The organism is Calyptranema fuscum S582 (genome assembly GCF_055793305.1).
Map to the genome: position 1 here is coordinate 1 of NZ_JBSLYH010000014.1, position 115,343 is coordinate 115,343.

Consider the following 115,343-nt stretch of genomic DNA (forward strand, 5'->3'; position numbering starts at 1 on the left):
ACGACACATCATCGACGTTATTTAATCCCATTCCCAACTCATCATGATTTGGGTTCGGAGTGGCAGGGCTATACTCTGCTTTACAAAACATTAGTAGAAGAAGCTAGTAAATATTCTGAGGTTCCATATCCCCCAATTTGCCTTGAAATTTGCGAAGTTAGCGTGAATTCTCCGTAATTATGCGGTCTACGGACAAACCCCCCGCAAATAAACCCGTAAAACAACGATCCTCTTTACTGCTGACTCTTTGCACAATAGGCTCAGGTCTGAAAGCGAGGTTTCGTTAGCAATGGCTGATCCATCTTCTCCCCGTTCCATGGGAATCGCACTGTTAGTTTCCTACTACCAAAACCCCACGGTAGAACTCCGCAATAAATTGGTTCGGCTGAATGCAGGGCTAGTCCGTAAAATCGCTCACCGCATGAGCTATCAGTGTGCAGAACCCTTTGAAGATCTCGAACAGATTGGTTACATGGGGTTAATTCGAGCGATCGAACGGTTTGATCCCAATCATGGTTGTGCCTTCAGTTCCTTTGCCGTGCCCTACATTCGCGGCGAAATTCTCCACTATTTGCGCGATCGCGGTAGTTCTGTAAAAGTGCCTCGTCGTTGGCAAGAGTTACAAAAACGCGGACAAAAGATTCGAGAGCAACTCACTGCAAATTTAGGCCGCAGCCCCAAGGAAGACGAAATCGCTCAAGCTCTGGGTGTTTCAATGCAGGAATGGCAAGATATCAGGCTGTCGAACCAAAATCGTTCGCTTTTGAGTCTGGATGCAACCGCAACCCAACAAAACGATTCAAGTTTGACGCTGGTTGAAACGCTGGCAGATTCCCACTATCAAACGTTACAAATTTGGGAAGAAGACCGGCAACAACTTCAGAGCGCGCTCAATCAGCTCGAAGAAAAAACACGAACCGCAATTGAGTATGTTTACTACCACGGCATGTCGAGGCAAGAAGTCTCTGAGCGCATTGGTGTTAGCCCTATGACCGTAACCCGCCGCATTCATCGGGGGATCAGTCAAATGGTTGCGTTGCTGCAAACGCAAGTGGGTTCAACGGAAACAGCTCGATAACATCTCAGTGTTTAATTCTCAACTCCTGCTCTTACTCTCTCGACGATCAGCGATCGCCAATGACCGCCAATTTCAGTCAAAAACGTTGACCGTTGGCATTGATCTCAGCCAACTGAACAGTCAACCTCATTTAACTGAACAGCATTTCCGTAGATAAATCACTATTCAAAATTGGTTAAATTCCAGTATTCCTCATCTGTAATTTTCTGAGTTAATAACCAATCCCCAAAGATATTGAACAACGCCTGGATGGCAATTTCGCGATCAACAAATTGACGTGCTGCCAACAATGCATCTCTCGAACTGGAGTACATCGACCCATCGTTACAAAAATCAGGGAAGTCAGGGTGGTAGCAGCAAAACAGGAATTCATCGACATCTGAAATAACTTTGATGCGCCAACCATGGTAGAGAATGCCGTTCGAAAGAGTTTCAAGCATGGTTATTGTTCTCGACAGGGATTTCTAAGCTTCTTTTTTCAGTATTCCCACTCTAGTCTGATGCGGCTCACTTTACAAAAGTTTACAAATCCGGGGTTTAGCTCACTCCTGTAACGACGAGAATGCCTCTCATCCAACCCAAATCCGGCATCAGAGTAAGGGTTGACTCGCCAGGGCGCTCAGATCTACTGAATTCAACAGAGTGTTCCACGCAGCTACAGTGGCTTCATCTTGCGGTTGAGCCTGACGCAGAGTGGCTAATGTTCCCAGAGCGTCGTACCAAAGACCCAGTTCAGCATAGGCAGTCGGGCGATCGCCTTCTGATATGGTTTCCAACCGAGTTGTCATCGCTTGACTTAGCTGAGTGCGCTGGATCCAACCCTCGACAAAAATATCTGAAGAGCGATCGCGCGCATCACAAATTAAGGAAAAGTACCAGTGGTAGTCTTTACCCACCTCCAAACGAGAAACATCCTTGCCTAAAGCCTCATCTCTGATTAGAGGAATCACAAGGCTAACAATGCCTTCATTGCCCGTCAGTTGAATCGTGGTCGTATAAACTTCATTATCATTGGCGTCTAATAAGACAAACTCTGCGGATATCGCTGAAAGTGAGGGAATATACCAAAAGAGCGACGGACTTTCCTGCGTCGTTAGCCCAAAATTAGTAACCGGCATCAGTGCCACCAAATGCTGCGCATTGCTAAGACATCCCCCTCGGGTTCCTCCCCCTTCTCGACGACCGGGTAGCCCACGATCTGGAGGATTGTATTCTTGAGCCATGGCTTGAGTGGGAATGCTGAGTAAGCCCATTGTTAGAGCTAGACCCAGACCGACGACAACACGAGGAATAGAAAGCGATCGAGGAAGCATAATCAGAACTCCAAGCTAACGCTGAGTAGTGTTATTTCAAGGGTTTCTCAAAAATTAGCAGCATCTCTAAACGATTATGGTTCTACGCAATCCAGTTAGAACATCAGGGGTGGTGGGGGCGGTGCCTCCACGCAGGGGTTTCACCCCTGCACCCCGTTCTAACGCCAATGCGTACTGCTATACCGACTGAGTTTTTTGGATCGATCGACTATTACAAACGGATGAAATGCTAATCCTGGTTTAAAAACAAAGGGATGCAGGGACAGTGCCCTTACACCCCCTATTTGGTCAAGTTTACTTTTCAAATACCTGAGGTTATGGCGCTTCACGCCTGGATATATTAGGGTTTTTGTATGAGAGCCGCGCGGAGCGCGGCTCTCATAACACCATTGAGAATCGCTACAGTTCATTGTCAGGAATTGGGCGAGGAGTTATCTAATCTGCGCTCAACTCCCCCTGAGTGCCCCTGAGTATTAGTTGCCCCCGTTTACGGCATCTCAGGTTGTGTCGTATTGGGAGCCTGAACTGCCACATCCAGCGTGATCTGATCTAACCCAACAGAACCTAATAGTTGATTCCATTGAGACGCCGCTACAGAGTTGCCCAGTTGGGTTCTGTTATCTGCCAAACTGTGGAGTGCATCGTACCAAATACCTTCTTGCGCATACAGTGCAGGCAATTCCTCTGGAGTTGCACTTTCGATCGCTCTGGCTTGCTCGGGTGTCGGTTCGATTCGTTGAATCCAGCTATCGACAACCAAATCCGCAGACCGATCTGCCAAATCACAGACCAAGGAGAAACTCCAGTAATAATCTTTGCCCACTTCCAGGGGAGGCAGGTTGATCGTCTCCGGCAGACCGAGTTCAACAATGCTGGTATTTGCCATCGTTTGAAACGTAGCTTTATAGACTTCATTCCCTTTGTCATCGACGAGGGCGAATTCGGCAGCCGCTGCTTGTTGTGCATAGGCGGGTGGGACATAGACAAAGAAGGTGGGATAGGCCGCCAGGGTATATCCAAAGTTCTGAGAAGGGACAAGTGCGGTCAGAGTGCGATCGCTTGCATTATCTTGCCCTGTCCAACAGCCTCTGGTGCCACCCCCTTCTCGACGTCCGGGTAAGCCACGATTGGGCGGATCATACTCTTGTGCAAGTGCCACCCAGGGGAACCCACCCAAGATAATTCCTAGAGACAACGCAACTTGGGTAGCAATCAATACAGAGCGATAAAACTGGCGAGCATTGAATGAAAACATAGTGCGATTCTCGACTGTATAGGATGGTTGGGTCTGGTTTTCAGACTATTTTGTCGCAGGAAATAAACATAGTTAGGAAATGAGGGTAGAGATTGCAATTCCTGGCTAAGGAATAATTTCCCTGTCCTTTCTCCGCATTAGTATTACAACCACCAAATTTTGCAACATGGGAGGTGGGGGCTGCGCCCCCACGCAGGGGTTCTACCCCTGCACCCCGTTGTAAAACCTTTTAATTGGGTCTACTAATCTATTTAGGATCACAAATTAAATAAAATCCGGACGTTTATTTTTGGAAGCGCGGCTTCGCCGCGCTTCCAAAAATAAATCTTCGGTTTTATTAAATCCACGATCCTTGGGATCTGGCAGAGAACAGATGCCATCGATTAAACAATCGAGTCATCCCGATGTCAGGCTTTTCTTCAAAGCTTACAGCTTGTCTTCAGATCCCTTGGGTTACGCCCCGCGACAGTGTATATGAGGAACCGCATTCAGTCAGACGATAGATTCTATTTCTGTGCGGTGTGCAGGTATGCAGTGTGATTAAAGGGGCTTTATGGGTAGGTCTATTGCGTATTACCGCCAGTAGGGGAACTAAAAACTTCCCTGACAGAAAAATTTTAGTTCCCTAAGTAGATTGGATCTATGTATTATTTTTAACCTCGGATGATTAATCACGTTGGTTTTATCCCTACTCCAATAGATTCAACGAATTTGCTTTTGTTTCCATATTGAGACTGGAGTTATTATTCTGTACATTTACGGGTTCTGGGGAGGAACTCACCTCAGGAGTGGACATATTGACTGTATGACTCACCACGCGATAGACATCGACGAGATGCTGTTTGCCTCGGAGTTCCATTCTTCCCCAGGGTTCGACTTGGAATTTTTGTTCGACTAAGATTAACGTTTCTTCGGCAATTAAAATTCGACAAACGCCAAATTGCCGTTCTTTTGCACAACTTTCCAGGCGTGAAGCAATGTTAACACTGTCACCAATCACGCCGTATTCCATGCGGTCTCTTCCTCCCAAACTTCCGGCTACAATCGGACCTGTGAAAATACCGACTCTCATCTGGATGGGGTTGAAGCCCCTTTGTTGCCATTGTTGATTGAGAGTTTGCAGGCGATCGCCCATTGCCAACGCACACGCTACGGCTCGATATGCATCTTCTGCAATTTCTTCTGGGGTTGTGCGCGGCATCGGCACCCCAAAAACAGCCAGTAGACCATCTCCTGTAAATTTGTTAACGATGCCGTGATGGATTTGAATTTCCTGAGTCATTGCTTCTAGATACTCGTTCAACCAATCGAGTAAGGCTTCCGGAGACATCTGTTCGGAGAGGGTACTAAATCCTCGGATATCAGTAAACAGCATGGTAGCAACCAGCTTTTGCCCCGGCAGTTTGCCCGACTGAATCAGGCGATCGCGATTATTCCAAAGGGCAGCGGCGATTTCAGGTGATGTATTTTGCCCCAACAGGGTCATCACCATTTGTTGTTGCCGTTGGGCTTGCTGTGCCCGGTAAGCGACGACGGTGCCAATAGTAGCTAGCATGGCAACGGCTGGAGCCACACCGGGCACCCAGCCATATTGGGTAAACAGAAAAAAACACGTCCCTGAGAGAGAGCCGACTCCGGCAATGCTACTTAACCCTAAAAGGAGGGGGTGACGTATCCACCAGGCAATAATGCCACCCGTTAGCGACCATCCTAAAATCCACAAATCTTCTAGCCAATCGTGCCAAAACCAGATCAACGGGCGATCGTCGATCGCCGCACTAAGAATTTGGCTGACAATCTGGGCATGAATTTGTACACCCGACATCAGGTGGTTGGCTTGTTCGCCAGCACTATAGGGGGTGTAAAACAGATCTTTGCCACTCGGTGCCGTAGTGCCGATCAATACGATTTTGCCTCGCACCCACTCTGGGTCAATGCGACGGTTGAGGACATCGGTAAGCGTCACTTCTCTAGCGAGATTTCTGGGCGATCGATAATTCAACATCACCTGATATCCAGCCGCATCCAGCCCTTCATAGGCACCCGCATTAGGGGTTAAAGGGATGAAGACAGCGTTGCCCAGTTGCATATACGTCGGGTCGAGGGCACTTGCCTGAGGCGGAATGTTGTACGCATTCAAATAGTGGAAGGCAATTTGGATAGCAAAAGACGAGTGGGGACCGCCAAATAGTAAGCTGCGACGAATGACGCCATCGGGATCGGTAACAAAATCGTTGAACCCAATTTGATCATCGGTTACCCCCGGTGGTGGCGGAACGCTGTCGTCATCGGTGTCGCCTAGCTTGGTGATGACAATGACACGAGGCGATTTGAGTTGTGCCCGTAAGTCTTCATTGCCGGGGTCTTGAGGCAGATCACGATAGAGATCTAGCCCAATTACCTGGGGCTGATATTGGTTGAGAATTTGTAAGACTTGAGCGATTGTCGCGTCGGATGGAGTAGAACGGTTGAGTTCCCGGATATCTGATTCGGTGATTGTAACAAGGAGTAATCGCGGATCTTGGGCTTCATCTTGACGCAACAGCATCATGCGATCGTAAACTCGTAGCTCTAGCGGTTGCAACCAGCCCAGATGTCGAATGCCGATGACCAGCCCTGTAACGGTCAGGCTGATCATGGAAATGGCTTTTAATCTTGAATCCAGGCGTGACCAGTACCCTACAACCCAGGTGTTGCAAGCATTATATGTTCGATAGAATCGCTTAAAGACCACAGGATGCCTCTGTTACGATTGGTGTACGACTCGATTTTTGCAAGACAAAAATCAATTTCTGCCGATGACGAGGTAGGCAGCCGAGCGATCGCTGCATTCATTTTCTATCCAGCCCATGGTTACGGTCGCAATGGCAGACATTGCTTGGGAGCGTGGATGTAATAAAACCGAAGATTTATTTTGTCAGCGCTGCATTGCCGCGATCGCAAAAACAAAATATCTGGGTTTTATCTCTTGCTGTTTAGAAAATCGGAAGAACTAGAGTGCACACCTGGAAGGACACGATCGGGTCTATCAATCTATCGCAATCTTAAGGCTGTTTAATAACGTAAGATGCCCTCAAATCACCTCACGCTATACAACCTGTCTTAGGATCACAGACTAATTAACCTGTCATTCTTTTTGAGAGAGCGGCGGCTTCGCCGCCGCTCTCTCAAAAAGAATCGGGGTTTATTAAATCCATGATCCTTAACAATTAATGTTAATGTCCACGGTCAAAGGTATATAGCGGTACCCGCTTGGGTTAAGTCTGGGGTGTGGGTGGCACCCCCATGCAGGGGAGTTACCTCTGCACCCCATCCTGACCTGAGTACGTAGCGCTATGGGATTTCTCCCATCCTATTTTTAACATCAAGTTTTCAGCTGAGACTACAGAGATCTGGTCTTAGCTATGCGCGATCGCACCTCGCACCAAAATCACAGTCCGGTTACTATCACGGGCGATCGCTCCGGGAATATTGCCCTTAATCACCTGCTCTAACAACCCTTCTCGACTAGCCCCCAGCATAATCACATCGCATCCATCGCGCCATGCCACCTGCATAATCAGTTCAGCAACAGCCGTACCCTGGATCGGACGGGCAACGACGGGACAATGGATCTGTTGACTCAACTTGAGGGTAATCAGTCTCAACGGCGCTGTTTCAGCAATAGACGGTTTGGTTTCAAACACCTGACAAATCTGAATTTCTGGGGTTTCACTCAGACTGGCGAACGCAGGTAATAATTTCAGGGCTTGTGAAGAATTCGGACCTCCAGCGATCGGAATCAGCCAGTGATTGAAAAGTGGATTGTCAGTAAACTTGACCAGGATAACTTCGCACGGTGCTTGGCGAATCATGGTATCGACGACGTTGCCGAAAACGCGTCCAGGGGTGGCTGTATTGCCTTTCCACCCCATCAACACCCGATCAATATGGCGTTCCTTAATCGTCTCCAGCATGGCTTGAGCGGCGTCATGGGCAATCCGAATTTGGGTATGGACGGGAATTTGCCATGCCCGACCTTGCTGTTCTGCTTGCCGCAGTAGACGCCGACTGGCAGTCGTGCGGACTTCCGTTTCTGAAGGCGATTGACCTCTGGGTACCAGAATGACTTGCAAACATTCCAGTTCGCACTGGTCATAACGAGCGATCGCCATTGCCAATTTCAATAAATCGGGTGCCGTTTGAGGATTACTCAGGGGTACTAATAATCGAGTTTTGCCCGTAGCGGGCGATCGCGTTTGATAAACCAGGTAAGACGGTTCTGGCGGCGGTCCATGTTTGGTATCACCACTCAGTTGGTCGGCTTCAGCCCGAATAATATCGGCGCGGGTAATAATGCCAACCAATTTTTGACCTTCTGTGACCGGCAACCGACTCAGCTTAAAGCGATTGAGCAGATATAAAACCTGAGTCAACGGATCTTTAGGACCCACCGTTACGGGTTGAGGTGTCATGATATCCGCCAGGGTCGCCGTTTGATCGCTAGCGGGATATCGAGACGGGTCTGCCAGATCACTTTGGGTGACAATGCCAATCAGTTTGGTTTCATCGACGACAGGAAACCCGCGATGGTGCGATCGCGAAAATGCCTGTTTGGCTTCAGTAATACTCATGCCACTAGAGAGCGTTTCTACTCGACGTTGCATCAAGTCTGCTGCGGTCAAATCTGCCCAGAGAACTTGGGTCGCTTCTACCTCTTGATCAATATGAATGCCATTCCAGGTCAGCAATTGTTTATAAAATGAGCCGCTGGCAATGCGATCGGCAATCAAATAAGCGATCACCGAGCCAATCATCAACGGCAAAACCAGGTTAAAGTCTGTCGTAATTTCAAATACGATGACGATCGCCGTAATCGGACCTCGGGTAACAGCACTAAAAAAAGCGCCCATTCCTGCCAGCGCATAGGTCATTTCCGGGCTAATTCCCCTGGGCAACCCCAACGGCAGACCGACCCAATCTTCTAAGTAATGCGCCCCAAACCCGACGGAATAGCCCAGCGCTGAACCCAAAATTAACGAAGGAGCAAAAATTCCCCCTGGCGCACCAGAGCCATAAGCAACCAGGGTTAAGCCAAACTTCACGACAAACACCATCAAGGGAATCCACCAGACGACCTCTCCTGTGCTAAAAAAGCTTTGCAATCCGGTGTTGTCTTGAAATGTCGTAGGCAATAAGGCAGAGACAATTCCAGAAAATAACCCTGCCAGACCGACTTTCCAGGGCAAGCTGAGGCGAATGATATGGCGATTAAAGCGCAAACTCAAGAAAATTCCTTTGCAGAATAATGCGCCTAATAACCCTGCTAATAGCCCCAATACCAGAAAGAAAGGTACATCTTGAAGAGAGAAACTGGCTCGCATTTCAGTAGGGTCTAGATCCAGACTGAGTCCATTGCCACCCAACAACCGCGAGACAACAGCACCAATAAAAGATGCCAAAATCGCTGTTCCCAGGGTCAAGCCGGAAAAATCGCGGAGAAATTCTTCGACAACAAACAGAACACCGGCGATCGGCGCATTAAATCCGGCTGCCAGTCCTGCGGCGGCACCGGCGGCAAGCAACTGCCGTCGATATTCAGGAGACGTCGGAATCCATTGGCTGAGTTGCCCTGCCAAAGCAGCACCCACCTGCACCGTCGGTCCCTGGCGACCCAGGTTAAGACCTGATCCCAGCGTCAACATGACACTCACAAGTTTGACAAGTGCCACTCTGAGATTGAGGGCGATCGGGACATTGCATAAGGCGGCTTTGACCTGGGGAATACCACTTCCGGCGGCTTCCGGCGCAAATCGTTCGACCAGCCACCCTGCCAGCCAGCCGCCCACCAAACCAATGAAGGGTAATACCAGGATGGGAGGAAATTGATGGGAAAGATGAATGCGCCAGCCACCTATCCAGCCAACGCCTTGTTTTAGTAACACGGCTGCCAAACCGGATACTAACCCAATGACACAGGCTTCAAAAATTGCCAGTCGTTTAGACTTGACCAGTAATCTGGGAAATTGCTTGGGGATAAGATTAGCCCACATTCAGTCTGCTTTACAGTCTCAGTTACAGTTCAATTTGCCTGTAGTCTGCGGTAATCCGAAGAAAATCTGTTTTCTGAATCTTCAGGGTTTTGCGATTATCGCCAATGCCAGTGTAAAGCCATTCGCAAGGCTGAGTTGCGATCGCCTGATCTAAAAATTTGACTAAGCGAATCGTTGGCTCAAATCCAAAGGGTGCCACACCCCCTACAGGAAAGCCAATTTCTAATACTTCTTTTTCAGTCGCAAATTTAATGCGGTTAGAACTAATCTCCAAGGCGTGGGCAACTTTGGTTTTATCAACTTGCTTTTCTGCCTGCACCGACACCGCAATAAATTCCTCTGTTTTTGTATTTTTAAAAATAATGGTTTTGATCATGCAATTGGGGCGATATCCCACTTGCTGAATCACATCGTCTATGGAAAGAACGGGTTTATGTTCCAACACTTCATAGATGACGTTGTGAGTGTGTAAAAACTCCTGGATGTTTTGGTATCCTGTTGGATTTTTTTCTGCCTTATGGGCGATCACAGTGACGTAATATCCCCGTTGAGCAAAATGGCTTTCATGATCATTGGCAATCACCTCATCCACCCGTTTAAAAAACTCCATTGCCAGCTCACTTTCTAATAAGCTATTGGGCAACAAAGCCATAATCGTAGGATAGGTGACAATTTCATCGATATTAAAAATCTTATTAATTTCGCCCCTTGTGCCGTCATCAAACAGCTTACAAAATACATTAAATCGGGTTTTAGAGGTTAAGTTTACTTCTAAAGAATGGCTATCTTTATCCACCTGAGCTGTCAATGAGGTATCTCTCCAACTGGGAATAACATTTAGGGTAATTGCTCCGGCATTATAAAACGAAAGAAATATATATCCTTCTGGTTTAAGCCAGGTATAAAATCGCCGCAGCATTTCAGGCGTTTCTTCAATAAAGCTGCCCATACCAAAACTGGCAACCACTAAATCACATTTCCCAGAAAAATCATTCTCTTCTAAAAACTTTTCATATTCAAAATCATTGACAGCAAAAAGAATATTCGTAATATCTTCTTTGCGTTTGCGATCGTTCGCCTCTTTAATCATGCGGGGAGAAAAGTCATAGCCATAGACTTCGTGAAAGATCTTGGACAACAGAAAGCTATGTCTTCCTGTGCCGCACCCAATATCAATTGCCAGACTTGTTTTTCCTTCTGCTTTTAATCGCTTCAGAAGCTCAAACAACTTCTTTTCTTCAAACTCCATGGCTGAGCCTGTGGCAATTTTTGTCTTGGCGTAATGCTCATCATAAATGGCTGCACTAACCTCTGAAAGAACCAGATGAAACATCTTTTTAAGACGTTTAATCAATCGTTCAGCCACAAGATTGATGGTTAAAGAATACTCCAAATCGTTCCCTTCGATCGGAATAAAATAAGAGATTGCTTTAGCTTTATGGACTTCATCCAATGAAGGAATATCAATAAAAATAACATCTGTGTTGCACGTTTTTAGGATCTGCAAGATATAGGGATCAATAATAGAGGTAGACCATAAAACAATGCGATCAATATTATCTTTGTCTTGCAGCCTGCGAAAAACAGTTTGTAATGCGGGCGAAAATTGAGTTTCGTCTCGCAGACTAAAAATTACGAGCAATCGATAGACTGGAGACTTATAAATGTCTGGAAATTCTTCAAAGGGAGTTGAAAACTCCAGCAAAATACAGTTTTCCGTGTCGAGTGTGAGTAAGCCACTTGAGATTGTAAAACTATAGGGCTTGATGGCAAAAAAACTGATTAATCCTTCGGCATGAAATTTATTTTTAATCGTTGATACAACGTGAGTCGTGCTCACGTTCATTGCTTCGATCTGATCATTATCCATAGGTTTAGTATATTTTTATACGGTTTTAAACAGGCTCCAAGGCACATCGACCTAGTGTAAGGGCGCATCGCAATGCGCCCCTACGGTATCTGGTGCGATCGCTCATTAAATTGGTATTAGAATCGATCGCATTCACAAACCAGTCGTGAACCCAAGCTCTTCTACAAACCTGTGCTGGGAATCAACCTGATCAGACTCTCGATCGCAATATAAATCAAAGGTGACGACGAACTTTTTCTGCCTGCTTTACCGCACCAATTTGTTCGAACAATTGTAACGCTTGTTGAAAACTAGAGCGACTCTGATCCACCTGCTGCATTTGTTGTTGAGTTAACCCCAGTTGATAGTAAACTTCTGCCAAATCTCCATTAGCTTCAATCGCCTCTAACAGGTCTTTTGCCGCTAAATGTTGGGAAATGGCAGCCGCAAAATTTTGGCGATCGCGTTCAATTTGGGCAAGACCATTGAGCGCTCCGGCTTTGACTAAAATGTAGTGGCTTTCTTCAGCATATGCCTTTGCCATAGTGTATAGTTTTTCCGCTTTTTTCTGATCCCCAACATTGTTGAGGGTGCGCCCCAAAAACAATAAACTGTAGCCTCGACTCCATGAATCTGTAGAAATTTTAGGATATTCAACCGATACTTTTTTGGCAAGTTCTAAGGCTTCTTTGACATAGCCTAAACAGGAATAAAGATAGGCAGAACAAAACCAGGAACCCACGGCATATTTGTGATGGTCTGTATTTTCTGCCAGCGCATTAACTTCTCGAAATAGTTTAAGCGCGTCTTTCACTTCTCCGAGTTCGATCTGGCAAAGACCGATATTAAACAGTGCAGCAATTTCTAAATCTTTTAATTGACTGGCGATCGCCACCTCGCGTGATTTTTGGTGACAGGCGATCGCCTGTTTGGGATACCCCGTTAGCCAATACAGATCTCCTAAAATATTGTGCAATTTGCTCAGGGCATAGCCCGGTTCAATCTGATCGATGATCGGCATAATCACCGCAATCATGCGTTTTAATAAGCCCAATCGATAGAAAGACACCCCCAGAGGTTCACTTTTCTCCCAACGGTTGTCACGACACTGCAAAATCACCTCGGCAGCGATCGCAGGCTGATCCATTTGCATGTAGTGGTAGTACGCTTCTAAAGCTCTCAGAGCATCTTCCGTGGTTTCTACAGCGGCGACCTGATTACTCCAAAATTGGGCAGCTCTCTGGTTGCTTTCCTGCCAGTCTCCCGACGACTTGAGTAAGGCGATCGCTTTGAGTTGAATTACGATATGGAGCCAGTATTCTCCATCGGTTACCTCGACCAACGATAGTTCTCTAAGAAATTTGACGATCTGTTGATGTTGCTCTTTAGGCACGTCCCAGAGCAAACAAAACAACCCTTCGATCGGCACTCTAGGAATATCTTGATAGCGGTAACACCCCAGGCGGCAGAGCAGCCGATAGGCTTCCGGATAGATCAATCGCAGTCGTTCAAACTGACTGGTCGCCAGATTTTCCAGGTCGGCGTTGAGGCTGAGATCATGGCAATGCTCTTGCCAATAGGCGTCTAAATCACCTGCAAAATCGACCCGAGCCATACTACTGAGCAGGTTCATCGCTTTGGCATTGCCGCCAAAGGCGTGATGGATGGCTTGCAAAACGGGGGAAGTCGCCACAATTTGGCGATCGCCAAAAAACTGTTGCCACGCCGCTTGATCCAGCTCCTTTAAAGCATAGGAATGAATCGTCGGGTTCGGCTCGTGCAGCGGTTCTCGGCTCGTGATTAGCGTGAGCGATCGCACGGTTGGATCAGATAACACGGTGAGCAACTCAATGTAATCACGGTGGTCATCACAAAACCTGCCATTGCGATCGAGCACTGATTCCAAGTTATCGATGGCAATGCCAATGCGTTGGGATTGCAGTTGGCGACGTAAGCGCTCCAGTGATACGCCTAGTTGTTGCCCCGGTTGTTCGCCCAAGTCGCGCTGTAGCCAATCTTGCACAATACTCTCGATGCTCGTCACCGCCTGGGCGTCTTTACCGATCCAGCATTCCAGCACGGTGTCAAAGCCTGCTTGGGCAAAGAAGCGGCGTGCCAGTGCCGTTTTGCCTAATCCGCCTTCTCCTACCACACAAATCACGTTTGTCCCGGCGTGGGTTAATGCGTTGAGATCTGCGATCGCCTGGTCTCGTCCGACAAACGCAGAAATGGGCGATAGGACTTCCGATTGAGTCGCCGTTGCCCTGGCAGCGGCAGCATGCCCCGCATAGAACCCGACAATTTCTTTCCAGGGTAAATTTAGAAGGGCGCAATACTCTTTGAACAGGTCGATATACAGCGGTTTACCCTGAATAAACCGTTTCCAGGTTTCCAGAGAGTTGTGAACCGATAGAGGAGTGCGGGGATCGCTGGCTGACGGTAAGGAGAGGGTCGATAGCCAATCTGGGTTGTCTGGCGTCCAGCCGTTTTGCCCTGCCACCTGACGAATTCGTTCCAAGCCATATCCTGAGGCTTTCAGCAAAAAGGCAGGTTCGACCAGTAGGGTAATGCTTTCCATCCCCACAATATCGACCACCTCTCCCCGGAAAATGATGCAGTCTTGCTGACAGGTGGCGTACCAGGATGTGCCTTGAAATCCGACCCGTCCCCGACGCTGGGGATGAATGGTTTCTTCGACGGTGCCTTGACCGTGAAAAAAATCAAGGGTTGCGTCAGAGTGCGATCGCCCTTTACGGGGCGTGGCAGATATCTCACTCCTGCGGTCAAGTTTGGATGTTAATAATGCAGCAAACACCCGTTGTATATTGAACCCCATTGATCCCTTTCTCCTCAGTGGTAATGCTGCCCTGAAGGGTTGATAGCGGTTAAGTCCCTCATGTGGTTAATTAGGACGGGGTGCAGGGGTGGAACCCCTGTCCGGGGGCACAGCCCCCGCGCCCCTGTCCTAACCAGCCTTCGGCTGCTCTATAGCGATGTTCAATCGAGTGGAGCACGGATGATGATTTGAGCACCATTCTCTGCATGGCATGCCAACCATCATCTGGTTCTAGTCGAGCGCGAAGCGCTATCGTCAAAAACGTTTCCACCCTCTCCACCAGTACTATAGAAAATTCCGCAGTTCTTGAGCCGGATATCAATGTTCTTGTAATAAGTCCCGTTACACAGAAACGCTGTAGACCCGAATCGTACCATCTTGACTGGCACTGGCAAGGATGCTGCCGTCGGCACTGGATGCGACCGATTCTACGGCTTTGGTATGTCCTGATAAGCTGGCGATCGCCCGACCGGAGGCAAGATCCCAGAGCTTTACAGTCGCATCATGGCTACCCGTTGCCAGAATGTGTTGTGGATTGAGGGCTAATGCACTGACGGGTAACAAATGACCTGACAAATTATGTCGCAACCCTCCGGTATGGATATTACGCAGTTTAATCGTCATATCCCAACTGCCGCTGATCAAAATTTCGTCAGGCGTCTGGGCGATCGCCGTTAATGCAGGGCTAATCACCAGAGCTTGAACTGCTCCAGTATGCCCCGATAGGGTACGCAATAATTCCTGCGTTTCTAAGTGCCAGATTTTGACCGCACCGTTGCTATCCCCCGTTGCTAACATCGGCTGTTCGGCACTGAGGGCGATCGCTTCTATCCCCGCTCGATGACCCGTTAAGGTTTTGAGGTGCTGCCCCGTAGCCATGCTCCATATCCGCAGCGTCTGATCTCGGCTACCGCTGATTAACAGGTTTTTTGATGGTTCGATGACGAGACAGGTAACGACCGCACTATGTCCAGAAAACACCTGTTGTGCGGTTTGGCTGGCGAGATCCCATCGGCGCAGGGTCGTATCCCAACTGCTGCTGACTACAGTTTGACCATCAGGACTGATGGCGATCGCCGCAATGGCACCCTGGTGACCCGTCAAGCTAAATAACAATTCGCCCGATAGCAAACTCCAGCCCTGCACCACACCATCGTTGCCCCCGCTGATTAAGGTTTGTCCATCAGGGGTAATGGCGATCGCATTGACTTCGGTGCCCGCCGTTAACGTCCATAGTTTTTGCCAGCATTGAGTTTCTGGCAGATGACGGGCAATCATCTGGGTCGTGCCCACCCGCGTCAGCGGCACCGTTGCGATGTTCGAGATCTCCAGATCTTTGAGCACAGCCGTGGCAGTTTGATAGCGATCGCTGACATCGCTGCGCAACAATCGATCTAAAATTTGCCCCAGGCGATCGCTCACCTCACCTGCCACACTACGCCAAAACCATTGGTTGCTATGGCTGTCATATAACTCAAACGGACTCAATCCTGTTAGCAAATGGACACAGGTCACCCCCAAACTATAGAGATCGCTGGCAAACATCGCCCGTCCGACGAGTTGTTCGGGTGCCACATATTCGGCACTGCCCAGCACCGTTCCGGTTCGACCGATGGCAGACTGGGTCGCATGTTTCATGGCAGCAAAATCGACCAGCATCAACCGTTGCTCTCGATGGGTGCGGATTAGATTGGTAGGTTTCACATCCCGATGAATGACTTTATGGTCATGGAGAAACTGCAAGACTGGGAGAATGTCTTGCAATACCTGTCGAATCTGAGGTTCATCAAAGCTCCCGTCTTCTGCCATCTGTTGTTGCAGATTGCGACCCTCGACAAACTCTTGCACCAGATATTGCTGCACTCCCCGTTCAAAATAGGCATACAGGTCAGGGATCTGAGGATGGTGTCCCAGTTCGTCTAAAATGGCAGCTTCCCGACGAAACACCTCCATGGCTTGCTCTGCCTTATCTGCCTGGTAGACAAAACTTTTGATAATACAACGGGGATCAACTAGCTTACGGGTATCGAGTGCTAGATAGGTGCGGCTGTAGGTGCCGCCACCAATGACGTTATACGCCCCATAGCGATCGCCCAACAACAACCGAAATCCGCAATGCTGACAAAAATTGATCCCCATAGAATTTTGAGGATGAGGACAGATCGGGTTACAGCAGTAGTTGATATTCACAGATTTTGGAGATTAGGGATCAGGGGTCAAGATTCGCAGGTAGAGACGCGATTCATCGCGTCTCTACCCAAATTCAGGGCTTATTCATAGATTAAATCCACCTGCCTGCCAACCTGTTAATTTGTTAATAGTCCATCGCCAACTCAACCCTTATCCAACTCTTTTATGAAGTTGCGCCAGATTAAAACCCCCTGTAGTCCCCCTTGGCAAAGGGGACGGCAACAGCCGGGGGTTGAATGAGATGAAGCTTCACATTAAATCGGTATTAAACCTCAAAGATTAGAACGATCGCCTATGCCTATTTATCTCTACTGGGGAGACGACGATTTTGCGATGAATCGGGCGGTTAAACGACTGCGCGATCGCACGATTGATCCGGACTGGATCAGTTTCAACTATGACAAGATTGGCGCAGATCAAGCGGATGGAGTGGTGCAGGCGCTAAACCAAGCAATGACACCCCCCTTTGGCATGGGCGATCGCATGGTTTGGCTATCAGATACAACCGTTTGCCAGAAATGTCCAGAAGACTTGCTAAGTGAGCTAGAACGCACCTTATCACACCTGCCAGAGACGACGGTGCTATTGCTGACCACCAGCGCCAAACCCGATGGTCGCATTAAATCGACCAAGCTATTTCAGAAATATGCTGAAATTCGAGAGTTTGCCTCCATTCCACCCTGGAAAACGGATCAACTTGTCCAGCAAGTTCGCACCATTGCCCAAGAGCTAGACCTGAAACTCACAACCGATGCCACGCAATTACTGGCTGAGGCGGTGGGCAATGATACGCGTCAGTTGTTTAATGAACTGGAAAAGCTCAAGCTGTATATGGGCGATGCCAAAAAAGCGATCGATCGAGAAGCGATCGAGGCATTGGTTCATGCATCCAGCCAAAATAGTTTTCAGTTAGCCGCTGCCATTCGCCAGGGTGAAACAGCTAAAGCCTTGTCGTTATTAGAAGACCTGTTTAGGCGCAATGAAGTCCCCTTGCGAATTGTGGCAACGCTGGTCGGACAGTTTCGCACATGGCTGTGGGTGAAGCTGATGATTGAGTCAGGGATTCGTGATGAACGAGAAATTGCCCAGGCAGCGGAGATTGGCAATCCCAAACGCATTTATTTTTTGCAGCAAGAAGTTAAGCCCCTGTCACTTCGCAGCCTTCAACAGACGTTACCTCTCCTATTGGCACTCGAAGCTGGACTAAAGCAAGGGGCTGAAGAGGTTTCGTTTTTTCAAATTAAGCTGATTGAACTTTGCCAGCTCTATCAACCGGGGACGCGCTGATCCCTAAAACTGGGGATATACCGCTACTCTTAAAGATAGATAGCAATTCTCAATGGCGCGAGTACAAATTGTTGAGAGAGAGCCGCGCAGAGCGCAGTTCTCTCTCAACACCTGTAATCCAGTTAAGAACGAAGCGTTATAGAGTATGTGCAGATGAGTTTGCCTGGGGACGTTGCCCCCACTCAACTGCACGCAAACCCCTAAAACTGATCTGCTGCTGGGAGCCTGCCCTCATGTCTGATCCGCTTTCTCACTACATCGTTCCCATTCCTCAAAACAGCGCCGAAGAAGCTGTCGAAGTTCATCGGGTCACCTATCAGTTTTACGAAGAAGTCCGGCATCGCCAAGCGTTTGCCCAATATTGTGATTGGTATGAGCAGGTTGCCGAACAGCATCGTCGGGAGTTGCAAACCATGCGCCGAGAACTCAATATTTTTCGTTGGTTTACCCAATTTCGCTAACAGCGCTGATAACAGCATTGCTTAATCCAGCTATGAAATGTGGTGTGGGTGCCGTGCTTTGTACGGCACCCACATCACATTTCATAGTGTTGCAAACACGAAATTTTGCAACATGGGGGTTTGGGGGCTGCGCCCCCAAAAGGGGGTTTACCCCCTCCACCCCCTCCAAATCTTTTAAGTTGGTGTAATAGATTAGATCAACCGTGCCCAGCGCTGATAACCGATGCAGACTCTGAACTTTTCTGATGCTGTTCTAGATCTGTTGTTCATTTTTTATAGCGGTACCCACTTGGGTTGAGTACAGGGTGTGGGGGTGGAACCCCCACGCAGGGGGCGGTTCCCCCTGCACCCCCTGTACTTAATCAACCTGCATATTGCTATAGCAATGCTAAAAAATGAACAACAGATTTGAAACACTACCACCTGGTATTACTCCACTAGTTCAACTTCAGTGTCGCGCAGGTGCGCTCTAAATTTGCCCTCAAATTTGACTTGAAACGGGAAATTGGCGCTGATAGGTTTTCCTTGCCATTCTTTAATAATGCCAATGACTTCACCTTCCATGCCGTGTAAATCAAACGCTTCATTACGATGCTGCGGATGGTGATAGACAATGATCGACTCTTTTACGCGAACGCGATCGCCAACTTTCATAAACGCTCGTATTCTCCCTACAATTGCTCAAACCTAACAGGAAAGGGCATCTTACATTTTGCTTATTACATTAGATAATCTTTGCATATGATGATCCTCTATGGGCGACTTGGGGGTGGTTGCGATGCGGGTGAGAACAACCGCTCAAACGTGCGCTGAAATCTCACCGGGTCTGCTTGTCGCCATGCCGTAATCACTAATGCACCCAAGACAAACATTAAAACAGCCGTTCCTAATGTTAGCGCCCAGAGATTAAGCGTAGCCGGAGGCTTGGGACGGGGTACAGGCTTAGCCGCAGGGGCAGGTGCCGCAGGCGGTGGGGTAGGGGTGGGAGTTTCTGCGTCGTATAACAACGCTCTGGCAGACGCTGACAGTTCTGCATCGATCGGCTTCGTGGGGGGCTGGGTGGGTTCTTCTGGCACAAAGAGTTGCAGGTTCTCGGGTGACACTTGGCAATGCAAGATAACAACCGAGGTATTGTCATGACCATTCAGTTGGTTTGCTAAATTTACCCAAGACTGCACAGCAGCTTCTAACGACATATTGCCTTTTAACACCAGGCGCGTGGTTTCTTCCCATGCCGCTTCCACGCGATCGCCATCACTCAGCCCATCCGAACACAACAGCAGTAAGCCATCTTCCTCCAAAATGAACCGTTGCACCGTCGGACGCAACGAGTCTCCTTCGCGCGTACCAACCGCCTGAATCAATGCACCGGCATCATTGCGTGCTAACGATTCGCGATATAGATTGCGCCCCATCCAGACATCTCTGGAGGCAACATCATCATCTACCGTCAGCAGATGGCAATAGCGCGGGGTCAACCAGTACGCCCGACTATCACCCACATTCACCAGATACAGCTCATGGGTATTGCTAAACCCTGTGGGCGTGGCAATATTTTGAGGAAATTGGAGTGCCATCACCAGCGTCGTGCCCATCCGCTGACGCGATTCCCGCCCTTGGGCATTGTTTTGTTCGGCAATGACGTTGTTTACGACCCGCACGATCGCTTCTAACTGGTAGGCGACAACTTCGGGCGGGGTCAAGTCGGTTTGTTCGGCAATTTCTGCCAACAGTGCCAAAATTTGTAACTGCAAAGACCGCAACGCCATCTGACTGGCAACTTCGCCCCCGGCATGACCGCCAATGCCATCACACACGATCGCTAAATTAGGTATGAGGGGATCGTTAGAGGGTTGCTTTACCCCCACCGTCAGGGGATAACAGGCATCTTCGTTATGGCTCCGTTGGGGCCCTGAAGACGTAGCTCCGGCAATTTTTAACTTGAGCGGCAGTTGGGCAGCCTGTTCTAACAAAATCTGATTCAGGGCTGTGGCGATCGCCTTCAAGCCGGTTTCAGAATTCTCGACCGTCTGCATCTGCTGGCAGAGAGCTTGTAAGGGTTGCCTGATCGGTTCTTGCGCGCTATCCAGCCAGGTCAGCCAGACACTGGCTAGATGCTTAAGTTGGGGCACAGGGGCATCCGCATCCGACTGATCAAACGTTAGTTCTCGTAAGCGAACCCGCCAGCCTTCAACCCGCAAATTTTCTACCTTCAGCAAACTTGAAAGTGCCCCAATCTCTTCCAAAGGCTGCCACAGCTCTAACAATTGCCATAGCCAATATACTTGCCGCACGGCTGTCGCTTGCGACCAGGCAGAAGCAATCGTGGCATAGAGATGGCCCCGTGTATCTAACGGCGCATTTTCCAGCAACAACACCTGATTGCCATCCTCCAACTGGCAAATGGCGTAGATCACAGGAACGTGCAAACGATGGGGGAACAGACGCAGATAGGATGCGGCGATCGCGGGCAGTTCCTCGGGGGCAGTGGGTTTGATAGCCGGTTGAGTGTCTAGCAACACTCGTGGCGCAAAGACGCTATAGCGGTTTTCGAGTAGATCACCCAGAGGCAATTGTTCTACGCCTTTTCCTACTGCCCACAGGTAGCGATAGTCCAAAGGGGTTTGGCAGCGATCGCACAAAGGTTGCCCTGCGACATTTTCCGCATGAAGGCAGTTGGGGTTGGGGCATTGAACCAGTAACGGAGAAGGATTCATAATCGGGCAATATCAAAAAAATGATTTTAATTTATTTATAGGAGTTAAACCGAATCTGTTGGAGGAGTAGCAACGTCCTCATCTTATTTTTGACATTCCATTAAGGCTACCTACTTTTAAGCGGTTGAGAACCTACTTTCATAGCCAAATTCAGCAACCGACCTAAATTTAAACCTTCTTCAAATCTTGTCCAACCTGGGTTAGGGATCTGGTGTTAATCACATGCCCGACCTGACGCCATCGCGTCAGGCGATACAACAATCTCAGGATCGTGAATTACAGCGCTTCGTGCTTGAATGTTTAGATTTTTTGTTGTGTACCGCGCTCCGCGCGGCACACAACAAAAAATCCGTGGCTTAATCAATTGAAAATGGCTGTAAATAAGATCGACTATTGAATCGTTCGAAGGGGCGAACGGCCGTTCGCCCGTACAACAAATCATCGCAGTTATTTAATTCCCAATCCTTAAGATCGTGAACCTTGGAATCGTGAACCTCGGGATCGTGAATTAGATAGACTGTAAGTCTGATGAGATGGGCATCGCTCGCCTGAGTTCGCCAGCAAGAAAGCGTCAGACCTGACACCACCTGACGGCTGACTCACCGTTGGTACCGGACAAAATGCAGCTATCATAGCGATTGATGGAATAACAATAAATATGGGCAGACAGCGTTCACTCTTAGTTTTAATTTTGGTCTTGACCATCGTGGCGATCGGCGTAATTGTCAAAGTGCCGACAAAGCTGGGGTTAGATTTGCAAGGCGGTAGCCAGTTAACACTCCAGGTCAAAACAACCGATACCGTTCCAGAAATTACACCCGATAAGTTGGAAGGGGTTAAGCGCGTTGTTGAAAACCGAATTAATGGGCTTGGAGTTTCAGAAGCTGTCGTGCAAACGGCGGGTGAAGACCAACTCTTGATTCAGTTGCCAGGGGTCAGTGATCCAGAGCAGGCAGAGCGGGTTTTGGGTGGCACTGCCCAATTGGATTTTCGTACCCAGAAAAAAGGCTCTGAGACTCAGCTTGGGGTTGAGTTTCAGGTGAGACAAGGGTTATTGAATGAACAAGAGCAATTGAAAAATGGTGGCTCAGCAGAGGCGATCGCCAAAAATCAGGAATCGTTGAAAAGCAGTAATGAAGCGATCGCAGCATTATTTGAAAAGACAGGCTTAACGGGCGATCGGCTGCAAAATGCCTATGCCCAACCCGTTAGCAATGCCAGTTGGGAAGTTGTCCTGGTATTTGACAGTAAAGGCGGCGAAGCCTTTGCCGATTTAACCAAAAATATTGCCGGAACCGGGCGCAGCCTGGGCATCTTTTTGGATGACACGCTCTTAAGCGCGCCCACAGTCGAAGCTCGCTACGCCGAAACCGGGATTTCTGGCGGTCGTGCCAGCATTACGGGCAGTTTTGATACCCAAAAAGCGAGTGACCTGGCGGTGCAACTGCGAGGGGGTGCTTTACCTGTGCCCGTCGAAGTGATTGAGAACCGAACCGTAGGTGCCACCCTGGGTCGTGACAGTGTGCAACGCAGTATCTATGCCGGGGTTGCAGGTTTAGTCGGCGTCCTGATTTTTATGGTGGCGTACTATCGCCTACCGGGGCTGATTGCAGACCTGGCATTGGTAGTCTATTCGTTGCTGACGCTGGCAGCGTTTAACTTACTGAATGTGACGCTGACACTACCGGGTATTGCGGGTTTTATCCTCAGCATCGGCATGGCAGTAGATGCCAATGTGCTGATTTTTGAGCGCACCCGCGAAGAGTTAAAAGCTGGGAAAAGCCTCTATCGTTCGGTCGAATCAGGCTTCTACCGAGCGTTTTCTAGCATTCTGGATAGTAACGTCACCACTCTAATTTCCTGTGGTGCCCTATTTTGGCTGGGTTCAGGTTTGGTCAAAGGGTTTGCTTTGACGCTGGGGTTAGGGGTTTTGATCAGTATGTTTACGGCATTGACGTGTAGCCGCACCATGCTTTTCTTTATTATTAGTTTCCCAACCTTTCGTAAACCTAACTGGTATTGTCCCAATCTTCCCTCTGCGACTAAGCCTCAGGTGGAGGCAACCTCATGAAATTACATGTAATTAAGCAGCGATCGCTGTGGTGGACTCTTTCTCTGGCACTCATCCTGAGTGGGGTGATTGCGATGGGCATTTCTTGGGTGCAGACTGGTGTACCCCTACGGCCTAGCCTTGACTTTGTGGGTGGCACCCGCTTGCAGTTAGAACGAGACTGCACTCAAGCCGAAAACTGCGCCCAACCACTCGAATTATCTGATGTGCGAAGTGTTTTGGATGAGCAAGACTTAGCCAACAGTAGCATTCAGATTTTAGGCAACGATCGCCAATCTGTTTCGATTCGTACCTCTGCCCTTTCTCCAGACGAGCGCGGCAAGCTGCAAGAAGCATTAAGTGCAAAGCTGGGCAAGTTTGATCCGAAATCCACCAAAATTGATACGGTTGGACCAACACTGGGGCGTCAATTATTTACAGCTGGGTTGCTGGCACTGGTGCTATCTTTCGCGGGTATCACGGTGTATCTCAGCTTTCGGTTTCAGCTCGACTATGCCATTTTGTCGATGGTGGCACTGCTCCACGATGTCTTAATTACCATCGGCATCTTTGCCATCTTAGGTTTGGCGTTTGGCGTTGAGGTTGATAGCCTGTTTATCGTTGCCTTGTTAACCATTGTTGGGTTCTCCGTCAACGACACGGTTGTGATTTACGATCGCATTCGAGAAGTCCTGAAAAATAATCCCACCTCAGACATCGACACAGTTGTTGAAGATGCCGTCGATCAGACCCTATCGCGATCGATTAATACGACCTTAACCACCCTGTTTCCGCTCACTGCCATCTTTTTCTTAGGGGGAGAGACGCTTAAATATTTTGCACTGGCGTTAATTGTAGGGTTCGTGGCGGGTGCATATTCCAGCATCTTCATTGCCAGTACATTATTAGCCTGGTGGCGCGAACGCACCGAGAAAGATCTGCCAGCATTTGCAGACGCGGAACCGATGGATTCTTCAATCACCCCCGAAGATTCATAAGGCTCCAATTTGTTTTGAGCATGCGACGGCTTCGCCGTCGCATGCTCAATCTAAAAATGAATAATGTTTGTAGCGCGGGCGACGCCCGCGCTACAAACATCATTCCGTGACTACTAAAACTAATGGCTATAACTTGATGCTTGCAGGTTAAACATCTTGGCGTACAAGCCCTCTTGTGCCATCAACTCTGCATGACTGCCAACTTCGACAATGCGCCCATGCTCTAACACGACAATGCGATCGGCCATACGAACAGTAGAAAACCGATGGCTGACCAAAAATGTCATTTTTCCTTCGGTCAATTGCCGGAAGCGTTGGAACAGGTCATATTCTGCGATCGCATCTAAGGCGGCGGTCGGTTCATCGAGAATCAGAATTTGTGCGGGTGTCATAAACGCACGGGATAACCCAATCCGCTGCCACTGCCCACCCGACAGTTCGGTACTATCGGGAAACGTTTTTCCGAGAACCGTTTGATACTTCCGTTCCAGCTTTTTGATCACACTGGTTGCCCCAGCATCTTTGGCAGCTTGCTTAATTCGACGCAGGTTTTTTACCTGTTCGACATCACCAAAGCCAATATTTTCTTGCACACTCAGGTTGTAGCGAGCAAAGTCTTGGAACACCACCCCAACATTGCGCCGCAAATCTTGTACATCAAACTCTTGCAACGGGATGCCATCGATAATAATTTCACCTTGATCCAGGTCATAAAATCGGGTCAGCAGTTTCAGCAACGTTGTCTTACCGGCACCATTGGAACCCACCAGCGCAATACTTTCACCCGGTTTCACGGTCAGGTTTAGATCATATAAGGTTGGTTTGTGGGCATCAGGATAGGTAAAGGTGACATGGCGCAACTCCAACCCCTTTTGCATCGAGATGGGAAATTGTTGCGGAGTTTTGGGGCTGACAATTTGCGGCTGAATGTTCATGAACTCAAAGTACTGAGACACATAGAGATTGTTCTCATACAGCGTTGCCAGATTGAGCAACATATTTTGCATGACATTCTGCGATTGCTGAAATGCGCCACTATACATTGACAGATCACCAATGGTGATGATTCCGCGTGCTGCCTGGACGACGACCCAGGTGTAAGCGCTATAAAACCCTAAATTGGCAACCAGGCTGACCCCAAAGCGCACCGACGATTGCTGCGCCGCTAAACTGGCAGATTCCTGGTTAAATTCGCCCCGAATTTTGCGCCAGCGATTGATCAGATAATCGCCCAGATTGAATAGCCGCACCTCTTTGACATAAGAATCGCTGAGCAAAATTTTCTGGAAGTAATCGGCTAGGCGCGAACTTTGGGTTTGCCGACGCAACATCCAAAAGCGACGGTTGGAAAAATTGACGCCGACCCAAAACGCAGGCAGCGAGGTCAACAGCAACAACACTAAGATGATGGGATTAAACCGCAACAGCAGGGTCAACAATCCCGCAAAAGTCAGCACCTGCCCTGCCAGGGTGGTGAGGTTGCTCAGGACTTTAACGGGATAACTACTGCCGCTTTGTTGTGCCCGGTTCAGCGTGTCGTAAAACTCTGGCAATTCATAATGCGCTAAATCCAGTCGTAGCGCCTGTTGGAGCAAAATATCGTTGGCATAGAGAGTAAAGCGATCGCTCAAAACCTGAGACACATAGACATTGCTCTGAGTCACAGCCGCTTGCGCCAACGTCAGCCCCAAACCCGACCCAATTAACATAAACAAATGGGTGAGATTGACGGCTGTATGGGTCACAGAACCGATCACCTGATCGACAATCAACTTGTTGACATATAACTGGGCAATCGGGATGCCAGACCCCAGCAACGTAATTATTAAACTTAAGAGCAACCATCCCGGTGTCGCATTCCAGACTAGTCGGATCAACCGGGGCGTATTTGCCATCATTTTCCAGAAGCGGGTTTTCTTACTCGCCTCAAATTGATTGGCTTGCCGTTGTTGGATTAGCTCCTTAAGTTTTGATTGTTTGAGTTTTGACTGCTTTGCTTTCCGTCGAACTTTTCGATGCATGACTGATTTGGGATGATGGGGATGCCGCATAACGAGTTCCGGGTGAGCGATCGCCCTTAATCTGCACTTAATCCTTTGGATACCTATAGTTTGCCCAAACAATCGCAATTGCGTTAGTGAATTCGGGCTGTACGGATATCCTTTGACACAATCTTCACAAGATCATCTAGGTTTTCCAGGTTATTTCTAGCGATTGTGGGTGTATGACGGTTAGAGAACTCCAAATCCTGAAGACCCGCGCATGATTTTTAGTGTCTTGCAGAATAACTAGACGCTAGAAACTCAACGCTCTTAGAATGAGGGCTGATGGCACTTGTCTAGGGAGAGATATATGACTGCGACATCAACAACAGCTTCCTCCCCTGTGGCTCCTGAACCTGTTGCTGGCAGTGAAGGAACAGGCTTAACGCCAACGGTCTACATTAGTGTGGCAGCGATCGCGGCGATCGCCCTTATTATCCTTGTGGTATTACTCCGCGATCGCATTACCCGCCTTGTAGTGCGTGCCCTCGGTGCCGAAGTCAGTGCTGATGCTGCTCCATCACAACCACAACCTAATCAGCCTGCGGAGCCAGATTATTCTGTTGACTTTAGCGGCAACAAGTTTGAAGGAACGGGCGGCATCTTTCGTGTTAGCCGCGATAGCTTTAGAGCAAAGGATAATGAAATCAAAGGGGAACGAGACTTTATCTTTGAAACCCCAAACTCCCTAGATTCAGCGCCGCAGGCACCCATACCTGAAACCAGCGAACCGACCCCCGAAACGCCCGACGAGCAACCATGAGAAACCCGGCGATCGCCAACCGCACCCAAGAGCTAGCTACCTTTCAGCGTATGGTTAAGGGCGAATCTACAGCACGAATTTTGCTGATTGAGGCAGCATCTGGTATGGGTAAATCTGATTTGCTCAAAAAATTTCAAGCGGCTTGCCCCCTAACTGCGACTGTAATTCCTCTCGACCTCAAGGGTGCAGAAATTGGCATTCCCTACCTATTTGGCTGGATCTGCGAAGACTTGGGCTATGAACGTTTTCCAAACTTCACAGCTGCCTTACGGCAAATGGTATCGGGGGCAATCAACTTCGCCAATAACCAGATGGAAGGAGAACAAAACATCCAGATTGCCTTAAATGTAGATGAAACAACCCGCAAATATCGCTTATCCACGCTGCAACGTGCCTTTTTTGTAGACCTGGGAGCAATTGATCAGACAATTGTGCTACTGCTCGATACCTTTCAAGCGGCAGTGACAGAATTGCAAAACTGGATTACTAGCGACCTGCTGAGAATGACACCCAGACTAAAAAATCTTGTCGTGGTCGTGGCAGGGCAAACTGTCCCTGAACCTAACAATATTGCCTGGAGCAATGCCTGCGAACATTGCCGCTTAGATGTAATTCACGACGAAGAAGCCTGGTATCACTTTGCTCAAGAACTGGGTCTATCGCTAGAGCCGCCTGCCATTAAAATGTTGGTGCGAGTGCTGAGTGGGAACCCTCGCAATATTCGGTTGCAGCTAGAGCAACAAGCTAGGAGTTGGCATCAATGACCCACGACTTACTAGCTCGCCTAGAATCTGCTCAGACCGAAGCCGAACGCGATTGGATTGTCACCGAAAGCCTGTTACAAAGCCTGGAACCCGCTCTCTCTAGGGCAGCTTGGGCAGCAGCTATTCCTCATTGGTTTGATGCAGACATTTTGGCAACTCTCTTGCCAGACTTGCAGCAGCAAGCCGCTGAACTCTATGACCAGTTGCAAACCTTGCCGTTTGTAGAAGTTTTCCTGGAACGAGGATATAACATTCATGAACTGACCCGTAAGTTGATGCTGGCGCACCTGTGGCAACATAACCCAGACGAATTTCGCCAATTGTCTGCTAAAGCTGCCGCTTACTTTAATCAACAAAACACTCTAAAAGCTCAAATTGAATGGCTCTATCATTTAGTGGTAGCTCAGCCTGTCTGGGAGGGTAATGAACTATGGGATCTGGCACAGACTTGGACGAATGAATATCGTCGTGCCGAACTGGACGCTTTGATGCAAACGCTATGGGAACAGATTGAGTCTGATCGAGTTATGCTGCCTGCTAAAGCAAAAATTTATTATTGGGCAGGCATGGTGAAGTTTTGTGAATCTACTACGTTACTGGAACGCTACGAACAGGCATTGGACTACTTTAGAGAAATTGATGATGCTCCTGAGGAGAGGCTCCGTCAACGCCTAGATGAGGCAAACACGTTAAAAGCGATCGGCGATGTCTTGCAGTTCCTTAAACAGAGCAGTGAGGCACTGGAACGATACAAAAAGGCATTGGTCTACTATCGAGAGATTAGCGATGCTCCTGAGAACAGACTCCGTCAACATCCGGGCGAGGTGAACACGTTAAAAGCAATTGGTGATATCTTGCAGCTCCTTAAACAAGACAGCGAAACATTTGGGCAAAATAGTTTGCAATATCACCCTGAAGGCTTCTCTCCAGATGTAGCTCCTGCAGATAATCAAAAATCTATCCTATTTGAAACGGTTATTCGGGAGGGAACTCGGCAAGCACGTCAAAATGCAGATCAAGCTTACCGGAGTTTTTTGATTGCGACGATCATGGCTGTAATAAGTGCCTTAATTGGTTTGGGGGGAGTTAGTTTGCTGGTGGTGGGGAAAGCGTCAGAGGGGTCTGTGACAGCTGCGGTTGGGTTAGCCTCTGGGGTGTATTCGTATCAGCTCTCAAAAGAATCTGTCGATCGGCAAAAGCAAGCAAATGAACGGCTTGATCAGATATTGAGGAGCGTTTCAGAACACTCTTTGCAAGCATTGGTGAATTCATCTGCATCGTTCGGTACTCCAGGAGAAGACTAAGGTAATTCCAGTTCTATTGTTGTAGAGGGGTAACTATCGAGGTTTGAGCAAAAATTATAAATTGATGAGAAAAAGGAGCGAACACCCACATTGCAGGGCTTTAGGCTGAATCGAAGTAAGCAGATAGATCAGGATTAGCTATGAAGATAACAATCATCCAATTAAGATCAAACAAAAGGGTGATCGCCTGGGCGAGGCGAACACGTTAAGATCGATCGGCGATGTCTTGCAGTTTCTTGACCGTCGCAGCGAGGCACTGGAACGCTACGAACAGGCATTGGGCTACTACCGCGACATCGGCTCTCGGCTGGGCGAGGCGAATGTTTTGCAAGAGTTAGGCAAAATGCAAGAGGAGACAGCAGTAGGCTTACAATATTTGCAAACAGCCCAAGAACTTTATGTTCAGATTGGAGATGGCTATAGCCAAAGCCGCAATTTGGTTCGGTTTATCGCAGCAGCTCAACTGGCTCTAGGGCAAAAAGATGCCGCAATCCAGTCTTTGACCCATGCAGCGGAACTAGCAGCAGCTACGGAGTATGAGTTTTTCCGTAAAGACGCATTGGCAAAAATCCAAGAAATTCAGGAGCAAGGTAAAAAGATTGAGGAGTGATGGGTTCAATCGCATCTCAGAGATCTGAAATTTGAATCATCGTTAATAATGCATCAAAACTCTTCTCCTATGGGGTATCGGGCGATCGCATAGTCCGCATCTACCACAGTTCTGCTAATGCAGATAGGTTCGCGATCGCCGTTGTTCGCATCAGTTTAGATTCATCGCCAAGAATACAACTCAGGTTATTCGTTTCTTAATCTTGAGTTAACCTATTATTAATCTACGGCACTCCGCAAGATTTGCCGTAGATTTTTGGCTACAGGCGATCGCATTTCAGGAGTGTGCGCTATGAACGCGATGTTAATTAATTCCGGTGATTGGCTGACTTTGCTGCTTCGGCTCAGTCTGGCATTGATCGTGGGCGGCATCATTGGCTACAACCGTCAGCAAGGCGGCAGACCTGCCGGGATGAGAACCTTCATGATGGTAAGTATGGGGGCAGCTTTTTTTGTCATGATTCCGCTTCAGGCAGAAGATAGCCCATTTGCCACCACCAATGCCCTGAGCCGCACGATTCAGGGGGTTGCAACCGGGGTTGGTTTTTTAGGCGCAGGCTTGATTTTGCAACAATCGTCCCGAGATATCGGTGTGGTCAAAATCAAAGGGTTAACCACCGCAGCCTCAATCTGGGCAACTGCCGGGTTGGGTGCCGCTATTGGTTGCGGACTATGGCAAATGGGGTTATTGGGGTTGCTATTAACCTTGCTGACACTCAGTGGTGTGAAGAAAGCCGAAAAAGCTAACCAGAAATTAAAATTTGCTCCGTTTAAGAAAATTAAGTCACGGATTTCAGGTAGACCACCGGATTGATCGATGACAACATTATTAGATCAAGAACCGAGATAATCATTTCAGCCAAATTCGTGCCGTGGTAGAGGTGTTCATATAATGATTTTTTGTGGCGCGGGCGATGCCCGCGCCACAAAAAATGTTTCTTTTAGAACAACCCGTGGAGTGTGGCTGGTGGAGCGTACAACGAATCGAACAAAATCAACCGTCATCGGGTTTTCAGCGATTTTGATGTGGTCAACGCTGGCATTACTCACCAAGTTGAGTGGTTCGATTCCCCCGTTTCAGTTAACAGCTATGTCGTTTACGATCGCCTCTCTCATTGGGGCTGCGTTGTTGATGCGGCAGGGCGGAAATTTATTGGATCACCTAAAATTACCCATCGCTGTTTGGGGATTGGGAATTTTTGGTTTATTTGGATATCATTTTTTCTATTTCATTGCGTTACAAAATGCACCTGCCATAGAAGCCAGTTTAATCGCCTATTTATGGCCCCTGCTGATCGTTTTATTTTCCGCTTTGTTGCCGAATGAACGATTGCGTTGGTTTCATATTATCGGTGCAATGTTGGGATTTATTGGTGCCGGGTTATTAGTAACCAAAGGGCAATCACTAAGCTTTGATTTGCAATATAGCTTGGGCTATCTGGCAGCATTCGTGTGTGCCTTTACCTGGTCGATTTATTCAGTGTTATCGCGTCGGTTTGGTGCCATTCCAACGCATGCTGTAGGTGGGTTTTGTGCAGCAACGGCAGTTTTAGCCTGGTTGTGTCATGGGATATTTGAAACCACACATTTACCTGTGGGTCAGGAGTGGTTAGCGATTTTGGGATTGGGGTTGGGTCCGGTGGGTCTGGCTTTTTTTACCTGGGATTATGGGGTCAAACATGGCGAGATTCAACTGCTGGGTTCGCTTTCATATCTCGCACCCTTACTCTCGACTATCTTGCTAATTGTATCGGGGTTTTCTCAATTTACCTGGGTCATTGCGATCGCCTGTTTACTGATTATGGGTGGAGCAATTTTAGCGTCTGGAAAAGGGTTAAACAATAGTGGACTGTAAGCCATAATTCTCAGTCACGATGCAATTAGATCCGTTTGGACGTACTGTATTCAGGAGCATTCGGTTTCTTACTAAAAAACACACGACCCGAAAGACTTTGGAAATAAATTCCTCCAACAGTAAACAGGAATAAAACATAGGCGATCGCCTGAACTTGATATAAACGCTGGGTGTAGCCAAACAAAGCATTCAATACCAACCCCGGAAACTTTTCGTCGGGCAAGATCGTGGATAAATCCCAGACATCGGGACCGAGAATACATGAATGATTGCGAGTGAAATGCTCGTAATAAAAACATAATGATTCCGATGAGCGATCGCGGCTTGCCAACGTCTGCATCACAGTATCTAAATGCCCCAAAGCCGTCACCACCAAACCCGCCACAATCATCAATAACAAGATGCCCATGACCTTAAAAAAGGCGCGCAAATTTAGCTTAATGCCCCATTTAAACAACAACACACCCACCCCAGCCGCAACCAGCAACCCAGCTAACGCCCCCATGGCAGGCAGCAACCCCTGCTGAAATTTGGCAGCAATAAATACAACCGTTTCAAAGCCTTCTCGCAAAACGGCGATAAACACTAAACTAAAGACGCCCCACGTCGCCGACGTTTCTCCTCGTTGTAAGACAGATGCCATCTCCCCTTCCACCATCATTTTCATAGAACGGGCTTGTCGCGTCATCCAGATCAACATCCAGCTCAACAACACGATGGCGATCGCACTAAATATTGCTTCTAGCAGGGGTTCTGCGGCTGGGCTAGCCGCTCCTAATACTTGAATGATCCAGGCAAACAAAAACCCGAGCACCGCACTAACCAATACTCCGGCGACGACTCCGAAATAGACCCAAGAATTGAACCGAGATTGCTTTGCTTTGGCTAGACAGGCAAGCACAATTCCAACCACAAGGGCAGCTTCTATGCCTTCTCGCAGCGTAATCACGAAGGTTGGTAAAACAGTGGAAAAGTTCATGTCAGCAAGATGGATAAAGGATTAAAGACGCAAATTAGAGTGATGCATAAGACTGTAAACCCTGCGGGTTTACAGTCTCATGCAGACCCAAGACCAGCACCGCCAATCCTGGGAGATTACGAAATCCTGGTATGGCTGTGAACGTGAAACCGAAGGTTTCACGTTCACAGCCATACCCAAAACCGTCGCCACCAATCACGGGCATTAATTGGCAGATTGAATCACGTCAGCAGAGGCTTGCTCAAACGCTTTCACTTGATTTGCCACATTATCGGCTGTAACAACGGGTGCACTAGGAGGAACAGGGTCGGGCCATGCTTCAAATAATTCATCTAATTTGATTTTGAGATCCGTATCCAAACCTGCTTTTTGTTGTGCCAATTGGGCTTGAATTCCAGGCAACAGCGTATCTTTAGCATATTCAACAAAGCCGCGAGAGTCCTGGTATTCAATAGCAGCAGTAATTTTGCCATCACTAATGGCAGCCGTATATTCAGCCACAGCGGTTTCTAACATCTCGTTAATCACCTGCAACACAAACGCGGGAGATTGCAGTTGCTCAGCTGGCAAAGCGGCGATCGCCTGATCGATAGCAACCATGGCTTCATCATAGGCAGACTGAATTTGAGGATCGTTGGGTTTTGACTTGACCAGCTCCTGAACCCGCGTCAAGACATCACTAAATTCATCTACGCCCCGTTCAGACAATTGTTCTTCAAGGTCTACATAAATCTCTTCAACGGGGTGTCCCAAATGAGGCTCAGCCTGTTCGGGCAAGTTCAATTCTAGTAACTGTCCGGCAATCAGCATGTGCCCTTTCATCAACCCCAACTTCGTCAGATAATCAACATCTTTTGCAACGCCCGTGAGTACAACTTCCTCAACCGTTACCTGATCTTTCACCTGATCAAATTGGTCTTGGGTCAATACTCCTTTGGTGACCAGATCATCGACACTCCCGTAGGGACGGCTGGCTTGAATTTGATGCGACAGCGCCGGAATACCCAGTTCGGCTTCTAATTTATCTAACTCCGACAAAATAGCAGTATTGATATTAATTTTGGGTTCTCCCGTCGTACTGACGGTGGTTTCAGTCGATGCTGCCGATGGAGCAGGTGTTGTTTCACTGCTGGGGGTGCCTGTGCAATTGTTCAACCCAATGATGAGAAAGGCGATCGCCACCGTTAACAATGCATATCTGAATACATATCTAAAAACCATTCGCAAGCTAGGCATAACGAGTCCTTTGTAGAGTGAATCAAATGAGATGAGGTTAGAGTCTAGAAATCCGTGCAGATATTGATTGTTGCCACGCAAAAAGCAATGTCTACAGCTTTCTCAACTCGACGATCAGGCAAAGTAACACTAAGTGTTGGCACGCCTGACTGGGGTCAATCGACAGCAAAAATAGGGGCGATAGAGCGAAGAAATTCCGCGCTCAATTCCCAGAGGAATCAGTCTCAGACGTGATTTTTTGGCTTGCCGTTAGGCAACCTATCGCACCCCAACGGTAACGCCAGAGCCACAGGAGAGAGTAGAACAACAGCGAATCAAACGAACACACTATCCGTTTGCGTAGTTCCCACAGAGATTTTCAGTCGCTTACAACCCGGTTATTTGTGAGAAAGCCGTGCTCCGCATGGCTTTCTCACAAATAACGATGCCTTACTCAAGCGCAAGGTGCCGTAAAAGCAAGGTTGGCAACGAAGTAGCCGACGCCGTTTAACAATCATTCTGGATATTATCTTCCAGCTTTTGAGAATTAATGTCAATTATAGAGACACTATTTTCAAAAATAAATTGACAAGATTCTCAATTATGGTGATCTAACCTTTGCTATCCTACGATTCCGCTGTCCTGTACCGAGTTATAGCCATTGCTCTGTCGGTATTACGCTCTGTCGGTATTACCCGGATGTTTATTTTTGTCAGCGCGGCGTCACCGCCCTGACAAAAATAAATCTTCGGTTTTAGTTAAATCTGCGATCCTTAGTCCACTCCAACACTATTTAGTAATGCTCTGAACATCATTCCAGATAAAGATAAGCAACAAAATTTCTCATCTTCATCAAAAATTAGTTGCTTAACCAAGCAGTATTGCACTCAACTCACCCGATCGCAATTGCCAGGTTGAACCAGAGTACAAGGATGAAATCCCCAACCAAAACCAATCCTCGGTTCTTCTCAAGCGCTACAGACTCAGAAACGGGATAGGCACAGAGTGCAGAGGGCGATCGCTAGGCTACTGGAATTACATCAAATAGCCCCATACAGCCTGCCTCGGCAATTACATCTTGATGGGGATGAAACATATATTTGCCTGGAAAAGAATACGCAAATTCTAAAATGTGCCGTTCGGCTGTCCCCATCGTAATCACGTCTGTAGAGTAGGTCGGGGTGAGCGTCATGCCATTGGGGTATACCTTAAAAAAGTTGGCATGGAGATGAAAGGTTAACGCTGGATCATGCTCGATCACGTTCAACACATATAGCCGAACCAACTGGTTTTGATAGATCGGGATGGGATGATGTTTATAGTAATCGGGTAAACCATTGAACGCATACAGGTCATTTTTGCTGTCTTCATCCAGGTCATAGCCTGCCATGACCAGCGCAATTTCGTCGGCAGCAGGGCGACCCCCCGGCGGATCGATAATGAACATGCCATACAAGCCTTTGCCAATGTGACGCGATACGGGCGAAATATGGCAATGGTAAAGATGAATGCCATAGGGCAACGCATCAAACTCATAAATGGTTGCCGTATCGTTTCTGACGGGCTTGATCCCATCCATTTCGGTAGGGTGGATGCCGTGAAAATGCATGGTATGGGCATGTCCCCCTTTGTTGAGAAACACCACCCGAACGCGATCGCCTTCTGTTGCTCGCAACGTCGGACCTGGGACGCGTCCGTTATAGTTCCAACTCGCATAAGACACGGCTTGGTTGAGTTCCAGGGTCGTGTTTTGTGCCGTGATTTGAAATTCTCGGATGGTGCGTCCCTTTTCCTGCTTGAGCGTGCCATAGTCAAACTCTCGACACATCGACATCGGATTCATACCATTTCCGTAAGTGGGCAGTCCTGCGGGAATGGGCGGAATCTGGGCAGGTCGCTGACTACGCTGATGGCGAAATTGTTGAAACGCAAGAGCCGATCCGGTAACTCCCAATCCTGCCAAGCCGAGTTTGAGAAAATGGCGACGACTCCAGGATGTGATGGTCTGCATCCTGTGATGATCAAACATAATTATTGAGAATTACTCTTAACTCTGTCCTGATAGATTAACATTTTCTCTAAACAGCAAATGGTAACCATCTATAGCGATCCTATTTGATTTGTGAACCTGATCAGTTGTGAAAGCGCCCGCCCTTCGGGCGGGCGCTTTCACAACTGATTTAGGATTGCTATATAGCAATTCTCACTGGCGCGATGTATAGCAGCCGAAGGGCTGGTTATGGGGGCGCGGGGGCTGTGCCCCCGGACAGGGGTTTCACCCCTACACCCCGTCCTAATTAACCATTCCATTGCTATATCAGATGTAGTGAGAGAGCCGCGCGGCGCGCGGCTCTCTCACTACACATTCGGGTATAAACCAGGATTCAGGAATACCTCAGATCAGCGATTTTTAGGTAGAGAGAAATAGAAGGTTGATCCCTGTGTTGGAATCGATTCAACCCAAATGCTGCCTTTGTGGCGTTCAACAATTTTTTTACAAATTGCCAAGCCAATCCCCGTACCCGAGTATTCACCACGGGTATGCAGCCGCTGAAAAATAACAAAGATGCGCTCAAGATATTGCGATTCAATGCCAATGCCATTATCTCGAATTGAAAATACCCACTCTTCGTTTTTTTGCGCGACTGTAATCTGAATATCTGGACAGGCTTTATCGCAGTATTTAATCGCATTACTAATCAGATTTTGTAAGAGTTGAGTTATCTGATTAGCATCCAATCTCAAACTGGGTAGCGAATCATATCGAATCACAGCATTAGACTCGGCGATCGCCACTTTCAAGTTCTGTAATGCTCGATCTAAAACCAGATTGCAATCTACTAATTCCAACTTCAATTCATGTCTACCAACTCGCGAATAAGCTAGCAAATCGGTAATCAATTGCTGCATTTGAGCCGCACCATCTACCACATAGTTAATATATTTATCGGCTCTTTCATCTAAGTGCCCCCGATAACGCTTGGACAACAATTGGGTATAACTTGTAATTGCTCTCAGCGGTTCTTGTAAATCATGGGATGCCACATAGGCAAACTGTTCTAGCTCCTGATTAGAACGCTTGAGCTGCTCTGTCAACTTGGCACGTTTGACAATTTCTGCCTGTAAATAAGCATTGACATTTTGCAATTCTTCGGTTCGTTGTCGGACTCGCATTTCGAGTTCATCATGAGCTTTCAGTAGCGCTTCTTCTGCCTTTTTACGCTGAATAACTTGCCCCAACTGACTGGCTACAGAAATAACTAATTTCAACAAATTTTCATCAAATTCGCGTGAGGTAAAGGCAAAAAATAAAAAAACCGCAACTACCGTGCCATTGGCAACAATTGGAATTCCTAAGGCTCCTTTAAGGTTTACCTGTTGCGCATTTCGTACGCGTAAAAACCAATCGGCAGGTAATTGAGAAACATCTTGATACCACTCCAATTGTTGCGTATCCCAAACTCTGCCGGGAATGCCAACATCACGAGGAAAAACAAACGTTTCACTTACCTTTCTAAATTCATTCAGATGATCGCCACTGCTATACCAGGCAGGACTAATTTCTAAACGGCTACCGTCTGCCGCAGGAATCCAAACTTCACCTAAATCCCATTGAGTTACCTGACAAATTTTTCTCAACGTGACTTCCAACGCCGCATTAAAATTATCTGCCTCGCTAATCGCCTGGGTAATAGTTTGTAGCAAGCGAACTTCGCGTTCCGCTTGTTTGCGCGTTGTAATATCTTGTGCGATCGAGAGAACCGAAGAAAGATTGCCATCGCCATCAATCAGTGCCGATTCATGCCATTCGCAATGAATAATTTTGCCGTCTTTGGTGTAATTGCGATTTTGGGTCACGATTTGAGCAACTTTGTTGGCTTTTAGATCGCTCATCGCCTGATACACATCGGCACGATCGTCTTGATAAACAAATTGCCAGTCTTCGATGGATTTACCGAGTACTTCTGCGGCTTTCCAACCAAACACGTTTTCTGCCTGGTGCGACCATCCCTGGATACGAAAATCGCTATCCCATTCAATTACAGCTAACGGAGAGTTATCGATCAGGTGGCTCAGTTGTTGGTAGGCTTCTTGCAGTTCAATGGTGCGTTCATTGACTCGCATTTCCAGTTCATCACGCGATCGCTTCAGTTCTGCCTCTGTTTGCTTGCGATCGCTAATATCTCGGACAATGACCAACACTTCTGCTGCTCCACAGACCGTAATCCGTGCTTCTTGATAACACAGGCGATCCCCAATTTCAATCTCATATTCATAAACTTGTAGTTGCCCCGTTTGAATCGCTCGTTCGACATAGTCCATACGCTGTTGTGCGAGCGTCGGTGGCAGTATGTCAAACACAGATTGACCAATCAAATTCTGATCGGCTTTCAATGCGGTGAATGTTTTCGCAGAAATGAAGTTGAGGTAAATTCCCTGACGCGTCATTCTGATCAACAGATCGGGAATGGCACTCAATAAAGCTTGGGTCGTTGTTTCACTGTGCTGAAGCGCCGCTTCCGTGGCTTTGCGATCGCTAATATCCAAAATAAACCCATCCCAAGCAACATCTCCATTACTGCGCCGCTCAGGACGAGAAAAGCCCTGAATCCACTTGACCCGCCCCGATGGCGTAATCACCCGCCACTCCATCGTCCAAAATTGTAGCGTTTGGCTAGATGCGGCAATCGATCGTTGCAAGGTCTCCAAATCATCGGGATCAACCATTGCCCACAAGACATTCGGATTGCGTTGGGCAGTAGCCGCACTCACTTCAAAAATTTCGGCGCAGTTATCGCCCAAAAACGGTAAACTCTCGCAGCCGTCTGGATGGCGCACATATTGGTAAATCATCCCCGGAACGTTGGCAACCATGCGGCGAAAGCGAGACTCGGCAGTATTGGCGATCGCCTCTGCCTGTTTTTGCCTGGTGATATCTTTAGCAATGCCGAGAAACCCGACAATATTTTGATCCTCATCCCATAAACCCGTCACCGAGAGCAAAACTGGGAACTGGGATCGATCTTTACGGATATAGGTCCATTCCTGTTCTTCGACAACACCCTGTCTGGCTTTTGCGACAAACACTTCAAATCCTGGCTCAATCGGTTGCCCCAACTCAGCTGCCATTGTTTTTGCACGTTGTTCAACTTCCGTCGCCAGATGAAAGATCAGGGGAGTACTCCAACCAATCACATCCTCAGGGGCATAGCCTAAGAGCATTTGAGCCGTCGCATTAAAACTCTGGATGATCCCTTCTGCATCTGTGGAAATAATCAGGTAAGCCGCACTATCCAAGATGGCAGATTGCAGCCGAGTCAGTTCGAGCAACCGGGTTTCAGTCTTTTTGCGATCGCTGATATCTCTGATCACCGTCGCTTTCAAAACGCTGTCAAACCGCCTTAACAGGCGGGTCTGAATCTCAACATAAAACGAAGAGCCATCTTTCCTCATGCCCATCGCTTCATAACTTTTTTCGTAGCCCAAACGAAGCTGCTGCTCAACCCAGTGCAACGAAGGAGGCGCAATCAAATCTAAGACTCTCATGCTCACCAACTCAGTCGCGCTATAACCAAACATCTGCGTTAGCGCCCGGTTGACATCTAAAATCTGTTGATGGTCATGAATCACAATTCCTTCTAACGTGGCTTCCGAAAGCCAGCGAAGCCGTTCTTCGCTCTGTTGTAGCGTTTCATTAGGATGGTGTGACATGATTCAGCCCGGTGTAACTCATCAAAATTACTTCCAGTGTTCCCGCTTGAGCCAGGAAGGGGGCTGATCCCAGATAAAAAATTAGCCCCAGATGTGGCGCTGGAGCTTAAATACTGAAATTAATAGCGCAGAAATTGCCCAGATTAAACGCTCTAGCTCAGCATTTTAATCCGGGCAACTCCCACGACATAGAATTGTCTCTTTTCTTAATGGGCTAAGGATCAAAAATTTATGAACCTGTAATTCTTTTTGAGAGAGCGATGGCGGAGCCGTCGCTCTCTCAAAAAGAATTGGGTTTTATTAAATCCACGATCCCAAGACAAAAAACCTTAGTACAACTCTTCTTCTTGGTGGGTCAAGATGGTGCAGTTGGACTTAGGATATGCCACACAGGTCAAAACATATCCAGCTTCGATCTGATCATCATCCAAGAAGGATTGGTCGGATTGGTCAACCTCACCGTCCTTAATTTTGCCAGCACAGGTAGAACAAGCACCTGCACGGCAGGAATAGGGAAGATCAATTCCCTGCTCCTCAGCAGCGTCCAAAATATACTCATCATCGGGAACTTCGATGGTGGTATTTAGACCTTCAGCTTCGTTGATCAACGTAACTTTATAAGTTGCCATGTAGCGATCCTCTCAATAATTCGAAACGGCAATGTGACCTTACTGCTAGTAAACCTCACAGGTGCGTTGGAGTAAAACTCACTGAGCGAAACTAACCTTAGCAGATGCATAAAGCTAAAGAAACATAAGTCAGAACAAGTCTTGAAATTATGATGATTTAGCCTGCATCAGCTTCCATTCTAGATACTACGGGAAAATTCAAACCCTGCAACCTCAAATGTAGGGTTTGATGAATGGGATTCATAATGTGAGCACCCTATTTAAACTCGAATTACTTATACATGCCCGTGAGATAGTCGATTTCCTAGCATCTTTTTTGTCGAACATCAAGGGCTGCATCCCACTTTCCTGCAAATGAAACGTAGAATACAAAATTTCTGAACGATTGGCTAACTCTGCTATTTAGCCCTTAATTTAGGATGTTTGCGGCGATCGCCCAGATTAAGTTTAAGTTAAGCAATATCAGCGTTTAGATCTTCAAATACTTTTTCCACGATACAGTTTTAGAAATCACAAAATATCATTCTTAACTATCACTTTCATAAGTGGTTTTTATGAATACAATCTCTCGTTTTACACTGGCGAACCTGAAGCTCTTGCCAATACTCTCGTCAATATTCAGATGTAGAGATTCAGATGTAGGGTGACCAGACGTTAGACCTCAGAGGTTTTGCAAAACCTCCGAGGTCTCGGGGAGCGCGACAGAGATCTCAACCCTAAGGGGATGACCTTTTCTAGAAATCGCCTCAGACCTCTCTGCGATCTCGTGGCTTTGAGTTTCTGCATTATCCCCGAGAGAAAAATTTAGGATGAGAGGATGAATGTACTTCTCTATTTTTGCTGACCAACATGAGGCTCAACAGGAGGTTATGAGGATTTGAGATGAGTCATCCTGAAAATTGACTCTTTTGCTTTTCTAGCAAGGGTTTTGGCGATCGCAAGCAACCCATTTCCGCCCTTTCAGGGACTGCGATCGTAAACCTAAAGTAACAAAACTTATACTTTGTCTCAGTTTGGATCCCTTTGTCCTCTATGATCTCCTGTGTAATTCCTCAGGGGTAAGCGACACACTTCTTAATAGAGCCGTGTTAGGCACCCCAAACGTTTTAATCTAAGAAATTGAGCTGGCTGAACCTGAACCGTCGTCTGGGTTAATCCTCTACTCTAAGCTGCCCAAACCCAACCGAGCAGCTTGTCAATGTTTACCTGATGGCACTCCGGTCGAGTCTTACGCGATCACAAATAAGGCAATCACTATTAGAAGGGAGCTTTTGAAATCCAATGAGTGTTAAGGCAAGTGGTGGAAGCTCTGTTGCACGTCCGCAGCTATACCAAACCCTACCAGTCTCCACTATTTCTCAGGCAGAACAACAAGATCGATTCCTGGGGCGAGGCGAACTGAGTGAACTCTCCAGCTACTTTAGTTCTGGTCTCAAGCGTTTGGAGATTGCAGAGACTCTTACAAAAAACTCAGAACTCATCGTCTCCCGTGCTGCCAACCGTATCTTTGTCGGTGGTTCTCCTATGGCTTTTCTGGAAAAGCCTATGGAAGAAGCCCCCGTACAAGTGTCGATGGGTGGTGTTGAAGTCGATACCCGAGAATCAATGAAACTCGGTACCGCTACCTACGTGTCCAGCAGCGGCGGGTTCTTTGAAGGCATTCGTTCTCTTTTTAGTGCCTCTGGTGGAGGACCGGCACCTGTTGGGTTCCGTCCTATCAACGTGGCTCGTTACGGTCCGAGCAATATGCAAAAGTCGTTACGCGACTTGAGCTGGTTTTTACGCTATGTGACCTATGCAATTGTGGCGGGCGATCCCAACATTATTGCTGTTAATACTCGTGGGCTACGAGAAATTATTGAGAATGCATGCTCTGGCGAAGCCACCATCGTTGCTTTGCTAGAAATGCGGGTTGCAGCCCTCAGCTATTTCCGCAAAGACGAAGCGGCTGCAGTCATCGTAGATGAATATTTCAACGTCTTACTGACCGAATTTAGAGCGCCCACACCTTCTAATAAACTCAGACAGCGTCAGTCTCCCGACCTGCAAGGCTTACAACTGCCACAAATCTATTTCAGTGCCGCTGAGCGCAGACCCAAGTTTGTCATGAAACCAGGTCTGTCTAGTGCCGAGAAAAATGATGTGGTCAAAGCCGCATACCGTCAGGTATTTGAGCGAGACATTACTCGGGCATACTCTTTGGGAATCTCTGATTTAGAATCCAAAGTTAAGAACGGTGAGATCTCCGTTCGAGAATTTATTCGCCGTTTGGCAAAATCTCCCCTTTACCGCAAAAACTTCTTTGAGCCTTACATCAACAGTCGGGCACTGGAACTGGCATTCCGTCACGTTTTGGGTCGGGGTCCGAGTTCTCGTGAAGAAGTTCAAAAGTATTTCTCCATCGTCTCTAGCGGCGGTTTGTCAGCATTAATCGATGCCTTGGTGAACTCCCAAGAGTATTCAGATTACTTCGGAGAAGAAACCGTCCCCTATCTACGCGGCTTGGGTCAAGAAGCTCAAGAATGCCGTAACTGGGGTCCGCAACAAGACCTGTTCAAATACAGCGCTCCGTTCCGTAAGACCCCGCAATTCATTACCACGTTTGCGAGCTACGAACAACCGCTACCCGATCAACATCCTTACGGGTCGGGCAACGATCCTCTAGAAATTCAATTTGGTGCGATCTTCCCGAAAGAAAGACGCAACGCCAGTGCGACCCCTGCTTTCTTTGGCAAAGACACCCGTCGTATTTTGATCAACCTGGGGCCTGCCACAAACAACCAATTGAGCAATCCCGGTGCTCGTGGAGTCGCTCCTGGAAGCTTAGGACCGAGGGTGTTTAAGCTGGATCAGCTGCCAACCTTTACGGGCTTGCCTTCAACGGGTATCTCGTTTATGTCGAGCAGCCGTACCAAAACATCCACCAAGGGAATTAGCGTCAAGTTCTCAGAAAGCTCGACCCAAGCGGTTATTCGGGCTATCTATCTGCAAGTCTTGGGTCGGATGCCCTTTGACGGGCAACGGCTCAGTGTTCCTGAGATTAAGCTAGAGAATGGCGAGATCACCGTTCGCGAGTTTGTGCGGGCGCTGGCTAAGTCTGATACCTTCCGCAAGATGTATTGGACACCGCTGTATGTCGTCAAGGCTGTGGAATATATCCATCGCCGCCTCTTGGGTCGTCCTACCTACGGGCGTCAAGAGAACAACAAATACTTTGATATTTGTGCCAAGAAGGGCTTCTACGCGCTGATCGATGCCATGCTCGATAGCGATGAGTATAGCCAGACCTTCGGCGAAGATACTGTTCCCTATGAGCGTTATGTGACTCCTGCTGGTTTGTCGATGCGGGCAAATCGTGCTGGTAGCATCAACGACAAGGGGATGCTGAAGTCTCAGAAAGAAGAGACGGTTCGGTTTGTTGAGCTGGGTGCTGTTACAGAAATCCGCACTGAGCCCGATGTTCAGTTCCGGATCAATCAAGGCGTTTCTAAGAAACGTCAGCAGACAAAAGTCTTCAAACTCACCAGTGCTCAAGATAAGGTGCAGTTGCTGAATGTGGTGGGTGCAGCTTATCGTCAAATCTTCGAACGGGATATTGCGCCATACATTATCAAGAATGAGTTTTCCATTTTGGAAAGCAAACTTGGCAATGAAGAGATCAATGTCAAGGAGTTTATCGAAGGGCTGGGAACCTCTAGTCTGTACATCCGCGAGTTCTATACTCCCTATCCCAACACCAAGGTGATTGAGCTAGGAACGAAGCATTTCTTAGGTCGTGCGCCTCTGGATCAAGCTGAGATTCGCAAGTATAACCAAATTCTGGCGACTCAAGGCTTGAAGGGCTTCATTTCTGCCATGGTGAGCACGAAGGAGTACATGGAGGCGTTTGGTGAAGACACGGTTCCTTACAACCGTTATCTCACCTTGCCTGCGGCTAATTACCCCAACAGCCAGCGGCTTTACAACACCCTGACCAAGCAAAACAAAGATCTGGTTGTTCCTAGCTTCGAGACTGCACAATCTCGAATTGACATCTCTAAGTCTCCGTTGATGAGTGCAGCTCTGTCGGCAAACGGTGGGTCTAGCACCAAGTCGTTTGTTGAGTTAGGTCGTTCTTTTACGCCCAGCGATTTCCAAGCGGCTGAGGTCGGTGCTGTTCGGTCTAAGCCTGCACGGATTGTCCGGATGAGCCCCGGCATGACAGCAACGGACATCGCTCCAGTAGTGGATGCTATCTACTGTCAGGTGATGGATGTATTCAATGGTGACGTTCCCAGCGAATTTCGTCAGCCTGCTCTAGAGCATCAGCTTCATACCGGAACGATCTCGGTTCGGGAATTTGTTTGTGCTTTAGCAAGCTCTGAAGCATATCGCCAACGGTTCTGCGTATCTTACCCCAGTGCCAAGGTGGTTGAGTTCTTGTTCCGGCAGTTACTCGGACGGACGCCTGCAAATCAAGCCGAAATCCGTCAGTATGAGGAGCTGTTGACCACGTCAGGATTAGCAGCCGTTGTCTCGGCAATTGTTGAGAGTGCTGAATATGAGCGCTATTTTGGAGCCGATGTGGTGCCTTACCAACGCTCCTCTATGCTCCCCGGCAGACTCTACTAAATAGAGAGGATCGCGATCGCCCTTTAGGTTTACCTTCACCTCAAAGGCGATCGCCCAGTTCAACTGATTGAAGCGGCGGTGCTATCAGCATCGCCGTTTTTTAATAAGCTTATGCTCATCGCGCTATGTACTCATATGGCAACCGTCGAGTTAAATCAGGCTGAGAGAGCCGCGCAGAGCGCGGCTCTCTCAGCTTGATATTTCAAGGGAATCGGTCATGCAAAAAGCGGCGCAGAGCGCCGCTTTTTTGCATTAGTTCTGAGCGCGTGAGACTGATTACTCTACGCGACCAGGATGAAGGCACTCGACAGCAGTGAGGAAGGTACCGTGCTTCCGGCAGTCTGATCAGTGCCATCAATAAACAACTTAGCAAAGGCTCCGCCCAATCCGGCAGCCGTGGCAAACCCTGCTGCACTACCATTTTGGTTATAGAACAATTGCCCGGATTGACTGCTGTAGACAATAAACGCCGAACTGGATTCGGCAGCCGCATCAGTTGCAACCGACGCAAAGGTTGTACCAAATGTAGCCGTACTAAAGGGGGCTAGTTCAGTAAACACAGATTGACTCAAGACAATCTTATCGGCTGATTCAAAGCCTCTAATTTCATCCAGCCCGATGTTCGAGAAACTAATGCCCGCTTCGTAGGTAAAGCGATCGCTTGTGCCATTGAGATTGCCGACAAGTGTATCGTTTCCGGCACCACCAACCAGAATGTCAGAGCCGCCACTGATAACGCCACCCCCAATCAACAGGTCATTGCCAACCAACCCTCGTAAGGTGTTATTGGCAGCATTGCCTCGAATCGTATTGTCTAACCCATTGCCTGTACCATCAATGTTGCTGCTTCCGGTTAGCGTCAGGTTTTCAATATTATCGACCAGACTATAGGTGGCGATCGCTTCTACGGTATCAATGCCTGCGTTGGGATCTTCGATGATGACATCCGTGATGCTATCGACTACATAGGTGTCATCGCCAAGACCACCCGTCATATTGTCATCACCAGCATCACCGTTGAGGCGATCGTTACCCGAACCGCCGTTTAAGATGTCGTTTTCGGTACCTCCATTGAGGCGATCGTTACCGATGCCCCCATTCAAGGTATCAATGCCACCGCCACCATTCAACTCATTTTGCCCGTCATTGCCAATGATGATGTTGTTGGCACTGTTACCATCGCCGTTAATGATAGCGGTGCCACCTTCCAGGGTGAGATTTTCTACCCCCTCTGGCAGAGTAAAGGACACAGTAGAACGGACTAAATCGGCATTGCCACTTCCGCCCGTCAATTCATCAACCACATCAAATCCACTATCGACAAAGTAGGTATCGTTTCCGGCACCCCCAATCAAGACATCATTGCCAGCCAGACCATCCAGGCTATTGGCATTCGAGTTGCCTGTAATGGTGTTGGCTAACGTGTTGCCGACCCCTGCGATCGCCCCACTACCCTCGGTCAAAATCAAGTTTTCAACATTGGTTCCCAGGGTAAACGAGTCGCTACTGGAGATCACGGTGTCAATGCCGGTGCTTCCCGTTTCATCTACCGTATCTGCGGTGGCATCGACAATGTAGGTATCATCCCCATCACCACCAACCAGGCGATCGCCATTCGTTCCACCATCCAGGACGTTATTGCCACTGTTACCCGTCATTGTGTTGCTCAGGTTATTACCCGTGCCGTTGATATCGTCAGTGCCACTCAGGGTCAGGTTCTCAATATTGGCTCCCAATGTGACCGTGAGAGCCGTCGAGATCACCAAATCAGTTCCCTGGCTGGCAGCTTCGCTGGTTTGATCACTCAAACTATCCACAAAGTAGGTATCATCGCCCGCACCACCATTCATGGTGTCGTTCCCCACCCCGCCATTGAGGGAATCGTTGCCATCACCACCGCTTAAGGTGTCGTTGCCCGCGCCCCCACTCAACAGGTTATTGCTGGCATTGCCCACGATACTGTTATCCAGACCGTTACCTGTACCGACTAACGCGGTACCCAGAAGGATCAGATTTTCCAGATTTTCGCGACCGGGTTGACTCAGGTCAAAATCAATAAAGGAGTTAACGGTGTCGATGCCACTGTCGATGCCTTCTGTAATAGAGTCGCCCGCATCATCAACCGAGTAGGTGTCATCCCCCGCACCCCCACTCATACTGTCGCTGCCTGCCCCACCCGTTAACGTATCATTGCCACCGGCACCGATGAGGGTGTCACTCCCTTGCCCACCCGTGAGAACGTTATTGCTGTCATTGCCGGTGAGGGAATTGTCCAGAGCGTTGCCGGTACCCGTAATGGCAGTGCCTGTCAAAATCAAGTTTTCGACGGCTTCTAGCCCCGCCAGACTCAGATCGAAATTAATGCTGGATTCGACCGTATCTATGCCATTGCCAGTTTCTTGAACCACATCGGTGCTGATGTTCACCACATAGGTGTCGTTGCCATCGCCCCCGACCATGGTGTCATTCCCTACACCCCCTTCCAGGCGATCGTTCCCCGCTTGCCCATCCAGGTAATCATTGCCCTCGGCACCACTTAAAACGTTGTTGTTGCTATTGCCAGTGATAGTGTTGTTGTTGGCATTACCGATTCCAGTCACCGCACCATTGGTGAGGATGAGATTTTCGATCGCCGCCAGAGCCGTCAGGTCAAAGTCAATGCTTGACTCAATCGTATCGATGCCATCGCTGGGTGTGCCTTCGTCAACGGCATCTCCAATGTTATCAACCACATAGGTATCATTCCCCGTGCCGCCGCTCATGTAGTCGCTGCCCGTACCCCCATCTAGCCGATCATTTCCAGCCTGACCCACCAGCGCATCGTTTCCGGCACCACCCGACAGGATGTTATCGGATTCATTGCCAGAAATCGTGTTGTTGCTGCCATTGCCTGTCCCGTTAATCGAACCGGCACCCGACAGTAAAACAAGTGCCTCTAGATTGCTACCTAAGGTATAGCTGACGCTGGCAATAACGGTATCAACTCCGCTGGTGCTGGTTTCTCCCTGAATCACATCCCCAACACTATCAACGTAATAGCCATCATTGCCCAAACCACCCTGGAGCACGTCATCGCCTGCTCCCCCGTTGAGTTGGTCGTTTCCGCCATTACCGATCAGCGTATCGTTGCCCGCACGACCTAAGAGAATGTTGTCACTCTCGTTGCCCGTGACCGTATTCACGTTCGCATTACCGATCCCCGTAATGGCTGTGCCGGTAAGCAGGAGGTTCTCAATGTTTTCTAAACCGGGCTGGCTGAGATCGTAGTCGATGCTCGACTCGACGGTATCTGCCGTTCCGCCAGCGGGATCAGTTTCCTGCACCGTATCATCAATACTATCGACCACGTAGGTGTCGTTTCCGGCACCCCCAACCATTGCATCGTCGCCCGTGCCACCATCCAGGCGATCGCTGCCGCCCAAGCCTTCTAGATAATCGTTGCCAACACCGCCACTGAGGATATTGTTGCTGCCATTCCCCAGGATGCTGTTATCTAGCGCATTGCCGATGCCCGTAATCGCTGTGCCAATGCTCAGGTCTAAGTTTTCGACGTTGATATAGGCAGGCAAACTCAGATCAAAATTGATGCTGGAGCGGATGGTATCAATCCCCGTTCCCGTTTCAGTGACTGTATCAGTGCTGGTATCAACAACGTAGGTATCATTGCCATCACCGCCGGTCATACTATCGGTGCCGGTGCCGCCATCGAGCAAGTCATTGCCACCCAAGCCAATTAACTGGTCATTGCCAGCTCCCCCGCTCAGGGTATTGTCGTTATCATTGCCTGTAATCGTGTTGGCTAAGGCATTTCCGGTTCCAGTTGCCGCAGGAGCCAGAAGAACCAAATTTTCGACATTAGCCGTCGTACTTAAATCAAAGTCAATCGTAGACTCGACCGTATCAATGCCATCCGCAGGGTTGGTTTCCGTAACCACATCACCCGGTGCATCAACGACATAGGTATCGTTGCCCACACCACCCGACATGGCATCATTGCCTACGCCACCATCGAGGCGATCGTTGCCTGACCCACCAGACAAATTATCATTACCGTCACCGCCACTTAAGACGTTATCGACGCTGTTACCGACCAGGGTATTGTTGCCGGTGTTGCCGATTCCGGTAACCGCCGTACCTGTCAATGTCAGATTTTCGACATCATTCAGAGGTGTCAAATCAAAGTCGATGCTGGACTCAATCGTATCGATGCCTGTGGAACCTGTCTCGTTGACCAGGTCGCCAATGTTATCCACTACATAGGTGTCGTTATTATTGCCACCCGTCATAATATCGGCACCGGCACCTCCATCGAGACGATCATTGCCGTCATTACCGAGCAGCACATCATCGCCCAGTCCCCCTGACAGGGTGTTGTCAATATTGTTGCCAATAATCGTGTTGTTGCTGGCATTGCCCGTACCCAGGGTGGCAGTCCCTGTCAACGTCAGGTTTTCGATGTTGACGTACAGCGGATCACTCAAATCAAAGTTAATACCCGACTCAATCGTATCAATGCCCGTTGAAGTGGACTCGTCTACCGCATCGCCGCTGACATCAACAACATAGGTATCATTGCCATCCCCACCGATCATGACATCGCTACCCAGACCCCCATCAAGGCGATCGTTACCCCCATTGCCGATCAGAGCATCGTCGCCATCACCACCATTGAGAACATTGTTACCCTCGTTCCCCGTGATCGTGTTATTCCCGGCATTGCCTGTACCAGTAATGGCGCTACCTGTCAGGGTTAAGTTTTCAATCGCCGTTAGAGCCGAGAGATCGAAGTTGATACTGGCTTCGACGGTGTCAATGCCTGTAGAGCCGCCTTCGTCAACCACATCGTTGATGTTATCGACGACGTACGTATCGTTGCCGTTGCCGCCCAACATGGTGTCGTTGCCACTGCCACCATCCAGGCGATCGTTGCCATCTCCCCCTTCTAACCTGTCGTTACCGACGAAACCGCTGAGAGTGTTGTTGTTGCCGTTGCCAATAATCGTGTTCGCCAGATCATTGCCTAAGCCATCGGTTGCACCGCCCACCAGGGTCAGGTTTTCCAGATTGGCACCCAAGCTGTAGCTGACACCAGACTGCACCGTGTCGATGCCACCTAATGAACTGATTTCTTGAACGGTGTCACCCGCACTATCCACAATGTATGTGTCGTTACCGTCACCGCCGATCAGCGAGTCATCGCCCGTACCACCATCCAGGAAGTCAGCACCCCCTGCACCATTGAGGCTATCGTTACCCCCTGCGCCACTGATCGTATTGTTACTATCGTTGCCCAGAATAATATTAGCAAGGCTATTACCCGTGCCGTTGATGGCACCCCCAGCCGATGACAGAGTCAGATTTTCAAGATTGGTGCCCAAACTATAGGTAATGTTAGAAACGACCGTATCGGTGCCGGTGCCGGTGGTTTCATCGACGATATCACCCACGCTATCGACAAAATAGGTGTCATCGCCGTCGCCACCCACCATCGTGTCATCGCCCGTACCGCCATCCAGGCGATCGCTACCGCCATTGCCAATCAGAGTATCGTTGCCGCTACCACCGCTGAGGTTGTTATTGCTGGCGTTGCCTGAAATCGTGTTGTTACTGCCATTGCCGACACCCGTAATCGCCGTACCTGTCAGGGTCAGATTTTCGATATCTGGCAATGTGGATAGATCGAAATTAATGCTGGATTCAACGGTGTCAATCCCCGTCGATCCGGCTTCATTGACGACATCTGTGGCGCTATCGACTACGTAAGTATCGTTGCCATTGCCGCCAAACAGGTTGTCATTGCCGGTGCCACCATCCAGGCGATCGTTGCCGTCGCCGCCAATCAGTAGATCATCTCCTGCCAACCCACTGATACTGTTATTGCCGTCATTGCCTGTGATCGTGTTGTTTTGGCTATTGCCCGTGCCATTAATATTCCCGGCACCAAAAACAAGGGTGAGATTTTCGACGTTGGCTCCCAGGGTAAAACTCACCCTGGAATTTACCAGATCCGTGCCTTCTGCACTATTCTCAATGACAACATCGCCAACTGCATCTACTTCATAGGTGTCATTCCCTGCGCCACCTTGCAGAGTATCGATCCCCGTACCCCCGTCGATCAGGTTATTGCCTTCGTTGCCCGTAATGGTGTTGCTCAGGGAATTGCCGGTGCCATTAATGTTACCAGCACCCTCTGCCAGGATCAGATTTTCGACATTGGCACTGAGGCTGTAGGTAAGGCTGGCAGTCACGGTGTCAGTGCCCTGGCTTGCCAGTTCTGTAACCGTATCACTGGCACTATCTACCACATAACTATCATTGCCCGTGCCGCCGGTCATGGCATCGGCATCGGCACCCCCATCCAGAAAATCGTTACCTGCACCGCCAATTAAGGTATCAGTTCCGGTATTCCCCTCTAGTCGGTCATTGCCACTGCCACCATTGAGAATGTTATTGCCAGAATTACCGATGATCGTGTTATCACCCGTGCTGCCGGTAGCATTGATATTGGTCGTGCCCTGAAGGGTGAGAACTTCAACATTTTCCCCAATGGTGAAGGTAGTTCCGGCTACACCCGTGGCAAAGATGACATCTGTACCCTGTCCAGCCGTTTCAATGGCGCGATCGTTGGCATTATCAAAGAAATAGGTATCATCCCCTGTACCACCCGACAGAGTATCAGCACCGCCACTGCCATCCAGGGTGTCATTGCCGCCCCCACCATTTAATGTGTTGTTGCTGATATTGCCGAAGATAGTATTATTGAGCGCATTTCCCGTACCATTAATTCCGGCGGTTCCAGTTAGCGTTAAATTCTCAACATTGGCACCATTGGTATTGAGGTCAAATGACACGGAAGCATTCACGGTATCGGTGCCTTCACCAGCTGCTTCACTCACCAGGTCGCTAATGCTATCAACGGTATAGGTGTCAGCTCCAGCACCACCCGCCATCGTATCGATGCCCGTGCCGCCGTTCAGGACATCATCTCCTGCATTGCCAATCAGAGTATCATTTCCGGCAAGACCCGACAGCGTATTATTAGCACCATTGCCACTAATAGTGTTGGTCAGACTATTTCCGGTGCCATTAATCGCAGCAACACCATTTAAGGTGAGGTTCTCAATATTGGCAGCAAGGGTAACGGTCTGGGTAGACAGAACAGTATCCGTTCCGCCCCCAGCATCTTCTGTAATCGTATCGGTTGAGTCGGTGATGGTGTAGGTGTCGTTGCCCACACCGCCAATTAAAGAATCAAGTCCTAAGCCACCATCAAGGAAGTCGTTCCCGGCACCCCCAATCAGGGTGTCATCGCCTGCGCCCCCGCCCAACAGGTTATCGCCACCATTGCCCGTAATAATGTTGTTGAGGTCGTTCCCTGAGGCGATCGCATTCGCAGTGCCCAAGAGACTGAGATTCTCTAGATTGGTTCCTAAGCTGTAAACCGTCAGGCTGGTGCGAACGGTATCAACCCCTTCATTAAAGTTTTCGACCAGCAGATCCGCCGCATTATCTACCACATAGGTATCGTTACCGGAACCGCCGGTCATACTATCGATACCCGTGCCACCGTCGATCAAGTCATTGCCCGCATCGCCAGAGAGAATATTGCTACCCGTGTTACCGTAGATAACATTGCTCGCGGTATTGCCAAAGCCATTAATGTTGGCAGTTCCAGACAAAAACAAGTTTTCAACGTTGGCACCCAGGCTAAAACTGACCGACGAACTAACACTATCACTTCCTCCGGCTGCCGCTTCAGTGACGCGATCGCTAGCATTATCCACGACGTAGGTATCATTGCCAGATCCCCCGGTCATGCTGTCGGCACCCGTGCCCCCGTTGATGGCATCATTCCCGTTGCCACCATTGAGCGTGTCATTTCCGGCACTACCGATCAGGGCATCATCGCCATCACCACCACTTAGAACGTTATTGCCAGTGTTTCCCGTCATCGTGTTGATAGACGCGTTGCCAACACTATTCAGGTTCGCAGTGCCCGTTAAAACAATATTTTCAATATTGGCAGCTAGGTTAAAACTTACGCTGGCTGTAACAGTGTCGGTTCCCTCATTGAGATTTTCAACAACAACATCACCCGCGTTATCAACGGTATAAGAGTCATTTCCGGCACCGCCTAAGAGACTATCGGCACCTGTGCCCCCATCCAGTGCGTCATTGCCTGCATTTCCCTGCAAGGCATCGGTTCCGTCGCTTCCTTGCAAGACATCATTACCATCGCCGCCCGACAGACTATCGTTGCCTGTGCCTCCATCCAGCGAGTCATTCCCTGTGCCTCCTTGCAACGAGTCATTCCCCGCGTCGCCTTGCACGGAGTCATCGCCTGCACCACCATCGGCAGTATCGTTGCCGTTACCCCCATTGAGCGTATCATTGCCATTGCCGCCGTCGAGCGTATCGTTACCGCCCAAACCATTAAGGGTGTTGTTCCCTGTATTGCCAGTAATGTCATTGGCTAGGGAATTGCCTGTCCCGTTGATGTTGTTGCTGCCTGTCAAGGAAAGATTTTCTACATTGGCAGGCAACGTGAACGATACGGACGAGAACACCGTATCCGTTCCTTGATTGGCACGCTCTGTAATCGTCTCGGTAGCAAGATTGACCGTAAAGGAGTCGTTGCCCGTACCGCCAATGAACGTATCTCTACCCGTGCCACCGTCTAAATCGTCGTTGCCAGCGCCACCATCTAATTCATCATTACCACCCAAACCAAAGAGGGTGTCACTACCTGCTAACCCAAAAATGGAGTCTGCCGCACTTGTTCCTCTGAGCCGATTATTACTGGAATCACCTGTAATTTCTGCCATGACTAGTTATCCCCGATCAATCTAGATATTTGACAAAAAATGTTCAAAATTTGCGCGAAATTTCGACGAAGCCAGAAGTTGTGGCTGTCAGAGGAGTATTTATTCAAACAAATCTTCTCGTGACGAGAGAATGCTTCAAATTTTAATACACATCATTAGAAATGTTACCTAAACGTACTGAGAATTCATTAGGAAAACCCTTAAATTTAGGATGTTTTTTGGATTTCATGGAAGCGGCAAGATAAATTCAGGTCGTCATTCAGACCTGAATTTCTAACCTATTTTTTGCGGACGATCTTGAGTGTCTCGCCGACGCGAAACTGCAAGACTGAGATTTCTAAATTGCAAACGTCAGACCCCTGATTAAGGTATCTCTGACTATCATTCTCAGGCATCAGGTTTAAGGTTCGGGTAATGGTATTCGTGGAATGATTTTTTGTTGTGCGGGCGACGCCCGCGCAACAAAAAATCATTACTTTTTTAGGATTACCAAGGTTTGAATTCGTGATCTCCTTTGTTTTTTGATCAGTAGAGATTTTGAAGATTTCATTAACCCAATCTCGTTTGGAGATTAGCTTACCCACAAGATTCTATGTAACTTACACAGCAAGGCTATTAATACGTAACAAAGATATAGAAGAGTCAATCCTGGCAGGGGGAGAGTTTTTTAGAGAAATGCTCTTTTGCCTACGTCAGTAACCTCTGGGAAAGATCGGCTCCGTGCTGTGATAAAAGTACGTTAGTTTTTTAGTCTTCGATTATCACCTGAAGATTCGGTTAGTTGCCGGGTTTAAGACACTGGCTGAAGAGTTAAATCTGTTACCCTGGGCAGTCATCCTTTGAAGCGATCGCCTTCTAGTTAAGCCGTCGTAAAATGCATATTTGCTAACGTTGCATTTTGTTTTTAAATTTGAAGAAATTCTCAAGCTTCTCAAAACAAACTACCAGAAAAATCTTTGCCCAGATTTTGATTAGTCAACTGGATAGTTCGCCTGGACATACCCGAAAGCCATGACAATCTAAGCCCTATCGAAATACTCCAGACGAGATCACTTTTAGAGTAGTTCACACTGGGCAAATTGACGAATTAAAAGGGGTGATCAACCCCATTTTTTTATCAGGGGAAAGCAGAGCTTTCCCCTGATAAAAAAATCTCTTCTGTACAATTTGACGGGTAGATTGGGTCTCAAATAAAGTCCATGGACTTTATTTCAGCCAGGCTTTAAATCCTTACCCCTGAGATAGGTCATTAAGCCGATGATCTTAAAAAGTTGCTGAGCGGAAAGCAGGCGATCGCTATTTTCTTAAGGATTTCGAACAGCCGAGAAAAATTGCTTCATCATTCCCCAGAACAAACCCAGCCTACATCTAACCTCAAGACGAAGATATAGCACTATCGGTCTGAGTTCCCATTGCTCCCGAATACACCAACCCCCGCTGCATATCTAACGTCAAGATCGCACCCTCTCGAATATTTTTTGTTGCATCCTTAACCCCCACAATCACCGGAACACCGAGTCGCAATCCAATCACTGCCGCATGACCCGTGAGGCTATCATCTTCTGTCACAATGCCAGAGGCTTTCCGAATCGCTTCAATAAAGTCGGCACCCGTACTTTGGGTCACCAGGATGTCACCCGGATTAAAGTTACCAACATCCATGCCATTCTGCGCCACTCTAGCCCGACCACTGACAGAGCCTTGACCAATGCCAATTCCTTTACCTAAAATCGCCGTCACCACCTCAACTTTGATTAGGTCAGTAGACCCCGACACCCCTTGCAGTGTTCCAGCCGTCATCACCACCAGATCCCCTTCCTGCAACAATTGCTTTTCTTGGGCAACGTTAAGCGCCGCCTGAAAGGTTTGCCCCGTAGACGGTAAATCCAGCACCAACAACGGTCTGACTCCCCACACCAGTTGCAATTGTCGAGCCACATCCACATGAGGCGTCACTGCCAAAATCGGGGTAGTCGGACGAAACTTAGACACGTTGCGAGCCGTGGCTCCTGTCTTCGTTAAGGTCATGATCGCTGCCGATCGCAGTTGTTCGGCAATACGCCCCACAGCCTGACTGATCGCGTTGGGAATCGATCGCCCTGAAGTTCCTTCTAAATCTCGCATCGACGGTTGATCTTGCTCAATCCGGTTGGCAATGCGTGCCATGGTTTCAACCGCCTGTACCGGATAGTTGCCCACCGCTGTTTCATTGGAAAGCATGACGGCATCTGTGCCATCTAAGATGGCATTGGCAACGTCAGAAATTTCTGCACGGGTCGGTCGGGCATTGTTCACCATGCTGTCTAGCATTTGGGTAGCCGTAATCACAGGAATTCCCAACCGATTGGCAGTTAGAATCAATCGTTTTTGCAACAGCGGCACTTCTTCCGCCGGTAGCTCAACCCCCAGATCGCCTCTGGCAACCATGACACCATCACAAATAGAGAGAATCGCTTCCATTTGTTCGATCGCTTCATGTTTTTCGATCTTGGCAATCACCGGCACATGTTTTCCGGCACTGGAAATCAGTTCTTTGATTTCCAGCACATCTTGAGGATTGCGGACAAAGCTAAGGGCAACCCAATCGACCCCCTGATCTAGCCCGAACATGAGGTCTGTGCGATCTTTATCCGTCAATGCTTTGATAGAAAGATAAACGCCCGGAAAATTGACGCCTTTATTGTTAGAAAGAGGACCCCCAACCACAACTGTGCAATGCAATTCTCGGTTGACCGGATCCACTTTCTCAACTCGCATTTCCACACGACCGTCATCCAGAAGAATCGTTGCGCCTTCCGGAACTTCGTCTGCCAGAGGTTCATAGGTCACGGAGCTGACTTCTTCAGTGCCCAATACTGGACGACTGGTCAAAATAAACGGATCGCCTTTTTTGAGCGTGATTGACCCTTTTTCAAATCGCCCCAGACGAATTTTGGGCCCCTGAAGATCTTGCAAGATACCAACAGGTTGATTTAACTCAAACGACACCTGACGAATCATGCGAATGTTGCGTTGATGATCTTCATGGGTACCGTGAGAAAAGTTAAGCCTTAATGTTGTTGCTCCGGCTTCAATTAGATCACGCAGAACTTCTGGGGTACTCGTGGCGGGCCCAATAGTGGCGACAATTTTTGTCCGGCGAAGAGAGTGTTGCAGTTGCATGAGTGTTCCAGAAGTAAGGAATTAAATAGTGAAGGGGTTAAAACCAAGGAGCACAAACTAATATAAAGCAGTTAGAGAGTTGCACAAAAAGTGAAAATTTCAGGACGCTTTTGATCAAAGTCTATATAGCATTCAGTAATCGGGTAGAACAGGGATTGGAGCAATATGCCTTAGTCAAGGAAACAAGCCTTGCATCCCGTCTATCACCTGCGTAGAACAGCTATACGATCCATCTGGACAGCCGTTTTTGTCTAGAGGGCTGAAGATGGTAACAGACCGCCCAAACGATAAAACTCCTACATCACCCCTGTGAGAGTGTAATGGATATCTATTTTTGAGAGAGCAAAAGGGATAGTACCATGTTTGGCGGATCTTCTCATACTAGCCAGAAAGTTTATAAACGCTGCACCCTTTCAGATACAACGTTCACAACGAACTGATACCGATTTAAACATAAAAGTGATGACAAGAATGGATGGGTCGTTCGGTTTGGATATGACCCATCCATTCTTTATCCAGCATGAGTTTGTTTTAAAGCAATGAGCAACGCACGGCGCTCATCCACCACCTCAGATTTATCTATAGCTTTACATATAGCGATCCTAAATCAGTTGTGAAAGCGCCCGCCCGAAGGGCGGGCGCTTTCACAACTGATCATTTTCACGAATCAAATAGGATTGCTATATTCACGTTGGCAGGTTGGGGTGTGCAGGAGTTTTACCCTGAACCCCGTCCCAGACTAAGTCTGTAGCACTATGAGGATCGGGGATTAGATAAGGAGATTTCTAGGAATAAATCTACCCTTTGATCTGGGCTTCGACTTCGCTCAGCCTGCAAACTTCGAGCGTTGAGCGAAGTCGAAACGCGGAAATTCAGGTATTTTCTTGAGCAGACATCTCCTAAGCCCTCCGTCTGTTTGAGGGAGCGATGGCTCTGCCATCGCTCCCTCAAACAGGATGCCAGGTTAATACATTTGTGATCCTTAACGGAAGGTATCGGGGTTGAGACGCAGACCGGGCTGCGTTGATTGTCCAGACTGCAAGCGGGTTCCTGTCCCACCATCTGCCCGATCTAAAAATGGACGTAAATTAATGCTATTGGAACGACTGCGGCGATCGCCCAGATCCGGTAGATCAATATTTAGCGCATCCCCAACTTGATCCAAAATATTGCCATCGTCACCCGTAAAGGTGGTTACAGCATCAGTTTGTTGACCACTATCTGCAACCGTTAGATTTTCAAAAACGCGGTCGCGCGTAGCAATGGGGTCTTGCCCAGGTGGCACCGTGAAGACCAGACGGCAATCTGAGTCGCGTTCCGTGGTCACACAAACAATGTCGTACCCGTTCAGCGTACCCGTTTGCATTTCCTGCAAACCATCGGGTCGATAGGATTCCAACCGACGGCTAATTTCATCGCACCGTCTTTCTGCGGTCCAACCTCCGCCCAGTTCTGTCGGAGTTGCCCAAGCATACACCTGATCTGGTTGACTCTCAGGATGGTACATCACCGTGTAGTCGCCATCGACATATTCGCATGTAAACCGGGTTGCCTCGGTGATGGATGGGGCATCCGTTTGCGTATCTTGAGGATCGGTTTGTTTTAAGCCAGATGTGGAGAGATTAGCCGTTGCCGCCAAGGCATGACCACTGGTGAGCAAGAGAGCCGTACTGATGGAAAGGCTGATCCCCCGCAGCCACCGAGTTTTTGTCGTGCGAGAGGGACGGGAAACAAACGGTCGGTCGGAGGTTGCAGTGTCGAATGCCATAGGTGTTATAGACATAGCTTTTGTGATGATCGTGATGAAGGAATGTACTATCAAAGCAGTAGACGAACAGAAATAATGACAACCCTAGTTTTTAGGCGATCGCGTTGAGGTGCGTCCTAAAAACTTAGCCATACTAACTCTGCAAAATCTGGTAGCCGTATTGAGGTAATGATGTGTGAGGACTACCCACTACAGATCTGAAACGATTTGCTGGAAGGACTCTGGCTCGCACCAGGAGGCTTTGCCCCTCTTAAAACCTATCTGGAAAGCGCCCGGAAGCGTTGGTTTTGCATGTCGGAAAATCACGAAAAATCCAATGTTCGCAATAGACGCTTAACTCGTTTATGTAGCCCAATTTTAAGGAATTAGTATCATTTATTTTGTCCAGGTGCGTAAAAAGCGTATATTCAATTAGACTCCACGGATTAAGTCACTCGTCCTCACACCCATAACCTTGTTGAGTGGTAATAACTCAATCCAGCCACTTGCCAAAATCCAAAGGGTGATAGCAAGCTTCCGCCTCTCTTTCCTCTCGTTTAAGCGTGATAAAACCGGCAAGACGTTAAGATGTTGCGGTATGAACCTATCCATTACTCAGGAATTAAAGACGCAGCGGCAGACAATAATGTGCCTGCTGCCGATCGCCGGAACTAGATATTTTAGATAAAGATTTCTTATAAGTGCGACAAAACTATCGGATTTGCCTCTTGTGAGAATTTCGGCTTTATTGAGTCAAATGGCTGAAGTGCTTACGGATGAGACTGTTCCAAGAAACAGTACAGGCTCACTCATTAGAAATGGTTATGTAGATTACCAAAACTTAGGGTAAAGTTTTATAACGAAAAGTCTGTACCTATTGTTACACTATCCTATGGAAAAGGGATTACTACTGTTGTAGACATCCTATATGAACCCCCCTGGCGGTTGGGAACGCACAGTAGGGTTTCTTCCAGTGAGAAAACAACGTAAATATTTACTCTGCTGGCTTGTGAGATATCAAGCCAGTTTTTTTATGTTTATCCCCCTCTTCAAATGAAATTTGGTGTGAGTGCCGCGCTCTGCGCGGCACTCACACCAAATTTCATAAGCTAAATCAGCAGCGTCAGATATCTTTTGAGAGCCGCGCTTTGCGCGGCTCTCAAAAGATATCTCTCCCGGTTAAGACTCAAATTGATACAAGACCATTTGCTACAACTGCGCCAAGACATCGGATAACAGATGACCCGGCACTTTAGCAAGGGCTAGATTTTGTCCGGCAAGACCACACTGGTTATATAACGCCCGAATTGTTTGCAGCAGGCAGCCAAATGCTGTTTTATACAAGTCTGGTTTACTCTGCCAGCCGTCCAGTGCTTGCAGATGATGATGCAATGCTACTTCTAAATGAGCACACTGCGAGTCAGGCTCCAGAAAAATGTGGGGGTCAGTTGCCATCTGACAACGTGCCAACCCCAGATTGTTATGAGTTGCAAAGACATCAAAGTTCAAAACGGGGGGTTGAGACCCACGAGATTGCTGCTCAACTGCCATCAAGGTCGCTTCATAGGCACTAATCGCCTGAAGCAGGTAATCCGATCGCAATGTCGGATCTTCTTTAGTATGGTTAGCCAAATGCCAGTAGGCAGTTCCCAGGTTATTTTGGGTGGCAGCAAACGCCAAAGGCAGTGCTTCTAAGGTGCGATATCTTAACGCAGTTTGATAAGCGCTCAGGGCAAGCCGCAACCAGTCTAACGGACGTTCGTGCTGGGCTAAATTCCAGTACGCCGTACCCAGGTTATTTTGGATCATAGCGTAGCTGAGGGGTTCTTCTTCGGGCTTGTAGTAATGGAGCGCTTCCGAATAAGCAGCGATCGCCTGTTTGAGATAGACCTCGGGTTGTTGGTGCTGCGCCAAGCTCCAATACGCGGTGCCCAAGTTATTTTGTGTCGAAGCATAGCGCAACGGTTCGCTGTCGGGTTTACGAAAGCGTAGAGTTTGTTGATACGCCTGGATGGCACGCTGAAGATTATCGACTGGATGTTGGTAACGCGCTAAGTCGGCATAGGCAGACCCTAAGTTGTTTTGCAACATTGGATAGGCTTGGCTCTGAGTCTGGACATTTACCTTGCTCAACGCCAACTGATAAGCTTGAATCGCTTGCTGCAAATGTCCTAATGCGTCTTCTGCCTGAGGAATAGAGCGAGACAACATCCAATACAAGTTGCCCAGATCATTTAACACATCCGTCCATAACGGCGATGTTTCATGCAGCCATACCAGGACTTGCTCGTAGGCATGGATGGCAACCCGTAAATTTTGGGCTGATGCATCCCCTTGCTCAATGCGATCGCGATAAAAATTACCCAATGCCCGGTAAGCATCTGCCAGCGTTGTGGGAGGTGCATTCTGTTGATGCAACGCTTCAATTTGCTGCAACAGAGAAAGAGGGTGCAAATCAATGTCACTCGCCCAGGTTGCCGCATTCGCGGGGATAGCGGTCGGGTGATCTGATTCAGCCGACTTTTGCCCCGGTGCCGGGGTTGCAGATCGGCTCAGGGGCAACGTTGCAGCCGCATGAGCAGATTTGCTAGCGGTTTGGGTGGAACGAGTGCCCTGATGCAGCTGACTTTCCTGATGGGCGGGTTTGACCGTGATCGGTGCTTTTGCCACAGGCACAAGCGTCGCCTGCTGAGCCGATGCCGTCTTCACTAAGACGGGAGCAGGGGAATGAACAAAATTTTCTGTTGCCTTAGCTGACACAGCGGCAGGAACTGCCACCATCTGGAGCCGTGCTTCTGACTCAGGAGGAGGTGTCGTGGCATCGTCTGCTGAATGGATGCCGTTGGACTCATCCAAGCGAGCTAAGTCCCGTGCCAGAATTGTCCACAGATCAGATGGCATCGGGTCAGGGTCGTCATCCAGATCCAAATCATCCGGATCAATCAGCAGCGGATTCGATCGCTCAAACCGATCGGTGGGCAACGGTTCATCATCTACCGCAACAGCAGGATCTGGCTCAGGATCTGGAGGAACTGGCTGAGCAATCGGGGGTTGAGTTGGAGTTGCGATCGCAGGTGTGGGGTCACCAATAAATTCAAACGTCCCCGTCCGACAGCGCCAAAAATCAGGAGCTGATTCTGGCAACGCGTGGAACCAGGGTTGCGGTAGCCACAACAACAATCCCGATTCAAATGCCGACAGATGCCGCTCCAGACCTTGCAAATGGGCAAAGAACAGGCGTTGAACAGCCGCCGGTTGACGAGTTAAATGCTCGATCCCAAGAATCTGAAATGTGGGCAAGCTGAGCCGCCGATTGCCGCTCTTGGGCGGTGGCGATTGGGCAATCCACTGAGCAATCTGAGCCACAGGATTGGGATCATTCAGATTGAGTTGTAGACTGACCAGTCGAGGATACCGTCTGAGTCGCTGAGTCTCGTCTGATTGCTCGGGTGTCGAAGCAGACAGATGATTTAATTCGTTGGCAAGTTGGCTCGCCATACGGGCGCGGAGGGTCAAGTCGTCACAAACCGCCACAAAGACCTGGCGACGAAGATGTAGGCTCAAAGACACCCTCAGACGTTGATAGGTCTGCTGGTTTAGCCCCAAAATTTTGCGAAAAGGTGTATCAGTCACGTTAGGAGCACGCGAGAAACAAGCCCGGATAAGTTAATAAAAAACTGCTATATGCCGCAGACTGACTTCTGTCCATACTGACAGACGAAGCCTTGCTCTTATAGTTCTACGCAATCTAGTTAGGACATCGGGGGGGTGGGGGCGGTGCCCCCACGCAGGGGTTTCACCCCTGCACCCCGTCCTAAAGCTAATGCGTACCGCTATACAACACAATTTGGAATGAAACCGCTTGCAGAGCATTGTCTGGAGTTATAGCCCTCTTCATAATCTTTTGAGCTTTGTCAGGATAAAGATCGAGTTGAATCGAGGTAATCAAGTCACTCTAAAGGCTGATCTTTCATTGTCTGAAGGGCTACAGCCCCACAAAAACTGGGCTGCCTGGAAACCCAGACAGCCCGATGAATAACTATAAAAACTTTAGGAAGAAGTTTTATGTGTTGCAGTTCTTATCTTGTGAACAAATTATTTACGACACGGAAACGGCAATAAAAATCAATCCACCAATTAGCGCGATCGCACCCGCACCCAAAACGAGGTAGGTCATTTGTTGACCTTTGCTAGGTGGCTGGGCGGTGTACATCTTTGGCTCTCTGGCAAAGTTGTTCAAGCGACCGCCATCTTCTGTTGTGTAAGGCATGAGTTTTTTAACCTCATCTTTAAGTATTCTCAAAATTGTAACAAAAAATTAAAAGATAAGCGTTTTTTGTAACGAACTCTCTCATATAGTGGTGTGCCAGCTCGTTAAGGATCGTGGATTTAATAAAACCGACGTTTATTTTTGTCAGCGCGGCTCCGCTGCGCTGACAAAAATAAACGTCGGTTTTTAATTAATTTGTGATCCTAAGTACAAAAACGGTATTGCGGGACACTCCGCACGGCTCTCTCACAACACCCGCAATTTATTCAGACACCAAGCGCTATAGAAGGCTTACATTCCCTCTAAACGCTAAGCATCCTTACAAAATTAAAACCCATAACTTTTTGGGGGGAGTGCGGCTCTGCCGCACTCCCCCCAAAAAGTTATTCAAGTTATTTTATGAGGATGCTAACGGCGATCGCTACCCTGCTTATATTTCAAGGATGGCGATCGCCGTTTTATCAGTTAGAACAAAGGTTGTGTGAGAACCTGCGCTCCGTACGGGTTCTCACACAACCTCTTGATTTAACCGTCTCGACGGGTGCTATAGCGCTGTGCAGGTTGATTCAGTACGGTGTTGTGGGGCGCTCCGCGCCCCACAACACCGTTTCTGTACTTAACGAACTTGCATACTGCTATATATCCAAAAAATGATAAGAAATAGGGATGGGTCGCGCCCTGCGGGCGCGACCCATTCGCAAGGCTGATGGGCATTTAAGCCATGCTATTTTCAATTGCCCAACGAGCTAGCTCAGTGCGGTTATGCAAGCCAGTCTTACCCAGCATGTTGCTCACATGGCTCTCAATCGTCCGTTGGCTGACATTCAGTTCTTCAGCAATTTCGCGATTTGCCATTCCCCGTGCCACATATTGCACAACCCGCAACTCAGTCGGCGTTAGCTCAACATCAAAGGGAACCTGAATTTTAGGAGCATTGTCTGTCCCTTTGTTCTGATGTTGAAGAATCCGCGACGCTTGCTTGAGTGAAGACTCAACCTGAGCCACCAACTCTTCTGGCTCAAACGGCTTCACCATATACACATCTGCGCCCGTATTCAACCCTTTGACGCGATCCTGGCTTTGACCTTTGGCAGACAAAAATAAGACAGGAATCCAACTTGTTCGGGCGTCTTTTCTGACGTGTTCTACAAACGTATAACCATCCATCTGCGGCATCATCACATCGCAGATGATCATGTCCGGTGTTTCCCGTTGTAAGACTTCTAAAGCCTCCTGACCATTTTCAGCCGTAATCACCTTGTACCCCCGAAATTCAAGGTAATCCTTCACTAGAAGGATCAGATTCGGGTCATCATCAATCAGGAGAAGGCGTTTAAGGTCTCCTCCACTGTTTTCTTTACTCATGCTCTATCACTCGCCACGCTGAAATCAGGAGTAAAACTTGTCATCATGATATCCAGTATTTTCACATACCCAACTGGGTTAGCCTGGGACACTACGTAACTATTTCAAACTAGGATGACCAGGTCAGGAAGAAGGTAAATCGTGCCATCCTTAAAGAACTAAATATTAAGTACCCAATACGTTGCCTTAATCGATAGTACTAAAACAACCTAAGCAGCCTGCTGAAATCGCAAATTGAGATTGTCCCTATCGGCATATTATAGTTTGCTATCAAAAGTGCGGGTAGTATTTGCAAAGTCTTAAAGGAATAAATTTTAAATTTCTGTGATTAAGCCTACTATCCGTTTCTCAAGCAATATTTCTCAACAATAAGACGAATTCGTTTATTGACCCTTAGTTACCTTGCTGAATATCGCGATCGCCCGGTTGTTCAGGGTTGCTTAGAGCAGATTTGAACCACGGCTTATCGTTAAATTCCGCTAGTGTTCAACCTGAGTTTTCCCATAAAAACTTAGCGTCTCTACACAAAAATATCCTGTCCTCAAACTCTGTCTTTTTTAAGCACCTGCTGTAGCATTGCTGTTTAATTTTTAAAGGGATTTGTATTACGCGAAGTAAGCTTCATCCGTTTTCCACACTACAAACCGCCAAGGCTTGCGATGGGATGAAATTCTCCTTAAAAATTTAGCTGGATACTCATTTTCGCTAACACGGTGTTTTATGTAAGCCTGGGAACTTTATCTTTACAATTAGCAATATTGAGCGATCGCCCGTAGTTTATCCCCTTTAGATCCCGGACTGTCATTCCAATCTGTGGGAAAAGGGGTAGCCCTAACAAAGTAATGATGTTTTGTGGCGCGGGCGTCGCCCGCGCCACAAAACATCATTACATAGGCACTACTACCGGAAAAGGTTGTGAACCAAGGTTGTGAACCACTGACGGTATCCACTGGTCGTACTGCTTTGAAACCCCAATCATTACCTACTGTTGCAAACACGAAATTTTGCACCATGGGGGTTTGGGGGCTGCGCCCCCAAGAGGGGGTTTTACCCCCTCCACCCCCTCTAAAACTTTTAAGTTGGTGGACTACTGCTCCAAGTCATCACGGTTGGGGCAACGGGTGAACAACAAACGCATACTCCTGCACGATTTGATTGCCCAGCAAATGGTCTTGAATAATCCGCTCGATGACGTCGGGAGTTGCGCTGTGATACCAGACCCCATCCGGATAGACCACTAGAATGGGACCCTTTTGGCAAACCCGCAAACAATTGGCTTTGGTGCGAAAAATACAACTGGGGCGATCGGGCACTGGCGCATCTAATTTCAGTTCTTTTAAACGCTGTTTTAGATAATTCCAGGACTGGATACTGGCTGCTTTATCACAGCACTTGGGCACCGTCTGATCGGCACAGATAAACAGATGCCGCTGGATCTGAGCAATCCCTAATGCAGTCACACAGGCAGTCAAAGCATCGGCGGCAAGCGTATCGCAGTCAGAGGTCATGGATATCTCGGAGGGTACGGGTGATTAAAGATAGATCTCGTTGCGCCCTCATAATAGCAAGCCTCCGTCAGGATCGTAGATTTAGGATGTTTACAAAATTAAAACCTATGACTCTTTGGGAGAGTGCAGCTCCGCCGCACTCTCCCAAAAAGCAAAAATTTATTGTCAGAAGCGCGGCGACGCCGCGCTTCTGACAAGATAGCGCGGCGGGTCTGGGCAGATGATGCACAATCCTAAAAATCCTTAAGACAGCGAACCATTTCTGACGGAATCGACTGCAATAGAGGTATTTGAAACGCCACACACAGAACTTGGGGGACATTGACCATGGCAACTCCACTCACCCAACTGGATCTCACCTTTACCCCAATCCTCAGTGGCTTAAGTAGCCCCGTTCACATAACCCACGCTGGCGATGGTAGCGATCGCTTATTTATTGTCGAAAAAGACGGCATTATTCGCATTGCCCAAAATGGCACGCTGCGGGCGACTGCCTTCCTCGACATTACCAATCTGACGAGCAAAGGGGGCGAGCAAGGGTTACTCAGCGTCGCCTTTCCGCCGGACTATAGCAGCAAAGGCTACTTTTACGTCAACTACACCAATGTAGATGGCGATACGGTAATTGCCCGGTATTCCATTGGCAGCAATCCCAATCAAGCAGACCCCAATAGTGCAGAGATTTTACTCACCATTGACCAACCGTTTGAAAACCATAATGGCGGACAACTCGCCTTCGGGCCTGATGGCTATCTTTACATCGGCATGGGCGATGGTGGATCGGGCGGCGACCCGCAGAACAATGCCCAAAATCCCGATTCTCTCTTAGGCAAAATTCTCCGGATTGATGTGGAATCGGGTGGATCAACCTACCAAATTCCTGCCAGCAATCCATATCTAACTGCCAATGATCCTACGGATGTCTATCAAGATGAAATCTGGGCATTGGGGGTACGTAACCCCTGGCGCTTTTCATTCGATCGCCAAACCGGAGATCTATACATTGCCGATGTGGGACAGGGCGATGTCGAAGAGATCGACGTTCAGCCAGCCAGCAGTGACGGAGGCGAAAACTATGGCTGGAACATCATGGAAGGCAGTACCTTTTATGGCAGCAACACTAATGGTGCCGGGTTAGTCCTTCCGGTTGCCGAATATGACCATTCTCAGGGCAACTCTGTTACCGGCGGATTTGTCTATCGCGGTTCCCCGCAATCAAGCTTGTATGGTACCTATCTCTATGGCGACTTTGGTAACGGGCGCATTTGGGGACTGCGGCAGTCTGGCAACACCTGGGAAAATGCTCTGTTAAAGGATACAGAGTACGGCATCTCTAGCTTTGGTGAAGATGAAGCAGGAAACCTCTATGTTGCCGACTTTTTCACGGGAAAGATTTACCAAATTACGGCTCCTTTATCACCCGCACCGACTCATCAACAAACCGGCACGGCAGGAGCCGATCGCCTGGTCGGGACTGGCGTTGGCGATCGCCTGAGTGGCCTGGGTGGCAACGATGTGCTATTGGGGTTGGGCGGAGCCGATGTTTTGCTGGGGGGAAATGGGGCAGACAAGGGGTGGGGTGGCAACGGAGCCGATCGCCTGGTAGGTGGTAAAGGTAGCGATCGCTTAGTGGGTGGCAATGGCGATGATCGGCTCATTGGTAATGCCGGACGTGATGTATTGATCGGTGGCAATGGCAGTGATGAACTTAGCGGAGGCAGCGATCGCGACATTTTTGCCGTACAAACCGGAGCAGGGCGGGACGTGATTACAGATTTCCGCAACGGTATCGATCGGCTGGGTCTTGCCAATGGTCTTCAGTTTGGTGATTTAACGATGGTGCAACGCGGCAACAATACCTTAATCAAAGCGGGGACTGATTTATTAGCCTTGCTGAATGGGGTTGATGTGGGGCAAATTCAAGCCAACGATTTCGTCAAAATTGCGATCGCGGCTTAGGTCATCAAGCATCTCATCAGACCAGAAGGGTGATTGAGCAAAAGCGGCGCTCCGCGCCGCTTTTGCTCAATTCCATGTCTTCATCAATTACGTGACATATCACCCAAATATTTTATTTGCAACAATTGTTGCAAATTCGTAACATTATGTTATATTTATTTACATAAGCAAACAGAGCCATCTTCCAGGGTGATAAACCTTCCGCCCAAACTGCCGTACAGCTAACAGCTAACAGCTAACAGCTAACAGCCAACAGCTAAGGATCGTGGATTAAATAAGATCGAATATTGGATCGTTTGGAGGGGCGAACGGCCGTTCGCCCGTACAGCAAGTCATCGGCGTTATTTAATTCCCATTCCTAACAGCTAAAAACTAGACGGCATGAAATCACCCTGAGCCATTTATTAACAGCCTGAGGAGTTTAGATGTTCGCACCTATTGTAGTTTTGGTTCGTAAAGTCATGGGAGACCCAGAGTTCGTCCGCCTACGGGGAAAGGCGATCGCACTTCATTCCCAAGCCATTACCAACGTCTGCAATCGTTTCGGCGTCGATCGTACCAAGCGCCAAAATATGATTCGCCTCGCTCGCGATAACGGCAAGAAGTTGGGATTGTTGACTTAAATATCACTGACAAAAATCACCCGCAAAAATTACTTACTAAAGCCATCCTATTCATCGGCTTTAACCCCCTACTTTCAAATCCATAGCAGTTGAATGGTTCATTAGAACGGGCTACAGGGGTAGAACTCCTGTCCAGGGGCACAGCCCTCACGCCCCCGTCCTGACCAGCCCTCCAGCTGCCGTATCTAACACCCTATTCGTCACAGAGGAATTCCGATCATGTTGACTATTTTGATTGCTGTCGTTGTTGTGGGTTGGGTTGCTGCTGCGGTCATTGGTACCCAGGCTTATTTCCGGGGCGAGCAGTCCAAGCCCATCCATGCTCGCAATTGGCGCTCTGCATCCTTCGAAAAGTTGGCTCAGTCGGTAACAGGCACTGCCACCGATTACAGCGATCGCACACCTGCATTTGATGTCGTAGATGCTTATACTAGCCGCGAACTACCTACTGCTTAGATCAAGCCGGGTCATATAAACACTAAAGTCTGAATGTGGGGGATTGGGAGTGTAGCTCTCAATCCCCCACAAACGTTTAATGTACTGTTAATCTGCTGTGCCCGATCAATGAGAGCGATCGCCCTAAACAGTTAACTTTTTGTGTCGATAAAACGGATCTCAGCTTTCTGGGGTTAAACCATCAAGCGCGAATTAATAGTAAAACTCGTCTCTTATTCACAATCCATCAGCCGCTTGTTTGTTCATTTAATACCAATTTAAACAGACTGCACGGCACATAAATCTTCTGTAATAGCGCATGGCGATGCGCCCCTACGGGATCTGGTGCAATCGCTAATTAAATTGGTATAAGAACCAATGAGCGGCGGATAGACGTTATGGGGATGAGAGATGCAGGACTGGCGATCGCCTATTGAATGAAGCGTTTGCTCCCCTTTTGGAACGGATATTCCGGAGAAAACTTAACAAAAAAACGGGTGAACAAAAAAGGGGTGAACTGATGATTTAATGCCGCTGCCGGTAGACGTGATATCCCAAACAATGACTTGAATTGTTTTATATCTCTTCTGAATCTTCAGGTAACTTAACAAAACATTTAGGATTTTAAAGATAGGCTAAAGCTAACAAAGAAATTCGATCGATAAATTGATTTTATTTGACTCCGTTGAGTCTGCCAATTCATGCTTTCGCAGGGAAAAAACAATGATTACAACTAATATTTACAACATGAAAGTTGAGCCTGACACACGGAATCATAAAGGCTGTTTTGTTCGAGATACCGATTACAAATTGGTCGGCATTGATCAGGCTGGGTGGGCTTTAATTTGTCAAGACAATACTACGTGTCATTATGTGGATCCAGCGTACTTGATAGAGGTTTCAGCTCAAGAGTTGGATGACTAATTGTTAGATAACTGTAGCGATCCTAAATCAGTTGTGAAAGCGCCCGCCCGAAGGGCGGGCGCTTTCACAACTGATCATTTTCACGAATTACCTAGGATCGCTATGTCAGATAACTAATTGTTGGATGACTAAAGAGCGATCGCCGTTCTGTATGTGTGCCGACACGGAGTGAGCTTATCCATAGATGTTGTGGGGGAGTAGCTTTAACACGTTACTGCCTTTTTTTTGCCTGAATATCCTGATTCTCGGTAGGGGATGTTTAAAAAGTAGCCGGGGCTGAATTTGGATGGGAACCCAAAGGGTTTCCATCCAAATTCAGCCCAAAGCGGACAAAGCCTCTCGACCTACTTGATGGATGGTATTGGCTTGCGAACCCCTGATGGCGTCAGATTTATCGCGTAACTTGTAACCCCGATTGAATTTGCTGGGGTTCTCCACCCCCACTGGAGGTCAAAGTAATCGATGCGATCGTCAGGCTGGTAACGTCTGCCGGAATTGTCCCCACACTTCTAAACGGAACAGTTCGACCGGGTTGCAAGTTATCAAAACTAAGTTCAGTTGTCACTGCGGCGGGAGCCGGAGCCGGAGATGCACTGGGATCTTGGGGCGATGCGTTAGCATCCTGGGGCGACGGGGTGGCAGCTGGAGTAGCAGCCACTTGATAGGTGATGGAGATGGACGCGATCGCCTGACTACTATGGTTGGTAACACATCCGACTAATACATCTGCTCCAGTAGCATCGGGTGCCTCCAGGCGCACACTGGTCAACTCGACAGCGGGTGCAGCTTCCGTGGGCGCGACTTCCGGGCAAACAATGCCACCGGCAATGACAGTGGTTGAAGTGGGTGCAATTTGGCTGCCAACGGGCTGATCAGATTTTTGTTGCGCGATCGCCAGATTATTTTGATACTCGGGTAGCCGTGCTTGGGCATTGGCATAGTCGGGGCTATCAGCAGGAACCGATTGCAGCAAGGCGATCGCTTGTTGCCACTGAGCCGTGACCAACCGCCAATCATCAATCGATTGGGCAGACTGCGACAAAGCCGCTGCCCCGGTGCCAATATCAATGGCATCAGCATACGCATTCACATCCACTGACGGTGATATCACCGGAGTCGGTGAACTGGGGGCAGGCTGATTCGCACTGGGCGATAAAACAGGCGACTCGATCGGCTGCGGATCTGCGCCCGATAGCATTCTATATAAGGAATAGGCAATAATACCGAACGATAACCCCAAAGTTAATATAACTGCAACAATACCGCCCATGGGTAAGCGCGTGGGTTCCTTGGCGGGTAAGGCTTCCAGGTCAGACATTAAATTAGGGCTGGGCGTGGGCACGGGCGTTACCGACATAATCGGCTTCACAGGTCCCAACTCTTGATCTGCTAACGCTTCTAGCTCCTCAACTTCGGGCATTCCGGTTAAGCCTATGCCGGAACCAAACACCTCATCGTCTACCAGATCACCTTGCCAATCGGAGGGTTCTACATCGGCACTAATGTCTTGATCAACCGTAGACTCCCGATCACTATCTCTGTCCCCATCCCGCCCGGACAGATCAGATTCATCGTAGATATCATCTGACGCTTCGTAGGTATCAGATTCCTCCGGAAAATCCACAATGTCTGCACTATTGTCGAAATAAAAGTCTGGAGGTGCTGTAATCAGATTGTCTGATAGGTCAGGCGGCAACTCTGTACTCGGCAGGGGTGGACTCGTTACTCCATCATCGATCGGGGAAGACATATCATCTGCATTCTCCGTCGTCTGGGGTGGAAGAGGAGATTGGGGTTGCAGCGGAGGAATCGGGAGCGAGGTTCGGTGGGGTGTCAGGGGCATCGGCATGGGTAAATCGTCAGCCGAGGGGGGTGGCAACGGAGGCGCAGCAACTGGTCGAGGCGGCGGTGGCGGCGGCGGTGCTACCGGGGCGGCGGGTGCAGGGGCTGGGTTAGACATTAATGGAATCTCTTGCTCCCAGGCAGGACTGTCGGCATGGGTTTGTTTACCCACCACTTTGACCGAACGAATCGTCCGCAAACCCAGAGTATTCAGCCCATTTTGCACAAAGTTGGCTAAAACTTGCTGATTGGGAACCTGGTCAGATTCTAGGACGACTTCCATGCGATCGCCCTCTACTGATGCTGTCGCATTCATACCTTTGGGCTGTAAAGTGCGATTCATGAGGGCAGCGATCGCTTGGGGATCACCTTGCTTTGCCAGTTCCAGAGGGTTTGACTGTGTCATAACTCAACTTTATTAAATGTGGGGTAGATCAAAATGTAGGGTCAACCGACTGAGATGAGTAGGTTTCAATACCAAGCCGCCAGGAGCCAGCATCCTGCCCTAATCAGACGCAACACCTATCCTTTTAGGGTTTTGATTTTATTCAGCGATTAATGGGGATCAGATCATTAAGTTCACCAGTCTATATGCTTAACTTTTGCTTTACAATCTTGGCAACGGCTGATAAAAGTTTCCCTGGCGTCTACCGTTCCATTATGTAATCTTGTCTCTTCATGACCTATGAGTATCGGATATCTTGCCCTTGTTTTGCACGCCCATTTGCCATTCGTTAGACACCCTGAAAGTGATTATGTATTAGAAGAAGAATGGCTATTTGAGGCTATTACAGAAACCTATATTCCCTTACTCCAAGTCTTTGAAGGACTCAAGCGAGACGGTATAGATTTCAAAATCACCATGAGCATGACGCCTCCCCTGGTGTCGATGTTGCGAGATCCGCTCTTGCAAGATCGCTATGATGCCCACCTGTCAATGCTCGAAGAATTAGCAGAGCTAGAAATTGAGCACAATGCCCAAAATGGTCACCTGCGGTACCTAGCAGAATACTACGCCAATGAGTTTAACAAGGTACGGGAAGTATGGGAGCGTCATGATCGAGATTTAGTTGCCGCTTTTAAACAATTTCTCGATAGCAATAACCTGGAGATCATCACCTGCGGCGCGACACATGGCTATTTGCCGTTGATGAAGATGTATCCTCAGGCAGTGTGGGCACAAATCAAAGTTGCCTGCGAACACTATGAAGAAAATTTTGGTCGCCCTGCTAAAGGCATCTGGTTGCCAGAATGTGCGTACTACGAAGGCTTAGAGCGGATGCTGGCAGATGCCGGGTTGCGCTATTTCTTAACGGATGGACATGGCATTCTCTACGCCCGTCCCCGTCCCCGGTTTGGCAGTTATGCCCCGATCTTTACAGAAACTGGGGTAGCAGCATTTGGTAGAGACCATGAATCGTCGCAGCAGGTGTGGTCTTCAGAGGTCGGTTATCCGGGCGCACCCGAATATCGTGAGTTTTACCGTGACCTGGGCTGGGATGCAGAGTATGAGTACATCAAGCCTTATATTATGCCCAACGGTCAGCGGAAAAATACCGGGATTAAGTACCACAAAATTACAGGGAAAGGGTTGGGCTTAAGCGAAAAGACCTGGTATGACCCATACTGGGCACGGGAAAAGTCCGCAGAGCACGCAGAAAATTTCTCATTTAACCGCGAGCGCCAGGTTGAGCATTTGCATGGCATTATGCAGCGCAAGCCAATTATTGTCTCGCCCTATGATGCGGAGCTGTTCGGTCATTGGTGGTATGAGGGGCCCTGGTTTATCGACTACTTGTTCCGCAAAGCCTGGTACGACCAAAATACCTATGAAATGACGCATCTGGCAGATTATTTGCGCGGCAATCCAACCCAGCAAGTCTGTCGGCCGTCACAATCGAGCTGGGGGTTCCGGGGGTTCCATGAATATTGGCTGAACGAAACCAACTCCTGGATTTATCCTCACTTGCACAAAGCCGCCGAGCGAATGATTGCGCTGGCCGGTCAAGAACCCGAAGATGAATTGCAATGGCGTGCCCTCAATCAGGCAGCCCGCGAGTTGCTGTTGGCACAGTCGTCTGACTGGGCATTTATTATGCGTACCGGAACCATGGTGCCCTATGCAGTGCGGCGGACGCGATCGCACTTGATGCGATTTAACAAATTGCGGGAAGACATTATGGCAGGCAAGATCGACTCCGGTTGGCTGGAAAAGGTGGAAGCGATCGATAACATTTTCCCCAACGTTAATTACCGGGTCTATCGCCCCATGTAAAATATCCCAATTTAAAACTTAAATGTGAGAGCCGTGCAACGCACGGCTCTCACACAGGATCTGCTCTACTACAGTCCTACGCGCTCAGAACCACGAAGATCAGGTATGGAGAAGCGGCGCGGCGCGCCGCTTCTCCTCAATCTTCTGTAGGGGCGCATTGCGATGCGCCCCTACGGGATCTCTGGTGCAATCGCTAATTAAATTGGTATGAGAGCCGCGCGGAGCGCGGCTCTCACGATTGATCAAATCGGACTCAGGTAATCACCGTCGGCACATCCATGCCTGTCAGGTGCTTAATCTGGGCAACTTCTTCAGCAATTTGAATCAAGTCCGCCAATGCTACCTGCGCATCCTGGTCGTGTTTGCTGGGGTCAGACTCGTAACTTTCTAGATAAATCCGCAGCGTTGCCCCTTTGGTGCCCGTACCCGAAAGCCGGAAGACCACGCGAGAGCCATCGGTAAAACCAATGCGAATCCCTTGATTTTGGCTAATGCTGCCATCTACGGGGTCGGTGTAGCTAAAATCATCAGCATATTCGACTTCATAGGCTCCAAAGCGTTTGCCAGGAAGGGTAGGAAGTTGCGATCGCAATCCTGCCACCAGCGTATTCGCCTTCTCTGTTGCCACATCTTCATAGTCGTGCCGCGAATAATAGTTACGTCCATAGGTTTTCCAATGGTCGCGCACAATTGCCTCAACCGACTCTTGCCGGGCTGCCAACACATTCAGCCAAAACAGCACTGCCCACAATCCATCTTTTTCGCGGATGTGGTTAGATCCGGTGCCAAAGCTCTCTTCGCCACACAGTGTAGCTTTGCCGGCATCTAATAGGTTGCCAAAAAACTTCCATCCGGTCGGTGTTTCATAGCACTCAATCCCCAAGGCTTTCGCCACTCGATCAGGGGCTTGGCTGGTGGGCATCGAGCGGGCAATCCCTGCTAACCCATCTTTATACCCCGGAACCAGTTTGGCATTGGCAGCTAATACCGCCAGACTATCGCTGGGGGTGACAAAGAAATGACGACCTAACACCATGTTGCGATCGCCATCACCATCGGAAGCAGCGCCAAAGTCAGGGGCCTGGTCACCAAACAACAGTTCTACTAAATCGTGAGCATAGACCAGGTTGGGGTCAGGATGCCCACCGCCAAAATCTTCCAGCGGCACCCCATTTTGCACCGTACCCGCAGGCGCACCCAAAATTTGTTCAAAAATCCGATGGGCATAGGGTCCCGTTACCGCATGGAGAGCATCAAAACTCATGCGAAACTGCCCAGTCGCCAGATAACTGCGAATCCGATCGAAATCAAACAGTGACTGCATCAGCTCAGCATAATCGGCTACCGCATCAATCACTTCGACCGTCGTATCGCCCAGTTGAGTAGTGCCCAGGGTATCCAGGTCAATGTCGCCCGCATCCAAAATCTTATAGCTATCAATGACTTTGCTGCGCGCAAAGATCGCCTCCGTCACCTTCTCTGGAGCCGGTCCACCGTTGCCAATATTGTATTTGATGCCAAAGTCGCCATCGGGACCACCAGGATTATGGCTGGCAGATAAAATAATGCCCCCAAACGCCTGATTTTTACGAATCACACACGACACTGCCGGGGTAGATAAAATTCCACCCTGACCAACCAACACCCGACCAAATCCATTAGCCGCTGCCATTTTGAGAATGATCTGGATTGCCTGACGGTTGTAATAGCGACCGTCTCCTCCCACGACCAAGATCTGACCCTGAAACTCGTCCAGGCTATCAAAGATCGATTGGACGAAATTTTCTAGATAGTGAAATTCTTGAAAGGCTGTAACCTGCTTCCGCAGACCGGACGTACCGGGTTTTTGATCTGTATAGGGTGTCGTAGAAACAAGACTTATATTCATGGAATCTTAGAGGTCACGAGACAACATCAACTGTCCAATTTGAGCGTAGCCGAGAATCTTCCACTTTTTTACAGAATGTCTTCTGGTTTTCAGACAAGCAATGTTGGCATGGCTTACTCCAGCGATGAAATTTGATATGAGTGCCGCGCGGAGCGCAGCACTCATATCAAATTTCATCACCCAAATCAGCAACGCCGCAATGGTTACGGGTCGATTTTCGGACAGAGAGAACCTGCCCGATAGCGTTGACACATTTCCTCAGCCAATTTTTTGAAGGGTTACTTTCAGGAGATGTCTGAAAAAGATGTTACCCCTTTAAGGGCAAAGCATTCGTTAGATCGTCTTTGGTCAATGATGAAAATCATGGTTCGAATGCTTCGCCCCTACGATTTGCTGGGATAACCTCTTCTAGAAATCGCCTTAAGCCGTATTAACTGACACCGATACCCAAGAGACTCAGCACATAGAAAATGGCATAGTTGACGATGGCAAGAGCGATCGCCCCCATAACCGCACTCCAGATTTTATTGCGCAGGCGGAACCCTGGGATCAACCAGGCGGCTAACCCAAAGACGACGATATTGATGACAAATGACAGTAGACCGAAGGTGAGGAAATTAAAGGGGGCAGCCAGGGCATTGAGGATGCCAATCACCAAGGCTGCAATGATGGCTTTACCAAAGCTATCGATCTCAACCCCAATGAACGAAATTTTAGAAATGATAATCAGGCTAACGGCAGTAATAACCAGAACGATGAGGGTGCTAATCAGCCAAGACATAGGGAAACTCCTACAGGTAGATTGGTAATCACTTAACCTACCCAACAGTGTACCTGTCAAAGGATAGTGAGATATGGGGCAATGCCCGACAAATTCCACGTGATCCCAACGTCAGTTGAGCTACTTGAGCTGGCTAAGGCGATAGACCACCGAGCGATAGTTGCTTTCATTTCCGATCGACTGATACACCCACGCAGCTTGACGCAGATCTTGAAGCCCTGCTTGTAATTCACCCAACTGAAGTTTTACTTCACCGCGATACCGATAGCCGTGAGCATTACGGCTGTTGTATTGAATGGCTTGAGTATAATCTGCCATGGCTGATTCCAGGGCTTTTATCCGTTCACTCTCAGATAAAGCACGACCAGCTTTGAAATAGTAAGCATTTGCCCGACTGTTGTAATACATATAATTTGCCGGATCTAGAGCGATCGCTTTGCTATATTGGGCGATCGCTAAGGCATAGCTGTGCTGCTGATAAAACGCACGACCTTTCTGATGAAACGCTTCCGCCGTTTTCGGTGAAGACAGAGTCGAACTCACTGCCAAAAGCGGAATGAGTAAAAGCAATAGGGCTGGAAAAACTAACTCAACACGATTGACCGGGTGAGGATAGGGTTTGTTTTGAATTGGATCAGCTACTGTTTTATCTTTTCGGCTGTTGCCGAAAAGAGCCTTAACCGTATCGTTCAACTTTAAAACTAAAGATGCAGCCTGCATGAGCGGTGACACCCCAACTGCCCGATAACAATCCCCTTACTATCATATAGTGCTACGCGCTCACAAGGCAGAGCGGTGATAGGTTGAAAACATTGCTCTATACGTTTTTCAACCCACCACTTACTCGTTACGCGTTAGCCATACACTTGCCTTTCTGGGTTCAAGAGGTGGAGCAAACAAAAAGCCTTGCCCAAATTCACACCCCAACACTTGCAAGGTGGCGAGTTCGGCTTGCGTTTCAATTCCTTCTGCCACGACATCTATACCCAAACTATGTGCCAGGGTAACAATCATGCGCACGGTTTCACTAGAACTTGCATTCAAACGCTGGACAAACGAGCGATCGATTTTCAACGTATCAATCGGAAATTCATGCAATCGACTCAGAGAAGAGTAGCCCGTACCAAAATCATCAATGCAAAGACGAATCCCTAAATCTTTCAATTGTTTGAGACGCTTTGCCTCCGACGTAAAGGTTTCTAAAATACAACTCTCCGTAATTTCTAGCTTAAGACAATCACCGGGAAGCTGTACTTCATGCAAAATGGATTCCAGACGGTCTAACAGGTCTGTTTGTTTGAGTTGAATTGCCGACAGGTTGACATTCATTACCAGAGACGAACTATCAGGAAACTGAGTCCGCCAGAGACTGAGCTGGGCACAGGCAGCTTGCAACACCCACCAGCCTAACGGCACAATCAAACCCGTTTCTTCTGCAACTGGAATAAATTCAGTAGGTGAAACTCTTCCCCATTGGGAATGCTGCCATCTGACCAGCGCTTCAAATCCTTTCAAGCGACCCGTTGACAACGACACAATCGGTTGATAGTAAAGGCTAAACTCTTGGGCTTCAACGGCTCGACGCAGATTGCTTTCTAATTGCAACCGAGTTGTCACCTGAGCTTGCATTGCTGGATCAAAGATGGCATAACGGTTTCTGCCTTGTGCTTTAGCATGATACATAGCGACATCTGCATCTCTTAAAATATGGGCAGCGTCATCATACTCAATCGTACTCAGAGCGATGCCAACGCTAGCAGTCGTGAATACTTCATAACCTTCAATGGTAAAAGGATAGATAAATTGTTCATGAATGCGATTGGCAATTTCGATGGCTTCATCGGGTGAACTCAGTTCTTCAAGCAAAATAGCAAACTCGTCTCCACCAAACCGTGCCACGGTATCTGAGTTGCGTACACACGTTAATAAGCGTTGTGCAACACTTTTGAGCAACTCATCGCCAATGGCATGACCAAAACTATCATTGATCATTTTGAATCGATCCAGGTCTGTAAAAAGCACAGCATAAAAGCTATTGGAGTACCGCTTGGTCAATTGAATCGTATGTTCCAGCAATTTGACAAACCAGGGACGGTTGGGCAAGTTGGTTAAAGCATCATGAAATGCATCATGCTGAAGCTTATCGCTCACTTGCATCAATTTAGCCTGCGTTTCTTGTAGCCTTTCTAAGGAGTGTTGCAATGTTTGATTAGAGGTTTGCAAATGCTCATACAGAGCCGCATTTTCAAACGAAATACTGGCTTGAGCACACAACACATCGAGCATCTGAAGGCGATCGCTCGTAAATGCCCCCGCCACCAAATTATTTTCTAGATAAAGCACCCCAATGGGCTGATTTTGCTTAACCAGCGGCATACACAAAACCGATTTGGGTTGCGTCTCAATGATGTAAGGATCAGCCGCAAACCGTGTCTCGCCTGCCATATCATCGACCACTATCATTTCAAGGGTGCGAAACACATAGTTGATTAAAGAGATCGGAAGATGCTGGCTGGCTTCCAGGGGAGTAGATTGCAGCGTACAATCTTGACCACTGAGACATTGAGTCTTCAAGATCAATTGATCTGACTGTACTAAAATTAATGCGCCTTTCTCTGCACCAGCATTTTCTAAGACCACTTGCATTAAGGTGATGCTGACCTGTTCGGGTAATACTTCACTTGAAATCGTCTGCGAGGCTTTGATCACCGCAGCCAAGTCCAATACCTCAGTCGAGCTACTGGAACTGCTGGACGGATGTGACCTAGGCACGGTCATGTCTTTTTGCCGATGTCTTGCCTGTGCCAGGATGGGTTGAAGCAGCTGGGGATAGCGTTGTTCTAAATCATCCGTTTTGGCTTTAGCCCCCCATCGGGCATAGCAATAGTAGGCTTCTTGCAGATAAACCTGGGCTATTTTTTCTTTGCCCCATGCCAGATAAAATTTAGCGGCTAATTCATTGGCAAGGGCTTCTTCATGTAAGTAGGCGTTTGTTCTGGCACCTTGAATTGCCAGATCGTAATACTCTATCGCGTCTGTATATTGACCCAAAATGCGATAACGCTCGGCTTCCACCAATTGCCACTTGTGCAAGTAGTTCATTGGGGCATGGTCTGCCCATTGTTGTTTCAAGATCGCTTGATTATCCTGAACACGCTGCAAACGAGCGTTGATATCTGCGATCGCATCTGTAGCCGTAGCAAGTGCCATCAGCGCATCAAAGCAATAAAAAACAGGTTCACCGATAGTTCCAGCGTAGCCTGCAAAATATTGTCTGGCTTGAGTTGCATCATGTTCAGCCACATCCAAACAACCCAGTAAAAAATTCAATATAAATCGGTGCAGGTAAAAAACGCCTAATCGAAATGCATCACCCGAAACCTGTACTTCCGCACGCAATTGTTCTTCATACGCCGTTTGCCGAAAGGGAACGTCCTCTTCTGAATGACCTAATAAGATCAATGCCACGTGCCAATAAATCAAATAATGCTTACCCGTCGTCACTTGATTGAGATCACGCAACTGTTGATCGTAGGCACGAATTTGAGGTTCGAGATCAGTCAAAGATTGCCCGCACCAAAAGGCATTTAAGCTAAAAACCTGGACATTGTATACGACAAATTCTAGATTGCCTGTTTCCAAACCGGCTTGATAGCCCTCTTGAAAAATGGGTAGCGTTGCTCGCAACGAAGACGTGCAATGGTAAACATACCCGCCAATGACAACGGATGTTGCTGCCCGCATCGTTTTAGCATCAGGCTCTGAAGCCAGTCGATAGGCTAACTGACCAAATTCTTGAACGTCGCCCATGTCTTGCCAAAGCAGTTTGATTTGGAAGGCATAGCACGCATAACTAAACGGCGAAAACAGACTGTTGCCAACTTGAATCGAGCGCTTCACCTGAAGTGCCACTACCAATGGATAGAGCGGCGAACCTGTCATATAGCACGCATTCATCATGCCTGACGTAATTTGCAGGATGGCAAGTTGTTTAGCATCTGTAGTTTGGGGAAGATAAAAGAGATCGGCAATAGAGCGATCGCCAATCAGGGTTTTGATATCTTGCCGAACGTGCTGGAGTTCTTCCGGCGTGAAGCTTTCTGGCAGATTAGCACCTAATTCATCCAGGACTAATCGACTGATGGCGATCGCCGTTAGAAAATCATTACAAGAATTCAATGCCTGGATTTTTATCTGGTAGACACCCACCCGATCCAGACAGGTCTTAGCGTGATGAATCACAGAATCAATCCAATGATTCATTTGCTCAAAATTGCCCAGCAGCAGTGCAACTTCAGCCGCTAATTCATGTAGAGCTAACGTTAAATCATACTGTCGCTGCCAGGCCGTTTCACCCAACAACGTCAGACCAATTACAGCATAGTCATACGCAGATTGATAGGCAGTCGCAGCTCTAGCTTTACGCGCAGCCATGCGGTTGAGTCGAGCAAGCTCATCCCGCTCAGTTTGATCTGTAATGAGCAAGAGTCCATAATTCAACTGATTTACCAGTTCAAAAATACGGTCGTCCTTCGCCTCTGATGAAAGTTGCTGCAACCACAGTCGCCCAATTTGATAGTGGGCGATCGCGCGACTGTCTTGTGAAATCAAAGAATACGCCGATTGTTGAACGCGATCGTGGAGAAATCGGTACGAACACGACCCAGAATCAAGTATTGGTAAGTTAAAAGCATCGTCTCTACGACCATCTGACTGCTGCTTGATTCCCGATTCTTCTGGGAAAAACTTATAGATTTCGCTTTGAGGTAAAATAAACCCTTCCTGCAACGCCTGCCACAAGACAACAGCTGTATCCAACTCCGCTTGCTCGGGTAGATTGCTATCGTACGCACCCCGTGCCATCGTTAACGTTAACAAATCAAACTGATTGCCAATGCAAGCTGCCAGCTTCAAAATATCTTGGGTTGCAGGAGATAGCTTCTGGAGTTGCAGTGCCATAAACTCTACGACATTATCTGTCAGCGCTGCCTCTCGCACTTTTGTGATGTCACACTGCCAATGCCCTGCCTGCGCATCAAAGGTAATTAAACCATCCTGATGTAATGCTTTAAGAAACTGGGTCACAAAAAATGGATTGCCCTGCGTTTTTTGATATACCAATTCTGTCAACGGCTGGGCTAATTTAGCAGAACAACTCAGTGTATCGACAACAAGCTGATTGACACTGACTTGCGGCAACGGGGCAAGTGTAATGGTAGTTTGCCGCACACCTGTCTGGTGAATTTGATCCAATGTCTGCATCAGAGGATGAGCAGGGGAAACGTCAGTGTCTCGATAGGCTCCAATCAACAACAAATAGCCACCGTGCGACTCATTCATCAGCAACCGCATCAACTGAAGAGACGCAGAATCAGCCCACTGCAAATCATCTAAAAACATCACAAGGGGATGATCAGGTGTTGTAAACACTTGAATGAACTTTTGGAACAGTAGATTAAATCGGGTTTGAGCCGCTGCACCCGACAGTTCAGGCACGGGGGGTTGCTGCCCAATGATTCTTTCTAGTTCTGGAATAACCTCAATCACCACTTGCCCACTGCTGCCCAGAGCAGCCAAAATCTTAGTTTTCCAGTGTTGCAAATGGATATTGCTTTCACTGAGTAATTGCCTCATTAAATCTCGAAACGCCTGTACGAACGCAGAAAAAGGGATATTGCGATTAAACTGATCAAATTTGCCTTTGATGAAGTATCCCCGTTGGCGCACAATCGGTTTATGGACTTCATTCACAACCGCTGTTTTACCAATGCCAGGGGAGCCGGTGATGAAAATGAGTTCACTGGTAGGTGTCAAGGCTGGAGAATTAGACGCCATGTTGGCTGCCGATTCTACTTCCTGTTGGTTCGATGGAGATACCACACGAGCAAAGGCTGCCAATAGTTCAACAACCGCTTGTTCTCGTCCATATAACGTCTCGGGAATGAGAAAGCGATCGCTAACATCTCGTTGCCCAATTCTAAAGGGTTCAACTGTACCGTTACGTCTCAATTGGTTCAGGCAATTTGACAAATCATACTGAAGTCCAATAGCACTTTGATAGCGATCTTCTGCATTTTTTGCCATCAGCTTCATGACAATATCAGACAGCACTTCAGGAATAACAAAGGATGCAGACGTAGAAAGAGATTTCCCCACCGTTTGACTCAACATATGAGGGGGAACCGGCATTTTAGCAATGTGGCAATGAACCAGTTCCATAGGGTCATGGGACTGAAAAGGTAAGCGTCCGGTGAGCAGTTCGTAAAAAGTTACGCCCAGGGAATAAAAGTCTGTACGATAGTCAATTCCCCGATTCATCCGACCCGTTTGCTCCGGAGAAAGATAGGCTAGAGTCCCTTCTAAAATATTGAGAGTTTGGATTTCTTGTACTTCCCGTGGCAATAAAGAAGCAATACTGAAATCAATTAATTTAATCTGTTTAGTTCTGGGATTAATTAAAATATTGGTTGGTTTAATATCTTTGTGAATAACACGATTTTGATAAAGATGATGAATAATATCAGTTAGTTTTAGAATAATTTCTATGATTTCTATCAAGCTCAACGAGTGGTTCTGAATATAATTAGATAAGGAAACACCGTTGAAGTCTTCCATGACCAACGCGTAGCCATTGCGATAGGGTTCCAGGCTATAGGGTCGGACAATATTAGGAATGTTGAGATTTTTAGTAATCGTGTATTGATTACGAAACTGTATCAATTCGTTAAAACTTGGATATTCATGTTGTAGCACTTTGATAATTACAGGTTCAGCCTTAGCGATGTGCCGTCCCCGGTAGACGGAAGTTTTCGTTCCTTCATAGAGTTGCTCAAAAATTTGATATCCAGAGAGTTCAAACATAAAATTATTTTGTTTTGGTTGTGACATATAGCAATCCTATTTGATTTGTGAAAATGATCGGTTGTGAAAGCGCCCGCCCTTCGGGCGGGCGCTTTCACAACTGAATCAGGATCGATATAGCATTAGTATTCCCCATCTTAAAAAAATGGGTCTAAAGGCTGGTTATATCCATGAAAACTGAGTTTAAATTCTTAAAAAGGGATAGAGGCACGCCCCTGATTGACTGACATCTGCATTATTGACGCTGCATCACGCCGCACCTGGATAGAGTAGGGTTATCGTGTGAGGGCGTTGCTGATTTTAGGTATGAATTTGAACGTGAAACCAAAGGTTTCACGTTCAAATTCATACCACTATTAGCAATGCCGTGTGAGAGCTGCACCCTCCGTTAATAGACTTTTCCTCACGACGCTTTAATAACCAGGCTGACTTCTGATGGGGAATAAGTTCTATTGAAATTGGCATGAGAAATTTATCAACCGTTATTATATAAATGTAGAATAATTTACTTTTGTTAGACTCAATAATATTCGGGAAGCCTAATCATGAGGATGGCGATCGCTCTATCCGAGTCAGGTCAATCACTCGTAAAAATCTTCTCAAATATAAGGAGGGGTGACCGTACTAAATCCTGGCATGAATTTTATATTTAAATTCCGGCATTGCTTAATCCAGCTATGAAATTTGGTGTGAGTGCCGCGCTCTGCGCGGCACTCACACCAAATTTCATAGCCCAAATCAGCAACCCTTTAAACTAAACCTTACCCAAACGTGGGGCGTTCTAAGACATCATTACTTTAGATACCCTTATCCAACCATGGGGAAAAGAATTATGTTCCGTTTCCTTCGGGCAACAAAACCCACTCTTGAGATAGGCGATTCGTTGTACCGCCTGATGAAAAACTAATTCAACCCCATACAAAACCTAATTGATCCGCAACTGTGCATCTCAGTTATCCCATCGAGTAGATCCCTAACCGTCTTTGCACACAATTCAACACCCACGATGATCCAACTATCCTTGTTGGCGATCGCCATTGGTCTATCTGCGTTAGTTATCTTGCTACTGCTGACGTTGGTACTGAGTTTTAATCAACGCCTTAAAGCTCAACGGCTGCGCCAACAGACCTTAGACGAGTATGAAAAAAACGTTCGCCACCTGATCCGCGATATGCAGGTGGGGGTGTTGCTGCTGAATAAAGAAGCAGAAATTCTGATTTATAACCGAGCAGCCCTCCATCTACTGAATGGACTGGCTACCGATTTACGTCATCAAGTGTTTGGCAAAAACTGGCACTTACTTCAAGACAATGGTATACCGTTTCAAATTCCTGAATTGCCTGTACAACAGGCGATCGCCTTACGCCAACCGATGCATGATGTCATTGTTCAGTTCCAGACGGCTGAACACCGGATCAGGCGTTGGCTCTTGATCAATACTGACCCACAGTTCAGTTCCACGGGTGAAGTAGAGCGGGTGATTTGTACCCTCAGCGATATCACACAACAAAAGCGGGCAGAAGCCTCACTGCGTCGCGGATTTGAACGAGAAATGGCGATCGCCAAAATCGTTAAACGTATCCGTCAGACCCTTGATTTAGAAACCATTTTTAACACCACCACTCAAGAACTACGACGGGTGCTGAAGTGCGATCGCGTTTTGATTTATCGCTTTAATCCCGATTGGAGTGGAACATTTGTGTCTGAATCTGTCGCAGACTGCTGGAAACCGTTACGACCCGCCTCAAATGCGCCTATTTCAGTAACTCAAACGGCGGATCACGCTGAGTGCATGATTAAAACAATTGATAGTACCGAAGACCTGATTGAAGACACCTTTCTACGAGACAATCAAGGGAGCATCTATCGTCAGAAAAGCAGCTATCGCTGTGTTGTAGACATTTATCAAATGGGCTTCAATCCCTGCTATATCCATCTGCTCGAACAATTTCAGGCAAGGGCTTACATTACCGCTGCAATTTTTTGTAACAATCATCTCTGGGGCTTACTGGGTATCTATCAAAATGATGCCCCTCGTCATTGGCAAGCAGAAGATCTTCGCATTGTTACCCAGATCGCTTCACAACTGGGGGTTGCCTTACAGCAAGCCGAATTATTGACTCAAACGCAACAACAAGCCCAGCAGCTTCAGGCAGCGAAAGAAGGTGCGGATACTGCCAATCAAGCGAAAAGTGAATTTCTTGCCAACATGAGCCACGAACTGCGTACACCGCTCAATGCCATTCTTGGGTTTACTCAACTGCTCAATCGAGACGAACAATTGTCTACTGAACAACAGGAATACGTAAACATCATCAACCGCAGCGGCGAACATTTGCTGGCACTGATCAACGATGTTCTAGAAATGTCAAAAATTGAGGCAGGGCGGATTACCCTCAATGGGGTGGATTTCGACCTGTATCACTTGCTCAGTAATTTAGAACAAACCTTTCAATTTAAAGCCCGCTCAAAAGGTCTAAACCTGATTTTTTCCTGTAGTCCCGATGTGCCCCACTACATCCATACCGATGAAAGCAAGTTACGTCAGGTTTTGCTCAATTTACTCAGCAACGCCATTAAGTTTACTCATACGGGACAGGTGATTTTACGAGTAACTCGATTGCTTGCAGGCGATCGCCCTCAGCTATTCCCAGCAGCTCCCCTAACATCTCCCCCAGTATCTTCCCCACTATTAATGGCAGGATCTACCGCACCTGGGCAACCCCTCACGCTTCATTTTGAAGTGGAAGACACCGGAGCCGGGATTGCACCCCACGAGATCGAGTTGCTATTTCAGGCATTTCGGCAAACCCGCGCGGGCTTAACGACGACCGAGGGAACTGGATTAGGGTTAGCGATCAGCCAAAAGTTTGTCAACTTGATGGGGGGCGAAATCGCCGTCTGTAGCCAGGTGGGTCAAGGGAGCCGGTTCTCGTTCACGATTCAGGTTCATTCGTTCGCCACTGCACCCAGTCTGATCAAAAAATTAGCCCCAAAACGCGTCATCGGCTTAGCACCCGATCAACCCAGCTATCGGATTTTAGTCGCAGAAGATGAACCCATTAATCGTCGCTTACTCGTTCAGATTCTTACCGCTTTGGGGTTTGAGCTGCAAGAGGCAAAAGACGGGCAAGAAGTTTTGGCTCGTTGGGCAGACTGGCATCCCCATTTGATCTGGATGGATATGCACATGCCGGGGATGAATGGGTATGAGGTAACCCGGCAGATTCGCAAGGCAGAACAGGTTCAACCCCGATCGGGGGAAATTGGGCAAACTGGACAAGCCGATGAAGGGATAGAAGGTCGGCAAGATGGGCATCCTGAGAACAGGGAAGGTAAGTTTTGCTATTCCCAGGTGCCAACCGCCAAGATCATTGCGTTAACGGCTAGTGCGTTTGAAGAAAATCGGCAAGCAGCACTCTCCGCCGGATGTGACGACTTTGTCCGAAAACCATTCCAAACCGACGAGATTTTAGCAACCATGGCAAAACATATCGGGGTACAGTACTGCTTTGAAACAGAGGTGGAGTCAGAGGCAGCACAGGCAGCAACAGATGCGGCAGATCCGTTTACGTTAGATGCCAATGCGATCGCCGTTATGTCAAGACAGTGGCTAGATGAGTTAGAATATGCAGCTTCTCAGTGTAGTGATTTCATGTTGCTACAACTGATTCAGCAAATTCCCGTAGAACATACTCGTTTATCAAACGCGTTGACCGAACTGGTTAACAATTTCCGATTTGACCAAATTTCTCTACTCCTACACCAAGTCAAGCGTTAAGTAGCAACTCTCTCAAGAGACAAAGGAAAGCATGGATAACAGGTGGGGCACTACAGAAAACGCAGACATTTTAATTGTGGATGACACTGCGGAAAATATTCGCCTGCTCTCTACCATGCTGTCTAGACAAGGGTATAACGTTCGTAAAGCTATTAATGGGCAAATGGCGCTCACAGCCGTGCGATCGCTACCCCCCGATTTAATTTTGCTCGACATCATGATGCCAGAGATGGATGGCTATGAAGTGTGTCAAACGCTTAAGGTCGATCCACAAACCTCCGGGACACCCGTCATTTTTTTGAGTGCGTTGGATGACGCTTTTGATAAGGTACGGGCGTTTGAAGTCGGCGGGGCAGACTACATTACTAAGCCGTTTCAGTTTGAGGAAGTATTGGCACGGGTGCGCCACCAACTGGCATTAAAAACGGCAGAAAAACAAATTTTGCAGCTCAATTGTGAGTTAGAAAATCGTGTTAAAGAGCGGACTCGGCAACTAGAAATTGCCAATGCCCAATTGTTAAATCTAGCGTTGCACGATACGTTGACAGGGCTTGCCAATCGAGCGTTATTAATGGAACAGTTAAAACAGGCGATCGACCAGGCAAACGCGAACCCTGACTATCAATTTGCCGTCTTATTTTTGGATTGCGATCGCTTTAAGGTGATTAATGATTCCCTGGGTCATCTCGTAGGCGATGAGTTATTGGTGGCGATCGCCCATCGGCTCCAGACCATTCTCAACGACCACGACACCCTGGCTCGCTTGGGTGGCGACGAATTTGCCGTGTTGTTAACTCACATAAAGCATCCCACCTATGCAGGGCAAATCGCTCACGAGCTGTTGAAAGCGCTGACCTATCCATTTCAACTGCAACGGCACGAGGTATTTATTAATGCCAGCATTGGCGTTGTCTTGGGCAACGCGGGCTATCAAGAAGCCGAACATATTCTACGCGATGCGGATACTGCCATGTACAGTGCCAAAGCCGCTGGCAAAGCGCAATACCGCATTTTTGATGACACCATGCACGATGCGGCACTCCAGTTTTTGAAACTGGAAACCGATCTGCGTCGGGCGATTATGCGTCAAGAATTTTCCCTGCATTATCAACCCATTGTTGACCTGCACACCGGCAAAATAGCCGCCTTAGAAGCGCTGGTACGCTGGCATCATCCCGTTCATGGGTTTATTTCACCCGTCACCTTTATCCCGGTGGCAGAAGAAACGGGGCTGATTAACGTGATTGGCAACTGGGTCTTACAAGAAGCCTGTCGGCAACTGCATGACTGGCATAAAAAAGGCATCTCAGACACCCTATCGATCAGTGTGAATTTATCAGTTCGACAGTTTGCCCAGCCCAATCTGATCCATCAGATTGATCAAATTCTCCATGCCAACCAGCTTAAGCCTCAGCAGTTGAAACTCGAAATTACCGAAACCGCCTTAATGGATAATGCAGGCACAACCGCTACGCTGTTAAAGCAACTGAGAGAACGGCGCATCGAACTTAGCATTGATGACTTTGGCACCGGGTATTCTTCTCTGAGCTATTTGCATTCTTTTCCCGTCGATCATCTCAAGGTCGATCGCTCGTTTATCAGTGGTATTAGCGGTCTGGATGATCAGTTGCACCATCCCAAATTGATCTCCATGATTATCAATGTGGCGCAAGCATTGGGCATGAAGGTGGTGGCAGAAGGCATTGAAACCGAGAGCCAACTCAACTATCTCAGGGAACTCAAGTGCGAATTTGGTCAGGGCTATTGGTTTTCTCAGCCCCTGGCGGCAAATCAAATCGAAATGCTCATGCAATCTGAGCCTCGTTGGTAAGGATCTGGCGTAGAGCCGCGATTCATCGCGGCTCTACGTTTGGGTCGTACTCATCGCGCGATCGCCGAGGTGCAAACCTGGTCTAACACCTGCGCTAACCGTTGCATGCCTGTGACAATTTCTTCATTCGAGGCAGTCAGGCTGATCCGCAGACATTGGTGAATGTGCGACCAATCTTCTCGCAGACCGGGGAAAAACGGACTTCCGGGGACAACAATGACACCAGCTTGCTTTAAGGCTTCGTAGAGTTCCTGGTCGGTGATCGGCAAATCTTTGAACCAGATCCAGGCAAAGATGGCACCCTCACCCCGATGTAAAAACCATGGAAATGTTTTCGGCATCGCCGCATCTAGCGTTGCTTCGACCACCGTAAATTTTGCCTGGTAATAAGGACGGATGACGCGACTGGACACCTCTGCTAAAGCGCCCGAATTGATCGCACGCGCCGCGATCGCCTGTCCATAACGAGAGGAATGGATACAAAGATTCGTTTGAAATGCCTCTAATGCTCGAATAATCCGCTCATCTCCCAGGGCAATGCCAACCCGCTCTCCCGGTAGCCCTGCCTTAGAAAGGCTAATGCAATGCACCACATTCTTGGCAAAAATGGGCGTCATGTCTGTGAAATTCAATGCGGGATAAGGACAGGCATAGGCAGAATCGACCAACACAGGCACATCATAGGTTTCTGCCAGAGACGCAATTTTTTTCACCTCTTCATCAGTCAATACGTTGCCTGTAGGGTTGCAGGGACGAGAGAATAAGACAAATCCCGTGTTCTCATCAATTTCGAGTTGACTAAAATCTGGGCGATATTTAAACCGATGAGCCGCCTCATCGATATCCAATGTTGGCTTGTAGGCAACCAGTGCTTCTTGCACCAGTGTGACGCCTCCATATCCCGTATAGTCGGGACTGAGCGGCAATACAATTTTTTTCAATTGACCATCGTTGGCATATCCACCCAGTGCATTAGCGGCCAGAAAATAGAGGGCTTGACTGCCCGGTGTAATCAAAATATTGCGCTCAGTCAGCGTTAACCCATACCGCTGATTAAAATCGTTTAATACCGCATCAATAAACGGTTGATAGCCCTGGCTCGACCCATAGCGACACACCACTTCACCATATTCGTTGCTCGCCAATAAATCAGCAGTGCAGTCGCGCCACAATTGCTCGACCTCCGGCAAGATCACCGGATTCCCGGCACTGAGATTGATAAATTCTTTCCCAGTTTTGAGGGTATCAATAATATCTTTCATAATTGCCCGCACCCCTGTCAGGTGGGACATTTGTTCGCCAAATTGGGTAAGCAGTGAAGACATGGTATCAGGGTGAGGGGTAGGGAATAAAAGGATAAACGGTGTGGGTCAGGTTGCGGATACATTTGAACGTAAACTCTTCAGGTTCACGTTCAAATGTATCCCCAAAATCAGCAATGCTCAATTTACGGTACAGCTAATGACTGCATGATCCTAATGAAAGGATAGCGGAATCACTGCATAAATTTCTCAAGCCAACCCTACTGAATTCTCGAAGGGATTTAACCCCCAGAAACCCACAGAATTCAGGAGAAATACGATGGTTGTTAAATTTGGCACTCTTTTCGATGATATTCTCAATGGCACTGCCGATGCAGATTTACTCCAAGGCTTGGACGGCAACGATATCCTGAATGGCAAAGCCGGAGATGATCAACTATTAGGTGATGCTGGGGATGACAAACTGGTCGGCAGCACAGGCAACGATACCCTGACGGGTGGTGATGGCAACGATACGGTATTGGGAGGGGCTGATAACGATCGCCTGCTGGGTAACAGCGGCAACGATCGCCTGGTTGGCGGTGGCGGTGATGACAAGCTCTTTGGCGGTGCGGGCGATGACAAGCTCTTTGGGGGCAGTGGCAACGATCGCCTCATCGGGGGCAGTGGTAGCGATCGCCTCATTGGGGGCGCTGGAGATGACGTAGCCAACGGTGGCGCAGACAACGACATCATCAACAGTGGCACAGGTGCTGACATTTTAAATGGCGGCAGCGGCAACGACACCCTCAGAGGGGGCGCAGATGATGATGTGTTGAAGGGGGGTGCAGGCAACGATTTGCTCAATGGCGGCACCGGCAACGACAGTATGACAGGTGGAAGTGGCGATGATACATATATCGTCAACAGTGCTGCCGATGCCGTGATTGAACTGGCTGCCGAGGGCACTGATACCGTGCAATCGTCCATCAGTTACACGCTGGGCAGCGCTCTAGAAAATCTGATCTTAATTGGTGCCGATGCGATCGATGGCACCGGCAATGAACTCGACAACACCATCACCGGCAATAGTGCCAACAACGTTTTGACAGGCGGATTGGGCAACGATACGTTACAAGGCGGTGAAGGGGATGACGTCCTCGATGGTGGTGGGGGTGACGATGCCCTGACAGGTGGATTGGGCAACGACCTGTACATCATCGATAGCGCTGCCGACACCATCACAGAAGACGCCGCTGCCGGAATCGATACGGTGCAATCGGTCTTGACCTACACGCTTGGCACAAACCTGGAAAACTTGACCCTGAGCGGTACCGATGCGATCGATGGCACCGGCAACGAACTCGACAACACCATTATTGGCAACGATGCCAATAACGTTCTTTCCGGCGAAGCCGGTAACGACGTTTTACAAGCTGGCTTGGGCGACGATACGCTGTATGGAGGTGACGGCAACGACACGTTAGACGGTGGCGATGGCAACGATTACCTGGATGGTGGCGTGGGCGATGACGCCATGAGCGGCGGTTTGGGGAATGATACCTTCGTCGTCAATAGTGCGGCAGATGTCGTGACTGAAGCCTTTGACTCTGGCTATGATACCGTCTACGCATCGATTACACACACCCTATCAGCCAATGTAGAAACTTTGATTTTGACTGGAACCGATGCGATCGATGGCACAGGTAATGAATTGGATAACTACATTGAAGGCAATGATGCCAACAACACGCTGAGCGGCGAACTCGGCAACGACTATCTTTATGGTGGCTTGGGCAGTGATAGTCTCTGGGGTGGCGATGGCAACGATACACTATCAGCTGGTGATGGGGATGACTACCTCTATGGAGGTGCTGGGGATGATTCACTCTATGGTAGTGACGGGAACGACTATCTTTCTGCCAGCTTGGGCAATGACTACTTGAGCGGCGGTTTGGGCAATGACTCCCTGTATGGTAGCGATGGCGATGATACACTCAGCGGTAGCTCTGGTGAAGACTATGTCTCTGGTGGAGCCGATAACGATTATCTGCTAGGTGGGGGCGATAACGATACCCTTGTGGGTGGCACCGGCAATGATACATTGAACGGCTTTAGCAGTGGCATGGAGTATGACAGCCTCAGTGGTGGCGATGGAGCTGATACCTTTATCTTGGGCGATGCTTACGGCACCTACTACACCGGATCGGGGTATGCCACCATCACCGACTTCAACTGGGCTGAAGGCGACAAATTCCAGGTTCAAGGTGTCATTGGTGATTATTCCCTCGACACCAGCAGCAACTGGGTTGGCAGTGCTTCTAATGACACACTGATTTATAAAGGTGCAGAGTTGATTGCGATCGTGCAAGACACCACCAACGTCATCCTCGGTGCAGACTTCAATTTTGTCTAATACCAACCAATATGACGTTGCACCGTTTTAAGAGGGGGTGCAGGGGTTCCACCCCTGTCCGGGGGCACAGCCCCCGCGCTCCCTGTCCTAACCAGCCCTTCAGATGTTATGGAGATGAAGTTGAATGGGAAACCAAAGGTTTCCCATTCAACTTAGGAGCGTGGATTAAATAAGATCGAATAATGAATCGTTTGTAGGGGCGAACGGTCGTTCGCCCCTACAATACATCATGTTACTCCCTGGAAGGGCGAAGCGTTCGTTAGATAGTCTTCAGTAAATAGCGAAAATCATTATCCGAACGCTTCGCCCCTACGAGATCCGATCGCTTATGCTGTTATCGCCCATTCAGGTGAGGTCATCGTCACCTGCGATTGGATACGGTTAGGTATAGCTGGATACTCAATTCAGCAAAAGTAGGAAATGTTATGAACCGCTGCAATAGATTGATTCGAAGTACAGTACTGGGGATGGCGATCGCAGCGTCAACCCTTCTTCCTACGGATCCAGCTCGCGCTCAAGATTCAGCCTATGTTCCGTCCCTGTCGTCTGATTGCCTTGCGTTTGGAGATTGGTCTGTATTTCAAAATCGGTATAGCAGTGTTCCCGTGGGTCGGCGATTTCGTCCACCTTTATTTTATGCCTATCCCGATAGCCATCCCCGCTTGATTTGCCGCTATCGTCCCAATACATCCGGCACATTGCGATTAGCCTTTGGTATGCAAGATACCACTATTCCCGGCGATCGCCTTGCTACAGTTGGTTTATATATTAATGGCATTGAACAATCAAACTATGTAATTGCCAGTGGCGAAGTCAATACCCTCAGCCTCAACTTAGAAGACATTCACATGATTGAAATTGAAGCCTCTTGTTTGCCACAATTATCTCATCGTTGTGATCTGGTTTACTTCTTTGATGCGTCTCTGGCACGTTAAGTTTCAGTCCCAAACCCCGTTAAATCACAGGCGATCGCTTTTCAATGCAAGCGATCGCTTTTTTTTAATCCGGCGATCGCATTGGGGTGATTCAGGCATTGATCAAGATCACAGAATAGCTTGATATAAGGCACGAACAATAGTCTGCAAGGTATACCCACGGGTTTGTAGGTATAGGAAGGAAACGCATCACACCATTCAGAGGTAACACCAATGACACCCAACACCTTGTTTCAGTCTAGAGTGCCCCTTCCTTTAGTCCCTACCGTTGAAGGCGGTATCAACCAACGACCACAGAAACCTCAGCGTTCGAACCTATTTGCCAAGTGGGAAATCGAAAATGGAAAATTGGTCTGCCGCTGGTTGGTGGAATCGTAATTTGGTAGTGATATTCATGTAATGATTTTTGGTGGCGCGGGCGACACCCGCGCCACCAAAAATCATTACTTCTGGATAGATTACAGTATTGGGTGAGAGTCGCGCGGAGCGCGACTCTCACCCAATACTTTTACGTTACGTCATTGAGACTTGCTATAGTATGCAGCAATGTCTTTATGAATATTGGTTGGGCACAGGCAAAGCTTGATTCAGCACCCAATTGCCGATATCGCGTAGCTTATAATCCAACGGGTCATGCAACGTAAAGGTGCGTAAGTCGCGCCAATAGCGATCGCATCCATACTTATTTGCTGTCGCTTGTGCGCCCATAACTTCAAACATCCGATTGGTTAGATCTAACCCCACTTTAGTGGCGATCGCTTTCGCAGCATATACCGTAATTGCTACTTCACCCCGTTCTTCGTGGGTCAACGACCACTGCTTTTGCCACGCGACCTGAACCTGTTGGGCAGCTTGATCGGCTAATGCGATCGCCGCTTGCAACTGTGCCCATAATTCACCATAGTGCCGCAGAATATAGGAATCATCTGACGCTCGACTTACCCCCGATGTCATCCAGGGACGAGATAGAGTGGTGGTATAAGTTTTTGCCGCAGCTAAAGCGCCTTCGGCAATGCCTAAATACACATGGGTTTTTGCGAGCTGATTGACAACAAACAAGAAAGTAGCAAATGCACTTTCCGGAAACAGTGAAGGACCCAATATATCATCGGGATTAACTAAAACATTATCAAAGGTAAAACTACCGCTGGCTGTACGGCGTTGCCCCATATTATCCCAATCATTATTGTAAAAAATGCCATCCCGGTCGTTGGGTAATACAAAGAAGAATGGAAAATCAACCCCTTCTTGTACCGCAGAAAATACTCGAAGATCCGCTGCAATCACCCCCGTGCCAAACGATTTCACTCCGTTGACCCGATAGCAATCACCATCTGGCTCAATCTTGAGGCGAGTATCGCGCGTATTTACCGCATTGCCCCAAAACAAATGCCGTTCAGCCGTTGCCCGGAGATAACGTTCGGCTTGAGCAGGGCTACCTGCGACCAAACCTAAGATCGATAAAATCAATTGGTTGGCATAGAGTTGCCCCGTTGATCCATCTGCCTTGGCTAACATTTGAATCACCTTGAAGCCATCTTGCCAGGTGGCTCCGACTCCACCATATTCACGAGGTATTACCAGAGGCAATAACCCATGTTCTCGTAGTTTTTGAACTTCTAAATTAGGAGCACCACCCCGCCGATCTCGTTCGATAGCACTGCTTGCTAATTCTTGTGAAAGTGCAGCCGCGATCGCCAGATAATCACGCTTTGATCCAGTGCGTTCCAATACTTGCGTCATCAGATTTTCCCCTATCAGTAATGTTGTTGAATGGGGGGGCTAATCAATCTATGAATCAATCTTTCCTATCCATTCCCTAAATCTGTTCAGCGTTGCTGATTTGGAGGATGATTTAAACGTGAAACCTTTGATTTCACGTTCAAATCATCCTGCTATTAAGCAATGCAATTGGTTTTACAAATTTTGGTGGATTGATATGACCCATGCAAGAAATCGCAGCATGAGTCCGAACTGTCAACGCATTTTTATAGATACAACCTGAATTTTACGGTTCCGCAATCTGACCAGATTTTTAGAAATTTTATTTGTTCACCAAACCAACAACCTCTCGACGGTCGGTGGGCATTGGGGTTCTGTTAGGCAGCCGTTACTATAGCGATCTTAAATCAGTTGTGAGAGCGCCTGCCCTGCGGGCAGGCGCTCTCACAACTGATCATGTTCACGAATCAAATAGGATCGCTATATCTGTTGGCATTATCCTGGCTGTTTGAGGGTTCGCTCTTTGCATCCCAGTAAAACAAAAACAAAACAATAGTCAGCAAAGATAACAGAATACTGTTGACACATTCACAGATTACGGCTACTACAAAGTTTTCACCTTGTCCAGCTAATCCTAGTGGTAGATATAAAATAAAAGACACTAGAGACATAGCTACGATTAACCCAATAAAGGTCAAAATCATTGTACCTAAGATGTTCCATCTTTTCCCTCGGGTCAATTGCACACTGAGATTTCTGGCACTTGCTCCATCTACTCCTTCCAACACAACAATCGCATCAATTAGTGCAAAACGTAATGCCAGAATCACGCCCGGAATAATTAAAGCAATCACCCCTGCAAATATGATCAATCCAGTACCGATACGAGTTCCTAGTAATTTAAAACTCCTTCGTGCTGCATGAGCCATAGATTCACTATAAGTTGGACGCAGCCCTTTTTTCAGTTGAGAAGCAGCATAAAGTATTGCACCCGTATAAAGTGGACCAAATGCCAACTCAATAACATTAGATACCCTATATTCTTGAACCAAGATACGAAGCTCATCTCCTCCAGTTGTATCTGGAAAAACATATAAGCGTAAATACACTAGCAAAATTGATCCAGGTAGCCAGACTGTCAGCACAATCAAGCTAAATAACGACAAGTTCTTAGTGAACAACCCAATAGCTTCGCGGATTTTTTGAATCATAGAAATAGAGATGCTAATAAACTAATTCTCATTTTGTTTTCTAAAGCATAGAATCTTAAAATCTAATAGACAATCTCTAGGATACTGTCCTTAATCTAGATCGCGCAGCATAACATTCCGGTTGAGCGGTTGTCAGCAACCTTTGCATCCACACCGGAGATTTTCGGCAGTTTGCACCGACCGGATTGTTTTGCGGCGGCTTACTTACCAAGCTGCTGTTTTCAAACCATCTACTTCTTGAAAATGAGCATCTTGTGTTGCCAGAATCAGATCATGCTGTAGTGCAAGGGCAGCAATCCAGACATCATTCTCAGGCAATGGGAGACCTTTGAGCCTCAAGTTATTCTTAACGTTGCCATATTGCCGAGCCGTTTCAGCGTCACATACCAAGATTGTGCTGCCAATAACTAATTCATCAAATTTTGCCAAGTTTACTTCAACTCGTCCTGACTTTCTAGCTCCGTAGCACAGCTCGCCAATCACACAACTTGGAATGAAAACTTCAATGGCTTGAGCAAGATTGTCTTTAACGATCGCTTCATCTGCAAAAAGGGCAATAACAATGTTGGTATCGAGCAAAACCTACCACTCATTGGCATCTATCTGTTCACAATCCTGCTCAATTGTTTCACGCATCAACTGAAGGTCATCAGAAGGAATTGAACCAGCAAAACGCAACAATTGCTGCCCTGGTGTACCTCGAACTTCCGCTTTTACTAGCGAGCGAGCGAATTCAAGCACCTGCTTTTGCAAGGGTTGAGGCATGACCTTTAATTGTTCAACAACCTCGTCGATGATAGGAATACTCATATTGCCCTCCTTGTTACAATCCTACACCGCTTACTTAGAGAGCAGTAGAAGAGCAGCCTTTCATGCTGACCGAGGGTTACAGAGATTGCCTTCGCCGGAGACTCCAGTCGCATAATGTCGAAGTTGTACGGCAGCAGACAGCACTGAACACACAGATAGCCTCTGTACCGTCCGCACCAACGCAGTTAGGGGGCTGACTGTAACAGTCTTACAAAGCCCTCCTGCTCAAAATGTCGATCAGTAGTCAATGCCTCTGTCATCCCACGGTGACGCATCAACATAAAACTGACTGCGTCACACAACGAATAAGTTTTGTCTTGCCGTTCCATCAACAGTTTCACGGCTTCTCGATGCAGTTGCTCATCTACCCAAACTGTTTCGATATCTGGATTATCAAGCAAATCCATCACAAATGCCAGCACCACAGGACGAGGAAAACGACGTATTAATGCCAAAGCAATCAACTCAGCTAAAACATAACTATGAGTCAAAAACTTCTGGTTGGTGCTGTTGAGAAATTGAACCGCTTCTTGATGCTGTGGCTCATTTTGGTGAATGTAACACAGTAATCCTGACGTATCTAAAAGCACAAGCCAATCTTATCCTTCGTACTCATTTGCATAGGCTCTCGCAAGATCAGCATCAATGCTTTCATTATCTATACCCGTTGCATAGCCAAGACTAATTGCCCCAGCATGGTTTCTAAATCTTCGTCGGATTTCTTCTTGTTGCTCTACTGAGTGCAAAGCTTTGCTGCCCCCACTGCTTTGATCACTGACTACAGCAACAATCCACTCTGCGATAGGCAGACCGACAGCATTAGCCTGCTGCTGTAAATCTGCATAAACCTCATCACTTAGTTCCAGAGTTAGCTGCTGGCTCATATGTATCCAAGGGGTTGATGAATCTACGAAAATTATAGCCTTTACCCTACAGACGGCTCAAATGTCTCGGAGCTAGAAGGCTAAGGAGATATGCTCGATGTACTGTCTCCACCAGAAGCCAAAGCCATCTAACGTTTGCAATCACCCACCACAAATAACCTCAAACCAATAACCTCTCGACGGTCAATGTGCATTGGGGTTATGGGGAGACGGGAACAATTCTGAACCAGGTAAAACAACATTCACTTTTCTATTTTGACATCGATTGTGTCATAGTTCCTGAGAGCCAAGTCTAGAGGATAATCACCAGTTTCTAGTCGTGCCTTTACCTCTATCTCACCATCAATAGATACGCTTGCATCTGGCTTCCTATATTTAACTTCTGCACACTCAAAATGGACAACAGATTCTAACAGTGAAAGAATATATTCTTTTAACTTCTTCAGATCAAAGTCCTCAATTATAATTGCGTGACCACTTTTCAACTCAATTTCAATTTGATCGTATGTCCCCTTGAATTTTGTCCCAGGGTAATCAGAAATTTCCTTCCCGGTTAGTTGAGTGTAGCGCTTGGCTAGCTGGCTGCCGCTATAAAGGGTTCCTATTGCCTTTGCTCTGAACTCGATAGACTGAATATCATCGATGTCGATGATATGAGTATTGTTGAAATTGATAAACTTGCCCATGTTATTTCACTACAGACTAACAGCAAATCCTTTCCAGAATATCTAAGCACATCAACATTAAATACCGACCACACCTTTAGAAAATGAACCGTTAGCAGAAGCTGTATAACGGTGAAGTTGTACGACCACAGATAGCTTTTGATACCTGTCAACAACTCCCATGCCATCCGCACCAGCGCATTGTTGGGCTGCTAGGAATTCACAGCACCATAACTTGTACGAGTTAGTTGAAAAAAGTTGAAATAGCAGTTAACTTCGTTCTCGAATGCGATATAATGATAAGATCTTCTTATGCTCGAAGGTGGTGAGATCATTTATGGCTCACGATATAACAGTAGAAATATTGCTGACTGGTGAAGGTATGTCACCAGGCAAAATTCGATCTAGGGAGATTGCGGAAGTCATCGAATCTGTTGAAGATATGATAGCCTCTATGGTGGTTCGTGACCACCCAGAGTTAAAGAAAGAGACTATAGTAATTGGCTTAAAGAATATTCGACAAGGAAGTATTGGCTTAGAGTTTTCTCCAAATTTGGCGGAGTTAACTCTGCCTGCTACACGTCGTATAACAAAATCAATTGCCGAGAATGATTTTGGCATACTACCAAGTGGTGTTATCAATTCTCTGAGAAAACTATCTGCTTTTACACGACGCTACCAATGTAATGCTGAGTTCTTTACCCAAAATGGCAGATTGGAGTCATTAGCTGTTCTTACTCCTGAAACTCAGATACCTGATATTTATCCATTGTCAGGGGAGACAACCATACATGGAGAAATAACTCGTGTGGGTGGGGCAGAACCTAAAATTCAATTTAAGACTTTGGACGGTCAAATCATTTACTGTAGTACAAGTAAGGCAATAGCTAAGAAAGCAGGTGCTAAGCTTTACACAAAGGTAGAGTTGCGTGGTCTTGCAGAATGGAATTCTGAAACGTTTGAAATTGAAAACTTTCACGTAATCGACATTTCTGATTATGAGCAAACTTCACCATCAGAAGCTTTTGAAGAATTAACTAACTTAATTGGAGATTCATTTGACAATATAAAAGATGTGGATCGTTTTGTCTCCGAAATGCGCTATGGACTGTCGGAGGCATAAATGGATCTAGTTTGTTTTGATACACAAATAATTATTTGGGGTGTTAAAAGGCAAGCAACTCCTGGACAGGAAGACAACATAGATAAAGCTAAATATTTAATCAGCACTTGTGAAAAAGATGGAATTGATATTATGGTTCCGTCAGTGGTTGTTGCAGAAATTCTATGTGCTTTAGAGCCAGGTTTGCATAGCGCTTTCAGTGAACTGATGCATCGCCGATTTATCGTTCCACCTTTTGATACACAAGCTGCTCTTCATTTTGCAGAGATGTGGAGAAACAAAAAGCAGCTTAAAGATGAGAGTGGAATATCAAGAGCAGAAATGAAAGCTGATTTCATGATTACTGCTACAGCGATAGCAAGAGGTGCAAAGTGCATCTATAGCGAGGATGTAGGGCTTAAGAAGTTTGCCCAAGACTACATTGATGTCAGACCGCTACCCAGCATTGAAAGACAGATGTCTATAGAGGATGCGCTTTGAATTGCTTTTAAACTATATGTTGTGATTGTTCTTCAGTTACGAGAAATTGAACTCTCACAAAAAAGATAAAAGTACCGTTCTCACAGACAACCCAAGCAACTTAACTATTAATAGACTGAAAGTTTCCACCTAAGATCCCGGTGTGGGTAGATAGGCAGAATGATTCGGCATAACACCCCAAGATTGGCGATTAGGTAGAATCTTTCTGCATAATACGCTGCTAAAGGCGGATAGGCAGATTTTTCCGCTTATTTTCTTTGCTAGGGGTGAATAAATATACTATTAAACACACCCTACACTACTCCTTCACACTGGCTAAGTCATGCGTTAGACGCTTCCAGGTTTTTCAAACTATCTGGAAGAGGCGATCGCGTTCCCTGGGTATACCTTTTTTGTTTGATTTCTTGTTCTAACCGTCTGACTCGGTTTTTAGAACTGGGATGGGTAGATAGAAAAGCAACATCAACCTGGGGCATTTTGCTCAATTCTGCAAAAAAGTCAGTGGCACCCGTTGTATGTCCGTAGGTTTGTTGCAGCAACGATAGCCCAAAATCGTCGGCTTGATATTCCTGCTTTTGTGAAAATTGAGAGTTGCTAATAGCAGAAACACCCGACACGGCAATTGATTGCAGTCCACCTAGATCACCCACAAAACTGGCAAAAAGCAATCGCATTGCAAAGCTTCGTCCCAAGCGTCGCAGATGGTCACGATGGGCAAAGTGCCCCAGTTCATGCCCTAAGACCATCATCAATTCATTTTCAGAATGCATCTGCTCTAGCAACCCTCTAAAAACAATGATGCGATCGCCCGGTATTGCTGCCGCATTAATTGTCTCATCGGGAATGTAGAGGATTTGATAATTTCGCGGGTTAGGGTCATCGGGTAGATGAGTTTCTAACCGATCTAACAGTTGATTGAGGGTATCTTGTGCCGCCGATGGTTGGGCAAGGAGTTCATACTGTGGCACAATCACAGCCCCCAGTTGTTGCTCCACGGAGTAAGGTAGCAGGGTGATCACTTCTTCGGCAAACCAGCCCACCAGCCAAAACAACAGAACGATTAATCCTGCAAAGAATGCTCCCAGTAATAAAATCTGGCGATTTGTGGGTGGTGGCGAGCGATCGCTATAGCTGGCAGTTCCGGGTGGCAATTCAATCGGCATAAAATAAGGAAGCAGTGAGGACTGCCTTCATTATTGCCTGTTTATTTCGTCAACTTCATCCGTGATCCGTCGGGTACATCATTACCAGCATTCATTTCTAAACTCCTACCCTTTTACTCTATGTTCAAGTTAGTCCGACGACGGTTTAGAACCCAGGTTTTAATCGTTTTAGCGATCGCATTTTTCACGTTAGTTTTGCTTAAGCTAAATCTTCCAGCGATCGCACAATCAGTTCCCAACATCACCACACCACAAAGCGAGATTCGAGGCGTTTGGTTAACCAATGTAGATAGCGATGTATTGTTCAATCGTGCCACCTTAAGGCGATCGCTACGGCAATTGGCGCAGTTCCATTTCAATACCCTTTATCCGACTGTATGGAATTGGGGTTACACCCTATACCCCAGCGAGACGGCACGACAGGCAACTGGCTATTTAGTTGACCCCAGACCCACTGGTCTTCAGGGTAGAGATGTCTTACGAGAATTGGTACGTCAGGGACATCGACGCGGATTAACAGTAATTCCCTGGTTTGAGTTTGGCTTTATGACCGATGCCACAACCGAACTGGCAAGTCTGCATCCTGACTGGCTAACCCAACGGCAAGATGGATCGCAACTCTGGCAGGATGGCATCTATCAACGCTATTGGATGAACCCATTTAAGCCAGAGGTACAACAGTTTATCTTAAATTTAATTTTGGAGATCGTCACTCGCTACGACATTGACGGAATTCAGTTTGACGATCATTTTGGTTTACCTCGCGAATTTGGTTACGATCCCTATACCGTTCAACTCTACCGCCAGGAACACAACGGACAGGCTCCACCCATCAACACCCAAGATGCTGAATGGGTGAGTTGGCGAGCGAACAAAATTACGTTATTTATGACGCAAGTCTTTCAAGCGGTCAAAGCACAAAAGCACAACGTCATCATGTCGTTATCGCCCAATAACTACGCATTTTCTCTCAATTCATATTTGCAAGACTGGCGTACCTGGGAACGCAGAGGGTTGATCGAAGAATTGATCTTGCAGGTCTATAGTAGCGATCGCCAACAATTCATTGCAGAACTCGATCGCCCCGAAGTCCAGGAAGCCCGTCGCCATATTCCTACAGGGGTCGGTATTTTAACCGGGTTAAAAGATCGCACCGTACCCATTCGACAGGTACAAGATCAGGTGCAAACCGTTCGCGAAAAACGATTTCCGGGTGTTTCCTTCTTTTTCTACGAAACCCTATGGAATTTAACCAGTGAACAACCCGGCGATCGCCAGGCCGTCTTTCGATCGCTATTTCCAGGGGTTGCCTCTCGCCCAAATTTACTGAGCGGTTGGTCGCCCCCTACCTAAACTGAAGGACAATTGTGTAATTGCCACAGGTAAAAGGTTGTTTTGCTGGCGATCGCCCCAACTCAGTTCGAGAAAATCTAAAATCAGGACAACCAGATAACAAACTGGCTCAAATTTATATCTGAGGATAGACGCAGAGTTTACAGTGAAATCACTGAAAGCTCCTGAGTTAATTGCTGACAGTAGTTCCTCTGGCGAAAGCTAGAGGACTTTTTTTGCCAATGATTCGGCATACAGTGATCCCTATTTGATTCGTGAAAATCATCCGTTGTGCAAGCGCCCGCCCGAAGGGCGGGCGCTTGCACAACGGATTCAGGATCGCCATACAAATAAAGGGATCCCCCTGTCGAGGCACCCCTTTATTCGATCATTCAGTAGACGATTCTGGGTTTTGCGGGTCACAGTTGCGCTGCAATCCACAATCATTCCCGTCAAGAGCCTTTCCGCAGGATTAATGTTTTGTGCCCAAACGGTACAAAACATCAACCTGCTTCATCACGGTTCGGATCAGTTCTTAGTACAAACCAAGCCAGGACAGTAAACCTTGCCCTGTCAAATATTCAATTCCTAAAGTAATGACAAAACCGATCATGGCAGCACGACCGTTCAAACGTTCAGCATAGTTATTGAAGCCAAATTTTGGCTCGTCCAATTTGGGGGTAGCAGTCGGATTAGGTTGAGTCATGGCTGTGTTTACAAAACTTTACTGTTCTTCTCTACTATATCGAGATCCGCCCAGTTCAACAACATCAGGATGTGTTTTACCCCGCATCGTGAAAGAGAGCAGTTGTAAAGTATAAATTGCCCATGACCCTATAATTTGTCCTAAACCTATGCAAATCGAATGGCAGGTTGCTAAGCCTTACGAAGACATTCTGTATCACAAAGCCGACGGCATCGCCAAAATCACAATCAATCGTCCCCACAAGCGCAATGCCTTTCGTCCCAAAACCGTATTTGAACTGTACGATGCCTTTTGTAATGCCCGAGAAGATCCTCGCATTGGTGTCGTCTTATTTACCGGAGCGGGACCCCATAGCGATGGTAAATATGCTTTTTGTTCCGGAGGCGACCAGAGCGTCCGAGGTCATGCAGGCTATATCGACGAGGAAGGAGTCCCCCGGTTAAATGTCTTGGATCTACAGCGACTGATCCGATCAATGCCCAAGGTAATTATTGCTCTGGTGGCAGGCTATGCGATCGGTGGCGGTCATGTCTTGCATCTGCTTTGCGATCTCACCATTGCCGCAGACAATGCCATCTTTGGGCAGACGGGTCCCAAGGTCGGCAGTTTTGATGGAGGATTTGGTGCCAGCTATATGGCACGCATCGTCGGACAAAAGAAAGCCCGAGAAATCTGGTATCTCTGCCGTCAATACACCGCCGAACAAGCGCTAGACATGGGCTTGGTCAATTGCGTAGTCCCCGTCGAACAACTGGAAGCAGAGGGCATCCAATGGGCACAAGAAATTTTAGACAAAAGCCCGATCGCCATCCGTTGCCTGAAAGCTGCCTTGAATGCTGATTGTGATGGACAGGCAGGCTTACAGGAGTTGGCAGGCAATGCCACCATGCTTTATTACATGACCGAAGAAGGAGCCGAAGGCAAGCAGGCATTTTTAGAAAAACGTAAGCCTGACTTTCGCCAGTATCCCTGGCTACCTTAATACCCCTATCTCAGGGTGTGTGACTGCTCTATTGGGGGTACAAACACACCCTTTCACATTCCAATAACGCTCAATATAAAAGAGCGATCGCACCTTGAGGAAGTACCGGAGCGAAGAGAAGAAGCCTGTTAGCAGAATGGCAGTAAGGCGATGTAACCAGCGAATCAGCATAGCGGTCGGAGTGGAATGGTTAACCTGAGTGCTGAAACTCTAAAAGCCACATCTGACAGTGCTGTAGAACTGAGCAGATATTTGTATGACTTCTAGTAGATTTAAGAAGTGGCAGATAATCAATAGTCTACGGTTTGGTAGTATTTCGCAAAGCTCTATTCAGCTTCATCAAAATTAATATGGAAATTTATAAACAAGCCTTGATTTTAGCCAACTCCTGCTTGTCTTAGGAGGAGAATCACAATTTATAATTGTTTGCAAGCAGTTCTTTAGAAGAGATTCAATATGCCAGGAGAAACGCTCAAGCTTTTCTTCTCTTATTCTCACAAAGATGAAGCACTACGAGATGAATTGGGCAATCACTTAAAAATCCTTGAGTATCAAGGATTAATTTCAAGTTGGCACGATCGTAAGATTTTAGCGGGAGATTTGTGGGATCACGAAATCAACATTAATTTAGAAACAGCTGATATTATCCTGCTGTTAATTAGCTCGGATTTTATTGCTTCCAGTTATTGCTGGAACATTGAGATTAAACGAGCAATGGAATTACATGAGATGGGAAAAGCTTGTGTAATTCCCGTGATTTTGAGAAGTACTGACTGGACAAATGCCCCTTTTAGTAAGTTACAAGCTGTCCCAAAGAATGCTCAACCTGTGACAAGTCTACCTGATAGAGATGCTGCCTTTAAATTTGTAACTCAACAGATCCGTAAAGTAGCTGAGGATTTGATTGAGAAGCGTAGCCGAAAACAATTACAACCAAAAGACGAGACTGAAACCAAGATTCTTCCCAAATGTTTTCCGGAAGACAACTTGGAGGATCAGCCTCCCTTAGACGAACATCCGGAAAAGGAATGTCAAAAAGAATTTGAACAACCAAAACAACTTGAAATCAATAGCTTTATTTCAGCAAGAACATTGGATTACACTCAGCTAACAAAACTATTGAAAGCGCAGCAGTGGAGAGAAGCAGATTGTGAAACTTATTTGATGATGCTTCAAATAATTAATCGGGGGGAGGAGGGTTGGCTTAGGAAGAAAGATACTAAGAACTTACCCTGCCCTTTTATTTGTGAGGTTGACCAACTCTGGAGAGAACATAGTAGTAATAGATTTGGATTTAGCATCCAGCAGGAGATTTGGTATAACTCTAGCAATCAGTCCAGAAGATTATTAGATGTTTATAAGTTTGGTATTTACGTAGGTTGGCGGAATAGTAAAAGCTGGTTAGATTATAATCACTTTACTTTTAGCTTAGATGCCACGTTGGGTCATCTTCCATCTTATGGTTATGGCAAACAGTCATGGAATTGCTGGAAAGATAGTTTCAGTTGTTTTTTTCCTCATGTGTGTGCCTGTTTATACAAAAAAGATTTCACCTGAGAAATTTACTCACACATAGAATCCGCAATGCTGCAATTATTCACCCTACATAGTTAAATCTTTGTTGAGAAAATTGAGAAATTTCCTGCAATCAAGTATTTTTACTTTAATTGCTCTTAAATCTTACGAAGTATTAGAAATTACAAAAGTCATTATTAAGAGCTTACTTTACTACTTAACTCTAGAAGAAAAAGTAGACAGTTATATTGAGCCACTAGAAGCAAGCTTTACAACTTAGCATTTATGAAGACTTCACCAGTTTTTTCTAGATATACGGTTTTAGTAGGAATAGTTATACTGGGTAACATCTGTAGCCTAATTAATCAGCAAGTAGTGGTGGCGGCACCACGACAAGTCTCAATGAAATCTAATCAATTTCTGACTGCTGATGTGGTGAAAGTTAATCGAAGCGATCTGACCTATCAAAACGTGAAACTTGTAACAGCAGCATCAAGTCTGCCAGGAAGTTCGGAAACTCTGGAAGAGAGAGTTGATATTGCAGTATCTTCGTTAATACTTATATTGATAATAAAAATAGTTGTATTTGCAGGAATTGGCTTTTGGGTCGTAGTTCGAGTAGTTTTCTGGTTGGGTGGAGTAATTTACATCAAGGAAAACCAAGTAGGAATTGTTTTCAAGAGAAGTAATTCTAGTTTTTTGGCATTGCTTCTCAAGCAATTGTTCACTGTCCTATTAGGAGCAAGAAATTTCACTAGAACAAGGTTTCAAAGATTACCACCACTCAACAGTCTAAGACCTAATTCCCCTCAAGTACCTGATTTTCCTCGTCAAATTATTGTTCCTGATGGAGAAGCGGGGTATCAGGCTGACACTTTGCTCCCAGGTCGATACTGGGGATATTACCGCTCTATGTATGCTGTTCAGATTGAGCCAGTCATCAAAATTTCGGATAAAAAAATTGCTTTGATTAAAGCTGAAGATGGTTTTCCTATGCCACTAGGACAAATACTAGGTAAGGTCGTTAATTGCAACAACTTTCAAGATGCACGTAAGTTTTTGGAAGAAGGTGGACAGAAAGGAAGACAATTGGGCATTCTAACGGCCGGAACTTACCGAATTCACACTAAGTTGTTTACAGTAATTACTGCTGCTAATGCAACAACGCATGGAATAGATCCCAAAGACTTGCAAGTTTATGAGATAGAACAAGACAAAATTGGAATCGTCGAGACGGCAGATGGTCAACCTATTACAGAAGGTGAGATTGCTGGTCGAACCATTCAAGAACATGAGAAATTTCAGGATGGACAAAAGTTCGTTGATCGAGGTGGAAACAGAGGATTGCAAGAAGAAATTCTGCCGTCAGGCTCATGGTATCTGAATCCTTGGTTCGTTAAAGTTAAACAAGTTCCCCTGACTAACATTCTGCCTGGAACAGTAGGGGTTGTAATTTCCCATGTAGGTAAGCAAGCTAAGGAAGATGGTGGTAATGAACCTGTTGAAGTTGGGGGCAAAGGCGTATGGAAGGAACCGCTGAATCCTGGTAAGCATCCAATTAACACAAGGGTAATGAGCGTAGAAATTGTTCCAACACATGAAATTACATTAGATTGGTCGAACAGGCCAAAATCTCCTACAAACTATGATGCTCAGCTTCATGCTTTGAAGCTTCGTTCTAAAGATGGGTTTCTTTTTGACATAGAGGTGACACAAGTAATTAGCATAGCTAGGAATGATGCTCCCAAGATGATTTCTCGTGTTGGTTCCCCATTGGCAAGCTTGATAGAACTAACACCTGGCAATAGTTCTGACTCAAACTCTATGAAATTTAGTTCTATCAAAAATCTTGTAACTAGAGTGTTAGAGCCGATGGTTAGTAGCTACTTTCGAAATTCTGCTCAAGATTACGAAGCATTGGATTTCCTCGAAAGACGCAGCGAACGGCAGAGAGAAGCGGGAGACCATATAAAATCAGCATTGAAGGAGTACGGCGTTCAAGCAGTTGCTACATTTATCAATGAAATTGACTTACCTGAAGAATTAGAAAAGGCACTCACTGGACGCAAAATTGCTGAGGAGCAGAGGAAGACTTATCAAATACAAAAATCAACAGAAGAGGAACGTCAAAAACTCCTCTATAGTAAAGGGTTGGCAGAGAGTCAGCAAAATTTAGTTAGAGCCGAAGAAAACGTAAAGATTGCTGAACTTGAAGCTAGAGCACATTTGGAGAAAGCAAGAGTTGAAGCAGAATCATATCGACTCGTAGAACAAGAAAAGATAAACATTCTTCATAGAGAAGCACAAGTTCTTGATCCTCAAAGATATACGGTATTGAAAATGGTAGAAGCAATAGGTAAGCACAACATTCGTCTGATACCAGATGTCGTCTTTGACGGTGGTGATAGTCATGATTCTGGTCTCGTGGGTTGGTTAATAGAAAAAGTATTTCAAAATCAGGCACTTCAAAATTACTCTGTTAAACCAACTGGTAAGTTTCCACCATCAGGAATAAGTAAATCTCAATCAGTTCAGTCTGTTGAGCCAGAAGGAGCATCCTCGGAAGTTAAATCTTCATTCTCCCCAAGTTACACTACCTGTTCTGAATGTGAAACAAGTAATCAAACAGAAAATAAATTTTGCGTTGAATATGGTGCTTCATTAACTAGTGCATGTTTATCTGATGACTCAGCAAGCCTAGAAAATGGGCTTTAATAACTCAAGTCTTTCTCTAACCTCTTTCTCAATTCTGCACAGGTAGTATAATCGCCTCTTATCACTAATTTTTCAGCTTTAAAGTTTGTAATATAGCGATCCTAAATGAGTTGTGAAAGCGCCTGCCCTTCGGGCAGGCGCTTTCACAACGGATCATTTTCACAAATCAAATAGGATCCCTATAGAATCGGGAATTTAAGAAAACCCAATTTAGTTGAGAGTGACGGTTCTATCGTCACTCTCAACCAGAATTACACTTAAATGAACTGCTGATCCTGCCCATGCACAATCGTCATTTATTGATTCATAGTATGGTGTTACTGGGGTTGTTAGGAAGTTGCTCAACGGCTTCTGTTGCCACACTGACACCCGAAAACTTTAGGCAGCATGTTGCCCGCGATATTCAAAACACCTATCCCTATTCTGAAGCAGAAGTCTACCTCACACGCTTGAGTCAGATATCCGACGAAGCGATCTGGCACTATGGCGATCGCATCTGTGAAACGTTACGGCGCGGAGGGAGCATCACAGACATTACCGACCACTTGCGATCGCAATTTAGCTTTGAAGATCAATATTTGACACATTTGCACATCATGCAGATTGCCGAGGCTCAGTTATGTCCGACACGTAGTTTTCCTCCGGCAGGATGGCAGCGATCGCTATTTTTTCTCAAGGAACGATTGAATGGGGGAACACCGTTGACTTCCTGATTCCTGCTCCCGATGCAATCAGAAACAGAACAGGAATGTACTGAAAGCGCCGCTTTCAGTACATCATCTGAACTAACTCAATGGTGTCAGGCTATAGGTCTTGTCTAAAGCTAAAAACGTATTGAGCAAAACATTGGCTCCCTGAGTACATTGATCAGGCGACGTATACTCTTCTTCGGAATGACTTACCCCCGATTGACTGGGCACAAAAATCATTCCCATATCGGTAATTCGCCCAATTTCCAGAGAATCATGACCAGCCCGACTGGGTAGAGAACACTGACGCAACCCCAATGATTGGGCAACCGTTGCAATGGTGGTTTGAATCTCTGGAGCGGCAAGGGTCGGTTCAACACAAAGGATTGGGGTCATTTCAATTTGAGTTCGAGTATGGCTGGCGATCGCTTCTAGTTCCTGGTGCAATTGCTCCGACATCTCTTCTAAGCACGCTTTCGACAGATCGCGCATATCGACCGATAGCTTGACGTGACCCGGCACAATATTAACGGCATTGGGTAATACCTCCAGATACCCCACCGTGGCGACAGGTTGCGTGGGCATTCGTAAGGCAATGTTACGAACTGCCAAAATAATTTGAGCCGCCGCAACCAGAGCATCCTGCCGCACATCCATGGGGGTCGTGCCTGCATGATTGGCTTGCCCTGTAATGGTAATGGCTTTGCGTTGAATGCCAACCACACCCTGCACCACGCCAATATCATGGCTCGTTTTCTCTAACACTGCCCCTTGTTCGACATGAAGTTCGACAAAGGCTGCCAAATTATTGCGGGTGCGGCGTGCCGTTGCCACCTCATCCCAACTGCCGCCAATCCGTTCCAAACAGGTCTGGATAGAATCTCCCGTTTTGGACTGGTAGCGCTCCGGATCATCCTGCAAAACTGTACCGGCGATCGCCTGACAACCAATCATCGAGCTTTCTTCGTCGGTAAAGACAATCACCTCAAACGGGTGATCTAATTTCAAGTCGTGGTCGCGCAGGGTGCGTACAACTTCAATCCCCGCCAGCACTCCCAACACGCCATCAAACCGACCACCCGAAGGCACCGTATCAATATGAGATCCGGTTGCCAGCGCCGGTGCGTGTTCGTACTGTCCGGCATATCGCCCAATCAGGTTACCCGCCGCATCGGTTCGCACCGTCATCCCCGCTTCTACCATCCACTGCTGAACGAGATACCGGGCTTGCAAATCTTCGGGTGTAAAGGCAAGGCGACAGATGCTCCCAGAAGGTTGCTTGCCCACCTTGGCTAAGCGATTGATGTTGTCATTCAGGCGATCGCCATTCACTGTGAGCAGAGAAAGAACCGTCATAGTCGTTATCGCACCTTTTTGCATACTGTATACATCCTATTATCCTAACCTTGCCCAATTTGTATCTGGTACTGCAAAAAACGCGGGGTGACCGTCTTTGTTAAGAGGTTCGTCAAACTCCACGTCACCTTTAGACCTCTTGCAAATTAAGTTTTTGGGATTCGTTGGGGCGAGGGCGACGCCTCCGCCCTAACTAATCTGCAAATAGATCTATTGACTAAAAGGTTAAGCCTAAATTAACTTAAGGTTAATTATCAGTAGTTACTGAGTTAAAAATGTGTTGTCGTACCCAAGCGATCGCCACAGTAATCCTGCTTTAAGACATCCGCATTCTTTCGACTAACATTCTTTATCGGTCATGACGCTCAATCAAAAAACCTATGAGCTGATTCAACAGAATCGAGCATTCAAAAAGCTTTTTTGGCATAATTTTTTACGCTTTCGCAAATTAACTGCACCCCTACGCATGGCACCTGATTTTATAATTGTCGGTGCCCCCCGCTGTGGAACAAGTTCGTTATTTTTTAATTTACTGAAACACCCTAATATCCTTTCTCCTTTGCATCAAGAAATTCATTTCTTTGATAAAAATTTTGATGCTGGATATTTGAGTTATCAATCAAACTTTCCTCTGCGCACAACGCAAGTTCTCAACTCCATAATTGGCAGACGAATGATAACGGGTGAAGGGACTTCCAGTTATTTGTCCAACCCGGATATTCCACGCCGAATTTTTCAGTTTAAGCCAGATATGAAAATCATTATGCTGTTAAGAGACCCGGTGGAACGGGCGTATTTACAGCATCATCGTTGCGTTTCGCAGGGTAAAGAACACTTACCGTTTGAAGTGGCGATCGCTCAAGAACAAGCCAAAATCCAAACCGAATTCACCCAAACACCATGCCATCCTCCGGATGTTGCTCAGCTCGATCATCATCAGGCTTATCTATATCGAGGGCTATATGCTCATCATCTCAAGCCCTGGTTAAATACTTTTCCTCAGCATCAAATTCATATTATTAAAAGCGAGGACTTTTTTGATGATCCATCGCTCTACTATCGAGCGGTTTTGAATTTCCTTGAATTACCAGATTGGGAACCCAAACATTATCGATTTTTTGGACCGTTTACTCCCATTTCCATGTCTGCGACTACCCGAGATCAACTCACTGATTATTTTCAACCTCACAACCAAGCCTTAAGCCGATTACTCAACCAAGATTTTAGTTGGACAAAAGCATCATCGTTCGCCTGACGTTACAAATCCCTTCAAAACAGCCTAAGGATATATTTACTAGATGCCTATCTTTGCAACTTTTTATACCTATCAAACGGATGGGTTGCAGGACGGATGAGATAGCGCTTCGTATTTAGGATAGATTACGGTCGTGGTGTAAGAGCCGTGCGAAGTACGGCTCTTATACCACCTGCCCTGAAATCCTGGCGTCAGGCTAGACCTACACACCATTGCTTCTTTGGACGGGCTTTAGATACCAGCATGACCCAATGCCAGCGCTGTCACCAGCATCCCTAAGACCAAAAAAGGCTGGGCGCTGGCTTGATATTTGACATCATTCTTTAAGGGATCGCGAAGAAAATACATATCCTGAAAGGTGATTTGAGGAATTACCAGTAATAGCAAAATTGTGGCATAGAGATTTTGTTGAATCCCCATCAAATACACAGCTACCCCTGCCTGAAACACATCAATCATCAAGACACAAATCCAGGCAGCCGTAGTGATGCCAAACATTACCGGCAGAGATTGCAACCCCAATTGGCGATCGCCCTCAACACTCTTAAAGTCATTGACCACAGCAATGCCCAAGCCTGCCAGACTATAAAACAACGTCAAGATCACAATCGTCCAGTTCAAGTCACCGAACAACGCATGACCTGCCCACCAGGGTAAAGCAATGTAACTGGCTCCCAGTGCATAATTGCCTAACCAGCCATTTTTCTTCAGCTTCAATGGTGGTGCTGAGTAAATATAAGATACAAATGAACCACCGATCGACAACGCCGTAATCGTAGGAAATTCATGCCCCGCCCAGACATCCAGCCCATAGGCAATACCAATTCCAGCGCACAACAAAACTAAAATCTGCGCTACCACTTGAGGGATAGAAATCGCCCCAGAGGGAATTGGGCGATAGGGTTCGTTGATGGCATCAATGTCGCGATCGTAAAAGTCATTTAATGTCTGGGTATAGCCCGCTAACAGTGGCCCCGACAACAACATACACGCCGCTGCAATCAACACATTTTCAAACGTCCAGGTGTAGTCGCCACCCGATGCTGCCCCACACACCACACCCCAAATCAGGGGAATCCAGGTGATGGGTTTCATCAATTGCAAGCGAATTTTCCAAATCGAAGTTTCCCCCGATTGCGCTCCCTTCATGCCCAGGAGCTGCCGGGTTTTGGCAGTGCGATCGGGCGAGGTCGCTTCGCTATTCGGCGTTTCTACAGCGGACTCTGGAATGGAGGAAGAAGAGGGTAACTCTGTCATATCGCATCATTTAACTCATTCTAGACAGTCGAAAAGGATTGAAGTTGGTGTTGACATCGTAATAGTCTTCTTGCTCTTGCTGCTTCAACCAACCCGTCATCCAATAGGTGAAGGGGGTAAACAAGATTTCAACGCCGCACTTAAATAGATAGTTAGAAATAATCAACGTCCACAACAGGTCATTAGGCACCACTCCAGTGAACGCGATCAAAACAAATAGAGCAGTATCTACAACTTGCCCTGCCAACGTTGAACTAATGGTACGAACCCAGAGCCATTTACCCTGAGTGAGGATTTTGAGCTTCGCCAAAATGAACGAATTAGAAAACTCACCAGAAAAATAAGCAATGAGGCTGGCAACGACGATTCTGGGCGTTAGTCCCAAAATTTTGTCGTAGGCGTCTTGATTCGTCCAGTCAGCCGCCGGGGGTAGTGCCCCCACCACCATAAAGGTAATAGACATCAGCAGGGCAGCAAAGAAGCCCAGCCAGATGACTTTGCGCGATCGCCCATATCCATATACTTCTGTCAAAATATCACCAAAGATATAGCTGAGCGGAAACAGGATAGTGCCGCCATCAAACGTAAACAGCCCCAAATTTAAAATCTTGGTAGACGTTACGTTAGAAATCAGCAGAACGGTGACAAATAAAACAGTAATGGTATCTAGATGCTTAAAGGATTTAGCCAAGGCTCTGAACTTCGCGTTTAGATAGAGTGCTTAGCTATTTTACCGTTGGTTTTTAGGTTTCTTACCGGGGATCAGGAATTACGCCAGGTATTGTTGTAAGAGCATTGCTCGCTGAAGCGTTCACCGCAATACCCGGATTGCAAGCGATCGCAAGTTGCGATCGTTGAACCCGGTTCATCTGCGCTTGAGCATCCTTTAGGTAACGTGCGTTATCCAACCAGCCCTCAACCCCAGCATGAATTTTTTGTAATCTGAGATTAAAGAATTAAGGGCATATCGCTCATCTTGCGCTTTATTAGGGTCAGGTATGAGTTAATAAAATCAATGGGTATTCTAAAGATAGGTATCCCCCCCAAGTGGGATAAATTGATTGAAATAGTAAAGTGTTTTGTACTTTATTGTTTCGCCTTAATTTAAATTACTAATGCACGATTATGCTGGATGGCATTAGGTCTGTGTTGATTTATGACTAACATAGGCAAGGAAAAGCTAACGGTGGCTGAGTGTCCGGTTTGCCAAAATCAGTATCTTGAAGGACACGTCAACTATTGCTCTCGCTGCGGATGGTATTTAGCGCCGCATCCCATTGCTAACGATGGGCAAAATGTCAACCCATTACTACAGCACGACCGCAACCGTCTGGAATGGGCACGGCAATGGTGGTGGCGATCGCAATCTCTCAATGTAGAAATGCGAGCTAAATTAGAACAAGTTCAGATAGAACGCGACTTTTTGCAAGTCGATCTGGCTAAGTTGCAGATTGAGCGATCGCAACTGCTCAATCGTCTGTCTGAATTTTATGATCATGCGTTTGACTCAGAAACGGAACTGGAACGACGCCTGAAAATTGAGGCGCGTCAATACAGAGCCGCCAGGACGATCGCCATCGACTATACACCGTTGCAAAACTACTTAGCTCGCCAGCAATGGCAAGAGGCTGACCAGGAAACAGCGGTCTTGATGTTGAATATTTGCGATCGCCATCGCGAAGGCTGGTTACGGATCAACGATATTAGCGACTTCCCGATTTCTGAGCTGCAAAAGATTGATCAATTCTGGACAAAATATAGCAACGGACGATTTGGCTTCAGTGTCCAGCAACGACTGTGGCGGCAATTGGGCGGCACACTCGATGCCAAATATGAAACCTGGTGCAGCTTTGGCGAACAGGTAGGCTGGTATCAGCAAGGGGCATGGATTTCTTACGATCACCTCTGTTTTGATCTCGATGCAGTCCCCGGACATTTGCCTGCCGCCTACTGCGAATTGGGTCTAGGAACAGAGCGGTTGTATTATTGGTGGTGGTCAATGCCCGTCGTCCTCTTCACCCATTTTGATACCGCAAGCTAATAAATACAGCGCTTTGCATTCTGATGGATGACAGGTGTTGAGAGAGCCGCGCGAAGCGCGGCTCTCTCAACAGCCTACTGATACAATCCCTAATCAAATTTCACTTCAAAACGAAATGATCAGGTAGCCCTCTTGAAACTTGGCTCCGGTCACAGGTTTGCCACTGAGTTCGGGTGGCAGAAAAATGTTGCGGCGTTGATCCCCGGCTTCAATGGTGAC

The 115,343-nt window shown here is 47.4% G+C and carries 75 protein-coding genes (1 of these 75 running past the window's edge); 33 read left to right on the top strand and 42 right to left on the bottom strand.

Annotation, left to right across the window (positions count from 1 at the left end; all coding sequences use genetic code 11):
* The first annotated feature begins 289 nt into the window (after positions 1-289).
* The gene (locus ACR6Z4_RS11520; RefSeq protein ID WP_479717413.1) at positions 290-1,078 is read left to right on the top strand and encodes an RNA polymerase sigma factor SigF; all 789 of its coding nucleotides are present in this window, start codon (positions 290-292) and stop codon (positions 1,076-1,078) included.
* Positions 1,079-1,239: 161 nt separating this feature from the next.
* Here the strand turns inward: ACR6Z4_RS11520 and ACR6Z4_RS11525 are convergent, their stop codons facing one another.
* The 4 genes from ACR6Z4_RS11525 to ACR6Z4_RS11540 all read right to left on the bottom strand — a co-directional run bounded on the left by ACR6Z4_RS11525 (position 1,240) and on the right by ACR6Z4_RS11540 (position 6,284).
* Complete coding sequence (locus tag ACR6Z4_RS11525) at positions 1,240-1,518, bottom strand: hypothetical protein (RefSeq protein WP_479717414.1); 279 nt, start codon at positions 1,516-1,518, stop codon at positions 1,240-1,242.
* A 150-nt stretch (positions 1,519-1,668) separates the two neighbouring features.
* Positions 1,669-2,391, bottom strand: coding sequence for a DUF928 domain-containing protein (locus ACR6Z4_RS11530; protein WP_479717415.1), 723 nt, complete (start codon positions 2,389-2,391; stop codon positions 1,669-1,671).
* A gap of 487 nt (positions 2,392-2,878) precedes the next feature.
* Positions 2,879-3,646 carry a DUF928 domain-containing protein gene (locus tag ACR6Z4_RS11535; protein ID WP_479717416.1) on the bottom strand — a complete coding sequence of 256 codons (768 nt, stop codon included), beginning with the start codon at positions 3,644-3,646 and terminating at the stop codon, positions 2,879-2,881.
* Positions 3,647-4,334: 688 nt separating this feature from the next.
* Positions 4,335-6,284, bottom strand: coding sequence for a CHASE2 domain-containing protein (locus tag ACR6Z4_RS11540; RefSeq protein ID WP_479717417.1), 1,950 nt, complete (start codon positions 6,282-6,284; stop codon positions 4,335-4,337).
* 99 nt (positions 6,285-6,383) lie between these two features.
* Between ACR6Z4_RS11540 and ACR6Z4_RS11545 the strand changes: the two genes are divergently transcribed.
* The gene (locus ACR6Z4_RS11545; RefSeq protein ID WP_479717418.1) at positions 6,384-6,542 is read left to right on the top strand and encodes a hypothetical protein; all 159 of its coding nucleotides are present in this window, start codon (positions 6,384-6,386) and stop codon (positions 6,540-6,542) included.
* A gap of 502 nt (positions 6,543-7,044) precedes the next feature.
* Here the strand turns inward: ACR6Z4_RS11545 and ACR6Z4_RS11550 are convergent.
* The 4 genes from ACR6Z4_RS11550 to ACR6Z4_RS11565 all read right to left on the bottom strand — a co-directional run bounded on the left by ACR6Z4_RS11550 (position 7,045) and on the right by ACR6Z4_RS11565 (position 16,553).
* Entirely contained in the window at positions 7,045-9,678 is a 2,634-nt protein-coding gene (locus ACR6Z4_RS11550; RefSeq protein WP_479717419.1) for a chloride channel protein, read from the bottom strand.
* Between the two features lie 22 nt (positions 9,679-9,700).
* Positions 9,701-11,548, bottom strand: coding sequence for a YbaK/EbsC family protein (locus ACR6Z4_RS11555; RefSeq protein ID WP_479717420.1), 1,848 nt, complete (start codon positions 11,546-11,548; stop codon positions 9,701-9,703).
* A gap of 214 nt (positions 11,549-11,762) precedes the next feature.
* The gene (locus ACR6Z4_RS11560) at positions 11,763-14,363 is read right to left on the bottom strand and encodes an AAA family ATPase (protein ID WP_479717421.1); all 2,601 of its coding nucleotides are present in this window, start codon (positions 14,361-14,363) and stop codon (positions 11,763-11,765) included.
* Positions 14,364-14,705: 342 nt separating this feature from the next.
* A complete protein-coding gene (locus tag ACR6Z4_RS11565; RefSeq protein ID WP_479717422.1) occupies positions 14,706-16,553 on the bottom strand; it encodes a protein kinase domain-containing protein in 1,848 nt (615 codons plus the stop codon).
* A 294-nt stretch (positions 16,554-16,847) separates the two neighbouring features.
* Here ACR6Z4_RS11565 and holA point away from each other — a divergent pair, with 294 nt between their 5' ends.
* The gene (gene holA / locus ACR6Z4_RS11570; RefSeq protein ID WP_479717423.1) at positions 16,848-17,840 is read left to right on the top strand and encodes a DNA polymerase III subunit delta; all 993 of its coding nucleotides are present in this window, start codon (positions 16,848-16,850) and stop codon (positions 17,838-17,840) included.
* Between the two features lie 233 nt (positions 17,841-18,073).
* Positions 18,074-18,301, top strand: coding sequence for a hypothetical protein (locus tag ACR6Z4_RS11575; protein ID WP_479717424.1), 228 nt, complete (start codon positions 18,074-18,076; stop codon positions 18,299-18,301).
* A gap of 429 nt (positions 18,302-18,730) precedes the next feature.
* Here ACR6Z4_RS11575 and ACR6Z4_RS11580 read toward each other — a convergent pair whose 3' ends face one another.
* Positions 18,731-18,955 carry a ferredoxin-thioredoxin reductase variable chain gene (locus ACR6Z4_RS11580; protein WP_479717425.1) on the bottom strand — a complete coding sequence of 75 codons (225 nt, stop codon included), beginning with the start codon at positions 18,953-18,955 and terminating at the stop codon, positions 18,731-18,733.
* A gap of 98 nt (positions 18,956-19,053) precedes the next feature.
* Positions 19,054-21,018, bottom strand: a complete 1,965-nt coding sequence (locus tag ACR6Z4_RS11585; protein WP_479717426.1) for a PP2C family protein-serine/threonine phosphatase — start codon at positions 21,016-21,018, stop codon at positions 19,054-19,056.
* Positions 21,019-21,676: 658 nt separating this feature from the next.
* Between ACR6Z4_RS11585 and secD the strand changes: the two genes are divergently transcribed.
* Positions 21,677-23,089, top strand: a complete 1,413-nt coding sequence (secD, locus tag ACR6Z4_RS11590) for a protein translocase subunit SecD (protein WP_479717427.1) — start codon at positions 21,677-21,679, stop codon at positions 23,087-23,089.
* Positions 23,086-24,066 (top strand): protein translocase subunit SecF, encoded by a 981-nt coding sequence (gene secF / locus ACR6Z4_RS11595; RefSeq protein WP_479717428.1) that lies wholly within the window; start codon positions 23,086-23,088, stop codon positions 24,064-24,066. Before secD ends, secF begins: the two co-directional genes overlap by 4 nt.
* Positions 24,067-24,185: 119 nt before the next feature.
* On the opposite strand, the gene ACR6Z4_RS11600 is transcribed toward secF, so the two are convergent.
* Positions 24,186-26,087, bottom strand: coding sequence for an ABC transporter ATP-binding protein (locus tag ACR6Z4_RS11600; protein WP_479717429.1), 1,902 nt, complete (start codon positions 26,085-26,087; stop codon positions 24,186-24,188).
* Positions 26,088-26,418: 331 nt separating this feature from the next.
* On the opposite strand from ACR6Z4_RS11600, the gene ACR6Z4_RS11605 reads away from it, so the two are divergent.
* From ACR6Z4_RS11605 to yddG, 6 genes are all read left to right on the top strand, one after another.
* On the top strand, positions 26,419-26,871 hold the full coding sequence (locus ACR6Z4_RS11605; protein ID WP_479717430.1) for a hypothetical protein: 453 nt from the start codon (positions 26,419-26,421) through the stop codon (positions 26,869-26,871).
* Positions 26,868-27,635, top strand: a complete 768-nt coding sequence (locus ACR6Z4_RS11610; RefSeq protein WP_479717431.1) for a hypothetical protein — start codon at positions 26,868-26,870, stop codon at positions 27,633-27,635. The genes ACR6Z4_RS11605 and ACR6Z4_RS11610 overlap by 4 nt, the downstream gene beginning before the upstream one ends.
* Positions 27,632-28,939, top strand: a complete 1,308-nt coding sequence (locus ACR6Z4_RS11615) for a tetratricopeptide repeat protein (protein WP_479717432.1) — start codon at positions 27,632-27,634, stop codon at positions 28,937-28,939. The genes ACR6Z4_RS11610 and ACR6Z4_RS11615 overlap by 4 nt, the downstream gene beginning before the upstream one ends.
* Before the next feature lie 226 nt (positions 28,940-29,165).
* Complete coding sequence (locus tag ACR6Z4_RS11620) at positions 29,166-29,549, top strand: hypothetical protein (protein WP_479717433.1); 384 nt, start codon at positions 29,166-29,168, stop codon at positions 29,547-29,549.
* Between the two features lie 300 nt (positions 29,550-29,849).
* A complete protein-coding gene (locus ACR6Z4_RS11625; protein ID WP_479717519.1) occupies positions 29,850-30,362 on the top strand; it encodes an MgtC/SapB family protein in 513 nt (170 codons plus the stop codon).
* A 153-nt stretch (positions 30,363-30,515) separates the two neighbouring features.
* Positions 30,516-31,403 (top strand): aromatic amino acid exporter YddG, encoded by an 888-nt coding sequence (gene yddG, locus ACR6Z4_RS11630; protein ID WP_479717434.1) that lies wholly within the window; start codon positions 30,516-30,518, stop codon positions 31,401-31,403.
* Between the two features lie 25 nt (positions 31,404-31,428).
* Here the strand turns inward: yddG and ACR6Z4_RS11635 are convergent, their stop codons facing one another.
* Positions 31,429-32,382, bottom strand: a complete 954-nt coding sequence (locus ACR6Z4_RS11635; protein WP_479717435.1) for an FTR1 family iron permease — start codon at positions 32,380-32,382, stop codon at positions 31,429-31,431.
* 79 nt (positions 32,383-32,461) lie between these two features.
* Between ACR6Z4_RS11635 and ACR6Z4_RS11640 the strand changes: the two genes are divergently transcribed.
* Complete coding sequence (locus ACR6Z4_RS11640) at positions 32,462-32,590, top strand: hypothetical protein (protein ID WP_479717436.1); 129 nt, start codon at positions 32,462-32,464, stop codon at positions 32,588-32,590.
* Here the strand turns inward: ACR6Z4_RS11640 and ACR6Z4_RS11645 are convergent.
* From ACR6Z4_RS11645 to ACR6Z4_RS11660, 4 genes are all read right to left on the bottom strand, one after another.
* Positions 32,587-33,618, bottom strand: coding sequence for a ComEA family DNA-binding protein (locus tag ACR6Z4_RS11645; RefSeq protein ID WP_479717437.1), 1,032 nt, complete (start codon positions 33,616-33,618; stop codon positions 32,587-32,589). The genes ACR6Z4_RS11640 and ACR6Z4_RS11645 overlap by 4 nt on opposite strands.
* A 1,000-nt stretch (positions 33,619-34,618) precedes the next feature.
* Complete coding sequence (locus ACR6Z4_RS11650) at positions 34,619-35,608, bottom strand: multicopper oxidase domain-containing protein (protein WP_479717438.1); 990 nt, start codon at positions 35,606-35,608, stop codon at positions 34,619-34,621.
* A 389-nt stretch (positions 35,609-35,997) separates the two neighbouring features.
* Complete coding sequence (locus ACR6Z4_RS11655; RefSeq protein ID WP_479717439.1) at positions 35,998-39,309, bottom strand: PAS domain S-box protein; 3,312 nt, start codon at positions 39,307-39,309, stop codon at positions 35,998-36,000.
* Between the two features lie 329 nt (positions 39,310-39,638).
* On the bottom strand, positions 39,639-39,938 hold the full coding sequence (locus ACR6Z4_RS11660; RefSeq protein ID WP_479717440.1) for a ferredoxin: 300 nt from the start codon (positions 39,936-39,938) through the stop codon (positions 39,639-39,641).
* 1,281 nt (positions 39,939-41,219) lie between these two features.
* On the opposite strand from ACR6Z4_RS11660, the gene ACR6Z4_RS11665 reads away from it, so the two are divergent.
* The gene (locus ACR6Z4_RS11665) at positions 41,220-44,549 is read left to right on the top strand and encodes a phycobilisome rod-core linker polypeptide (RefSeq protein WP_479717441.1); all 3,330 of its coding nucleotides are present in this window, start codon (positions 41,220-41,222) and stop codon (positions 44,547-44,549) included.
* Between the two features lie 281 nt (positions 44,550-44,830).
* Here ACR6Z4_RS11665 and ACR6Z4_RS11670 read toward each other — a convergent pair whose 3' ends face one another.
* The 7 genes from ACR6Z4_RS11670 to ACR6Z4_RS11700 form a co-directional block, all read right to left on the bottom strand.
* Positions 44,831-53,374, bottom strand: coding sequence for a beta strand repeat-containing protein (locus ACR6Z4_RS11670; RefSeq protein ID WP_479717442.1), 8,544 nt, complete (start codon positions 53,372-53,374; stop codon positions 44,831-44,833).
* A 1,374-nt stretch (positions 53,375-54,748) separates the two neighbouring features.
* Positions 54,749-56,536 (bottom strand): pyruvate kinase, encoded by a 1,788-nt coding sequence (gene pyk / locus ACR6Z4_RS11675; protein WP_479717443.1) that lies wholly within the window; start codon positions 56,534-56,536, stop codon positions 54,749-54,751.
* Positions 56,537-57,518: 982 nt separating this feature from the next.
* The gene (locus ACR6Z4_RS11680; protein ID WP_479717444.1) at positions 57,519-58,304 is read right to left on the bottom strand and encodes a COP23 domain-containing protein; all 786 of its coding nucleotides are present in this window, start codon (positions 58,302-58,304) and stop codon (positions 57,519-57,521) included.
* A 1,188-nt stretch (positions 58,305-59,492) separates the two neighbouring features.
* Positions 59,493-61,916, bottom strand: coding sequence for a tetratricopeptide repeat protein (locus ACR6Z4_RS11685; RefSeq protein ID WP_479717445.1), 2,424 nt, complete (start codon positions 61,914-61,916; stop codon positions 59,493-59,495).
* Positions 61,917-62,382: 466 nt separating this feature from the next.
* Entirely contained in the window at positions 62,383-62,553 is a 171-nt protein-coding gene (gene psb34, locus ACR6Z4_RS11690) for a photosystem II assembly protein Psb34 (protein ID WP_479717446.1), read from the bottom strand.
* 714 nt (positions 62,554-63,267) lie between these two features.
* Positions 63,268-63,918: a response regulator transcription factor gene (locus ACR6Z4_RS11695; protein ID WP_479717447.1), complete on the bottom strand. Its 651-nt coding sequence runs from the start codon at positions 63,916-63,918 to the stop codon at positions 63,268-63,270.
* A 1,103-nt stretch (positions 63,919-65,021) separates the two neighbouring features.
* Positions 65,022-65,426 (bottom strand): (2Fe-2S) ferredoxin domain-containing protein, encoded by a 405-nt coding sequence (locus tag ACR6Z4_RS11700; protein ID WP_479717448.1) that lies wholly within the window; start codon positions 65,424-65,426, stop codon positions 65,022-65,024.
* A gap of 327 nt (positions 65,427-65,753) precedes the next feature.
* Between ACR6Z4_RS11700 and ACR6Z4_RS11705 the strand changes: the two genes are divergently transcribed.
* From ACR6Z4_RS11705 to ACR6Z4_RS11720, 4 genes are all read left to right on the top strand, one after another.
* Entirely contained in the window at positions 65,754-67,385 is a 1,632-nt protein-coding gene (locus ACR6Z4_RS11705) for a PQQ-dependent sugar dehydrogenase (protein ID WP_479717449.1), read from the top strand.
* Between the two features lie 425 nt (positions 67,386-67,810).
* Positions 67,811-68,008: a cyclic electron transport protein PGR5 gene (pgr5, locus tag ACR6Z4_RS11710; RefSeq protein WP_479717450.1), complete on the top strand. Its 198-nt coding sequence runs from the start codon at positions 67,811-67,813 to the stop codon at positions 68,006-68,008.
* A 222-nt stretch (positions 68,009-68,230) separates the two neighbouring features.
* Positions 68,231-68,464, top strand: coding sequence for a photosystem II protein, Psb35-related (locus ACR6Z4_RS11715; RefSeq protein WP_479717520.1), 234 nt, complete (start codon positions 68,231-68,233; stop codon positions 68,462-68,464).
* A 702-nt stretch (positions 68,465-69,166) separates the two neighbouring features.
* Entirely contained in the window at positions 69,167-69,367 is a 201-nt protein-coding gene (locus ACR6Z4_RS11720; protein ID WP_479717451.1) for a hypothetical protein, read from the top strand.
* Between the two features lie 391 nt (positions 69,368-69,758).
* On the opposite strand, the gene ACR6Z4_RS11725 is transcribed toward ACR6Z4_RS11720, so the two are convergent.
* Positions 69,759-71,615, bottom strand: a complete 1,857-nt coding sequence (locus tag ACR6Z4_RS11725) for a hypothetical protein (RefSeq protein WP_479717452.1) — start codon at positions 71,613-71,615, stop codon at positions 69,759-69,761.
* Between the two features lie 279 nt (positions 71,616-71,894).
* Here ACR6Z4_RS11725 and ACR6Z4_RS11730 point away from each other — a divergent pair, with 279 nt between their 5' ends.
* Positions 71,895-73,484, top strand: a complete 1,590-nt coding sequence (locus ACR6Z4_RS11730; protein WP_479717453.1) for a glycoside hydrolase family 57 protein — start codon at positions 71,895-71,897, stop codon at positions 73,482-73,484.
* A gap of 253 nt (positions 73,485-73,737) precedes the next feature.
* Here the strand turns inward: ACR6Z4_RS11730 and ACR6Z4_RS11735 are convergent, their stop codons facing one another.
* From ACR6Z4_RS11735 to ACR6Z4_RS11750, 4 genes are all read right to left on the bottom strand, one after another.
* On the bottom strand, positions 73,738-75,372 hold the full coding sequence (locus ACR6Z4_RS11735; protein WP_479717454.1) for an alpha-D-glucose phosphate-specific phosphoglucomutase: 1,635 nt from the start codon (positions 75,370-75,372) through the stop codon (positions 73,738-73,740).
* Between the two features lie 430 nt (positions 75,373-75,802).
* Positions 75,803-76,153 carry a phage holin family protein gene (locus ACR6Z4_RS11740; RefSeq protein ID WP_479717455.1) on the bottom strand — a complete coding sequence of 117 codons (351 nt, stop codon included), beginning with the start codon at positions 76,151-76,153 and terminating at the stop codon, positions 75,803-75,805.
* A gap of 120 nt (positions 76,154-76,273) precedes the next feature.
* Complete coding sequence (locus ACR6Z4_RS11745) at positions 76,274-76,873, bottom strand: tetratricopeptide repeat protein (protein WP_479717456.1); 600 nt, start codon at positions 76,871-76,873, stop codon at positions 76,274-76,276.
* A 120-nt stretch (positions 76,874-76,993) separates the two neighbouring features.
* Entirely contained in the window at positions 76,994-83,041 is a 6,048-nt protein-coding gene (locus ACR6Z4_RS11750; protein WP_479717457.1) for an EAL domain-containing protein, read from the bottom strand.
* A 979-nt stretch (positions 83,042-84,020) separates the two neighbouring features.
* Here ACR6Z4_RS11750 and ACR6Z4_RS11755 point away from each other — a divergent pair.
* Complete coding sequence (locus tag ACR6Z4_RS11755) at positions 84,021-86,795, top strand: histidine kinase dimerization/phospho-acceptor domain-containing protein (protein WP_479717458.1); 2,775 nt, start codon at positions 84,021-84,023, stop codon at positions 86,793-86,795.
* A 31-nt stretch (positions 86,796-86,826) separates the two neighbouring features.
* Positions 86,827-88,626 carry a putative bifunctional diguanylate cyclase/phosphodiesterase gene (locus ACR6Z4_RS11760; RefSeq protein WP_479717459.1) on the top strand — a complete coding sequence of 600 codons (1,800 nt, stop codon included), beginning with the start codon at positions 86,827-86,829 and terminating at the stop codon, positions 88,624-88,626.
* Between the two features lie 50 nt (positions 88,627-88,676).
* Here ACR6Z4_RS11760 and ACR6Z4_RS11765 read toward each other — a convergent pair whose 3' ends face one another.
* Entirely contained in the window at positions 88,677-89,951 is a 1,275-nt protein-coding gene (locus ACR6Z4_RS11765; RefSeq protein WP_479717460.1) for a valine--pyruvate transaminase, read from the bottom strand.
* 256 nt (positions 89,952-90,207) lie between these two features.
* Here ACR6Z4_RS11765 and ACR6Z4_RS11770 point away from each other — a divergent pair, with 256 nt between their 5' ends.
* The 3 genes from ACR6Z4_RS11770 (at position 90,208) to ACR6Z4_RS11780 (ending at position 93,596) form a co-directional block, all read left to right on the top strand.
* Complete coding sequence (locus ACR6Z4_RS11770) at positions 90,208-92,283, top strand: calcium-binding protein (RefSeq protein WP_479717461.1); 2,076 nt, start codon at positions 90,208-90,210, stop codon at positions 92,281-92,283.
* A 425-nt stretch (positions 92,284-92,708) separates the two neighbouring features.
* On the top strand, positions 92,709-93,218 hold the full coding sequence (locus ACR6Z4_RS11775; protein WP_479717462.1) for a hypothetical protein: 510 nt from the start codon (positions 92,709-92,711) through the stop codon (positions 93,216-93,218).
* A gap of 213 nt (positions 93,219-93,431) precedes the next feature.
* Complete coding sequence (locus ACR6Z4_RS11780; protein ID WP_479717463.1) at positions 93,432-93,596, top strand: hypothetical protein; 165 nt, start codon at positions 93,432-93,434, stop codon at positions 93,594-93,596.
* Between the two features lie 174 nt (positions 93,597-93,770).
* Here ACR6Z4_RS11780 and ACR6Z4_RS11785 read toward each other — a convergent pair whose 3' ends face one another.
* From ACR6Z4_RS11785 to ACR6Z4_RS11815, 7 genes are all read right to left on the bottom strand, one after another.
* Positions 93,771-94,961, bottom strand: coding sequence for an acyl-CoA dehydrogenase family protein (locus tag ACR6Z4_RS11785; RefSeq protein ID WP_479717464.1), 1,191 nt, complete (start codon positions 94,959-94,961; stop codon positions 93,771-93,773).
* 446 nt (positions 94,962-95,407) lie between these two features.
* The gene (locus ACR6Z4_RS11790; RefSeq protein ID WP_479717465.1) at positions 95,408-96,151 is read right to left on the bottom strand and encodes a DUF7847 domain-containing protein; all 744 of its coding nucleotides are present in this window, start codon (positions 96,149-96,151) and stop codon (positions 95,408-95,410) included.
* Positions 96,152-96,355: 204 nt separating this feature from the next.
* Positions 96,356-96,730 carry a PIN domain-containing protein gene (locus ACR6Z4_RS11795; RefSeq protein WP_479717466.1) on the bottom strand — a complete coding sequence of 125 codons (375 nt, stop codon included), beginning with the start codon at positions 96,728-96,730 and terminating at the stop codon, positions 96,356-96,358.
* Between the two features lie 3 nt (positions 96,731-96,733).
* Positions 96,734-96,961: a hypothetical protein gene (locus tag ACR6Z4_RS11800; RefSeq protein WP_479717467.1), complete on the bottom strand. Its 228-nt coding sequence runs from the start codon at positions 96,959-96,961 to the stop codon at positions 96,734-96,736.
* Between the two features lie 185 nt (positions 96,962-97,146).
* Positions 97,147-97,551 carry a type II toxin-antitoxin system VapC family toxin gene (locus ACR6Z4_RS11805; RefSeq protein ID WP_479717468.1) on the bottom strand — a complete coding sequence of 135 codons (405 nt, stop codon included), beginning with the start codon at positions 97,549-97,551 and terminating at the stop codon, positions 97,147-97,149.
* 9 nt (positions 97,552-97,560) lie between these two features.
* Entirely contained in the window at positions 97,561-97,845 is a 285-nt protein-coding gene (locus ACR6Z4_RS11810; RefSeq protein WP_479717469.1) for a hypothetical protein, read from the bottom strand.
* A 242-nt stretch (positions 97,846-98,087) separates the two neighbouring features.
* Positions 98,088-98,531, bottom strand: coding sequence for a hypothetical protein (locus tag ACR6Z4_RS11815; RefSeq protein WP_479717470.1), 444 nt, complete (start codon positions 98,529-98,531; stop codon positions 98,088-98,090).
* Between the two features lie 316 nt (positions 98,532-98,847).
* Here ACR6Z4_RS11815 and ACR6Z4_RS11820 point away from each other — a divergent pair, with 316 nt between their 5' ends.
* Together ACR6Z4_RS11820 and ACR6Z4_RS11825 are read left to right on the top strand one after the other, a co-directional pair.
* Positions 98,848-99,633, top strand: a complete 786-nt coding sequence (locus tag ACR6Z4_RS11820; protein ID WP_479717471.1) for a hypothetical protein — start codon at positions 98,848-98,850, stop codon at positions 99,631-99,633.
* Positions 99,634-100,113 carry a type II toxin-antitoxin system VapC family toxin gene (locus ACR6Z4_RS11825; RefSeq protein ID WP_479717472.1) on the top strand — a complete coding sequence of 160 codons (480 nt, stop codon included), beginning with the start codon at positions 99,634-99,636 and terminating at the stop codon, positions 100,111-100,113.
* Between the two features lie 320 nt (positions 100,114-100,433).
* On the opposite strand, the gene ACR6Z4_RS11830 is transcribed toward ACR6Z4_RS11825, so the two are convergent.
* A complete protein-coding gene (locus ACR6Z4_RS11830) occupies positions 100,434-101,276 on the bottom strand; it encodes a M48 family metallopeptidase (RefSeq protein ID WP_479717473.1) in 843 nt (280 codons plus the stop codon).
* A gap of 120 nt (positions 101,277-101,396) precedes the next feature.
* Between ACR6Z4_RS11830 and ACR6Z4_RS11835 the strand changes: the two genes are divergently transcribed.
* Complete coding sequence (locus ACR6Z4_RS11835) at positions 101,397-102,629, top strand: glycoside hydrolase family 10-like protein (RefSeq protein WP_479717474.1); 1,233 nt, start codon at positions 101,397-101,399, stop codon at positions 102,627-102,629.
* Positions 102,630-103,143: 514 nt separating this feature from the next.
* Here the strand turns inward: ACR6Z4_RS11835 and ACR6Z4_RS11840 are convergent.
* Positions 103,144-103,314 carry a hypothetical protein gene (locus ACR6Z4_RS11840; RefSeq protein ID WP_479717475.1) on the bottom strand — a complete coding sequence of 57 codons (171 nt, stop codon included), beginning with the start codon at positions 103,312-103,314 and terminating at the stop codon, positions 103,144-103,146.
* 148 nt (positions 103,315-103,462) lie between these two features.
* Here ACR6Z4_RS11840 and menB point away from each other — a divergent pair, with 148 nt between their 5' ends.
* The 4 genes from menB (at position 103,463) to ACR6Z4_RS11860 (ending at position 109,239) form a co-directional block, all read left to right on the top strand.
* The gene (gene menB / locus ACR6Z4_RS11845) at positions 103,463-104,296 is read left to right on the top strand and encodes a 1,4-dihydroxy-2-naphthoyl-CoA synthase (protein ID WP_479717476.1); all 834 of its coding nucleotides are present in this window, start codon (positions 103,463-103,465) and stop codon (positions 104,294-104,296) included.
* A gap of 456 nt (positions 104,297-104,752) precedes the next feature.
* Positions 104,753-105,853, top strand: a complete 1,101-nt coding sequence (locus ACR6Z4_RS11850; protein ID WP_479717477.1) for a GUN4 domain-containing protein — start codon at positions 104,753-104,755, stop codon at positions 105,851-105,853.
* A 243-nt stretch (positions 105,854-106,096) separates the two neighbouring features.
* A complete protein-coding gene (locus ACR6Z4_RS11855; protein WP_479717478.1) occupies positions 106,097-108,526 on the top strand; it encodes an SPFH domain-containing protein in 2,430 nt (809 codons plus the stop codon).
* A 281-nt stretch (positions 108,527-108,807) separates the two neighbouring features.
* A complete protein-coding gene (locus ACR6Z4_RS11860; RefSeq protein ID WP_479717479.1) occupies positions 108,808-109,239 on the top strand; it encodes a hypothetical protein in 432 nt (143 codons plus the stop codon).
* Between the two features lie 72 nt (positions 109,240-109,311).
* Here the strand turns inward: ACR6Z4_RS11860 and ACR6Z4_RS11865 are convergent, their stop codons facing one another.
* On the bottom strand, positions 109,312-110,571 hold the full coding sequence (locus ACR6Z4_RS11865) for an allantoate amidohydrolase (RefSeq protein WP_479717480.1): 1,260 nt from the start codon (positions 110,569-110,571) through the stop codon (positions 109,312-109,314).
* Between the two features lie 358 nt (positions 110,572-110,929).
* On the opposite strand from ACR6Z4_RS11865, the gene ACR6Z4_RS11870 reads away from it, so the two are divergent.
* Entirely contained in the window at positions 110,930-111,826 is an 897-nt protein-coding gene (locus tag ACR6Z4_RS11870) for a sulfotransferase domain-containing protein (RefSeq protein WP_479717481.1), read from the top strand.
* A gap of 231 nt (positions 111,827-112,057) precedes the next feature.
* Here ACR6Z4_RS11870 and chlG read toward each other — a convergent pair whose 3' ends face one another.
* On the bottom strand, positions 112,058-113,083 hold the full coding sequence (chlG, locus tag ACR6Z4_RS11875) for a chlorophyll synthase ChlG (protein WP_479717482.1): 1,026 nt from the start codon (positions 113,081-113,083) through the stop codon (positions 112,058-112,060).
* A gap of 10 nt (positions 113,084-113,093) precedes the next feature.
* The gene (locus ACR6Z4_RS11880) at positions 113,094-113,774 is read right to left on the bottom strand and encodes a queuosine precursor transporter (protein ID WP_479717483.1); all 681 of its coding nucleotides are present in this window, start codon (positions 113,772-113,774) and stop codon (positions 113,094-113,096) included.
* Positions 113,775-114,239: 465 nt separating this feature from the next.
* Between ACR6Z4_RS11880 and ACR6Z4_RS11885 the strand changes: the two genes are divergently transcribed.
* Positions 114,240-115,124 (top strand): GUN4 domain-containing protein, encoded by an 885-nt coding sequence (locus ACR6Z4_RS11885; RefSeq protein WP_479717484.1) that lies wholly within the window; start codon positions 114,240-114,242, stop codon positions 115,122-115,124.
* A gap of 105 nt (positions 115,125-115,229) precedes the next feature.
* On the opposite strand, the gene ACR6Z4_RS11890 is transcribed toward ACR6Z4_RS11885, so the two are convergent.
* Positions 115,230-115,343, bottom strand: partial view of a Get3/ArsA fold putative tail anchor-mediating ATPase NosAFP gene (locus ACR6Z4_RS11890; RefSeq protein ID WP_479717485.1) — the end only. The gene runs 984 nt beyond the window's last position; the window shows 114 of its 1,098 coding nt (coding positions 985-1,098); its start codon lies off the right edge, out of view; its stop codon occupies positions 115,230-115,232.

Coding starts and splice junctions, on each gene's coding strand:
- ACR6Z4_RS11760 (WP_479717459.1), top strand. CDS start 86,827: ATGGATAACAGGTGGGGCACTACAGAAAACGCAGACATTTTAATTGTG.
- ACR6Z4_RS11575 (WP_479717424.1), top strand. CDS start 18,074: ATGTCTGATCCGCTTTCTCACTACATCGTTCCCATTCCTCAAAACAGC.
- ACR6Z4_RS11835 (WP_479717474.1), top strand. CDS start 101,397: ATGTTCAAGTTAGTCCGACGACGGTTTAGAACCCAGGTTTTAATCGTT.
- ACR6Z4_RS11885 (WP_479717484.1), top strand. CDS start 114,240: ATGACTAACATAGGCAAGGAAAAGCTAACGGTGGCTGAGTGTCCGGTT.
- ACR6Z4_RS11800 (WP_479717467.1), bottom strand. CDS start 96,961: ATGAGTATTCCTATCATCGACGAGGTTGTTGAACAATTAAAGGTCATG.
- ACR6Z4_RS11625 (WP_479717519.1), top strand. CDS start 29,850: ATGTTAATTAATTCCGGTGATTGGCTGACTTTGCTGCTTCGGCTCAGT.
- ACR6Z4_RS11770 (WP_479717461.1), top strand. CDS start 90,208: ATGGTTGTTAAATTTGGCACTCTTTTCGATGATATTCTCAATGGCACT.
- secD (WP_479717427.1), top strand. CDS start 21,677: ATGGGCAGACAGCGTTCACTCTTAGTTTTAATTTTGGTCTTGACCATC.
- ACR6Z4_RS11660 (WP_479717440.1), bottom strand. CDS start 39,938: ATGGCAACTTATAAAGTTACGTTGATCAACGAAGCTGAAGGTCTAAAT.
- ACR6Z4_RS11755 (WP_479717458.1), top strand. CDS start 84,021: ATGATCCAACTATCCTTGTTGGCGATCGCCATTGGTCTATCTGCGTTA.
- chlG (WP_479717482.1), bottom strand. CDS start 113,083: ATGACAGAGTTACCCTCTTCTTCCTCCATTCCAGAGTCCGCTGTAGAA.
- holA (WP_479717423.1), top strand. CDS start 16,848: ATGCCTATTTATCTCTACTGGGGAGACGACGATTTTGCGATGAATCGG.
- ACR6Z4_RS11555 (WP_479717420.1), bottom strand. CDS start 11,548: ATGGATAATGATCAGATCGAAGCAATGAACGTGAGCACGACTCACGTT.
- ACR6Z4_RS11780 (WP_479717463.1), top strand. CDS start 93,432: ATGACACCCAACACCTTGTTTCAGTCTAGAGTGCCCCTTCCTTTAGTC.
- ACR6Z4_RS11610 (WP_479717431.1), top strand. CDS start 26,868: ATGAGAAACCCGGCGATCGCCAACCGCACCCAAGAGCTAGCTACCTTT.
- ACR6Z4_RS11810 (WP_479717469.1), bottom strand. CDS start 97,845: ATGAGCCAGCAGCTAACTCTGGAACTAAGTGATGAGGTTTATGCAGAT.
- ACR6Z4_RS11645 (WP_479717437.1), bottom strand. CDS start 33,618: ATGCCTAGCTTGCGAATGGTTTTTAGATATGTATTCAGATATGCATTG.
- ACR6Z4_RS11785 (WP_479717464.1), bottom strand. CDS start 94,961: ATGACGCAAGTATTGGAACGCACTGGATCAAAGCGTGATTATCTGGCG.
- ACR6Z4_RS11655 (WP_479717439.1), bottom strand. CDS start 39,309: ATGTCACACCATCCTAATGAAACGCTACAACAGAGCGAAGAACGGCTT.
- ACR6Z4_RS11720 (WP_479717451.1), top strand. CDS start 69,167: ATGATTACAACTAATATTTACAACATGAAAGTTGAGCCTGACACACGG.
- ACR6Z4_RS11705 (WP_479717449.1), top strand. CDS start 65,754: ATGGCAACTCCACTCACCCAACTGGATCTCACCTTTACCCCAATCCTC.
- ACR6Z4_RS11765 (WP_479717460.1), bottom strand. CDS start 89,951: ATGTCTTCACTGCTTACCCAATTTGGCGAACAAATGTCCCACCTGACA.
- ACR6Z4_RS11820 (WP_479717471.1), top strand. CDS start 98,848: ATGGCTCACGATATAACAGTAGAAATATTGCTGACTGGTGAAGGTATG.
- menB (WP_479717476.1), top strand. CDS start 103,463: ATGCAAATCGAATGGCAGGTTGCTAAGCCTTACGAAGACATTCTGTAT.
- ACR6Z4_RS11530 (WP_479717415.1), bottom strand. CDS start 2,391: ATGCTTCCTCGATCGCTTTCTATTCCTCGTGTTGTCGTCGGTCTGGGT.
- ACR6Z4_RS11700 (WP_479717448.1), bottom strand. CDS start 65,426: ATGACCTCTGACTGCGATACGCTTGCCGCCGATGCTTTGACTGCCTGT.
- ACR6Z4_RS11745 (WP_479717456.1), bottom strand. CDS start 76,873: ATGCAGGCTGCATCTTTAGTTTTAAAGTTGAACGATACGGTTAAGGCT.
- ACR6Z4_RS11865 (WP_479717480.1), bottom strand. CDS start 110,571: ATGACGGTTCTTTCTCTGCTCACAGTGAATGGCGATCGCCTGAATGAC.
- ACR6Z4_RS11550 (WP_479717419.1), bottom strand. CDS start 9,678: ATGTGGGCTAATCTTATCCCCAAGCAATTTCCCAGATTACTGGTCAAG.
- pyk (WP_479717443.1), bottom strand. CDS start 56,536: ATGCAACTGCAACACTCTCTTCGCCGGACAAAAATTGTCGCCACTATT.
- ACR6Z4_RS11855 (WP_479717478.1), top strand. CDS start 106,097: ATGAAGACTTCACCAGTTTTTTCTAGATATACGGTTTTAGTAGGAATA.
- ACR6Z4_RS11665 (WP_479717441.1), top strand. CDS start 41,220: ATGAGTGTTAAGGCAAGTGGTGGAAGCTCTGTTGCACGTCCGCAGCTA.
- ACR6Z4_RS11560 (WP_479717421.1), bottom strand. CDS start 14,363: ATGGGGTTCAATATACAACGGGTGTTTGCTGCATTATTAACATCCAAA.
- pgr5 (WP_479717450.1), top strand. CDS start 67,811: ATGTTCGCACCTATTGTAGTTTTGGTTCGTAAAGTCATGGGAGACCCA.
- ACR6Z4_RS11680 (WP_479717444.1), bottom strand. CDS start 58,304: ATGGCATTCGACACTGCAACCTCCGACCGACCGTTTGTTTCCCGTCCC.
- ACR6Z4_RS11695 (WP_479717447.1), bottom strand. CDS start 63,918: ATGAGTAAAGAAAACAGTGGAGGAGACCTTAAACGCCTTCTCCTGATT.
- ACR6Z4_RS11670 (WP_479717442.1), bottom strand. CDS start 53,374: ATGGCAGAAATTACAGGTGATTCCAGTAATAATCGGCTCAGAGGAACA.
- ACR6Z4_RS11825 (WP_479717472.1), top strand. CDS start 99,634: ATGGATCTAGTTTGTTTTGATACACAAATAATTATTTGGGGTGTTAAA.
- ACR6Z4_RS11790 (WP_479717465.1), bottom strand. CDS start 96,151: ATGATTCAAAAAATCCGCGAAGCTATTGGGTTGTTCACTAAGAACTTG.
- ACR6Z4_RS11615 (WP_479717432.1), top strand. CDS start 27,632: ATGACCCACGACTTACTAGCTCGCCTAGAATCTGCTCAGACCGAAGCC.
- ACR6Z4_RS11740 (WP_479717455.1), bottom strand. CDS start 76,153: ATGTCTTGGCTGATTAGCACCCTCATCGTTCTGGTTATTACTGCCGTT.
- ACR6Z4_RS11545 (WP_479717418.1), top strand. CDS start 6,384: ATGCCTCTGTTACGATTGGTGTACGACTCGATTTTTGCAAGACAAAAA.
- ACR6Z4_RS11600 (WP_479717429.1), bottom strand. CDS start 26,087: ATGCATCGAAAAGTTCGACGGAAAGCAAAGCAGTCAAAACTCAAACAA.
- ACR6Z4_RS11815 (WP_479717470.1), bottom strand. CDS start 98,531: ATGGGCAAGTTTATCAATTTCAACAATACTCATATCATCGACATCGAT.
- ACR6Z4_RS11580 (WP_479717425.1), bottom strand. CDS start 18,955: ATGAAAGTTGGCGATCGCGTTCGCGTAAAAGAGTCGATCATTGTCTAT.
- ACR6Z4_RS11725 (WP_479717452.1), bottom strand. CDS start 71,615: ATGACACAGTCAAACCCTCTGGAACTGGCAAAGCAAGGTGATCCCCAA.
- ACR6Z4_RS11830 (WP_479717473.1), bottom strand. CDS start 101,276: ATGCCGATTGAATTGCCACCCGGAACTGCCAGCTATAGCGATCGCTCG.
- ACR6Z4_RS11585 (WP_479717426.1), bottom strand. CDS start 21,018: ATGAATCCTTCTCCGTTACTGGTTCAATGCCCCAACCCCAACTGCCTT.
- ACR6Z4_RS11535 (WP_479717416.1), bottom strand. CDS start 3,646: ATGTTTTCATTCAATGCTCGCCAGTTTTATCGCTCTGTATTGATTGCT.
- ACR6Z4_RS11850 (WP_479717477.1), top strand. CDS start 104,753: ATGCCAGGAGAAACGCTCAAGCTTTTCTTCTCTTATTCTCACAAAGAT.
- ACR6Z4_RS11775 (WP_479717462.1), top strand. CDS start 92,709: ATGAACCGCTGCAATAGATTGATTCGAAGTACAGTACTGGGGATGGCG.
- ACR6Z4_RS11750 (WP_479717457.1), bottom strand. CDS start 83,041: ATGTCACAACCAAAACAAAATAATTTTATGTTTGAACTCTCTGGATAT.
- ACR6Z4_RS11640 (WP_479717436.1), top strand. CDS start 32,462: ATGCAGACCCAAGACCAGCACCGCCAATCCTGGGAGATTACGAAATCC.
- ACR6Z4_RS11635 (WP_479717435.1), bottom strand. CDS start 32,382: ATGAACTTTTCCACTGTTTTACCAACCTTCGTGATTACGCTGCGAGAA.
- ACR6Z4_RS11650 (WP_479717438.1), bottom strand. CDS start 35,608: ATGCAGACCATCACATCCTGGAGTCGTCGCCATTTTCTCAAACTCGGC.
- ACR6Z4_RS11735 (WP_479717454.1), bottom strand. CDS start 75,372: ATGAATATAAGTCTTGTTTCTACGACACCCTATACAGATCAAAAACCC.
- ACR6Z4_RS11605 (WP_479717430.1), top strand. CDS start 26,419: ATGACTGCGACATCAACAACAGCTTCCTCCCCTGTGGCTCCTGAACCT.
- secF (WP_479717428.1), top strand. CDS start 23,086: ATGAAATTACATGTAATTAAGCAGCGATCGCTGTGGTGGACTCTTTCT.
- ACR6Z4_RS11730 (WP_479717453.1), top strand. CDS start 71,895: ATGAGTATCGGATATCTTGCCCTTGTTTTGCACGCCCATTTGCCATTC.
- ACR6Z4_RS11520 (WP_479717413.1), top strand. CDS start 290: ATGGCTGATCCATCTTCTCCCCGTTCCATGGGAATCGCACTGTTAGTT.
- ACR6Z4_RS11860 (WP_479717479.1), top strand. CDS start 108,808: ATGCACAATCGTCATTTATTGATTCATAGTATGGTGTTACTGGGGTTG.
- ACR6Z4_RS11525 (WP_479717414.1), bottom strand. CDS start 1,518: ATGCTTGAAACTCTTTCGAACGGCATTCTCTACCATGGTTGGCGCATC.
- ACR6Z4_RS11540 (WP_479717417.1), bottom strand. CDS start 6,284: ATGATCAGCCTGACCGTTACAGGGCTGGTCATCGGCATTCGACATCTG.
- ACR6Z4_RS11840 (WP_479717475.1), bottom strand. CDS start 103,314: ATGACTCAACCTAATCCGACTGCTACCCCCAAATTGGACGAGCCAAAA.
- ACR6Z4_RS11870 (WP_479717481.1), top strand. CDS start 110,930: ATGACGCTCAATCAAAAAACCTATGAGCTGATTCAACAGAATCGAGCA.
- psb34 (WP_479717446.1), bottom strand. CDS start 62,553: ATGCCTTACACAACAGAAGATGGCGGTCGCTTGAACAACTTTGCCAGA.